Raw genomic sequence first — 113,437 nt, 5'->3', positions numbered from 1 at the left:
ATTTGAATCGCAATTCAGATATGGCGCTACTGGTAAAAATGTCAGGTAAGGTTCATTGCGTCAGGAGCGGGCCAGAGCCTGCGATCGAACAGACCGAAGGGGGAGGACCGACGATGCGAAACCCGCTATACTCGCGGGCTTTTCACCGAATTCGCACGAGGGCCGCTCATCCATGGAAATCCAACCGATCCTGAACACCATCAAGGACCTCACCGAGCGTTCCCAGTCCATTCGGGGGTATCTTTGACTACGATCACAAGCATGACCGCCTGATCGAAGTCAATCGCGAGCTGGAAGACCCCAACGTCTGGAACAAGCCCGAGTACGCCCAGGCCCTGGGCCGCGAGCGTGCCATGCTGGCCCAGGTCGTCGAGACCCTGGACAAGCTGTCCGGTGGCCTGGCCGACTGCCAGGACCTGCTCGACATGGCCGTCGAGGAAAATGACGAAGGCGCCGTCAGCGACGTCGTGACCGAACTGGAAGGCCTGGAAGAAAAACTGGCCCAGCTCGAGTTCCGTCGCATGTTCAGCGGCGAGATGGACATGAACAACGCCTACCTGGACATCCAGGCCGGCTCCGGTGGTACCGAGGCGCAGGACTGGGCCAACATCCTGCTGCGCATGTACCTGCGCTGGGCCGACAAGCGCGGTTTCGACGCCACCATCATCGAGCTTTCCGAAGGTGAAGTCGCCGGCATCAAGGGCGCCACCGTGCACGTCAAGGGCGAGTACGCCTTCGGCTGGCTGCGTACCGAAATCGGTGTGCACCGCCTGGTGCGCAAGAGCCCGTTCGACTCCGGCGCCCGTCGCCACACCTCGTTCTCGGCGGTATTCGTGTCACCCGAGATCGACGACAAGGTCGAGATCGAGATCAACCCGGCCGACCTGCGCATCGACACCTACCGCTCCTCCGGTGCCGGTGGCCAGCACGTGAACACCACCGACTCGGCGGTACGTATCACCCACGTGCCGACCAACACCGTGGTGGCGTGCCAGAACGAACGCTCCCAGCACGCCAACAAGGACACCGCCATGAAAATGCTGCGGGCCAAGTTGTACGAGCTGGAAATGCAGAAGCGCAACGCCGCCTCGCAGGCGCTGGAAGACAGCAAGTCGGACATCGGCTGGGGCCACCAGATCCGCTCCTACGTGCTGGACGACTCGCGCATCAAGGACTTGCGTACCGGTGTCGAGCGCAGCGACTGCCAGAAGGTCCTGGACGGCGACCTCGACCAGTACCTGGAAGCGAGCCTCAAGCAGGGGCTGTAAACCTTACACAACTGCCGCGGTAGCTGGCCTGGGGCCGGTACCGCGTGCCCTGCCCGAAAGGGGCACCGAACAGCTGATGGAAAGAATGACGAAATGAGCGACCTCAAGACCGACGTGCAAGACCTGCAACAGGAAGAAAACGCCCTGATCGCCCTGCGCAAGGAAAAGCTTGCCGCCGAGCGCGCCAAGGGCAACGCCTTCCCCAATGACTTCCGTCGCGACAGCTACTGCAACGACCTGCAGAAACAGTACGCGGACAAGACCAAGGAAGAACTGGAAGCTGCAGCGATTCCGGTCAAGGTCGCTGGTCGCATCATGCTCAACCGGGGCTCGTTCATGGTCATCCAGGACATGACCGGTCGCATCCAGGTCTACGTCAACCGCAAGACCCTGCCGGAAGAAACCCTGGCGGCGGTCAAGACCTGGGACCTGGGCGACATCATCAGCGCCGAAGGTACCCTGGCCCGTTCCGGCAAGGGCGACCTGTACGTCGAAATGACCAACGTGCGCCTGCTGACCAAGTCGCTGCGCCCGCTGCCCGACAAGCACCACGGCCTGACCGACACCGAACAGCGCTACCGCCAGCGTTACGTCGACCTGATGGTCAACGAAGAAACCCGTCACACCTTCCGTGTGCGCTCGCAGGTGATCTCGCACATCCGCAAGTTCCTCATCGAGCGCGACTTCCTCGAAGTCGAGACGCCGATGCTGCAGACCATTCCGGGCGGTGCCGCAGCCAAGCCGTTCGAAACCCACCACAACGCCCTGGACATGGCCATGTTCCTGCGTATCGCGCCGGAGCTGTATCTCAAGCGCCTGGTTGTCGGTGGTTTCGAAAAAGTGTTCGAGATCAACCGCAACTTCCGTAACGAAGGCGTTTCGACTCGGCACAACCCTGAATTCACCATGCTCGAGTTCTACCAGGCCTACGCCGACTATCGCGACAACATGGACCTCACCGAGGAACTGTTCCGCGAACTGGCCCAGCTGGTACTGGGCAGCACCGACGTGCCGTACGGCGACAAGGTCTTCCACTTTGGCGAGCCGTTCGCCCGCCTGTCGGTGTTCGACTCGATCCTCAAATACAACCCGGAACTGACCGCTGCCGACCTGCAGGACGTCGACCGTGCCCGCGAGATCGCCAGGAAGGCCGGTGCCAAGGTGCTGGGCCACGAAGGCCTGGGCAAGCTGCAGGTGATGATTTTCGAAGAGCTGGTCGAGCATAAGCTGGAGCAACCGCACTTCATCACCGAGTACCCGTTCGAAGTGTCGCCGCTGGCCCGTCGCAACGACGATAACCCGGCAGTTACCGACCGTTTCGAGCTGTTCATCGGCGGCCGTGAGATCGCCAACGCCTACTCCGAGCTGAACGATGCCGAAGACCAGGCCGAGCGCTTCCTGGCCCAGGTGGCCGAGAAGGATGCCGGTGACGACGAAGCCATGCACTACGACGCCGATTTCGTGCGTGCCCTGGAATACGGCATGCCGCCGACCGCGGGTGAAGGCATTGGTATCGACCGCCTGGTGATGCTGCTGACCAACTCGCCATCGATCCGCGACGTGATCCTGTTCCCGCACATGCGTCCGCAAGCCTGAGTCAATTGAATCAGCCGCCTTTCGAGGCGGCTTTTTCTTGCCTGAAGCTTTATGTTGTCTGTACCGGCCCTATCTCTGGCTTGCCGATGACAGGGCCGATGCAGGCTGCAGATGACCTGAACCATGAGGTACCCCCCGTGACACCCGCAATGCCTCACCAGGGCGCCGCCGGCATCGCCACCGCCGTCGCCGAAAGCGTGCAATACCAAGGCCGCAAGACTGCCCGCCAGGGCAGCGAACAGCGTCGCCAGCTGATCCTCGACGCCGCCATGCGCATCGTCGTGCGCGACGGCGTGCGCGGGGTGCGCCACCGCGCAGTGGCCGCCGAGGCTGGCGTGCCATTGTCGGCCACCACCTATTACTTCAAGGACATCGAGGACCTGCTCACCGATACCTTCGCCCAGTACGTCGAGCGCAGCGCCGCCTACATGGCCAAGCTGTGGGCCAACACCGAGGTGGTGTTGCGCCAGTTGCTCGCCCAGGGTGACGGCAGCCCGCAGGCGCGGGCACGCCTGGCCGACGAGGTGGCGCGCATGACCGCCGACTACGTACAGCGCCAGCTGTTGAATCGCCGCGACTTCCTGATCGCCGAGCAGGCCTTCCGCCAGGAGGCGCTGCTGTGCCCGCGCCTGGCCGAACTGGTGTGTGCCCATGACCAGATTCTGTTGCATGGCACCCGGCAACTGTTGCAAGTGGTCGGTTCTCGGCAACCGGAACAGGACGCCCAAATGTTGACGGCGATTATCGAGCAGATGGAATATCAGGGCCTGCTCAAGGATGCGAACGCGCAAGCCGATGGGCAGATGCTCGCTATGCTTACCCGATACCTGCAGCTGGTGCTGGCATCGGCGTGAGCCGACTTTTCAAGGAGAACCGGATGAAAGCCTGGCGTGTGGTGCTGTTGACTCTGTCATTCCTGCTGCTGGGCGGTTGTCTGGTGACCTTCCACGAGCCATTGCCCAGCAACCAGGCGGCGCCCAAGGCGCTGCTTGGCAAGTGGAGCAGCAAGGATGCCTGGGGCGAACCACTGAAGCTGGTGATCAGCCGCAGTGGCGGCGATGCCTACAAGGCGGTGGCCACGGCCAAGGGCAAGGCCCCCGAGGAATATGTGTTCACCGTGTCGCGCCACGGCAACCGTTGGTACCTGTCGGCTGGCGTGCCCAAGCGCCTGGGTGGCAACTTCCTGATCGGCGGTTTCGATATCGTCGATGGCAAGGAACTGGTGATCTACAACCTGGATGTCGAGCAGGTGCAGCAGGCGGTGGACAAGAAAGAGCTGATCGGGCGCAGCACCGAAGTGCCGGAAGACAACGGTGATGGCGTGCTGATCGACAGCCCGGCGACGCGGGTGCTGGCGTACCTGGACGACCCGGCCAACTCCGACCTGTTCGTCGAAGTGGCGCGGTTCCAGCGCTCCGGCAAATGACCGTGCTGGCGTCTTCGCGGCTGAAGCCGCTCCCACAGGGTCCGCACCGGTTTCGAGCCTGATGCAGTACCTGTGGGAGCGGCTTTAGCCGCGAAGAGGCCGGTACAGGTTTCTTGTACTAGAAAGGAGTCCCCGGTGGACGAATACCAGCAAACCATTCGTGCCCTGTCCGACCGCATCGTCGCGGCGCAGACCCCGATCCGGGTCCTGGACGCGGTGAAATGGGACGACAACATTCGCCAGGGCTTCCTCAAGGCCAAGGGCAAGGAGCCGCCGGCCGTCGACCATGCCTACTACCAGTCGCGCCCGCTGTCGTTCGATTCCAGTGCGGTCAAAGCCGAGTTCCAGGGGATCGAGCGCGACATCATCCGCCAGCTCGGTCAGTTCAACCCAGTCGGGCAGATCATGAAGCGCATGTGCCGCGAGTACCGCATGGTGATACGCATGCTCGAGGCGCGCGGCACCGAGGACTTCGGCCTGATTTCCCAGGAGCTGTACGGCGCGGCCTCGGATGCCTTCCACGCCGGTGACCCGACCCTGGCCGATCTGGGCCTGATGCTGTCGGACTACCTGAACAACATCGACGGCCGCGGCGACCTCAAGGACGAACCGAAGAACCTCACTGCCAAGGAAGCCGTGGCCATCCTCCAGCGCCGGCTGAACAAAGTGTTCGGCGAAGCTGAGGAAACCATCCGCGTGTTCGAGTCCGACGGTATCGTCGCTGACGCCGCGGCCGGGGCGGACTACATCAAGGTGCGCGCCGACGCCATGTTCAACGCCCGTGACGTGCGCGCCCTGGAGGTGCACGAAGGGCTGGTGCACGTGGGCACCACGCTCAATGGCCTGAACCAGCCGATCTGCACCTTCCTGGCCAAGGGCCCACCCTCGTCGACGGTGACCCAGGAAGGCCTGGCCATCCTCATGGAAGTGATCGCCTTCGCTTCGTACCCCAGCCGCCTGCGCAAGCTCACCAACCGCACCCGCGCCATCCACATGGTCGAGGAGGGTGCTGATTTCATGCAGGTGTACAGCTTCTTCCGCGAGCAGGGCTTCGAAATGGCGCAAAGCTACAGCAACGCCAGCCGGGTGTTCCGGGGCTCGGTGCCCAACGGCCTGCCATTCACCAAGGACTTGTCCTACCTCAAGGGCTTCATCATGGTTTACAACTACATTCAGTTGGCCGTGAAGAAGGGCAAGCTCGAGCAGATCCCGCTGCTGTTCTGCGGCAAGACCACCCTGGAAGACATGCGTACCCTGCGCCAGCTGGTCGAGGAGGGCCTGGTCGAGCCGCCCAAGTACCTGCCTGAACAGTTCCGTGACCTCAACGCGCTGTCAGCCTGGATGTGTTTCTCCAACTTCCTCAACCACCTGAGCCTGGACCGTATTGAAGCCGACTACGCGAACATTCTCTGAGTGCTGCCGCCAGCTGGCCCTGGGCTTGGCCGCACTGGCCCTGGCTGGTTGCAGCAGCTTGCTGTTCTACCCCGAGCGTGGCCAGGCATTCACGCCTGAGCGGGCCAGGCTCGAGTACCGCGATGTCACCCTGACCACGGCCGACGGTATCCGCTTGCACGGCTGGTGGCTGCCGGCCAAGGCCGGGGTCGCGGCCAAGGGTACGGTGCTGCACCTGCATGGCAACGGTGGCAACCTGCCTGGGCACCTGGGCGGCAGCTACTGGCTGCCGGAGCAGGGCTACCAGGTGCTGATGATCGACTATCGCGGCTATGGCCTGTCCCAGGGCGAGCCGAGCCTGCCTGATGTATACCAGGACATTGCTGCGGCCATGGCCTGGCTGGAGCAGGCGCCCGAGGTCAAGGGCAAGCCGCTGGTGCTGCTGGGGCAGAGCCTTGGCGGGGCCATGGCCATCCACTACCTGGCGGCCCATCCCGAGCAGCGCCAGCGCTTCAGCGCCCTGGTGTTCGACGGTGTGCCGGCCAGCTATCGAGCGGTGGGGCGCTTTGCCCTCGGCACTTCCTGGATGACCTGGCCATTGCAGGTGCCGCTGTCGTGGCTGGTGCCGGATGGCGACAGCGCCATCCACTCGATCGAGCAGTTGAGCAGCCCGCCCAAGCTGTTCTTCCACAGTATCGACGACACCCTGGTGCCGATGGACAACGGCATCCGCCTGTACCAGCACGCGCCGCCGCCGCGGGTGCTGCAACTGACCCGAGGGGGCCACGTGCAGACCTTCGCCGACCCGACCTGGCGCCAGGTGATGCTGCGTTTCCTGGACGACCCTGCCCATTTCAACGGCCTGCGGCGGCTGGCCGAAGTGCCCAACTACCCTGACGAGAAAAACAAGCAATGAGTGAAGAACGCAACGCCATCCCGCTGATCCTGACCGGCATCGGCAGCATCATCGTGACGGTGGGGGCCTTGTGGTATTACGGTTACCTGCATTTCGCCAAGCCCGAAGATGCCCTGTTGCTGCAGGACTTCACCATGCTCAAGACCGTCCCCGGCGAGGACTACAAGGTTTCGCTGGAGCCGGCACCACAGGTGGCGCAGTGCGTGGACGGGGTGCTGGTGCTGTTCGACACTCAGCAGAAAGGCCTGACCGGCGTGCTGGTCGACAACCGCAAGCGCGCGGTGCGTTGCATGGGCGAAGAAACCCCGCAACAGGTGCAGTGATCCTCGATCTTCATTGCCTGTGCTGGCCTGTTCGCGGGCACGCCCGCTCCCACAGGGATCGCGCAAAGCTCGAAACTGGCGCCGTACCTATGGGAGCGGGCGTGCCCGCGAACAGGCCAGTTCAGGCAAAAGAAAGCCCCACTTCGATCGCGGGGCTTGTCAGTTCAGCTAGCCAGCCTTACTGCTGCAGCTGGCTCACCGAACGCGGGGCCACCGGCTGGTTGTCGTTGGAGATGGTCACCTCCACCCGACGGTTCTGCGCACGCCCCGAGTTGCTCGAGTTGTCCGCTACCGGGTACTCCTTGCCATAACCCTGGGAAACGATGCGCGCCGGATCGACGCCGGCACGCACCAGCGCCATGCGCACGCTGTTGGCGCGGCGTTCGGACAGGGTCTGGTTGTAGCTGGCCGAGCCAACGCTGTCGGTATAACCCTCGACGATCACCTTGCGCTCCGGGTTTTCCTGGAGGAACTGCGCCAGCTTGGTGATGTTCGGGTAGGCGTTGCTCTTGAGTTCGGCCTTGTTGAAGTCGAACAGCACGTCGCCGAAGGTGACCAGTGTGCCACGGTCGGTCTGCTTGGCGTTGAGGCTTTCCTGCAGCTTGGCGATCTGCGCATCGCGGGCGTCCAGCTTGGCCTGGGCGCGCTGCGCCGAGGCGTTCTTCAGCTCACCTTCGGCAGTTCGCAGGGCGATGGTCTGCTTGGCCACCTCGACACGCTGGTTGGTCAGGTAGGCCAGCTGGTCGACCTTCTGCTCGTCTTCACGCTCCATGTAGGCCTTGTCGGCCTTGTTCAGCCAATCCTGGGCGTCCTTGGTTTCCAGCGCCGCGACCTTGCTCGACTGCGGGTCGCTCTGCAGCGCGGAGAAGTTGCTGCGGGCCGCTTCCAGGTTGGCATTCGGGTCGTGCGAGCAGGCAGCGAGGCCGACGCTCAGGGCCAGCAGGGCGGGAATCATGACGTGGTTGCGCATAGTGTTCATCCTTTGATCGTGTGCGAAGGCAGAGGTAGGCGGTGCAGGGCTCACTGAGCGCTGCGCAGGCCTTCCTCACGGACGTCCTGAACGCCCTGGCGGGCATCCTGCACGGCCTTCTGGGCCTTGGCCGCCTGCGCCTTGCGTTCGGCGAGGCGTGCGTCCCACTCGGCCTGCTCGGCCAGGCGCCTGGCTTCGTCGTACTTCTTGTCGTGCATGGCGATTTCGGCCTGCTTGAACTTGTCCTGAGCCGCTTTCATTTCCACGGCGGCGAACTCGGTGCCGCCAGCGCTGACGGCAGAGTTCACGGCAGACTGGGTAACCGCATACTGCTCGGTCGGCGGGTTGCCTGCACAGCCGGCCAGGACCAGGCTACTGCCCAGGGCCAGCGCGGCCAGCCTGAGCCCGCGCACCTGCGTGGATGACGGTTGGCAAATGCGGGTTGTCTTGATGGTCAGTTCCATTGGATCACTCCTGTTTACGACGTTGTCCGTAGCAGTCCATCGCTATTCCCTGACAGCTCCGCGCGCTTCAGCTCAACGGTGCACAACGCCGGTGTGCAGGGTTTTAGCGTGATGGCTATTGGCTGTGACTGAGTCGTTTTTCGGATAGTTCAGAAAAAAGTGCCGTTTACAGGTAACTATTTCTGACTGATCGGTCAGCGCTGGCGTGACCGGAACTTTCCCTTGCCGCTGCGGTATTCCGGGCCTTGCCTGGCCCGGAACAGGCTGCAGGCGGTCATTCTTCGCGGTCGGCAGCGGGGCTGTTCAAGGTGTGCAGATGCTGCCGTGACAGGGAGAGAAAGCGCGGGGTAGGGCCGATGTCCTCGTACAACGGGTCGCCTTCCTCGTCGGTGGCGATGACCTGCGGGCCTTGCACATAGGGGAAGCTGGCTTCCAGCTCTTCGAGGGCAGCAGCGACCAGCTCACCGAGCAGTTCCTCTGCAGTGCGCTTGGGGTACATGTCGATCAGCGCGGCCAGGCGCGCTTCGGATTCCAGGTCCAGGTGCAGGACATGGCCGGTGCGGCTAAGGGGGCCGGCGGCATTCTGTTCCCAGTGCTGGGCAAGTTCACGGATTTTCATGATGACCTCTGTTTGCGCCTGCTGGTTTGCATGGCATGGGAGTGCTGTGCTTTCACTTTAGTTTGCTTTGCATGGCCACGGCTTGCCATTGCCGCCCGGCTATGGGCACTCTTCGGCAGAGGAGCCCACAGCTGCGGCGGAGAAAGGCCAATGACCGATATCGATGTGCGTTTGCGAGAAGATGTCCATGTGCTGGGCGAGCTGCTTGGCGAAACCATTCGCCAGCAGCATGGCGAGGCGTTCCTGCAGAAGATCGAGGACATCCGCCACAGTGCCAAGGCCGACCGCCGCGGCGCTGCCGAACAACTGAGTTCGACCCTGGCGGACCTGGCCGAGGCGGACCTGCTGCCGGTGGCCAGGGCCTTCAACCAGTTCCTCAACCTGGCCAACATGGCCGAGCAGTACCAGCTGATCCGCCGCCGCGATGCCGATCAGCCCGAGCCGTTCGAGGCCCGGGTGCTGCCCGAGTTGCTGGCGCGCCTGAAACAGGCGGGCCACGGTAACGATGCCTTGGCCCGGCAGCTGGCCAAGCTCGATATCCAGCTGGTGCTCACCGCGCACCCCACCGAGGTGGCACGCCGTACCCTGATCCAGAAGTACGACGCGATTGCCGGCCAGCTGGCCGCCCAGGACCACCGCGACCTGACCACAGGCGAACGCCAGCAGGTGCGCGAGCGCCTGCGCCGGCTGATCGCCGAAGCCTGGCACACCGAGGAAATCCGCCGCACCCGGCCGACACCGGTGGACGAGGCCAAGTGGGGCTTCGCGGTGATCGAGCATTCACTGTGGCACGCCATTCCCAGCCACCTGCGCAAGGTCGACAAGGCCTTGCTGGAGGCCACCGGCCTGCGCCTGCCGCTGGAAGCCGCACCGATCCGCTTCGCCTCGTGGATGGGCGGCGACCGCGATGGCAACCCCAACGTGACCGCAGCGGTCACCCGTGAAGTGCTGTTGCTGGCCCGCTGGATGGCCGCCGACCTGTTCCTGCGCGACATCGATGCACTGGCCTCGGAGTTGTCCATGCAGCAGGCCAATGCGGCCCTGCGCGAGCGGGGCGGCGACAGCGCCGAACCCTACCGGGCCGTGCTCAAGCAGTTGCGCGAGCGCCTGCGGGCGACCCGGGCCTGGGCGCATGCGGCGTTGGCCGGCAGCCAGCCGGCGGGTGCCGACGTGCTGGTGGACAACCGCGATCTGATCGCGCCGCTGGAGCTGTGCTACCAGTCCCTGCATGAATGCGGCATGGGTGTGATCGCCGAAGGCCCGCTGCTCGATTGCCTGCGCCGCGCCGTTACCTTCGGCCTGTTCCTCGGCCGCCTGGACGTGCGCCAGGACGCTGCCCGCCACCGTGATGCGCTGAGCGAAATTACCGACTACCTGGGTCTGGGCCGTTATGCCGACTGGGATGAAGAGCAGCGTATCGCCTTCCTCCAGGCTGAGCTGAACAACCGCCGGCCCCTGTTGCCCGCGCACTTCCGGCCGCAGGCGGATACCGCCGAGGTGTTGGCCACCTGCCGGGAAATCGCCGCCGCGCCAGCGGCCTCGCTGGGCTCTTACGTCATCTCGATGGCCGGTGCCGCCTCGGATGTGCTGGCGGTGCAACTGCTGCTCAAGGAAGCCGGGCTGACCCGGCCCATGCGCGTGGTGCCGTTGTTCGAGACCTTGGCTGACCTCGACAACGCAGGCCCGGTGATGCAGCGCCTGCTTGGCCTGCCGGGCTATCGCGCCGGGTTGCGCGGGCCGCAGGAAGTGATGATCGGCTATTCCGACTCGGCCAAGGACGCCGGTACCACCGCAGCGGCCTGGGCGCAGTACCGGGCCCAGGAAGAGCTGGTGCGGATCTGCACCGAGCACCAGGTCGAGCTGTTGCTGTTCCATGGCCGCGGCGGCACGGTTGGCCGCGGCGGTGGCCCGGCTCATGCGGCCATCCTGTCGCAGCCACCGGGGTCGGTGGCGGGGCGTTTCCGCACCACCGAGCAGGGCGAGATGATCCGCTTCAAGTTCGGTTTGCCGGGCATCGCCGAGCAGAATCTCAACCTGTACCTGGCCGCCGTGCTCGAAGCCACCTTGTTGCCGCCACCGCCGCCGCAGCCGGCCTGGCGCGAGGTGATGGACCAGCTGGCCGCCGATGGCGTCAAGGCCTATCGCAGCGTGGTGCGCGACAACCCCGATTTCGTCGAGTACTTCCGCCAGGCGACGCCGGAGCAGGAGCTCGGGCGCCTGCCGCTGGGTAGCCGCCCGGCCAAGCGCCGCGCCGGTGGCATCGAAAGCCTGCGGGCGATCCCGTGGATCTTCGGCTGGACCCAGACCCGCCTGATGCTGCCGGCCTGGCTGGGCTGGGAAACGGCGCTGAGCAACGCCCTGGCCCGCGGACAGGGCGAACTGCTGGCGCAGATGCGCGAGCAATGGCCGTTCTTCCGTACCCGCATCGACATGCTCGAGATGGTGCTGGCCAAGGCCGACGCGCAGATCGCCGAGGCCTACGACGAACGTCTAGTGCAACCGCACTTGCTGCCTTTGGGGGCGCACCTGCGCGACCTATTGTCGCAGTCATGCCAGGTGGTGCTGGGCCTGACGGGGCAGCCGGTGCTACTGGCGCACAGCCCCGAGACGCTGGAATTCATCCGCCTGCGCAACACCTACCTGGACCCGCTGCACCGCCTGCAGGCCGAGTTGCTGGCCCGCTCGCGCAGCCGCGAAGCCGCTCTGGACAGCCCGTTGGAGCAGGCCTTGCTGGTCACGGTGGCGGGGATTGCGGCGGGCCTGCGCAATACCGGCTGAGGGTCGGCGCAGGGTAGCCCGGGTGCATGCCAGGCACGGCATGCATCGGCACGAGGAGGCCGGTTGCGCCGGGCGCAACCGCCTCCCAGGCAAGCCGTAGGTGGCGCATTCCTGCAACTTTGGGACGCTTGTCTGGCTGCCGGGCGCTGTGTATCTTGAGCAGCCTTCTGACCGATTTATGGTCATACCCGATTTTCCGGACTTGGCCCTGGTCGCCGAATCCATTGAATTTCATAAAAAAATTTGAGGAGCACGAGATGCGCGTAATTCTGCTGGGAGCTCCCGGGGCCGGTAAAGGTACTCAGGCAAAGTTCATCACCGAAAAGTTCGGTATCCCCCAGATTTCCACCGGTGACATGCTGCGTGCCGCCGTCAAGGCCGGTACCCCGCTGGGCCTGGAACTGAAGAAAGTCATGGATGCCGGTCAGCTGGTCTCCGACGAGTTGATCATCAGCCTGGTCAAGGAGCGCATCGCCCAGCCTGATTGCGCCAAGGGCTGCCTGTTCGACGGCTTCCCGCGCACCATCCCGCAGGCCGAAGCCATGGTCGCTGCCGGTGTCGACATCGACGCCGTGGTCGAAATCGCCGTGGACGACGAGGAAATCGTCGGCCGCATGGCAGGCCGCCGCGTGCACCTGGCCTCGGGCCGCACCTACCACATTCAGTACAACCCGCCGAAGGTGGAAGGCAAGGACGACGAGACTGGCGAAGACCTGATCCAGCGCGACGACGACAAGGAAGAAACCGTTCGCCATCGCCTGTCGGTCTACCACAGCCAGACCAAGCCGCTGGTGGACTTCTACCAGAAGCTGTCTGCTGCCAATGACGGCAAGCCGAAGTACAGCCACATCGAAGGCGTCGGTTCGGTCGAAGCCATCACCGCCAAGGTCCTGGCAGCCCTGAGCTGATCAGCGCCTGACGCACCCGACCACGGCCCGCTTGCGGGCCGTGGTCGTTTTGGGGCCGCACAGCGGCCCTTTAGGGACACGACGCCGCCACTGTTCTATACTGCCGCTCTTTTTTCTTCGCACTTGGAAACCTGTTCGATGACCACCCTGCTGGCCCTGGATACCGCCACCGAAGCCTGTTCCGTCGCGCTGCTGCATGACGGCAAGGTAACCAGCCATTACGAGGTGATCCCGCGCATGCATGCGCAGAAGCTGCTGCCGATGATCAAGCAGTTGCTGGCTGACGCTGGCGTGGCCCTGAATGCGCTGGATGCCATCGCCTTTGGCCGCGGCCCGGGTGCGTTCACCGGTGTGCGTATCGCGATTGGCGTGGTCCAGGGCCTGGCCTTCGCCCTGCAGCGCCCGGTGTTGCCGGTGTCCAACCTGGCCGCCCTGGCCCAGGGCGCCTTGCGCGAGCAAGGCGTGCAGCAGGTGGCTGCCGCCATCGATGCGCGCATGGACGAGGTGTACTGGGGGTGCTACCAGGCCACGGCGGGCGAAATGCGCCTGGTCGGCCACGAAGCGGTGTTGCCACCCGAGCAGGTGGCGCTGCCTGTGGACAGCAGTGGCGAGTGGTTCGGTGCCGGTACCGGCTGGGGCTATGCCGAGCGTCTGGCGGTGCAAGTGGCGGCCAGCAATGCCAGCGCCTTGCCCAACGCCCTGGATATCCTCGGCCTGGCCAGCTTCGCCTGGGCGCGCGGGGAGGCGATCGCCGCCGACCAGGCGCAACCGGTGTACCTGCGCGACAACGTGGCGACACCGAAAAAATCCTGAGTGCTGTTCGTCGGTTAGCGCCCACAGCCGAAAACCTTTTGCGCGATCTGTGGTCCAGTTATCACTCGAGCATTAGCGATGGATTCCTGATGCTGCTAAATTGCCATCATCGATCCTGAGTGCTGATGCCATGCGTATCGACGGTTTTACCCCGCAGTCCTACCCGCTCAAGCGCATGCCACGCAAGGCTGCAGTGCGTGACGAGGCCATCGAAGATGCCGAGCTGGTGGAGGAGGCGGAAGCTACCCCGCAGGAAGCCACTGCACGCCGCCGTAGCGGTGGCCTGCCGGCCCGCCAGCAGGACATGATCTTCCCCCGTGCCCGCGATCGTCGCACCGCCACGGCGCTGGCCAGCTACCTGAGTACTGCCGGTTTTACCGACTGGGACATGGATGTACTGGGGCTGGACCTGTACATTTGAGGGATGACGCCATCCCCCCTGCCTTATTTTCTTGGTTGTCCGTCCTGGAGCGAAAACGCCTGGCGCGACTACCTGTACCCCGCCGACGCCAACAGCAATGAAATGCTTGGCTTCTACTGCCAGGTGTTCAACGCGGTCGAGGGCAATACCACCTTCTATGCACGCCCGGCCCCCGGCACCATCGCCCGCTGGGCGCAGGTCATGCCCGCACATTTTCGCTTCACCGCGAAGTTTCCCCGGGATATCAGCCACGCCGGCGACCTGCGTGAGCAACTTGAGCCTGCCTGCGACTTTATCCGCCTGATGGCCCCGCTGGGCCAGCGTGTATCACCGTACTGGCTGCAGTTGCCGGCGCAGTTCGGCCCCGCACGGCTGGGCGAGCTTTGCCAGTTTCTCGACCAGGCTGGGGTGCCGCTGGCTGTGGAAGTGCGCAACCAGGCCTTCTTCGCCAAGGGTGAGGAAGAGCGGTTGCTCAACCGCCTGCTGCGCGAGCGTGGCGTGGAGCGCATCTGCCTGGACCCGCGCGCGCTGTTCAGTTGTACCTCGCGCGACCCGGCAGTGCTGCACGCGCAGGCGAAAAAGCCCAAGGTACCGCCACGCCCCGCAGCGTTCAGCCAGCACCCACAGGTGCGCTTCATCGGCCATCCACAGCTGGAAGCCAACGAGGCGTTTCTCACCCCATGGGTGGACAAGGTGGCCAGCTGGATCAAGGAGGGCCGCAGCCCCTACATCTTCCTGCACACTTCGGACAACCGCCTGGCCGCTGCCCTGGCCCAGCATTTTCACCAACGCCTGATGCGCCGCCTGCCAGGCCTTGCCGCGCTGCCGGAATTGCCGCGTGCGCCCGAGGTCGAACAACTGGGGCTACTATGAGCACTCCCTGACTGCCGGAGGTTGAACCATGGATGTGCAAACCCTGCGAGCCGAAGCCTTCAAGGCTTTGCATGAGCGTGACAGCGCTTTCGTCATCCCCAACCCCTGGGATGCCGGCTCTGCCAAGCTGCTGGCCAGCCTGGGTTTCGAAGCGCTGGCGAGCACCAGTGCCGGCCTGGCTTTCAGCCTGGGCCGGCCCGATGCCGAAGGCGCCTTGAGCCTGGACGAAACACTCGGCAATGCCGGCGAAATCGTCGATGCCACGGCGTTGCCGGTGGCGGCGGACCTGGAAAACGGCTTCGGCGACCTGCCGGAAGATTGCGCCCAGGCCATTCTGCGCGCTGCCGCAGTGGGCCTGGTGGGCGGCTCCATCGAAGATGCCAGTGGCCGTGGCGATATGCCAATCTATGACCTCGGGCTGGCGGTAGAGCGTGTGCGCGCAGCCGTGCAAGCCGCGCGTAGCCTGCCGTTCCCGTTCACCCTGTGCGCCCGGGCCGAGAACCTGTTGCATGGGCGCCTGGACCTGGACGACACCATCCGGCGCCTTCAGGCCTATGCCGAAGCCGGCGCCGATGTGCTCTATGCGCCTGGGCTGCGCACTGTCGAAGAAATCCGTGCGGTGGTACAAGCCGTTGCGCCGCGGCCGGTGAACGTGCTGATGGGCATGCCAGGCGTGCCGCTGAGCGTCAACCAGCTGCAGGACCTGGGCGTACGCCGTATCAGTGTCGGCTCGTCGCTGGCCCGCGCGGCGCTGGGGGCTTTCCACCGGGCCGCGCTGGAAATTCGCGATGAGGGCACGTTCGGCTACGGTGAGCAGGCGTTGCCGTTCGCCCAGCTCAACGAGCTGTTCCGCCGCTGATGCGGGCAGCAGGTGTGCCGTCAGCCCGAGGTTCTCAGGCGTGCACGCGCACGTTGTTCAGCACCACCGGGCGGGCCCAGTGCAGGTCGAACGCCAGGTCGGTCTGCTGCTTGGCCAGGGTGGTGTCGTCGAACGGTTCGGGCGCCGGGTCCAGCAGGTCGGTCTCGAACTCGGCAATGGGCAGGAACAGCGGCCGCGGCGCTGGCCCCGGGCCTGGTTCGGCAAGCGGCTGGCCCTGGCTCATCACCACCGGGCGCAGCCAGCTGTTGCTGATATCCAGCTGACGTTGCTGCTCGATCAGTTCGACCGCGCTGAATGGCTCGGGGGCGGGCGGCAGCAGGTTGGCTTCGAGTTCGGCCTTGGGCAGGAACAAAGGCTCGGGCGGTGCCACCACGGTATCCTGCACCGGGCAGGCCCGCTGGGCGTCGATCAGCGCCAGGGCGCGGGCGCCACCTATGGGTTCGCCGCTGTCCTGATCATAACGGACGAACGACTGGCTGACGCTATCCGCCGGCTCCTCCTGCTGCTCGGCCATGGCCCGGGCAAAAAAATCCTGCCACAGGTGGCTGACGCCCCCGAGTGCCTGGGTGTTGTGCTGACTGTAGTTGCCGACAGGCGACAGGTAGGTCAGGCCGATGGGAAGAGTATCTGACATGGGCAGTCGCGCGCGTTGTGCTCTGGCAGAATAGCGGAATATTGCCTGTATCGGCCGTGATGGCCGATACCTTAATGGCTGGGTTCAATTTTCAGGTGTGAATGATGGAAGAGCAGGGCACAGGTATCCGGGTCGAGGCACTGTCGGCGGAATTCGAGGCTCAAGCTGCTGCATGGGCCGAGCGCCTCGGCTTGCCGCTGCAGGACGAGGCCGCCGGGTTTGCCGTGCAGGTCGGCGTCGATGGCCTGCAAATCCAGCAGTTGGGCCCGCAGGCACCGGGGCCGGTACGGGTGGACTTCGTCGAGGGTCAGGCTGCGCACCGGCGCCAGTTTGGCGGCGGCACCGGGCAGATGATCGCCAAGGCCGTGGGTGTTGCCCAAGGGGTACGACCGCAGGTGCTCGATGCCACGGCCGGTCTGGGCAAGGATGCCTTCGTGCTGGCCAGCCTGGGTTGCCAGATGACCCTGATCGAACGTCAGCCACTGGTTGCCGCGCTGCTGGAGGACGGCCTGGCGCGGGCCCGGGCCGATGAAGAGGTGGCGCCGATCGTCGGGCGCATGCGCCTGCTGACCGGCAATGCCATCGAGCGCATGCGTGCCTGGGAAGGCGAGGCGCCGCAGGTGATCTACCTCGACCCGATGTTCCCGCACCGGGACAAGAGCGCCTTGGTGAAGAAGGAAATGCGCGTGTTCCGGCCGCTGGTGGGCGACGACCTGGACGCCCCGGCCTTGCTCGAAGCGGCCCTGGCGCTGGCCAGCCACCGGGTGGTGGTGAAGCGCCCGCGCAAGGCGCCGATCATCGACGGGCCAAAGCCGAGCCACAGCCTGGAGGGTAAGTCGAGCCGGTATGACATTTACCCGAAGAAGGCGCTGAAAGCCTGATTGCGCGGTGCCTGTGCGGGTATCAGGGTTGAAATGCGCGCAAGAACACCCCGACTACTTCGCGCACATGGGCCTCGGCCTCATCGCCTTCCAGCGGCCCCGCACAGCCCAGCAGCAAGCGATAGTCCGGTGCGCCCTTGACCAGGCAGAAGAAATGCTCCGCCGCGCGCCGTGGGTTGTCGACACGTAGCAGCCCGCGCTCATGCGCCCCGCGCAGCAGCGCTTCCATCCCGGCCAGCACGCGCTTGGGCCCGGCTTCGTAGAAATACTGGCCGAAGCTTGGGTCCAGGCTGCCCTGGGCCATGATCAGCCGGCACAGCTTCACCGCTTCATCACTGCTGACCAGCGCCTGGAAGCTGCGGGCGATGGTCAACAACACCTCTTCCACCGCCGCCCCCTCGGGGTATTCGAACAGCAGGTCGGGCAGCTGCAACTGACAAGTGGCCATGACCGCCGAGCAGAACAGGGTCTGCTTGTCGGTGAAGTGGCTGTACACGGTGAGTTTTGAAACACCTGCCGCCGCAGCGACCGCATCCATGCTGGTGTTGGCATAACCAAGGCTGAGAAACAGCGCCTTGGCCGCTTCGAGAATCGCCTCGCGCTTGGCCAGGTCCTTGGGCCGGCCCGGGCCTATGGGTGCGTCGTGGGACATGGGAACCCGCATTTTTTCAAAAGGTTGCTCATCTTACCGGCTCGAACGGCTTGCGGCTGCAGGTAAAACCATCGAACAGGAAACTCATGCCATGCGCTGATGAGTTTGGGTGCTTGTCTGAGCCGGAGTCAAAAGTGCTCGCAAATGTAGATTGGGTGCCGAGAATTCGAGGCGTTTTCCTGGGTGCCCGGAGTTCGGCTTTTTCAGCAACGGACACCTGAAGTGCAAACAGTGGCGATAAATTGACGAAACTTTTCTGACGCAGGTAGGTATATGCCATTCGTCGATTAATTGACATTTCGTCTGATGCGGGAATACGGTCGGGTGAGCGTCAAAAACGGCTAAATTATTGATTTAAAAGCATAAGCTGCGATGAGGGAAGTGCCGGTCCACATGTTCCACAAGGCACTGCGTGACGACGCCAGGGCCAGGCACTATGCCGCGCTCACCTAGACTCCGCTGAAGGGCCTGTAGGAGCACTGCAGCATGCGCCAGCAACCAATTGTTGTTTTCATTTCAACATTTCCGTCCCATTGCGGAACCCGACCGCAACCCCCGCCGGTTGCGCTACCGCCCGTGGCCCAGCGCCATTCAACCTCGTGCGGCACCGTCTGACTCATTGTCGGTTGCCATTGTTCATTGATCCTCGGCCAAGTCAGTCAGCGGCCGATAAGGACGGCTAAGAAAGCTAACAAGTGGAGGACAGGGACCGTTTTTCATGGGAGGCAGGAAGACAATGCCAGACCATAAAAAAACGATACGCGTGATGCTGATCGATTGTCGCCCGCTGGTACTCCTGGGGCTTCACGATCTGATCAACGCCAGAAAGCCCCGCATGGAAGTGAGTGGCCAGGCCACCACCTATGCCCATGCGCTGGACCTTGCCGATCAGTCGCGGCCCGATGTCATCTTCTTCAGTTTCTTTCCTGATGCGCTGGACCCGGTCGAGGTGGTTGCCGGCCTCGCGCGCACGGGCGACATGAAAGTGCTGGTGCTCAAGGGGTTGTACGAGACGGTCCCGGTGGCACACGCCATCGAGGCGGGCGCACGTGGCATCGTGCTGGCGGAAGACCCGACCGAGTCGATCATCCGGGCCATCGTCAAAGTCCATCATTGCGACACCGGGCTGGACAGAGCTTGGGTCAGCGGCCTTTCCGGTTATGCCTCGGCCAGGCATGTGCCGTTGAAATGCAACCTGGCACACGCGAAACATGCCCGGCTGACGTTGCGCGAGCAGGAACTGGTCCGTGCCATCGTTGGCGACCCGTCCGCCAAGTACATGTGCATCGCCGGGCGCTTGGGCATCAGCGAACACACCGTGCACAATCACCTCAGCAGCATCTATCAGAAGCTCAACCTCACCAACCGCATCGACTTGCTGATGTACGCGGTCAAGCATGGGCTAACCAGTAGCGAAGAGCCACCTGCGTCCACAGGCGGTGAGCACGACTGAGGCCCAGGCACAACGTAGCGGGCTGATGGCGCATGGTGGGGCTTTGGGGCGCGGTCTTTTGGTGTCGAAGGGCGAAGTTCGTCAGGGTCCTGCAGAAACGCTGCGAGGGTGGTTTTTCAGGCCACCCTCGCAGGTTTTCACTCAATATTCAGACGCTCCCATTGAAGATGTCGGTGTTGAGGATGTCGACCCCGACCAGGGTGATGGTCGTTGTCTGCCCGCCGGATTCGGCAATGGTCACGATGCTGTCTGCGCCGCTGTTGTCGATCGACTGAACGACGGCATTCGCATCGCCATTGAGCACCAGCGTGTCGCGTTGCCCCGCACCGGCATCGAACCCGCTGACCTGGTACAGGTGTTCAGCAGCCGACAGGTCGACGTTGAAGGCATCACGCTGGCCGGTGGTGCCAACCAGCGAGAAGTCGAACGGTGCATTGTCCGCTTCGTTGGCGAACAGGTTGGCGGCGAACGTACTGCTCGCGGAGTCGCCATCCTTGTCCGTCAGCGTTGCACTGAACTGCAGTTTGATGTCGCTGGCCAGGTTCTCGGTTTCCTTGATGAACTCGATCACCGGGATCTTGATTTCGCCTCGCGCCATCGTCAGTTGCACGGCATCGATCAGCGACGAACCTGCCTTCTGGATCAGGAACGACACCTGGCCGCCAGCCTCTGGGGTGAGGGTGTTCACCTCGGTCAGGTTCGACGTCGTTCCATCGGCGTAGTAGATGCGGTAGTACAGGTCCTCGGTCGCGGTGTCGTAGCCCCCTACGGAGTTGTCGATGTAGACCTTCATGCCCGTCAGCAAGGTTTCCGGGTTGATCACGAAGCTTTCATCGGCGTTGCTGATCGCTGCCAGGTTGTCACCCTGGAACAGGTTGTTGGCGACGCCGATACCGGACGTGCTGACGTTCATCGAGGCGGGGTCGATGTACGACGGCAGGGGATTGGTCTGGAGCTGGGCTTCGGTCGGGTCGGAAGCCCCGATGCCTATGCCGGTGAAGATGTCTGCCGTCGAGGCGAGCGCCTTGGCGGAGAAGAACACGATCTCCTCGGATGCCGATGGAATGCTTGGGTCACTGGTTTTAGGGATCAGCAAGGTCCGCACCGGGTCCGGGCCGCCGGCATCCAGCGAGCCATTGGCACTGCTGAGCGTGGTGACCGAATGGAAGCCTTGCACCAGGTCCAGGGTATAGCTGCCATTGGCATAGGCCGTCAGCGTGTAGTCGATCGTGGTGTTGGCCGTTGCGGCGTTGTTGTCGAAGTCTCCGGTCAAGGTGCCGGTGAAGTGGAACGCGCCATTGGCATCGGGCGAAGGCGACGTTTCGGTCAGTGTGCCAGTGCCGGTCGTGGTGCTGTTGTCGGGCCTGACCAGGGTGAACTGGCCACCCACCAGCGAAATGTCCAGGCCGGTCGCACCCAGGCCGTCGGCACCGATCGTATGGTTCCAGAAGCCGTATTGCGGCAGGGTGCTGCCGGTTCCGATCAGGTTGCCGAAGGCCAGGGATGGCCCATCATCGTGGAACACCAGGTTCTGCCCGATGTTGAGGGTGGCCTGGGCGCTGTCGCCATCCCTGTCGGTCTTGATCGCAGTCAAGGTCACCAGGTTGTCAGCGGTCAGGGTCTTCACGTCATCGGGGTTGGTGGGGTCGGGGTGCACGATGGCGCGGAGCTGGTCGAGGGTGACAGTGCCATTACTGGCGACGCTGACCGTGAACACCAGCGCGTTGGTAGTGGCCGTGCGGCCCTCCACCACGGTGCCATTGAGCGACAGGTTGACCGCCTCGCCGGTGGCCGTGTCCGTCAGGCCCGACGCGCCTGCCACCACGCCCAGGGCGTAGGTGAGCGTGCCTGCACCGTCGGCGCCGAAGGCCGAGGTGAAGTTGGCAGCGAAGCTTTGGCTGGCGTTGATCGCCAGGTTGGTTTCGTCGACGGTCAGGGTCGGCTCGGTGCCGGTAGTGCTGATGCTCGGGCCGTCATCCTTGAATACCAGGTTTTGCCCGATGTTGAGGGTGGCCTGGGCGCTGTCGCCGTCCTTGTCGGTCTTGGTCGCGGTCAAGGTCACCAGATTGTCGGCGCTCAGGGTCTTCGAGTCGTCCGGGTTAGTGGTGTCGGGGTGGACGATGGCGCGGAGCTGGTCGAGGGTGACGGTGCCATTACTGGCGACGCTGACCGTGAACACCAGCAGGTTGGTGGTGGCCGTGCGGCCTTCCACCACGGCGCCATTGAGCGACAGGTTGACCGCCTCGCCGGTAGCCGTGTCCGTCAGGCCGGAGGCGCCCGCCACCACGCCCAGGGCGTAAGTGAGCGTGCCGGCGCCATCGGCGCCGAACGCCGAGGTGAAGTTGGCGGCGAAGCTCTGGCTGGCGTTGATCGCCAGGTTGGTTTCGTCGACAGTCAGGGTCGGTTCCGTGCCGGTGGTGCTGATGCTCGGGCCGTCATCCTTGAACACCAGGTTCTGCCCGATGTTGAGGGTGGCTTGGGCGCTGTCGCCGTCCTTGTCGGTCTTGGTCGCGGTCAAGGTCACCAGGTTGTCGGCGCTCAGGGTTTTCGAGTCATCCGGGTTGGTGGTGTCGGGATGGACGATGGCGCGGAGCTGGTCGAGGGTGACCTCACCGTTGCTGGCCACACTGACCGTGAACACCAGCAGGTTGGTGGTGGCCGTGCGGCCTTCCACCACGGTGCCATTGAGCGACAGGTTGACTGCTTCCCCAGTGGCCGTGTCCGTCAGGCCGGAGGCGCCTGCCACCACGCCCAGGGCGTAGGTGAGTGTGCCTGCACCATCTGCTCCGAAGGCCGAGGTGAAGTTGGCGGCGAAGCTCTGTGTGGCGTTGATCGCCAGGTTGGTTTCATCGACGGTCAGGGTCGGCTCGGTGCCGGTAGTGCTGATGCTCGGGCCGTCATCCTTGAATACCAGGTTCTGCCCGATATTCAGCGTGGCCTGGGCGCTGTCGCCGTCCTTGTCGGTCTTGGTCGCGGTCAAGGTCACCAGGTTGTCGGCGCTCAGGGTCTTCGAGTCATCCGGGTTGGTGGTGTCGGGGTGGACGATGGCGCGGAGCTGGTCGAGGGTGACGGTGCCGTTACTGGCAACACTGACAGTGAACACCAGCAGGTTGGTGGTGGCCGTGCGGCCTTCTACCACGGTGCCATTGAGCGACAGGTTGACCGCCTCGCCGGTGGCCGTGTCCGTCAGGCCGGAGGCGCCTGCCACCACGCCGAGGGCGTAGGTGAGCGTGCCAGCGCCATCGGCGCCGAAGGCCGAGGTGAAGTTGGCGGCGAAGCTCTGGCTGGCGTTGATCGCCAGGTTGGTTTCATCGACGGTCAGGGTCGGTTCCGTGCCGGTGGTGCTGATGCTCGGGCCGTCATCCTTGAATACCAGATTCTGCCCGATATTCAGCGTGGCCTGGGCGCTGTCGCCGTCCTTGTCGGTCTTGGTCGCGGTCAGGGTCACCAGGTTGTCGGCGCTCAGGGTCTTCGAGTCATCCGGGTTGGTGGTGTCGGGGTGGACGATGGCGCGGAGCTGGTCGAGGGTGACGGTACCGTTACTGGCCACGCTGACAGTGAATACCAGCAGGTTGGTGGTGGCCGTGCGGCCTTCCACCACGGCGCCATTGAGCGACAGGTTGACCGCTTCCCCGGTGGCCGTGTCCGTCAGGCCGGAAGCGCCCGCCACCACGCCGAGGGCGTAAGTGAGCGTGCCAGCGCCATCGGCGCCGAACGCCGAGGTGAAGTTGGCGGCGAAGCTCTGGCTGGCGTTGATCGCCAGGTTGGTTTCGTCGACGGTCAGGGTCGGCTCGGTGCCGGTGGTGCTGATGCTCGGGCCGTCATCCTTGAATACCAGGTTCTGCCCGATATTCAGTGTGGCCTGGGCGCTGTCGCCGTCCTTGTCGGTCTTGGTCGCGGTCAAGGTCACAAGGTTGTCGGCGCTCAGGGTCTTCGAGTCATCCGGGTTGGTGGTGTCAGGGTGGACGATGGCGCGGAGCTGGTCGAGGGTGACGGTGCCGTTACTGGCAACACTGACAGTGAACACCAGCAGGTTGGTGGTGGCCGTGCGGCCTTCTACCACGGTGCCATTGAGCGACAGGTTGACCGCCTCGCCGGTGGCCGTGTCCGTCAGGCCGGAGGCGCCTGCCACCACGCCGAGGGCGTAGGTGAGCGTGCCAGCGCCATCGGCGCCGAAGGCCGAGGTGAAGTTGGCGGCGAAGCTCTGGCTGGCGTTGATCGCCAGGTTGGTTTCATCGACGGTCAGGGTCGGTTCCGTGCCGGTGGTGCTGATGCTCGGGCCGTCATCCTTGAATACCAGATTCTGCCCGATATTCAGCGTGGCCTGGGCGCTGTCGCCGTCCTTGTCGGTCTTGGTCGCGGTCAGGGTCACCAGGTTGTCGGCGCTCAGGGTCTTCGAGTCATCCGGGTTGGTGGTGTCGGGGTGGACGATGGCGCGGAGCTGGTCGAGGGTGACGGTACCGTTACTGGCCACGCTGACAGTGAATACCAGCAGGTTGGTGGTGGCCGTGCGGCCTTCCACCACGGCGCCATTGAGCGACAGGTTGACCGCTTCCCCGGTGGCCGTGTCCGTCAGGCCGGAAGCGCCCGCCACCACGCCCAGGGCGTAAGTGAGCGTGCCTGCACCATCGGCGCCGAAGGCCGAGGTGAAGTTGGCGGCGAAGCTCTGGCTGGCGTTGATCGCCAGGTTGGTTTCATCGACGGTCAGGGTCGGCTCGGTGCCAGTGGTACTGATGCTCGGGCCGTCATCCTCGAAGACCATCTTGGAGCCGATTTCAGCGGTAGCGGTAGTGACCTGAAGTAGCTTCAGGCCGCCGATATCGAAATCGGCATGTGTATCGCCCTTGGCGTCCACGGCAGCGCCATTCTGGACGAGCACACGGTTGTGATCCTGTGTGGTGGTGTACTCGATTCGCTGGCCGGCGGTAATGCCAGTGAGGGTGGCGACCCCCGAGGCGAAGGTGATGACGATGTTCGGGTCATTCACCGCCCCGTTCGAGTTTTCGACTACTTGCCCCGTGGCGATATCGATGACGCGAACGTTGGTGATCGCCACTGCAGCATCGTTACTGTAGCCATTGATGAAGTTCACCCCAGGTTCAGCGGCCGTGCTGAAGGCGCTGACCGTGACCACGGCGCTCTTGCCGCTTTGCAGTTGCACCACATCGAAACTGGCCGACTTGGCATTGAAAACAGCGGTGTAGTCGATGTTGGCTTCAATGTCCGCTTCGTTCTGGTCCAGGTTGGGAATGGTTACATTCTGCCGGGCGCCGGTGACGAAGGAGAAACGGATACCTTCCTGTTCCACGATCATCTGGTTGTTGGTGCCGAAGGTGGTCGGGCCACCCGCCTGGCTGGTGTTGATCGTATCGCCGGTGGTGATGTTGGCACCGCTCGACTGGTCGGCCGGGTCCTTCCCGGTGGCGATGATGGTCGGGTCGCTGATGCGCAGGATGCCGCCGTCATTGACCACGGTCGGGTTCGCGGTGGTGAACATCAGGAACAGGTTCTGCCCGGAAGGGGCATTGGCCAGGCTGAACTGCAGGTCCTGGTTGGTGCCGATGAACACCTTGTTCAGCAGATTGACGGCATCGTCAGGGTTGCTGGTGTCCGGGTGCAGCAGCGGCTGGTATTCCACCGTCCAGATCTTGCCGCCGCTGACCGGCGATCCGGTTTCTTCGATGTAACCGGCAAAGATGATTGCGCCTGATGGCCCGCCAGCACGGCCCAGCACGATGTTGTTGTCGCTGGTATCGGTGTAGAGCAGGATGCTGACGCCATCGAGGGTATCCAGCCCACTGTCCAGGCCATTGAGCGGCGCGCCAGCGCTGTTGGTGAAGCTGACGTCGGTGATGGTGCCGCCCGGTGCCGGGGTGATGGTGAAGGCATTGCTGCCGGTGTTGCCCACGGCCCCGGTATAGCCGCTCAAGGCAGCCCCTGCCGGGGTACCGGCGCCCAGTGCGGTCAGGCGGGTCGAGAACGCGGAGGGCAGGGAGGCCACCAGGATGTCGTTGTCGTCGGCATCCGAGGCCGGGCTTGGTGTGGCTGTGGCATTTTGCAACCCGGCCGTTTCGTCCAGCGTCACGTTCACACCGGTCGCGGTGATCACTGCGCTGTCGGTGAACGACGTCGTCGCCACCACGTCGTCAGCCGTGCCGAACACCTGGTCGGCACCCGCGCCAGTGGCGCTGAGCAGGAAGGTGGCGCCCGCCGAGTCGTCGGGGTTGACGTACCACGAAGTGGTGATGCTGCCGTTGACCTGGCCGTCCAGGTCGCCAGCGCCGCCGTCGGTCACGTACCACGGGTCGTGGCCCTCGCCGGATTCGCTGGCGAGCACATCGTCGGGGGTGCCCCACAGGTTGTCCGCACCGGCGCCCGTGGCATGGTCCACCTCGAATGCGACCGTGCTGCCAGCAGCGAAGCCGCTGGCCGTGACGGTGGCGGTGCTGCCAGGGCTATAGTCGCTGAGATCGGTGGTGACGGTAGGTGGGGAGATGGGGGCTAGGTCGTCGGTGGGGTTGTGTTTGTCCGTTGGCGATGCGTTCTTCTTGTTCATGGTCATGGCTCTCTCCCAAGCGCTGCCAGTTGTCGAGGCCTGGCTGCAGACCTCCGCTACAGGCCTCAACTATGGATAAGCGCCACCGGCTGCGCATCGGCTGATACTCCCAGGCGGCCTGGGAGTATTGGACTACCTGGCACCGGAGCCGGGCGCCCGATGTGAAAAGGTGGCCCGATTTTTCTTCCGGCGCTGGCTTCCCGGCTTCGGTTCGCTGATTTAATATACTTGCCAGTATAAATATTCAGACGTGCACCTCGCGAAAGGATTCATCATGTTGCGCCATGCCTTGTCCATCGCCCTGTCCACCGCCGCAGTGCTGTTGCTGGCAGCGTGCGGCCAGGAAGCCGTCCCACCTGCCGCGCCGCGCCCGGCACTGGTGGTGCAACCGCAACCGGCCGAAGCCGCTGCCGACAGTTACCCCGGCGAAGTGCGGGCGCGCTTCGAGCCGGAGCTGGCCTTCCGCATTGCCGGCAAGGTCAGCAAGCGCCTGGTCGAGGAAGGGCAGCGGGTCAAGGCCGACCAGCCGCTGGCCGAGCTCGACCCACAGGATGTGCGCCTGCAACTGGAAGCCAATCGTGCCCAGCTGGCGGCCGCCGAGGCCAACCTGGCGCTGGTGCGTGCCGAGCGCGATCGCTACCAGAAGCTGCTGGACCGGCAGATGGTCAGCCGTTCGCAGTACGACAACGCCGAAAACCTCTACCGCGCCGGGCTGGCCCGCCTCAAGCAGGCCAAGGCCGAGTTCGACGTCGCCGGCAACCAGGCCGAATATGCCGTGCTGCGTGCACCGCAGGCCGGGGTGATCGCCAAGCGCCAGGTGGAAGTGGGCCAGGTGGTCGCGGCCGGGCAGACCGTATTCACCCTCGCTGCCGATGGCGAACGGGAAGTGCTCATCGGCCTGCCGGAGCAGCAGTTCGCCCGCTTCGCCGTGGGCCAGCCGGTGAGCGTGGAACTGTGGTCGCACCCGCAGGAGCGCTTCCAGGGGCGCATCCGCGAGCTGTCACCGGCCGCCGACCCGCGCTCGCGTACCTTTGCCGCACGCATCGCTTTCACCTCCGCAGCCACGCCGGCGGAGCTGGGCCAGAGCGCTCGGGTATACATCGCCCACGAAGGCACGATCCCGTTGGCCGTACCGCTGTCGGCGGTTACTGCAGAGAATGGCCAGGCCTACGTCTGGCGGGTCAACAAGGACAGCCGCCTGGAGCGGGCGGTGGTGCGCCTGGGCGCCTACGGTGCCGACAGTGTGCCGGTACTGGAGGGCCTTGCCGCGGGCGACTGGATAGTCGCCGCCGGTGGCCATGTGTTGCGCGAGGGCCAGGAAGTACGCCCTGTGGACCGCACCAACCGTGTAGTGAACCTGACGGCCAAGGAGTAAGTCCCGATGGGTTTCAACCTTTCTGCCTGGGCGCTGCGCAACCGCCAGATCGTCCTGTTTCTGATGATCCTGCTGGCGGCCATTGGCGCGATGTCCTACACCAAGCTCGGCCAGAGCGAAGACCCGCCGTTCACCTTCAAGGCCATGGTCATCCGCACCCTGTGGCCGGGTGCCAGCGCCGAAGAGATGTCGCGCCAGGTCACCGAACGCATCGAGAAAAAACTGATGGAAACCGGCGAATACGAGCGGATTGTCTCGTTCTCCCGGCCCGGTGAATCGCAGGTTACCTTCATGGCCCGTGACTCGCTGCATTCCAGGGATATCCCCGAGCTGTGGTATCAGATCCGCAAGAAGGTCGCGGACATCCGCCACACCCTGCCGCCGGAAATCCAGGGCCCGTTCTTCAACGACGAGTTCGGCACCACCTTCGGCAATATCTATGCGCTGACCGGCAAGGGCTTCGACTATGCCGTGCTCAAGGACTATGCCGACCGTATCCAGATCCAGCTGCAGCGGGTCAAGGACGTCGGCAAGGTCGAGCTGGTGGGTCTGCAGGACGAAAAAATCTGGATCGAGCTGTCCAACCTCAAGCTGGCCACCCTCGGTGTGCCGTTGGCGGCCGTGCAGCAGGCCCTGCAGGAGCAGAACGCGGTCAGCACCGCCGGCTTCTTCGAAACCCCCAGCGAGCGCCTGCAGTTGCGGGTAAGCGGGCGTTTCGGCAGCGTCGAGCAGATACGCCAGTTCCCCATTCGCGTGGCTGACCGTACCTTCCGCATCGGCGATGTCGCCGAGGTGCACCGGGGCTTCAACGACCCACCCGCACCGCGCATGCGCTTCATGGGCGAGGATGCCATCGGCCTGGCCGTGTCGATGAAGGACGGCGGCGATATCCTGGTGCTGGGCAAGGCCCTGGAAGGCGAGTTCGAGCGCCTGGCACGCAGCCTGCCGGCCGGCATGGAGCTGCGCAAGGTGTCCGACCAGCCGGCAGCGGTCAAGGCTGGTGTGGGCGAATTCATCCAGGTGCTGGTCGAGGCGCTGGCCATCGTGCTGCTGGTGAGCTTCTTCTCGCTGGGCTTGCGCACCGGCCTGGTGGTAGCACTGGCGATTCCGCTGGTGCTGGCCATGACCTTCGCCGCCATGCATTACTTTGGCATCGGCCTGCACAAGATCTCCCTTGGCGCACTGGTGCTGGCGCTGGGCCTGCTGGTGGATGACGCGATCATTGCGGTGGAGATGATGGCGATCAAGATGGAGCAGGGCTACGACCGGCTCAAGGCGGCCAGCCATGCCTGGACCAGCACTGCCTTCCCGATGCTTACCGGCACCCTGATCACGGCGGCAGGCTTCCTGCCGATTGCCACGGCGGCCTCCGGCACTGGTGAATACACCCGTTCGATCTTCCAGGTAGTGACCATCGCCTTGCTCACCTCCTGGGTGGCCGCCGTGGTCTTCGTGCCTTACCTCGGCGAGCGCCTGCTGCCAGACCTGGCCAAACTGCATGCTGCGCGCCATGGCCAGGATGGCCACGCGCCAGACCCCTACGCCACCCCGTTCTACCAGCGCGTGCGGCGGGTGGTGGAGTGGTGCGTACGGCGGCGCAAGACTGTCATCCTGCTGACCATTGCCGCCTTTGTCGGCAGCATCCTGCTGTTCCGCTTCGTGCCCCAGCAATTCTTCCCGGCCTCCGGGCGCCCGGAGCTGTTGGTCGACCTGAAGCTGGCCGAAGGCAGTTCGCTGGCCAACACTGCCGAGCGAGTCAAGCAGTTGGAGGCGCTGCTCCGGCAGCAGGACGGCATCGACAACTATGTGGCCTACGTGGGCACCGGCTCGCCGCGCTTCTACCTGCCGCTGGACCAGCAACTGCCGGCGGCCAGCTTCGCCCAGTTCGTGGTGCTGGCCAAGTCGATGGAAGACCGCGAGCGCTTGCGCAGCTGGCTGATCAACAGCATGGACCAGCAGTTCCCTGACCTGCGCGCCCGCGTCACCCGCCTGGAAAACGGCCCGCCCGTGGGTTATCCAGTGCAGTTCCGTGTCACCGGCGAACACATCGAGAAAGTCCGTGCGCTGGCCCGCGAAGTGGCCGACAAGGTCCGCGAGAACCCGCATGTGATAAACGTGCACCTGGACTGGGAGGAACCGAGCAAGGCGGTATTCCTCGAAATCGACCAGGACCGCGCACGTGCCCTGGGCGTCAGTACTTCGCACCTGTCGAGCTTCCTGCAGAGCTCGCTGACCGGTACCACGGTCAGCCAGTACCGCGAGGACAACGAGCTGATCGAGATCCTGCTGCGCGGCACCCGCCAGGAACGCAACGAGCTGGGCAACCTCGGCAGCTTGGCGCTGCCTACCGAGAATGGCCAGAGCGTGGCATTGTCGCAGGTGGCAACCTTGGCCTACGGTTTCGAGGAAGGCATCATCTGGCACCGCAACCGTTTGCCGACGGTGACCGTGCGTGCCGACATCTACGACCAGGAGCAGCCGGTGACGCTGGTCAAGCAGATCGATCCGACCCTGAAGGAAATTCGCGCCAGGCTGCCCGATGGCTACCTGCTGGAGGTAGGTGGCACGGTTGAAGACTCCGAGCGCGGGCAGAAGTCGGTGAATGCCGGCATGCCGCTGTTCGTGGTGGTGGTGTTGAGCTTGCTGATGATCCAGCTGCGCAGCTTCTCGCGCACGGTGATGGTGTTCCTCACCGCACCGCTGGGGCTGATCGGGGTGACCTTGTTCCTGCTGGTGTTCCGTCAGCCGTTCGGCTTCGTCGCGATGCTCGGCACCATCGCCCTGGCGGGGATGATCATGCGCAACTCGGTGATCCTGGTGGACCAGATCGAGCAGGACATCGCGGCGGGCCAGGACCGTTGGCAGGCGATCATCGAAGCCACGGTGCGGCGCTTCCGGCCGATCGTGCTGACCGCACTGGCGGCAGTACTGGCGATGATCCCGTTGTCGCGCAGCGTGTTCTACGGGCCGATGGCAGTGGCGATCATGGGCGGCTTGATCGTGGCCACGGTGCTGACCTTGCTGTTCCTGCCGGCGTTGTATGCGGCCTGGTTCCGGGTGAAAAAGGGCTGAAGTTCGCAGGGGAGGGCTTCGCCCTCCTTTCGCGATACATGGCCGCCCCTACAAGGTAAGGCACTGCCCTTGGAAGGTGTGCAGGAGCGGCCTAGTGTCGCGATGGGCTGCAAGGCAGCCCCAGGGCCATCACAGCGCGCCAAAGACCTTCTTGGCCAGGCTGGTAGCCGCTTGAGCCGGGTTCTGGCGAATGCTCTGCTCTTGCTTGGCGATCATCTCGAACAGCCCATCCAGCGCCTTCTCGGTCACGTAGTTCTCGATATTGGCGTCGTCCTTGACCAGCCCCAGGCCTTTGGCCTGGGCCGCGAAGGCATTGTATTGCTGGGCCACGCCAACCTTGTCGGTGGCCTGCTTGACGATCGGCAGGAACCTGGCGCGGATCTGCTCGCGGCTGCTCTTGTTCAGGTACTGGGTCGCCGAATCGTCACCACCGCTGAGGATGCCCTTGGCATCGGTCACGCTCATGTTCTTCACGGCATCTACCAGAATCGCCTGGGCCTGCGGCACGGCAGCCTCGGCGGCCTTGTTCATGCTGGTTTCCAGGGCTTCGACCTGGTCACCCTTGCCGAACATCTTCATCGCCTTGGCAGCCTTGCCCAGGTTGCCTGGCAACTCGATACGCACGTCCGGGTTGTTGCTGAAGCCGCCCGGGGCGCTCAGCTGCTTGACGGCCAGTTGCGCGCCTTGGGTCAGGGCATCCTTCAGGCCGCCGGTGGCGTCTTTCTGGCTCAGGTCGCCCAGCGACAGGGCCAGTGCACTGGCCGACAGCAGCAGGCCGGCGCACAGGGTGGTGAAACGCAGGGAGGTGCGGATCATGAAGCTTTCCTTGTAAACGGATGAATACGGGTTTCAGCGGACCGGATCGACCTTGATCCGCACCGGTTGCGGGTCATTGCCATCAAGCCTGACACCATGCTGTTCGGTGTTGATGAACAGCAGCTTGCCATCCAGTTCGATGCGCGCGCTGAGCGCATAGCGGTGGCCGGGCTTGACCTGGGCCGGGTCGTAGGCGAGGTGGAAGGGCAGTGGTACATTGCCTTTGACCGGGCCGGCCTGGCGCGCCAGGACCACGGCCGGGGCGTCCATCAGCGACACATCCTGCAGCTCCACGCTGAGCGTGGCGGTTGGTGGCAGGGCGCTGCGCTGCAGGTAGAAGACCTCGCCATCCAGGCTGGCCTCAGTGGGCGCGGTGTGGTTGGAGCAGGCTGCGAGCAGGGATGCGCAACACAGCATAAAGAGCTTTTTCATGGTATCTCCGAAGTCCTTGGCGTTGGCTTGTGGCCAACCCCAGGGACTTTAGCGGATTTCTTCTAACTGGTCCTTGATGAAGATGCGACAAACAGGGGCAGAGCAAGGCGAAGTGCAATATTCAGCCCTGGCGCGGCGATCGCAGGCTGATGGCTCCAGTCTGGCAACGCTGCAAAGGGCCAGGCCGGCCTGTGTCGGCCGCAGGGTAAAACTGACAGGAGTACTTTTCAGGTGGCAACCTGGTCGACAGTTACCCGTTGTTTACCCGATACCGTGGCTGGTTCTATCGGGTGACGGCTGGTGTTGATGTAGCGCAGTTGGCCGTCAATCTCGATGCGTGCGGCGAGGGCATAGCTGCGGCGTGGGTCGATAAGGCTGGTATCAAATGTCAGCGGCAGATTGATCGGCATCAGGCCGCCACAGCGCAGACGCAACTTGGCAAGGCTGATGGAGCGCGCATCTGCCTTCGAGATATCGATCAGCTTCAATTCAACCAGGCCTGACGGTTCAAGCGTGTTATCGCCAGAGGAAACGATTTCAACGTCCAGCGTCTTCATTCGAGTCATGTTGGTGCTCCTTGAGAGGGTTGTGCTGAAGTAGCACCCTGATCCTGATCCCTCCCAAGGGCCGAGAGCAGCCTGAAAAGCTACCTTTGCATAACCTCCGCAGGCTCATCGCGGTGCAATGCCACCTGGCGGATCGACAGGCGCAGTTCCGCCGACAGCACGCGCTTGGCCACGCCTTCGGCCAGCTCGCCGAGCTTGTCGCGATAACCGAGCTTGCCCTGGGGGTCTGCATGCAGCACGCCTTGCTCGACCAGAGTCTGGATGAAGTGGCGGAACAGAGTCTTGTCGAAGAACTCCGGGGCGTTCAGGCCGTGCAGGATCGACAGGCGCTGGGCCATCATCACGCACAGGTCTTCCAGTTCTTCGGCGCTGAGGCTGTTCTGCCCGCTGTTCAGCAACAGCGAGGTAGCCATGTAGAAACGCTGCAAGGTCTGGGTGATGGTGCGCGCGAGCAGGGTCAGCAACACGAACTGCCGCGAGCTGGGCGCCGGGCGAATGTAAGTGTCGTCGTCCTGGCGCAGCAGCCCTTGCTCGACCAGTGCGGCCAGCCACTGGTCGATCACCGCATCCAGTTGTTCCGGCGTCCAGCGCAGGAACAGTTCGGCCTGCAGGTAGGGGTACAGCGCGTGCACATACTGGCCCAGCAGTTCGCGGCTCATGCGTGAGCTGCTGAGGAAGAAGCTGGCCAGCAGCGCCGGCAGGGCGAAGATGTGCAGCACGTTGTTGCGGTAATAGGTCATCAGTACCGCGTTGCCTTCATCCAGGTACAGGATGCGGCCCAGGGCGTCCTTCTGCTCGGCCACCAGGTTCATGCTGCGCACGTGTTCGATCAATGCCTGGCCGTCGCCCTCGGGCAGGGTGGTATGCGGCGAGTAGGGCACCTGGCGCAGCAGGGCCAGGTACAGGTCGAGCACGCGGGTCAGGGCGCGCTCGTCCAGGGCCAGGCGGCTGGTGGACAGCAGGGCCAGGGCCACCAGGTTGACCGGGTTGATCGCCGCGGCCTCGTTGAGGTGGCGCGCCACGGTTTCGCCCAGGCGGGTGGTGGTGGCGTTGAGCCAGGCCGGGCGGTACTGCGGGCCATGGTCCTGTTCACGCCAGCCGGGCTGCTGCTGGTCGAGGAAGCCGGCCAGGCGGATCGGCTCGCCAAAGTTCACGTAAACCTGGCCAAAGCGCTGCTTGAGCGCGCCGAACACCTTGAAGATGTCGAAGATCGACTCCTTCTTCTTGCTGGCCCCGCGCAGCTCGCCCAGGTAGGTACGGCCTTCGAGCACACGCTCGTAGCCGATGTACACCGGCACGAACACGATCGGCGTGCGCGACGAACGCAGGAAGCTGCGCAGGGTGATGGCCAGCATCCCGGTGCGCGGCTGCAGCATGCGCCCGGTGCGCGAACGGCCGCCTTCGACGAAGTACTCCACCGGAAAGCCCTTGGTGTACAGGGTGTGCAGATACTCGTTGAACACTGCGGTGTACAGCGGGTTGCCCTTGAACGTGCGGCGCATGAAGAAGGCGCCGCCACGGCGCAGCAGGTTACCCACCAGCGGCATGTTGAGGTTGATGCCTGCGGCCACGTGCGGCGGGGTGAGGCCGTTGCGGAACAGCAGGTACGACAGCAGCAGGTAGTCGATGTGGCTGCGATGGCAGGGCACGTAGATCACTTCGTTGCCGGGGGCGATGCCTTGCACCTGCTCGATGTGGTTGACCTTGATGCCATCGTAGATCTTGTTCCAGAACCAGCTGAGCACCACTTCGAGGAAGCGGATGGCGGTATAGGTATAGTCCGAGGCGATCTCGTTGCCATAGCGCAGCGCCTGGGCTTCGACCTTGGCCAGCGGCAGGTTTTCGCGCTGGGCCTCGTCGAGGATGGCCTGGCGTACCTGCGGCGCATGGATCAGGCCCTTGACCAGGGTGCGCCGGTGCGAGATGTCCGGGCCGATGACGGCGGTCTTGAGATTGCGAAAATGCACGCGCATCAGGCGCTGGGCCATGCGCACGGTGCGTTCCTGGCCTTTGTTGTGCTCCACCAGTTCGCGCAGGTGGATCGGCGCCGAGAACTGCACGCGGGTCTTGCGCCCCAGCACCAGCACGGTCAGCAGCCGGCGCAGGCGCCCGGTAACCGCCCAGCTGTCGGCGAACAGCAGTTTCCACGGGCTGGACTCGCTGGCCGGGGTCTGGCCCCAGAACACGCTGACCGGGATGATCTGGGCGTCCTCTTCGGCATGCTGGCCTACGGTCGCGACCAGGCGCTGCAGGGTCGGTGGCGCGCCACGCTTGTCGTGGCGGCCGAGCCAGTCCGGATCCGGGGTCAGGTAGAAGAACGCGGCCGGCTCCTGCAGTGGGCCTACCGCCACCGGCAGCACCGGGCGCGGCAGCCCCGCCTTGGTGCATTCATGGTCAAGCACGACCAGGTCAGTGAGCGCAGGCGACGGCAGGGCATAGAACACCGGGCGGCTGCGGTCGAGCTTGAGGGTGAGGGAGGACTGGTTGATGGTCTCGGAGCGCACCCACAGGTACAACAGGCGACGCAGGGCGCCGAAGATCAGGCGGCGCAGGGGGGAACGGGTCATGGGGTGTGTGCCCTGGGTGTGAAGTTCAGTGGGTATATGGCCAATTAGTCTGCCGTATCCGCGCAAGTTCAGCAAAAATCGCCGAACGGCGCGACGGTCATCAAATTTTTTTGTTCTGTGTCATATACTCGGCCTGCCACTTGCAGGATATTTGCGCAAGCGGCGTCGGCACGTGGCGAAGGCTTCGTGTCTGCAAGGCGATCTTCACAATAAAAATCCGGAGTAGTTCAGATGTCGTCTCGTGAGACTGGGAATGTAAAGTGGTTCAACGATGCCAAGGGTTATGGCTTCATTCAGCGCGAAGGTGGTGCGGATGTGTTTGTCCACTATCGGGCGATTCGCGGTGAGGGGCATCGTACCCTGGTCGAAGGGCAGCGGGTGGAATATGCCTGCGTGCAGGGCCAGAAAGGCCTGCAAGCCGAAGACGTAGTAGGGCTCTGAGCCTCATGCTGTAAGGCCTGTTGTGGGAGCCGGCTTGCCGGCGATTACCGGCGAGGCCGGTGCCAGGTACCGTGCTGCCTGCATCGCCGGCAAGCCTGGCTCCCACAGGAATATCGTGTGTTCAGGTACGCCAGGTGATTTCCTCTTCACCGTCGGCGCTGATGCGGATCCAGCGATCGGCATCTTCTTCCCCGTCTTCTTCCACCCAGCCACCCGGCGCACAGCGCACTTCCACACCCAGTGCGGCGAAAGCGGCGCGGGCGCAGGCAACGTCGTCGGCCCAGGGGGTCTGGTCGCTTTCCAGGTAAAGGCTGTTCCATTTCCCTACAGCTTTGGGTAACCAGGTGACCGGAATGTTACCGGCCTGGCATTTGAAGGTCTGGCCTTTCTGCTGCCATTCGCTGCACGGGCCGATCGCCTGGGCAAGCCACTCGGCAATCTGCTTGTGGTCGACGTCGGCGTCCTTCAGGTAGATCTCGATATCAGGTTGGCGCATAAGGGCTCCGGTGTGCTCAGTCTTGGCGCAGGAAATAGTCATAACGCATGGAAACCGTGACCTCGAACGGCTCGGGCTGGTCGATGACCCGGGCACGCCTTTCGGCACTGGCGCGCCAGCCGTGCGGGGTCATGGCCAGCAGGTCGGCGCGGGCCTTGGGGGCGACCAGGCTCAGGCGGAACTCGAGGGTTTCGCTGTGGGCATGGGCCATGCCTTCGGGGACCAGCGCGAGGTGTTTGTCATCGGCGTAAGGGCGCACTTCATCGTAGAGCACTTCGCGCAGTTCCATCAGGTGGCCGCTGGTGGGGCCGACCCGCATCAGGCCACCACCGGGGCTGAGCAGGCGCTTGGCCTCGGCCCAGTCGAGCGGGCTGAACACGCTGGCGATGAACTGGCAACTGGCGTCGGCCAGCGGTACCCGGGCCATGCTGGCGACCATCCAGGTGACCTCGGGCGCACGGCGGCAGGCGCGCTTGACCGCCTCGCGGGATATGTCCAGGGCATAGCCCTCGGCGGCCGGCAGCGCCTGGGCGAGCTGCGCGGTGTAGTAGCCTTCGCCGCAGCCGATGTCCAGCCAGACAGAGGGCTGGCGTTCGGCAGCCAGCTCGGCCAGGCGGCGCGCCACCGGGGCATAGTGGCCGGCATCGAGGAAATCACGGCGGGCTTCGACCATGGCCTGGTTGTCACCCGGGTCGCGGCTGTTCTTGTGCTGCACCGGCAGCAGGTTCAGGTAACCCTGGCGGGCCCGGTCGAAGCGGTGGCCGGCCGGGCACACCACACCGTTGTCGAGCCGGCTCAGTGGCGCCTGGCAAAGAGGGCAGGCGAGCATCAGGCGAGCAACCGGACCAGGGTCTGGTAATAGATTTCGGTCAGCAGGTCGAGATCGCTGGCCAGGATCCGCTCATCCACCTGGTGGATGGTGGCGTTGACCGGGCCGAGTTCGACCACCTGGGTGCCCATGGTGGCGATGAAGCGCCCATCGGAGGTACCGCCGCTGGTCGACGGCTGGGTGTCGCGGCCGGTGACGCCCTTGATACTGGCCGAGACGGCGTCCAGCAATTCGCCCGGTTCGGTAAGGAATGGCAGGCCCGACAGCGCCCAGTCGATCGACCAGTCCAGCTCATGCTTGTCGAGGATCGCCGACACCCGCGCCTGCAGGCCTTCGACGGTGGACTCGGTAGAAAAGCGGAAGTTGAACAGCGCGGTCAGCTCGCCCGGGATCACATTGGTGGCGCCAGTGCCGGCGTTGAGGTTGGAAATCTGGAAGCTGGTCGGCGGGAAGAACGCATTGCCTTCGTCCCAGTGCTCGGCAGCCAGTTCGGCCAGAGCCGGCGCGGCCAGGTGGATCGGGTTGCGTGCCAGGTGCGGGTAGGCCACATGGCCCTGCTTGCCGCGCACGGTCAGCTTGGCGCCCAGCGAGCCACGGCGGCCGTTCTTGACCACGTCACCCAGCAGGGTGGTGCTGGAGGGTTCGCCGACGATGCACCAGTCCAGGCGCTCGTTGCGTGCTTTCAGGCGCTCGACCACGGCCTTGGTGCCATGGTGGGCCGGGCCTTCCTCGTCGCTGGTGATCAGGAACGCGACCTTGCCGCGGTGGTTGGGGTAGTCCTGCACGAAGCGCTCGCTGGCAATCACCATGGAGGCCAGGCTGCCTTTCATGTCGGCGGCGCCACGGCCGCAGAGCATGCCGTCGGCGTCGATCAGCGCTTCGAACGGCTCATGCTGCCATTGCTGCACCGGGCCGGTGGGGACCACATCGGTGTGGCCGGCAAAGCACAGCACCGGGCCATCCTGGCTGCCGTGGGTGGCCCAGAAGTTGTCGACGTCCTCGAAGCGCATCGGCTCCAGCTGGAAGCCCACGGCGCCCAGGCGGTTCATCATCTGCGCCTGGCAGTCGGCATCGACGGGGGTGACCGAGGGGCGACGGATCAGGTCGCAGGCCAGTTGAAGGGTGGGCGAAAGCTCGGCTGGGGCCGTCATGGGGGACTCCGGGGCAAGGCAAGGCGGGGAAATCTAAGGGCGTTATCTTATATCAAATGGATGTAAAAGGTACGACCGGATTGGCCTAGGTGGTGGCGCAACGTTTCGCTAAACGCCCTTCCCCCAGCTGCAGATGAATGGCGCCATGTGCGGGCATCAGAAAGGCTTGGTTTGCCTGTTACAGCGGCAGTTATCCTGATGATAACTGCCGCTGTTTCCTTAGAGTTGGTTAATGCCCAGGCTGGTAATTGTAATGTTCCTGCCGCCACTGTCGGCATTTTCTGCCCACATATTTACATAGGTTGTTTCATCATTGATCTTTTCGCGAGCCATTAGCATGAGGGGTACCAACACTTCGCTGATTTCAGTTTCGTAGGTTGTTTCGTTCGTATTTATCGTGCACCGAAGGCTGTCTTTTCGTTGATTCAGGTAGCTAAAGCTGATGCGGGTTGGTTCAACTTTGAAAGAGTTTTCTGTTGGACGTTGCTGGCACATCATTGTTCACTCCCGGTAAGTAACTTAGCGCGCTCAGCTTAGGAGTTCCCCTGTTTGTCGACAACTATCAGAATTGCCAGGATACGTGGGTGCGAGAATGTCTTTGGTGGACGCGGTGTGCCTAGTTTTTCTAAGAGCCGCACCGAATGCCAGGCCTGCGACGCTGGGTTGATTGAAGTTCCAGCTAAACGGAACTTGAATATTTTGCATGGCGCGCGTCAGTACGTGGTGACGTCGGCGCGTACTTGAGAGGAGAGGTTCAGAACGCTGGTCGGCGTAGAACAGCGTCTGGAATGGTTAAAGCGGCCATTGTCCCGCCTGGCCGTGGGGCCGGTTCGCGGTCACTTCTGAATATCAAGGTCGTTTCAGCAAGTCTCAAGCCTGTTGCGGTTCGGCAGCCTTTTCTACGGGCTTGGGCAGCGAAGACAGGAACGCCATCACCAGCGCCGCCACATAAGGCAACGATTGCACCAGCAACATCGCCACCCAGAAGCGCATGTCCGAGCTCGGCAGCCCCTGTACCAGGTAGATGCCCAGCGCTGCGCCCCACAGCAGCAACATGATGAACAGCTCTTCCCGCGCTTCGGAAATCGCCACCAGCAGCCCGTGGCTGTCGGCGTTCTTCGGCGTGCGGAAGAACGGCATGCTGCTGGTGAAGAAACCGTACAGCACCGCCTTGGCGATGGTGTGCGACAACGCCAGCCCGGCCAATGCCGCGGCAAAGGCGTCCTTCAGGTTCACTCCCACTGCGCGCCGGTAGAGGAAAATGATCTTGCCGACCTTGAAGAAGAACAGCGCCAGCGGCGGAATGGCGAAGATCATCAGTGGCGGGTCGACCCGGTGTGGCACGATGATCATCGCCGCCGACCACAGCAGTGCGCCGACAGTGAAGAAGATATTCATGCCATCGGCTATCCATGGCAGCCAGCCGGCCAGGAAGTGGTAGCGCTGGCCACGGGTCAGCTCGCTGCCCTTGCCGCGCAACAGCGCGCTGGCGTGGTGCTTGATGATCTGGATGGCGCCATAGGCCCAGCGGAAACGCTGCTTCTTGAAGTCGATGAAGGTGTCGGGCATCAGGCCCTTGCCGTAGCTGTTGTGGGCGTAGGCTGCCGACAGGCCCTTCTCGAATACGCGCAGGCCCAGCTCGGCGTCCTCGCAGATGCACCATTCGGCCCAGCCCAGTTCTTCCAGCACGCTGCGCCGGGTCATGGTCATGGTGCCGTGCTGGATGATCGCGTCACGGTCGTTGCGGGTGACCATGCCGATGTGGAAGAAGCCCTTGTATTCGCTGTAGCAGAGCTTCTTGAAGGCGCTTTCGTGCTGGTCGCGATAATCCTGCGGCGACTGCACCACGGCGATTTTCGGGTCGGCGAAGTGCGGCACCATGTGTTTGAGCCAGTTGCGGTCGACGCAGTAGTCCGAATCGATCACCGCAATCACTTCGGCGTCCTTGGCGGTGTGCGGGATCAGGTAGTTCAGTGCGCCGCCCTTGAAGCCGGCCAGTGGCGCGACGTGGAAGAACCTGAAGCGCTCGCCGAGCTTCTCGCAGTGGGCCTTGAGCGGCTCCCAAACGGCCGGGTCCCTGGTGTTGTTGTCGATCACCAGCACTTCGTAGTCGGGGTAGTCCAGTGCGGCCAGGGCGTCGAGGGTCTGCTTCACCATCTCTGGCGGCTCGTTGTAGCACGGCACATGCACCGACACCTTGGGCCGGTAGGCGCTGTCGGCCTGCACCGGCAGGAATTCGCGGCGGCGCTTGTGTATCCATACCGCCTCGGCCAGTTCGTGGGCCTCGGTGAGCAGGACGATGAACACCCCCAGCGCGCCAAGGGCCAGCAGCACGCCCACGGTCAGGCTGAACCAGGTGCTGTATTGCTGGCTGTAGTCGTAGGCGATCCACACCAGGACCGACCCGCACAGGAACGTGATGAAGGTCAGGAAGGTGCGGCCGCGCTGGCGCAGGGCAGAGCCGTCGATGAACAGCACCGTCAGCGCAATCAGGGCCAGGACCACCGAGGCCACTGCCAGGGCACGCCATTGCGGGATCGCCACCACCGGGCCGTCGAAGTTGAACTTCTGCTGGCGCTCGGCGTTGTACACGCCCCAGTAGGCGCCCACCGAGCCTTCGTCGCTGGCCTTCCAAGGCTGGTCATAGGCTTCGATGACGAAGTAGTTGTAGCCACGGCGGTTGAGGGTATTGACCAGGGTGCGCAGGTAGATCGCCTGGTCGGCCTGGGTGGCATCGGCACCACCGCGCATGCGGCCGTTGCTCGGCCAGCCGACTTCCGACAGCAGCAGCGGCTTGCGCGGGAACTGGTGTTTCAGTTCGCGGGCGCGGTCAAGGACGAATGCGACCGAATCCTTCATCGGCACGAATTCCCAGTATGGCAGGATGTGCGCGGCGATCAGGTCGACGTGCTTGGCCAACTGCGGGTTTTCCTTCCAGATGTGCCACTGCTCGCTGGTGGTCACCGGTACCTTCACCGCCGCACGTACCCGGTCCAGGTACTTGATCAGGTTTTCCGGGGTGACTTCCTCGCGGAACAGCGCTTCGTTGCCGACTACCACCCGGACTACGCTGCGCGAGGTATTGGCCAACTGGATGGCGGTGGCGATCTCACGCTCGTTGCGCTCCAGGTCCGGGCTGATCCAGATGCCCAGCGTGACCCGCAGGCCGAACTCCTCGGCCAGCCGCGGGATATCGGCCTGGGTGCCTTCCACGGTGTAGATACGGATGCTGTCGGTCAGTTTGCTCAACTGCTCCAGGTCCTGGCGCATCTCGTCGTCAGTGGGGTACTGGCCCTTTTGCGGGCTTTCCCCCAGGCGGAACGGCGAATACGAGAAGCCGGAGATCTGCTCGGGCCAGGCAGGGGCGGAAACCGGGCGGTTGATCAGCGCCCAGAACCCGGTGAACAACGCGGCGATGGCCAGGACCACGACCAGGTTCAGGCCGAATTTACGTGAAGACATTGTCGTCCATTTGTGTCGAAGTGATAGGACATTAAAGCAGGGTTGGTAGGCTCTTTCCTAACGATGCAGGCGATGGGCTCGCTGACGTATAATGCGCGCCGGTTTTTTGGGGTATGAGCATGAGCACAGAAGATCCGCGCTTCGCCGGCGTTGCCCGGCTGTATGGCGACCAGGGTTTGCAGCGCCTGGGCCAGGCCCATGTGGCCGTGGTCGGTATTGGCGGGGTAGGTTCGTGGGCGGCCGAAGCACTGGCGCGCAGTGGCGTGGGCGAGATCACCCTGTTCGACCTCGACGACGTCTGCGTCAGCAACACCAACCGCCAGGCCCATGCCCTGGAAGGGCAGGTGGGGCGGCCCAAGGTCGAGGTCATGGCCGAGCGCTTGCGCGCGATCAACCCGGCCTGCACGGTGCATGCGGTAGCCGACTTCGTCACCCGTGACACCATGGTCGAGTACATCAGCGAAAACCTCGACTGTGTGATCGACTGCATCGACAGCGTCATGGCCAAGGCCGCGCTGATCGCCTGGTGCCGCCGGCGCAAGATCGCCATTGTCACCACCGGTGGCGCCGGCGGGCAGATCGACCCGACGCAGATCCAGATTGCCGACCTGAACAAGACCTTCAATGACCCGCTGGCTTCGCGGGTGCGTTCCACCCTGCGCCGCGACTACAACTTTTCGCGCAACGTCAGCCGCAATTATGGCGTGCCGTGCGTGTTTTCCAGTGAACAGCTGCGCTACCCCAAGGGCGATGGCAGCGTTTGCCTGCAGAAAAGCTTCGTGGGCGAGGGCGTGCGGTTGGACTGCTCGGGTGGCTTTGGCGCGGTGATGATGGTGACCGCGACCTTTGGCATGGTGGCGGCGAGCAAGGCGGTGGAAAAACTGGTAGCGGGGGCGCGGCGGCCTTCGGAGCGGGTCAAGCCTGAATAGACCGCGTGGGCTTCTTCGCGGGCTTGCCCGCTCCCACAGGTACTGCATCTCTCTCAAGAAAGGTGAAGATCCTGTGGGAGCGGGCGAGCCCGCGAAGAAGCCAGCACCGATTCAACGGTTGGACGCCAGCTCTGCCATCCGCTGCAACACCGCATGCAGCCCGTTGCTGCGCGACGGCGAAAGCTGGCGCTCCAGGCCAAGTTGAGTGAACCACTCACGCAGATCGAGCCCGGCAAGTTCTTCGCTGGCCAACCCCTGCACCCGCACCAGCAACAACGCCAGCAGCCCGCGCAACAGGCGTGCATCGCTGCTGGCCTTGAACCTCCACAAACCCTCGGCCTGCTCGGCCACCAGCCATACCAGGCTCTCGCAGCCATGCACTCGGTTGGCCTCGGTCTTTTCAGTATCAGCCAGCGGTTCCAGCCGATCGCCCCACTGCATCAGCAGCCGCGCACGCTGTTCCCAACCCTTGCCCTGCCCGAAAGCTTCCAGCGCCTGGCGCGCCTGATCGGGCAAGGTCATCGCAACAGCTCCAGGCCCTGATCCAGGGCGTCGAAGAAACGCTGCAAGTCGTCGCTGTCGTTATACAGCCCCAGCGACACGCGGATCGCGCCCTCCAGGCCCAAACCTTTCAACAGTGGCATGGCGCAGTGGTGCCCGGCACGCACGGCAATGCCTTGCTCGGTCAGCAAGTGGGCGATGTCGGCGTTGTGCACCCCTTCGATGACGAAACTGGCAAGGGCCGCCTGTGGCGTGCCCAAGATGCGCACACCATCCCGGTCCGCCAGGCCACGCAGCAAGTGCTGGTGCAAACTGCTTTCATGGGTTTCGACCGCCTGGGTATCGAGGCTGGCCAGGTAATCCAGGGTCGCGCCCAGGCCGATCACGCCGGCGATCGGCGGCGTACCGGCCTCGAAGCCCAGCGGCGCCGGGCGGAAGCTGGCGCTATGATAGTCGGCCAGTTGCACCATCTCGCCGCCGAACTGCCAGTGGCGCAACAGCTGCAGCGCCTGGCTGCGGCCGTACAGCACGCCGACGCCCTCCGGGCCGTACAGCTTGTGGCTGGAGAACACATAGAAGTCGCAGCCCAGTTGCTGCACATCGTGACAGCCGTGCACCACGCCCTGGGCAGCGTCGACCACGGTCAGCGCGCCCTGCGCACGGGCGTGGGCCAGCAGCGCCGACAGCGGCTGCCAGGTGCCCAGCACATTGGACAGCTGGCTTACCGCCAGTACCCGGGTACGTGGCCCGATCAACTGTAGCGCCTGGTCCAGGTCGATACGGCCATGGCCATCCAGCGGCAGCACCACCAGGCGCAGATTGCGTCGCTGCGCCAACTGTTGCCAGGGCAGCAGGTTGGCATGGTGCTCCAGGGCGCTGACAGCGATTTCATCACCGGCCTCGAAGCGCTGTTCCAGGCCATAGGCCAGCAGGTTCAGTGCCGACGTGGCACCGTGGGTGAAGACGATCTGCCGCGAATCTGCCGCATTGAGCCAGGCGGCGACCTTGTCGCGACTGGTTTCGAAAGCCTGGGTCGCGAGTGCGCCGGGCAAATGCTGGGCACGGTGCACGTTGGCAGCGCCATGGCCGTAGTAATGGCTCAGGGCATCGAGCAGGGCTTGCGGCTTCTGGGTGGTGGCGGCACTGTCCAGGTAGGTCTGGTGCTGCCGTTGCAGGGCGGCGATCGCAGGGAAATCGGCACGCCAGGGGGAGGGCTGGAACATGGTCGCGGGGCCTGGAAGGAAAATCGGGTCTGGCGTGGTGCCAGACCCGATCTTAGCATTTCGAGCGCTGAGAATCCGCTGCTACAGGGCTGAAGCGGGCTCAGTTGTGCGCGTGCAGCGCCTCGTTCAGCTCGATGGCCGACTTGTGGGTCTTGCATTCCACCGCGCCGTTCAGCGAGTTGCGGCGGAACAGCAGGTCGGTCTGGCCAGCCAGGTCGCGGGCCTTGACCACTTTGACCAGCTGGTTGTTCTCGTCCAGCAGGTTCACCTTGGTGCCAGCGGTGATGTACAAGCCGGCCTCGACGGTGTTGCGGTCACCCAGCGGGATACCGATACCGGCGTTGGCACCGATCAGGCAGCCTTCGCCGACCTTGATGATGATGTTGCCACCACCGGACAGGGTGCCCATGGTCGAGCAGCCGCCGCCCAGGTCGGAACCCTTGCCGACGAACACGCCAGCGGAAACGCGGCCTTCGATCATGCCCGGGCCTTCGGTGCCGGCGTTAAAGTTGACGAAGCCTTCGTGCATGATGGTGGTGCCTTCGCCGATGTAGGCGCCCAGGCGTACACGGGCGGTGTCGGCGATGCGCACGCCGGCCGGGACCACGTAGTCGGTCATTTTCGGGAACTTGTCCACCGAGAATACTTCCAGCAGCTCGCCCTTCAGGCGTGCTTCCAGTTGCAGTTCGGCCAGTTCGGCCAGGTCGACCGCGCCCTGGTTGGTCCAGGCCACGTTCGGCAGCAGCGGGAAGATGCCGGCCAGGCTCACACCGTGCGGCTTGACCAGGCGGTGCGACAGCAGGTGCAGCTTGAGGTAGGCCTCTGGGGTCGAGGTCAGTGCGGCGTCTTCGGCCAGCAGGGTGGCGACCAGCGGCTTGTGGCTCTCGGCCAGGCGGGTCAGCAGGGCAGCCTGGGCGGCGTCGACGCCCTTCACGGCTTCGGCCAGTTGCGCAGCCTGGGCAGTGCTGAAGGCGATGGCCTGATTACCACCTTGATAGCCGAGGATCGGCGCTACCGCCGCAACCAGCTCTGCGCTCGGGTTGAGCAGCGGTTGTGCGTAGAACACTTCCAGCCAGGCGCCCTGGCGGTTCTGGGAGCCGACACCGAAGGCCAGGCTGAACAGGGTATTGGACATGTGATTACCTCGTGCGAAATAGGGTTGGGACTCAGGCCAGGGCAGCGGCGTAAAGGTCGGGCTTGAAACCGACCAGGGTGCGGGTGCCAAGGTCTAGCACCGGGCGCTTGATCATCGATGGCTGGGCCAGCATCAATTCGACGGCCTTGGCCTGGTCGAGGTCGGCCTTGCTGGCGTCGTCCAGCTTGCGGAACGTGGTACCGGCACGGTTGAGGATGACTTCCCAGCCGTGTTCGTTGCACCAGCGGTTCAGGCTGTCACGGTCGATGCCTTGGGTCTTGTAATCGTGGAATTCGTAGGCGACGGCTTTTTCGTCGAGCCAGGTACGCGCTTTTTTCATGGTGTCGCAGGCTTTGATGCCGTAGAGCGTGTAGGTCATTGTGCGCATTGAGGCCACAGGCTGCCTCAATTTCTCCGTTTTCGAATGTCAGTCGCGGGATTATGCGGGAACCATCCTTTGAGCGCCACGGGGAGCATGCCTTGGGGGGTGTAGCGCCTGGGAGATCGAGCGCCGCCCGCGCGGCGCATCGCGGATAAATCCGCTCCTACATTTGTTGCAACGTGGCCATGCCTGTCAGGCCATGGTTGTCAGCCGTGTTGGCATGACGGGCCTTCGAGGTGGGCATTGGTGCCACCTCACCTGCCTTGAGACATGCGCCAAGGCCAGCAACCATGGCCTATCAGGTTTGGCACGTTGCAACATATGTAGGAGCGGATTCATCCGCGATGCGCCGCGCGGGCGGCGCTCGGTCTCACAGGCACAGCAAGGCTCAACGCATGCGCCCCACGTCTCATCATGTTACATATTCATCCCTCACCTGCGACTATCGTGTAGCGGCCTCGTTTCCCGTTACCCCGCTAACATGTTGTTTCAATGGCGCTCTCTCGCCCCGCTGTCGATCTTGATTCACAAAGGAAGCCTTCACGGATGCAGTCCGCCTACACCGTCCTCATCCTGCTGACGCTGGTCAGCGTGTCGAAGCTGGTCGGTCGCATGATTCCGTTGCCCCTGCCGCTGGTACAGATTGCCGCTGGTGCCTTGCTGGCCTGGCCGACGCTGGGCCTGCATGTAGCCCTGGACCCCGAACTGTTCCTGTTCCTGTTCCTGCCACCCTTGCTGTTCGCCGACGGTTGGCGCATTCCCAAGCGCGAGTTGTGGCGCATCCGCGGGCCGGTGGTGGCGCTGGCCGTGGGGCTGGTGTTGTTCACTGTGGTCGGGGCCGGCTATTTCATCCACTGGTTGCTGCCTGGCATTCCGTTGCCGGTGGCTTTCGCCCTGGCGGCAGTCTTGTCGCCGACCGATGCCGTGGCGGTGTCGGCCATTGCCCAGGACCGCCTGCCCACTCCGCTGATGCACATGCTGCAAGGCGAGGCCCTGATGAACGATGCATCGGGCCTGGTGACCTTCAAGTTCGCCCTGGCAGCGGCGATCACCGGAGTGTTCTCGTTGACCGATGCCAGCTTCAGTTTCGTCCTGGTCGCCCTGGGCGGCCTCGCCGTGGGTGTCGCCCTGAGCTGGCTGATCGGCCGCCTGCGGGCGTGGATGATCGCCCGCGGCTGGGACGACCCGGCCACCCACGTGGTGTTCATGCTGCTGCTGCCGTTCGCCGCCTATGTGCTGGCCGAGCGCCTGGGCGTGTCGGGCATCCTTTCGGCGGTGGCGGCCGGCATGATGCAGAGCTGGCTCGACCTGCTGCCCCGGCAGACCAGCACCCGGCTGCTCAACCGCAGTGTCTGGTCGTTGCTGGAGTTCGCGTTCAACGGCCTGATCTTCCTCCTGCTGGGCCTGCAGTTGCCGGACATCATCAAGGCCGTGGTCAGCCACGAAGCCACCGTGTGGCCGACCCTGGCCTGGCGTTGTCTGGATGTGGTGGCAATCTTTGCCGCCTTGATCCTGCTGCGCTTCATCTGGGTGCAGAGCATCTGGCGCTCGATCGGCGTGATCCGGCGCTGGCGCGGCAAGCCAGCGCTGGTACTGATGCCCACGGCGCGCTCCTGCTGGCTGCTGACCCTGGGCGGCGTACGCGGCGCGGTCACCTTGGCCGGTGTGATGTCGATCCCGCTGCTAATGGAAGCGGGCAAGGCGTTTCCCGAACGCGACCTGCTGATCTTCATCGCGGCCGGGGTGATCCTGCTGTCGCTGATCACCGCCTGTATTGCCCTGCCGCTGCTACTGCGTGGGGTGACCAAGAGCCCGGACGAGCGCTTGCACCAGGAGGTGCAGGAGGCCTGGCGGCGCACCGCCGAGGCGGCAATTCACGCCCTGGAGGCAGAGGAGGTGATCGACAGCACGGCGCCGCAGGATGCCGCCCAGGCGACCTTGGCGACCGAACTCAAGGCGCGCCTGATGGCGGAATACCGGGATGAACTGGACAGCTACAACGACAGCGCCGAAGCCAAGGCCCTGGCGCAACAGATGGACCTGCTGGAGCGACGTCTGCGCCTGCGCGCGCTGCGGGCGCAGCGGCTGGAGCTGTACAACCTGCATCGTCAGCACCTGGTGGGTGACGAGGTGGTGCGCCAGGTGCTGGGCGAGCTGGACTTGAGCGAGGCGAACCTGGGATCGGTCAAGTAGACCGCAGGGGCCGCTTTGCGGCCCTGTGGGAGCGGGTTTACCCGCGAATCAGGCGACGCGGTGAATGGCACCGGCTGTGCCGGTGTTCGCGGGTAAACCCGCTCCCACCGCTACTGCACAACACTCAAGAACTGTACGGGCCCTGTCGAATCAGCGGTTCTGCAGGAACTCGCGAATCCGCTCCGCCGCCTCGATGCACTCGGCCAGCGGCGCGACCAGCGCCATGCGCACGCGCCCGGCGCCCGGGTTCACCCCATCCACTTCACGCGACAGGTACGACCCCGGCACCACCGTTACATGTTGGGCCTCGAACAGGTCGCGGGTGAATTCGGCATCGCCACCGGGCACCTTGGCCCACAGGTAGAAGCTGCCATCCGGGCGCTGCACGTCCAGCACCGGCTGCAGGATATCCAGCACGGCATCGTACTTGGCGCGGTACTGGTCGCGGTTTTCGCGCACATGCGCCTCATCCTGCCAGGCAGCGATGCTGGCCAGCTGGGTTTGTACCGGCATGGCGCAGCCGTGGTAGGTACGGTACAGCAGGAACGGCTTGATGATCTCGGCGTCACCGGCGACGAAGCCCGAGCGCAAACCCGGCAGGTTGGAGCGCTTGGACAGGCTGTGGAACACCACGCAGCGCTTGAAATCGCTGCGGCCCAGTTCCGCGCAGGCAGTCAGCAGGCCCGGCGGTGGGGCGTCTTCGTCGAAATACAGCTCGCTGTAGCACTCGTCGGCGGCGATCACGAAGTCGTGCTCGTCGGCCAGGGCAATCAGCTTCTTCAGAGTGGCCATCGGCACCAGCGCGCCAGTGGGGTTGCCCGGCGAGCACAGGAACAGGATCTGGCAACGCCGCCACACCTCGGCCGGCACGGCGTCGAAGTCGGGGTTGAAGCCGTTGCTTTCCAGGCACGGCAGGTAGTGCGGGGTGGCACCGGCCAGCAGCGCTGCACCTTCGTAGATCTGGTAGAACGGGTTGGGGCTGACCACCAGGCCGTCATCGGCGCGGTTGACCACGGCCTGGGTGAAGGCGAACAGCGCCTCGCGGGTACCGTTGACCGGCAGGATATGACGTTCGGCGTCGAGCCAGCCGGCCGGTACGCCAAAGCGACGTTCGCACCACTGGCCGATCGCCTGGCGCAAGGCGGGCAGGCCGATGGTGCTGGGGTAGACCGCCAGCTTGTCGAGGTTGTCGGCCATGGCCTGGGCAACAAACGCCGGCGATTCGTGCTTCGGCTCACCGATCGACAGGGCGATGGCGCGTTTGCCTGCCGCCGGCTTCACGCTGCCCAGCAGGGCGCGGAGTTTCTCGAACGGGTAGGGCTGAAGCTGGGTCAGGGCATGGTTCATCGGCGCAAGGTCTCGTCAATCGTCTAGTCGTTAAAAAGTCACGCGGGTAGGGCTGGTATCGCTGGCCTGGCCGGCCTGCAGCTGCTGGACGATGGCCTCCTGCAGGCGGCTGCACAGCTGTGGGTCGGACAGCGGCTGGTTGTCGGCGTCGGTGATGAAGAACACGTCCTCCACCCGCTCGCCAAGGGTGGCGATCTTGGCATTCTGCAGCGACAGGTCGAATTCCAGGAAGATCCGCCCGAGCCGGGCCAGCAGGCCAGGGCGGTCGGGCGCGGTGATCTCGAGGATGGTCACTGGCCGCTGGGCATCGTTGAGGATGGTCACCTGCGGCGGGAAGTCGAAGTGCTTGAGCTGGCGTGGCACCCGGCGCTGGATGATGGTCGGATAGTCCTCGGGGTTGCGCAGCGCTTCGGTCAGGCCGTCGCGAATCTGCTTGACCCGCTGCGGGTTGTCGCCGATAGAGCCGCCGTCGTTGTCCAGCACGATGTAGGTGTCGAGGGTGAACTGGCTGCTCGAGGTGATGATCCGCGCGTCGTGGATGTTCAGGTTCAGCTGCGACATGGCGGCCACCGTCACGGCGAAGAAGTCGTGCTGGTCAGGGGCGTAGATGAAGATCTGCGTGCCGCCTTCGAATTCGCGCTGGGTGGTTTCCTTGATCAGCACCAGCGGCCCGCCGTCGGCCGGCTGCTGCAGGATCGCGTCGCTGTGCCAGGCCACGTCGGCGGCGGTGTGCTTGAGGAAGTAGTCGTCGCCCAGCTGTGCCCACAACTGCTCGACGTCGTCCGGGTCGGTGCCCTCGCGCACCAGGATGTCCAGCGCTGCGGACTGGGTCTGGCGGATCTGCTCCTCGCGGTCCAGCGGGTTTTCCAGGCCGCGACGCAGCGCGCGCTTGGTCTCGGTGTACAGTTGGCGCAGCAGGCTGGCACGCCACGAGTTCCACAGGCTGGGGTTGGTGGCGTTGATGTCGGCCACGGTCAGCACGTAGAGGTAGTCCAGGCGTGTTTCATCGCCCACGTGCAGGGCAAAGTCGTTGATCACCTGCGGGTCGGACAGGTCCTTGCGCTGGGCGGTGGTCGACATTACCAGGTGGTTCTGCACCAGCCAGACGATCAGGCGGCTGTCCCAGGCCGGCAACTGGTGACGTTCGCAGAATTTCTGCGCATCCACCGCGCCCAGCTCGGAGTGGTCGCCCTGGCGGCCCTTGCCGATGTCGTGGTACAGGCCGGCCAGGTAGATCAGCTCGGGCTTGGGCAGGCGGCCCATGAGCTTGCTGGCCAGCGGGAATTTCTCGGACACCGGCGTGTACTGCAGCTTGCGCAGGTGCTTGATGAGGTTGAGGGTGTGCGCGTCGACCGTGTAGATGTGGAACAGGTCGTGTTGCATCTGCCCGACGATCAGGCCGAATTCCGGCAGATAGCGGCCGAGGATGCCATAGCGGTTCATCCGCCGCAGGTTGCGGTGGATGCCGATTTCGCACTTGAACAGCTCGATGAACAGGCTGGTGTTGCGGATATCGGTGCGGAAGGTGTCGTCGATCAGGTGCCGGTGTTCGCGCAGCAGGCGCACGGTATCGGCGCGCACGCCCTTGATCTCGGGGTGCTGGGCCATCAGCACGAAGATTTCCAGCATGGCGAACGGGGTGCGCCTGAACACGTTCGGCCGGGTAGCTTCTATATAGCCATCATGCAGGCGGAAGCGTGCATTCAACGGCTGGGTGGTGCCGCTGTCGTCATCGGCGAGGATCACCTCTTCGAAGTGCTGGATGATCAGGTCGCACAACTGGCTGATGCTCATCACCACCCGGTAGTACTGCTGCATGAACTGCTCGATCGCCCGCTTGGGGTTGTCGTCGCTGTAGCCCAGCAGCGCGGCGATGCTGCGCTGGTGGTCGAACAGCAGGCGGTCCTCGGCGCGCCCGGCCAGCATGTGCAGGGCGTAGCGCACCTTCCACAGGAAATCCTGGGAAGAGGCCAGCAGCTCGTTCTCGCTTTCCAGCAAAAAGCCTTCGCCGGCCAGCGCATGCAGGTTGAGGGTGCCATACTGGCGGCGGGCCACCCACAGCACGGTCTGGATGTCGCGCAGGCCACCGGGCGAGCCTTTCACGTTGGGTTCGAGGTTGTATTCGGTATCGTTGTACTTGTGGTGGCGGGCCTTGAGTTCGGCGCGCTTGGCCAGGAAGAAGTCCTTGCTTGGCCACATGTGCGTGGTACCGGTCACCTCCAGCATGCGCTGGCGCAAGGCCTCGGGGCCGGCGATGGTGCGGCTTTCCATCAGATTGGTGATGATCGTCAGGTCGGCGCGGGCCTGCTCGGCACATTCGTCGACGGTGCGCACGCTCTGGCCCACTTCCAGGCCAATGTCCCACAGCAGGGTGAGAAACCGTTCGATGGCGTCGCGGTACTGCTCGTGTTCGGCGGCGCCCAGCAGGATCAGCAGGTCGATGTCCGAATGCGGGTGCAGTTCGCCACGCCCGTAGCCGCCAACCGCGACCAGGGCGATGCCGCTGTGGTCGCCCCAGTTGAACTGGTTCCATGCCTGTTGCAGGATATTGTCGACGAGCCAGGCGCGGGCCTCGATCAGTGGACGGATTTCGCCGCCGCTGCGGAAACGCCTGTCAAGCACCTCGCCGGCCTGGCGGATGGCCTTCTTGAAGGCGGCAATGGGGCTCGCCTTGAGGGCCAGTTCCGCCTGGAACTGGCCGCGGTCGAACAGCTCGGGATCCACCTGGGGCATCGCGTCAGGTTCCTGTCGAGGGGTGGCCGTTGGCTGAGTAAGCTCAGGCCGAGGTGCGCGGGATGGTGTCGTCCTTGCGCAGGGTGAAGATCTCGTAGCCGGTTGCGGTTACCACCAGGGTATGTTCCCACTGGGCCGAGAGCTTGCGGTCCTTGGTAATGGCGGTCCAGCCGTCGCCCAGCACCTTGGTGTCGGCCTTGCCCTGGTTGATCATCGGCTCGATGGTGAAGGTCATGCCTTCCTTCAGCTCCATGCCGGTGCCGGCGCGGCCGTAGTGAAGGATCTGCGGCTCTTCGTGGAACACCTTGCCGATACCGTGGCCGCAGAACTCGCGTACCACCGAGAAACCGTTCTTTTCCGCGTGCTTCTGGATCACTTCGCCGATGTCGCCCAGGCGGCAGCCCGGCTTGACCAGCTCGATGGCCTTGTACATGCACTCCTGGGTGACCTTGGACAGGCGCTCGGCCCATACCGGCACGGTGCCGACATGGAACATGCGGCTGGTGTCGCCGTGGTAGCCGTCCTTGATCACGGTGACGTCGATGTTCAGCGTGTCACCGTCCTTGAGCGGCTTGTCGTTGGGGATGCCGTGGCAGACCACATGGTTGATCGAGGTGCAGATCGACTTCGGGTAGCCCTTGTAGTTGAGCGGCGCCGGGATGGCCTGCTGGACGTTGACGATGTAGTCGTGGCACAGGCGGTCCAGCTCTTCGGTGGTGACACCGGGCTTGACGTGTTCTTCGATCATTTCCAGCACTTCGGCGGCCAGGCGGCCGGCGATGCGCATCTTCTCGATGTCTTCTGCGGTCTTGATGGTGACGGTCATTACAGGCTCTCTACAGCGCCGCATGCGGCGCGAACAAACGGGAAAGGCCGGATTCTAGCAGAGCAGGGCGCCGATCGGTCGGGATAACATCGGAGAATTGGGCTGCCGTGCAGCCCATCGCCGGCAAGCCAGTTCCCACAGGAATTGCGTTACCCTTGTGGACGCTGCCATCTCTCCATACGGCCATTCTGGCCTGTTTGGCGGGGTGCTGCAAAAGCCGCTGACGGACGCGACAGTATCCGGGTTCCGTTCGGTCGCTGTCTGTGGTATAAAATGCGCCGCTTTCGGGGACGACCCCGTCAGCACTTAACCCACACACGTGTCGACACGATGACCTGGGTGCCCCGAGTTGCAGAATTCGCGGGTTGGTCATTGGGATACGTGGAGGCCCAACCCGACTTATCAAGGAACTATCATGTCCCAAGTCAACATGCGCGATATGCTGAAGGCCGGTGTGCACTTCGGCCACCAGACCCGTTACTGGAACCCGAAAATGGGCAAGTACATTTTCGGCGCGCGCAACAAGATCCACATCGTCAACCTGGAAAAAACCCTGCCGATGTTCAACGACGCCCTGGCGTTCGTAGAGCGCCTGGCCCAGGGCAAGAACAAGATCCTGTTCGTCGGCACCAAGCGTTCCGCTGGCAAGATCGTCGCCGAGCAAGCTGCTCGTTGCGGTTCGCCATACGTTGACCACCGTTGGTTGGGCGGCATGCTGACCAACTACAAGACCATCCGCGCTTCGATCAAGCGTCTGCGCGACCTGGAAACCCAGGCCGAAGACGGCACTTTCGCCAAGCTGACCAAGAAAGAAGCCCTGATGCGTTCCCGCGACCTGGAAAAACTGGATCGCAGCCTGGGCGGCATCAAGGACATGGGCGGTCTGCCTGACGCTCTGTTCGTTATCGACGTTGATCACGAGCGCATCGCGATCACCGAAGCCAACAAGCTGGGCATCCCGGTTATCGGCGTTGTCGATACCAACAGCAGCCCGGAAGGTGTTGACTACATCATCCCAGGTAACGATGACGCCATCCGCGCTATCGAGCTGTACATGACTTCGATGGCTGACGCAGTCATCCGCGGCCGCAACAACGTTGCCGGCGGCACCGAAGTTTACGCTGAAGAAGCGGCTGCACCTGCTGCCGAGTAATTAGACGCTAGCGTCGACTTGGCACGCAAAAAGGGGGCTCTGCCCCCTTTTTGCCACCTTGAAATCCTGCTGTCAGCATCGGCCCCGCATCATGGGCCCTGCTGAGATAAACACAGTGGATTTGCAGAATTGAACGCCCGTGATCTACGGGTGGAATGGTTGAAAAACTTTCCAAGAGGATTTTGAAATGGCAGCAATTACTGCAGCGCTGGTCAAAGAACTGCGCGAGCGTACCGGCGAAGGCATGATGGATTGCAAGAAGGCCCTGGAAAAGGCCGGCGGCGACATCGAGAAAGCCATTGACGACATGCGTGCCTCGGGCGCCATCAAAGCCGCCAAGAAGGCTGGCAACGTCGCTGCTGAAGGCGCTATCGCCGTCAAGACCGACGGTAAATCCGCCGTCCTGCTGGAAGTGAACTCGCAGACCGACTTCCTGGCCCTGCAAGACGACTTCAAGAACTTCGTTACCGACAGCCTCGAAGAAGCCTTCGCTCAGAAGCTGACCGACGCTGCTCCGCTGATCGCTTCGCGTGAAGCTGCGCGTGAAGCCCTGGTTGCCAAGTGCGGCGAAAACGTCAACATCCGTCGCCTGGTGCGCGTTGAAGGTGACGTGGTCGGTGCCTACCTGCACGGCAACAAGATCGGCGCTGCCGTTGTCCTGAAAGGCGGCGACGTCGAACTGGCCAAGAACATCGCCATGCACGTTGCAGCTTCGAACCCTGAGTTCCTGCTGCCGTCGGAAGTTTCGGCCGAAGCCATCGAGCGCGAGAAGGGCGTATTCCTGCAGCTGAACGCTGACAAGATCGCCGGCAAGCCGGAAAACATCGTCGAGAACATGATCAAGGGTCGTATCTCGAAGTTCCTGGCCGAAGCCTCGCTGGTCGAGCAGGCATTCGTCATGAACCCGGAAGTCAAGGTTGGCGAGCTGGCCAAGAAAGCCGGTGCTGAAATCGTTTCCTTCACCTACTTCAAGGTCGGCGAAGGCATCGAGAAGCCAGTCGACAACTTCGCTGAAGAAGTTGCCGCTCAGGTCGCTGCTGCCAAGCAGTAAGACAGCCCCGTCTGTCGCCCCAAAGAGGCTGCCCGCTCACGCGCGCAGCCTCTTTGTCAAAACGGAGAGGGGTTTATCCGACTTCCTCTTCGCTGGCACCGAAGCGGTGCCACGCTACAGTTAGCAGGCTGAAAACAGCCCGCACGAATTTTCTAAAAGTACGCCGCAGGAGAGACTCGCAATGGCTCAGCAGGTGAGTGGTCGCCAACCTCGCTATAAACGCATTTTGCTCAAACTTAGCGGCGAGGCCCTGATGGGCTCGGAAGACTTCGGGATCGACCCGAAGGTGCTGGATCGCATGGCCCTCGAAGTTGGCCAGCTGGTAGGGATCGGTGTCCAGGTTGGCCTGGTGATCGGTGGTGGCAACCTGTTCCGCGGCGCCGCGCTCAGCGCAGCCGGCATGGACCGTGTCACCGGTGACCACATGGGCATGCTGGCCACCGTGATGAACGGCCTGGCCATGCGCGATGCGCTGGAGCGCTCGAACATCCCGGCCCTGGTCATGTCGGCCATTTCCATGGTCGGTGTCACCGATCATTACGATCGTCGCAAAGCTATTCGCCACCTCAACTCCGGGGATGTGGTAATTTTCTCCGCCGGTACCGGCAACCCGTTCTTCACCACCGACTCCGCGGCCTGCCTGCGCGCCATCGAAATCGATGCCGACGTGGTGCTGAAGGCGACCAAGGTCGATGGTGTGTACACTGCCGATCCATTCAAGGACCCGCATGCCGAGAAGTTCGAGCACCTGACCTACGATGAGGTGCTGGATCGCAAGCTGGGCGTGATGGACCTGACCGCAATCTGCCTGTGCCGTGACCACAAGATGCCATTGCGGGTATTCAACATGAACAAGCCTGGCGCCCTGCTGAACATCGTGGTGGGTGGCGCTGAAGGTACTCTGATCGAGGAAGGCCAAGCATGATCAACGACATCAAGAAAGACGCGCAGGAGCGCATGACCAAGTCCCTCGAGGCCCTGGGTCGCAACCTGGCGGCAATCCGCACCGGTCGCGCTCACCCGAGCATTCTGGATAGCGTCAAGGTCCCGGCCTGGGGCAGCGAGATGCCGCTGAACCAGGTGGCTGCGATCACCGTCGAAGATGCCCGCACCCTGAAGATCGTCGCCCACGACAAGAACCTCAGCGCTGCCATCGAGAAGGCCATCCTCACCTCCGACCTGGGCCTGAACCCGTCCAGCGCCGGCACCACCATCCGTGTACCGATGCCGGCCCTGACCGAGGAGACCCGCAAGGGCTACACCAAGCAGGCCAGCGGCGTTGCCGAGGATGCCAAGGTCGCTGTGCGCAACGTGCGCCGCGATGCCCTGGCCGAGCTGAAAAAGCTGACCAAGGACAAGGAAATCAGCGAAGACGAAGAGCGTCGCGCTGCTGACGAGATCCAGAAGCTGACCGACAAGTTCGTTGCCGAAGTCGATGCCGCCTTCAAAGCCAAGGAAAAGGACCTGATGGCCGTCTAAGGCCGGGGTTTTTTAATGGAAAAGACCAAGCCAGCGGTGCCGTCCTCGGTGCCGCGTCATGTCGCGATCATCATGGATGGCAACAACCGCTGGGCGAAAAAGCGCCTGCTGCCCGGCGTTGCCGGGCACAAGGCGGGTGTCGACGCCGTTCGCGCGGTCATCGAAGTGTGTGCCGAATCCGGGGTCGAGGTGCTGACCCTGTTCGCGTTCTCCAGCGAGAACTGGCAGCGCCCCGCCGAAGAGGTCGGTGCGCTGATGGAGCTGTTCTTCTCGGCCCTGCGTCGCGAGGCCAGGCGGCTGAACGAGAACAACATCAGCCTGCGTATCATTGGTGACCGTTCACGTTTCCATCCGGAGCTGCAGGCTGCCATGCGCGAGGCCGAGGCACTGACCGCCGGCAACAACCGTTTCATCCTGCAGATCGCGGCCAATTATGGTGGCCAGTGGGACATCGCCCAGGCCGCCCAACGGCTGGCGCGGGAAGTGCAAGCCGGGCACCTGCGCCCGGAGGACATCACCCCAGGCCTGCTGCAAGCCTGCCTGGCAACCGGCGAGCTGCCGCTGCCGGACTTGTGCATCCGCACCGGTGGTGAGCACCGCATCAGCAACTTCCTGCTGTGGCAGCTGGCCTACGCCGAGTTGTATTTCTCCGACCTGTACTGGCCGGACTTCAAACACGAGGCCATGCGCAATGCCCTGGCCGATTTCGCTTCGCGCCAGCGCCGCTTCGGGAAGACCAGCGAGCAGGTCGAGGCTGGAGCTCGTGCTTAATGCTTAAACAACGCATCATTACCGCGCTGATCCTGCTGCCGATCGCGCTGGGTGGCTTCTTCCTGCTCAATGGCGGGGATTTCGCCCTGTTCATCGGCTTTGTGGTAACCCTCGGCGCCTGGGAGTGGGCACGCCTGGCCGGGCTGATGGCCCAGCCGCTGCGCATCGCCTATGCCGTGGTGGTGGCCGGGGCGCTGATGCTGCTATACATCCTTCCCGAGCTGGCGCCGTGGGTGCTCGGCGCTGCGGTGATCTGGTGGGGGCTGGCTACCTGGCTGGTGCTGACCTATCCGCGCAGCAGCGAGCTGTGGGCCAGTGCCGCCTGCCGGCTGCTGATCGGCCTGCTGGTGCTGCTGCCGGCCTGGCAGGGGCTGGTGCTGCTCAAGCACTGGTCACTGGGTAACTGGCTGATCCTGTCGGTCATGGTGCTGGTATGGGCCGCCGATATCGGTGCGTATTTCTCCGGTCGTGCCTTCGGCAAGCGCAAGCTGGCCCCGCAGGTCAGCCCGGGCAAAAGTTGGGAAGGCGTGTATGGCGGCCTGGCGGTCAGCCTGGTGATCACGGCGGTGGTCGGTATCAGCCGCGACTGGAGCTTCGGTCAGATCCTGCTGGGCCTGTTGGGTGCCGCGCTGGTGGTCATGTCGTCGGTGGTTGGTGACCTGACCGAAAGCATGTTCAAGCGCCGCTCCGGCATCAAGGACAGCAGCAACCTGCTGCCCGGTCATGGCGGGGTGCTGGACCGCATCGACAGCCTGACGGCTGCCATCCCGATTTTCGCCGTGCTGTTGTGGGCAGCGGAATGGGGTGTGATGTGAGCCGTCCGCAGCGCATTACCGTGCTCGGGGCCACCGGTTCCATCGGCCTGAGCACGCTGGATGTCATCGCACGCCATCCCGACCGCTACCAGGTGTTCGCCCTGAGCGGCTATTCGCGTATCGACGAATTGCTCGCCCTGTGTTTGCGCCATCGCCCGGCGTTTGCCGTGGTGCCGGTGGCCGAGGCGGCCGTCCGTCTGCGCGAAGGCCTGGCTGCGGCGGGCTGCGCCACCGAAGTGCTGGAAGGCGAAGCCGGGTTGTGCCAGGTGGCTTGCGCGCCGGAGGTCGACGCCGTGATGGCAGCCATCGTCGGTGCTGCCGGCTTGCGTCCCACCCTCGCCGCGGTCGAGGCGGGCAAGAAGGTGCTGCTGGCCAACAAGGAGGCGCTGGTGATGTCCGGTGCGCTGTTCATGGACGCGGTGCGGCGCAGCGGCGCTGTGTTGCTGCCGATCGACAGCGAGCACAATGCGATCTTCCAGTGCATGCCCGGCGACTATGCACGTGGCCTGCATGCCGTAGGCGTACGCCGGATCCTGCTGACCGCTTCCGGTGGCCCGTTCCGCGAGACGCCCGTCGAGGCATTGCTCGACGTCACCCCGGAGCAGGCTTGCGCGCACCCCAACTGGTCCATGGGGCGCAAGATTTCGGTGGATTCCGCCAGCATGATGAACAAGGGCCTGGAACTGATCGAGGCTTGCTGGTTGTTCGATGCGGCACCGGCCAAGGTCGAGGTGGTGGTGCATCCGCAAAGCGTGATCCACTCCCTGGTGGACTACGTTGATGGTTCGGTGCTGGCGCAGTTGGGTAACCCGGACATGCGCACGCCGATCGCCAACGCCCTGGCCTGGCCCGAACGGATCGATTCCGGGGTGGCCCCGCTGGACCTGTTCGCCATCGCCCGTCTGGATTTCCAGGCACCCGACGAACAGCGCTTCCCTTGCCTGCGCCTGGCGCGGCAGGCTGCCGAGGCTGGCAACAGCGCGCCGGCCGTGCTCAATGCCGCCAACGAAGTCGCGGTCGAGGCATTTCTCCAACGGCGTATCCGCTTCCCGGAGATCGCGCGTATGATCGAACAGGTGCTCGCTCAGGAGTCCGTCGTGCCGCTGCCGTCGCTGGACGCGGTGTTCGCCGCCGACCAGCGTGCCCGGGAGCTTTCCCGTGAATGGCTGAGGCGCCACGGTCGCTGATGCAGGCCCGCCACGGTTCATGAGGGGGCTGGGCATGACGCCGGCCCGCTGAACATCATTCGGAGATGGATATGACAGCGCTCTACATGATTATCGGCACCCTCGTGGCCTTGGGGGTGCTGGTCACCTTCCATGAATTCGGCCACTTCTGGGTGGCGCGTCGCTGTGGGGTCAAGGTGCTGCGTTTCTCGGTGGGCTTCGGCACGCCGTTGCTGCGCTGGCATGACCGCCATGGCACCGAGTTCGTGGTCGCGGCGATTCCGCTGGGTGGCTACGTCAAGATGCTCGACGAGCGCGAGGGCGAGGTGCCGCCGGCGCTGCTCGACCACTCGTTCAACCGCAAGTCCGTGCGCCAGCGCATTGCCATCGTCGCGGCCGGCCCGATTGCCAACTTCCTGCTGGCAATCCTGTTCTTCTGGGTGTTGGCGATGCTGGGTACCCAGCAGGTCCGCCCGGTGATCGGCGCCGTCGAAGCGGGCAGCCTGGCAGCATCGGCAGGCCTGACCGCAGGTCAGGAAATCGTCTCCATCGATGGCAAGCCGACCAATGGCTGGGCGGCGGTCAACCTGCAGCTGGTCCGTCGCCTGGGCGAGAGCGGTACCTTGCAGGTGGGCGTGCGCGACGAGGGCGCCACTGCCGAGCGCCAGCTGCAGGTGAAGCTGGACAGCTGGCTCAAGGGTGCCGACGAGCCGGACCCGATCCAGTCCCTGGGCCTGCAGCCTTGGCGTCCGGCGATCGTGCCGGTGCTGGCCGAAATCGATCCGAAAGGGCCGGCTGCTGCCGCCGGCCTGAAAACCGGCGACAGGCTGCTGGCCCTCGACGGTATTGCCGTGAGCGAGTGGCAGCAGGTGGTCGACGCCGTGCGCGCCCGCCCGCAAGCCAAGGTGCTGGTGCGTGTCGAGCGTGACGGCGCTGCCCTGGAGTTGCCGGTAACCCTGGCGCGCAAGGGCGAGGGCAAGGCTGCCGGGGGCTATCTCGGTGCCGGGGTAAAAGGTGGCGAATGGCCTGCCAGCATGCTCCGCGAAGTCAGCTACGGCCCGCTGGACGCGGTGGCTGAGGGCTTGTCGCGTACCTGGAGCATGAGTGTCCTGACCCTTGAATCGCTGAAGAAAATGCTGTTCGGGGAGCTCTCGGTAAAAAACTTGAGCGGACCGATAACCATTGCTAAAGTGGCGGGCGCTTCAGCCCAGTCCGGCGTCGGGGATTTCCTGAATTTCCTGGCCTACCTGAGCATAAGCCTGGGGGTTCTTAACCTGCTGCCCATCCCGGTTCTGGATGGGGGGCATTTGCTGTTTTACCTGGTCGAGTGGGTGCGCGGTCGTCCGCTGTCGGATCGGGTGCAAGGTTGGGGGGTCCAGATCGGTATCAGTTTGGTCATAGGGGTGATGTTGCTCGCCCTGATCAACGATCTGGGTCGACTATAAAGCTTCGCTCAATTGCGAACCTGCCGTTTTGTCGCGGCGGGTTGTTTATTGCCAGTTGGAATAAAAGGACTTCATGAAACGTCTGCTGCTAACTGCGGTCATGTCCGCACTGATGATCGCTGAAGTTCACGCCGAGTCCTTCACCATCTCCGATATCCGCGTCAACGGCCTGCAGCGGGTTTCCGCCGGCAGTGTGTTCGGTGCGCTGCCGCTCAACGTCGGCGACCAGGCCGATGACCGCCGCCTGGTGGAATCGACCCGTTCCCTGTTCAAGACCGGCTTCTTCCAGGACATCCAGCTGAACCGCGATGGCAATGTCCTGATCATCAACGTGGTTGAACGCCCATCGGTATCGAGCATCGAGATCGAAGGCAACAAGGCGATCAGCACCGAAGACCTGATGAAGGGCCTGAAGCAATCGGGCCTGGCCGAAGGCGAGATCTTCCAGCGAGCCACTCTCGAAGGCGTGCGTAACGAGCTGCAGCGTCAGTACGTGGCCCAGGGCCGCTATTCGGCCGAAGTCGACGCCGAGGTGGTGCCGCAGCCGCGCAACCGGGTGGCGCTGAAGATCAAGATCAACGAAGGCACCGTCGCCGCTATCCAGCACATCAACATCGTTGGCAACAACGTGTTCGACGACGAGACCCTGGCGCAGCTGTTCGAGCTGAAGACCACCAACTGGTTGTCGTTCTTCAAGAACGACGACAAGTATGCCCGCGAAAAGCTGTCCGGTGACCTGGAACGCCTGCGTTCCTACTACCTGGACCGCGGCTACATCAACATGGACATTGCCTCCACCCAGGTGTCCATCACGCCGGACAAGAAGCACGTCTACATCACCGTCAACATCAACGAAGGCGAGAAGTACACCGTCCGCGACGTCAAGCTGTCGGGTGACCTGAAGGTGCCGGAAGACCAGGTCAAGTCGCTGCTGCTGGTGCAGCCAGGCCAGGTATTCTCGCGCAAGGTGATGACCACCACTTCCGATCTGATTACCCGTCGTCTGGGCAACGAAGGCTATACCTTCGCCAACGTCAACGGCGTGCCGAAGCCGAACGATGAAGACCACACCGTCGACATCATGTTCGTGGTCGACCCGGGCAAGCGTGCCTACGTCAACCGCATCAACTATCGCGGCAACACCAAGACCGAAGACGAAGTGCTGCGCCGCGAGATGCGCCAGATGGAAGGTGGCTGGGCCTCGACCTACCTGATCGACCAGTCCAAGACCCGTCTGGAGCGCCTGGGCTTCTTCAAGGAAGTCAACGTCGAGACCCCGCCGGTGCCGGGCACCGATGACCAGGTCGACGTCAACTACAGCGTCGAGGAGCAGGCTTCCGGCTCGATCACCGCCAGCGTCGGTTTCGCCCAGAGCGCCGGCCTGATCCTCGGTGGTTCGATCAGCCAGAGCAACTTCCTCGGTACCGGTAACAAGGTGTCGATCGGCCTGACCCGTTCGGAATACCAGACCCGCTACAACTTCGGCTTCGTCGATCCCTACTTCACCGCCGATGGCGTGAGCCTGGGCTACAACGCCTTCTACCGCAGCACCGACTACGATGACCTCGATGTCGACGTGGCCAGCTATGCGGTGGACAGCTACGGTGCCGGCGTCAGCCTGGGCTACCCGATCAGCGAAACCTCGCGCCTGACCTATGGCCTGAGCGTGCAGCAGGACAAGATCAAGACCGGCAAGTACACCGTTGACGAGATCTTCGACTTCCTCGAACAGGAAGGCGACAGCTTCCTCAACTTCAAGGCCTCGATCGGCTGGTCGGAGTCGACCCTGAACAAAGGCGTGCTGGCCACCCGTGGTCACTCGCAAAGCCTGACCCTGGAATCCACCATTCCGGGCAGCGACCTGTCGTTCTTCAAGCTCGACTACCGCGGCCAGCTGTTCAAGCCGATTACCAACGACTACACCCTGCGCCTGCACACCGAGCTGGGCTATGGTGATGGTTACGGCAGCACTTCCGGCCTGCCGTTCTACGAGAACTACTTCGCGGGTGGCTTCAACTCCGTCCGTGGCTTCAAGGACAGCAGCCTGGGCCCACGCAGTACCCCAAGCCGCGGCGAGGCCAACGGTGGCAAGCCAGGCACCATCGCCGACCCGGACCAGGATCCGTTGCCGTTCGGTGGTAACGTGCTGGTGCAAGGCGGCGTCGAGCTGCTGTTCCCGTTGCCGTTCGTCAAGGACCAGCGTTCGCTGCGCACCTCCGTGTTCTGGGACGTGGGTAACGTGTTCGACACCAATTGCGGCAACCAGCCTGATTGCGAGAAGGTCGGGTTCTCGGGCATGGCCAGCTCGGTCGGCCTGGGCGTGACCTGGATTACTGCACTGGGCCCGTTGAGCTTCAGCCTGGCGATGCCGGTCAAGAAGCCGGACGATGCCGACACGCAGGTGTTCCAATTCTCTCTGGGCCAGACCTTCTGAGGTCGGCCCTCGCTTAATGACAACGGTTTATCCAGGAGTGCATCGTGCGTAAGTTGACTCAACTGGCCGTAGTGGCCGCGGCGCTGGTCGCCACCCCGGCTTTCGCCGAAATGAAGGTTGCCGTCCTGAACTATCAGATGGCCCTGCTGGAATCGGACGCCGCCAAGAAATACGCGGTGGATGCCGAGAAGAAATTCGGTCCGCAACTGACCAAGCTGAAAAGCCTGGAAAGCAGCGCCAAAGGTATCCAGGACCGTCTGATCAAAGGCGGCGACAAGATGCAGCAGCAGGAGCGTGAGCGCCTGGAGCTCGAATTCAAGCAGAAGGCTCGTGACTTCCAGTTCCAGTCCAAGGAGCTGAACGAAGCCAAGGCCGTTGCCGACCGCGACATGCTCAAGCAGCTGAAGCCGAAGCTGGATGGCGCTGTCGAGGAAGTAATCAAGAAAGGTGGTTACGACCTGGTCCTGGAGCGTGGCGCGGTCATCGATGTCAAGCCTCAGTACGACATCACCCGCCAGGTCATCGAGCGCATGAACCAAGCCCGTTGATATGACCGTGACCATGACGCTAGGCCAGCTGGCCGAGGCCCTCGGCGCTACCCTCAAGGGGCCCGAGGCGCTGCAGATTACCGGGCTGGCCACCTTGCAGGAGGCTGGCCCCGGTCAGTTGAGCTTCCTCGCCAACCCGCAGTACCGCAAATACCTGGATAACAGCCAGGCGGCCGCGGTGCTGCTCAAGGCGGCGGACGCCGAAGGCTTTGCCGGCAATGCACTGATCGTCGCCGATCCGTACCTGGCCTACGCGCGCATTTCCCACCTGTTCGATCCCAAACCCAAGGCTGTGGCGGGTATTCATCCCAGCGCCGTGGTGGCTGAGGACGCGCAGGTGGATGCCAGCGCCAGCATCGGGCCGTTCGCGGTCATCGAAAGCGGCGCACGCATCGCGGCCAATGTCAGCGTAGGGGCGCACTGCGTAGTGGGTGCCCGTTGCGTGATCGGCGAGGGTGGATGGCTGGCGCCACGGGTCACCTTGTACCATGACGTGACCATCGGCAAGCGCGTGGTCATCCAGTCGGGTGCGGTAATCGGCGGCGAAGGCTTCGGCTTCGCCAACGAGAAGGGCGTATGGCGCAAGATTGCCCAGATTGGCGGCGTGACCATCGGCGACGACGTGGAAATCGGCGTCAACACTGCGGTCGACCGTGGTGCGTTGTCGGACACGCGCATCGCTGACGGGGTCAAGCTCGACAACCAGATCCAGATCGCCCACAACGTGCAGATCGGTGAGCATACGGCCATGGCCGCCTGTGTCGGCATTTCCGGCAGTACGCGCATCGGCAAGCATTGCACCATTGCCGGTGGTGTCGGCATGGTGGGGCATATCGATGTCTGTGATAACGTTTTCGTGTCTGGTATGACCATGGTGACCCGTTCAATAACCGAACCGGGTGCCTATTCTTCCGGCACTGCCATGCAGCCACTGGCTGAATGGCGCAAGAGCGCCGCGCGTATCCGCCACCTGGACGACATGGCCAAGCGTCTCCAGCAGGTGGAAAAACGCGTCGATACCGTGACCTCAGGTGGCCAGCCGACATCAGAAGGCTGATACCATTCCCTGAGCAAGAGTGAACAGTCGCTAGCTGGCTCCTCTTTGGATTGCAAAAGGAGCGTGTGGTCAGCACCTGCGCTCCCTATTCTTATTACAGGCTTCCCCCCCGAAATGATGGACATCAACGAGATTCGCGAATACCTGCCTCACCGTTACCCGTTCCTGCTGGTGGATCGCGTGACGGATCTGGACTACGAGGCCCAGAGCATTCGTGCCTACAAGAATGTCAGCATCAACGAGCCGTTCTTCAACGGCCATTTCCCGGCGCACCCGATCATGCCGGGCGTCCTGATCATCGAAGCCATGGCCCAGGCTGCCGGCATCCTCGGCTTCAAGATGCTGGATGCCAAGCCTGCCGACGGCACTCTTTACTACTTCGTCGGTTCCGACAAACTGCGTTTCCGTCAGCCGGTACTGCCGGGTGACCAGCTTGTGCTGGAAGCCAAGTTCCTCAGCCGCAAGAGCATGATCTGGAAGTTCGAGTGCCGTGCGCTGGTCGACGGCAAGCCGGTTTGCTCGGCCGAGATCACCTGCGCGGAACGCTCCCTATGAATTCGATTGATCCTCGGGCCATTATCGATCCCTCGGCCAAGCTGGCCGATGGCGTCGAGGTCGGCCCTTGGTCGATCGTTGGCCCCGATGTGGAAATCGGGGAGGGCACCGTTATCGGCCCGCATGTTGTGCTCAAAGGTCCGACCCGTATCGGCAAGCACAACCGTATCTTTCAGTTTTCCTCGATCGGCGAAGACACGCCCGACCTCAAGTACAAAGGTGAACCGACGCGCCTGGTGATTGGTGACCACAACGTGATCCGCGAAGGGGTGACCATCCACCGCGGCACCATCCAGGACCGCGCGGAAACCACCGTGGGCGACCACAACCTGATCATGGCCTATGCCCACATCGGCCACGACAGCGTCATCGGCAACCATTGCATCCTCGTCAACAACACGGCGCTGGCCGGGCATGTGCATGTCGGCGACTGGGCGATCCTGTCCGGTTATACCCTGGTTCATCAGTACTGCCATATCGGCGCCCATGCGTTCTCCGGCATGGGTACGGCGATCGGCAAGGACGTACCGGCGTTCGTCACCGTGTTCGGCAGCCCGGCGGAAGCGCGCAGCATGAACTTCGAAGGTATGCGCCGGCGCGGTTTCAGCGACGAGGTCATCCATGTACTGCGCCGTTGCTACAAGATCGTCTATCGCCAGGGCCTGACCGTCGAAGACGCGCTCAAGGAGCTGGACGAACTGGCTGCGCAGCATCCTGAGGTCGAGCTGTTCCGTCAGTCGATCGTGAACTCCGCCCGCGGCATCACCCGCTGACATGGCCCAGCTTTGCGTAGCCTTGGTCGCAGGTGAGGCCAGCGGCGACATCCTCGGTTCAGGCCTGATGCGTGCCCTCAAGGCACGCCACCCTGACGTGCGGTTCATCGGCGTTGGCGGCCCGCTGATGGAAGCCGAAGGGCTGCAATCCTATTTCCCCATGGAGCGCCTGGCCGTCATGGGCCTGGTCGAAGTGCTGGGGCGCCTGCGTGAGCTGCTCAAACGCCGCAAGCTGCTGATCGAGACCCTGATTGGCGAAAGGCCCGATGCCTTCATCGGCATCGATGCCCCGGACTTCACCCTCAATATCGAGCTGAAACTGCGTCAGGCGGGTATCAAGACCGTGCATTACGTCAGCCCTTCGGTCTGGGCCTGGCGGCAAAAGCGTGTGCTGAAGATTCGCGAAGGCTGCGACCTGATGCTCACGCTGTTGCCGTTCGAGGCACGCTTCTATGAAGAAAAGGGTGTGCCGGTGCGCTTCGTTGGCCATCCACTGGCTGACACCATCCCGCTCGAGGCGGACCGCCCGGCGGCGCGTGCCGAGCTGGGCCTGGGCGAAGGGCCGGTGGTGGCACTGATGCCCGGCAGCCGCGGCGGCGAAGTCGGGCGCCTGGGGGCATTGTTCCTTGATGCGGCTGAACGGCTGTGCCAGCAGGTTCCGGGCGTGCGTTTCGTGTTGCCCTGCGCCAATGCCGCACGGCGCGCCCAGATCGAGCAGATGCTCGAAGGGCGCCAACTGCCGCTGACCCTGCTCGATGGCCAGTCGCACCAGGCCCTGGCTGCCTGTGACGCGGTGCTGATCGCCTCGGGTACCGCTACACTCGAAGCGTTGCTGTACAAGCGCCCGATGGTGGTGGCTTACCGCCTGGCGCCGTTGACCTACTGGATCCTCAAGCGTCTGGTAAAAAGCCCTTATGTGTCGCTGCCAAACCTGCTCGCCCAGCGCGCGCTGGTGCCCGAGCTGTTGCAGGACGACGCCACCAGCGAAGCGCTGGCCAATACCCTGGCGCCACTGGTAGCCAATGGCAGCCAGCAGACCGAGCGCTTTGACGAAATTCACCGCACCTTGCGCCGCGACGCCTCCAACCAGGCGGCCGAGGCGGTACTGGCCCTGCTCAAGGACCGTTGACATGCAGATTGGACTGGACTTCAACCTGGTCGAAGACCTTGTCGCTGGTGTCGACGAGGTGGGCCGTGGCCCGCTGTGCGGCGCGGTGGTGACGGCGGCGGTGATCCTCGACCCGGCGCGCCCGATCCTCGGCCTGAACGATTCGAAGAAACTCACCGAAGCCAGGCGCGAGGCGCTGTTCGATGAGATCTGCGAGAAGGCCCTGAGCTTCTGCATCGCCCGTGCCGAGGTCGAGGAAATCGACCGTCTGAACATCCTGCACGCCACCATGCTGGCCATGCAGCGCGCCGTGGAAGGCCTGCACATTACACCGAAGCTGGCCCTGATCGACGGCAACCGCTGCCCGAAACTGGCCGTACCGGCGTCGCCGGTAGTCAAGGGCGATAGCCAGGTGCCGGCCATCGCGGCGGCGTCGATCCTGGCCAAGGTGACCCGTGACCGGGAGATGAGCGCATTCGAGCTGATCTACCCGGGTTATGGCATTGGTGGGCACAAGGGCTACCCGACCCCGGTGCACCTCGAGGCCTTGGCGCGGCTGGGGCCTACGCCCATTCACCGGCGCTCCTTTGCCCCGGTGCGGGCGGCCTGGGATGCGCGCGAAGGCGTCACGGCTTCCCTGATCTGACTCCGGGGCCCGCTTCGTTCGCCGGCATAGCCGGAGCCATACACCGCGCCGCCTGCTTCGCGGATAAATCCGCTCCTACGGTTGACGCCGCACCTGTAGGAGCGGATTTATCCGCGATCACCGGCACAGCCGGTGCCATCCGCCGCGTAGTACAACGCTAGCGCTGGAGAACAGCGCGATGCTTGTGAGCGCCTTGTGTCGCGATAAGCTGCAAAGCAACCCAAAATCCCGCCTCATTTACGCTACAATCCCGCCCTTGTCGTTCAGCACTGCTACAGGATCTTCCATGCCGGTTCCCTTCGTTCACCTGCGCGTCCATTCCGAATTCTCGCTGGTCGACGGCCTGGTGCGGATCAAGCCGCTGGCCAAGGCACTGGCGGGGATGAACATGCCGGCGGTGGCAATCACCGACCAGAGCAACATGTGCTCGCTGGTGAAGTTCTACAAGACTGCCATGGGCGCCGGCATCAAGCCGATTTGCGGCGCCGACCTGTGGCTGGCCGGCGACGATCCGGAAGCGCCGCTGTCGCGTATCTGCTTCCTGGCCATGAACCCCAAGGGCTATCGCAACCTCACCGAACTCATTTCGCGCGGCTGGACCGACGGCCAGCGCAATGGCCTGGTAGTCCTCCAGCGTGACTGGATCGCCCCGGCCAGCGAGGGCCTGATCGCTTTGTCCGCAGGCAAGGAAGGCGATATCGGCATGGCCCTGCTGGCTGGCAGGGACGAGGAGGCCGAGGCTCTGCTGCAGGACTGGATGGGCATGTTCCCCGAGCGCTTCTACGTTGAAGTGCAGCGCACCAACCGCGCTCGCGACGAAGAATACGTGCATGCCGCTGTGGCCCTGGCTGACAAGTTCGGGGCCCCGCTGGTGGCAACCAACGACGTGCGCTTCATCAAGCAGTCCGACTTCGACGCCCATGAAACGCGGGTGTGCATCGGCGAGGGCTGGACCCTCGACGACCCACGCCGCCCAAGGATGTACAGCGACCAGCAGTACCTGAAGTCGGCCGAGGAAATGGCCGAGCTGTTCAGCGACCTGCCCGACGCCATCGCCAACACCGTCGAGATCGCCAAACGCTGCAATATCCAGGTACAGCTGGGCAAGTACTTCCTGCCCGACTTCCCCACGCCCAACGGCATGGGTATCGATGACTACCTGCGCCACGTCTCCCACGAAGGCCTGGAAGAGCGCCTGGCGGTACTGTGGCCGAAAGAGACCACGCCCAATTACGAAGAAAAGCGCCAGGTCTATCTGGACCGCCTGAAGTTCGAGCTGGACATCATCATCCAGATGGGTTTCCCCGGTTACTTCCTGATCGTGATGGACTTCATCAAGTGGGCCAAGAACAATGGCGTGCCGGTGGGCCCGGGCCGGGGTTCGGGTGCCGGCTCGCTGGTGGCCTACGTGCTGAAGATCACCGACCTCGACCCGCTGGCCTACGACCTGCTGTTCGAGCGCTTCCTCAACCCTGAACGTATTTCCATGCCCGACTTCGACGTCGACTTCTGCATGGATGGCCGCGACCGGGTGATCGACTACGTGGCCGAAACCTATGGGCGCAACGCGGTCAGCCAGATCATCACCTTCGGCACCATGGCCGCCAAGGCGGTGGTGCGTGACGTGGCGCGGGTGCAAGGCAAGTCCTACGGGCTGGCCGACCGGTTGTCGAAGATGATCCCGTTCGAAGTCGGCATGACCCTGGAAAAGGCCTACGAGCAGGAAGAAATCCTGCGCGACTTCCTCAAGGGCGACGAAGACGCCCGCGAAATCTGGGACATGGCCCTGAAACTCGAGGGTGTGACGCGGGGCACCGGCAAGCACGCCGGTGGTGTGGTGATCGCCCCGACCAAGCTCACCGACTTCTCGCCGATCGCCTGTGACGAAGAGGGCGGCGGCCTGGTGACCCAGTTCGACAAGGACGACGTCGAGGCTGCGGGCCTGGTGAAGTTCGACTTCCTCGGCCTGCGTACCTTGACCATCATCAAGTGGGCCATGGAGATCATCAACCGCGAGCAGGCCAAGAAGAACCTGCCCGAGGTCAACATCGACTTCATCCCGCTGGACGACCGCAAGACCTACGAGCTGTTGCAGAAGGCCGAAACCACGGCGGTGTTCCAGCTTGAATCGCGTGGCATGAAGGAGCTGATCAAGAAGCTCAAGCCCGACTGCCTGGAAGACCTGATCGCACTGGTAGCACTGTTCCGCCCCGGCCCGCTGCAGTCGGGCATGGTGGACGACTTCATCAACCGCAAGCACGGCCGTGCCGAGCTGGCCTACCCGCACCCGGATTACCAGTACGAAGGCCTGCAGCCGGTACTGGCACCAACCTACGGCATCATCCTGTACCAGGAACAGGTGATGCAGATCGCCCAGGTGATGGCCGGCTACACCCTTGGTGGCGCCGACATGCTGCGCCGGGCCATGGGCAAGAAAAAGCCCGAGGAAATGGCCAAGCAGCGCGGTGGCTTCATCGAGGGTTGTGCCAACAACAATATCGATGCGGACCTTGCCGGCAACATCTTCGACCTGGTAGAGAAATTCGCCGGTTACGGCTTCAACAAATCCCACTCCGCCGCCTATGGCCTGGTGTCCTACCAGACTGCCTGGCTGAAGACCCACTACCCGGCGCCGTTCATGGCGGCGGTGCTGTCGGCGGATATGCACAACACCGACAAGGTGGTGGTACTGGTAGAAGAAGTGCGCAGCATGAAGCTGCGGCTCGACGCACCGGACGTGAACTTCTCCGACTTCAAGTTCACCGTCAACGATGACGGGCGCATCGTCTATGGCCTGGGCGCCATCAAGGGTGTGGGCGAGGGCCCGGTAGAGGCGATCGTCGAGGCACGTGCCCAGGGCGGCCCGTTCAAGGACCTGTTCGATTTCTGCCAGCGCATCGACCTCAAGCGGGTCAACAAGCGCACCCTCGATGCACTGATCCGCAGTGGCGCACTGGACCGCCTCGGGCCGCACTTCCATGACGAGATCAAGGCCTACCACGCCCACATCGACATCAACCGTGCCACCTTGCTCTCGGCGCTGGGCGAGGCCATCAAGGCTGCCGAGCAGGCCGCCCATACCGCAGACAGTGGCCACGTCGACCTGTTCGGCGGCATGTTCGACGCAGCGGACGCCGACGTCTACGCCAACCACCGCAAGGTGCGCGAGCTGACCCTCAAGGAACGCCTGAAGGGCGAGAAGGACACCCTTGGCCTGTACCTCACCGGCCACCCGATCGACGAGTACGAAGCCGAAATCCGCCGCTTCGCCCGCCAGCGCATCATCGACCTCAAGCCGTCGCGCGACACCCAGACCATCGCCGGCATGATCATCGCCCTGCGGGTGATGAAGAACAAGAAAGGCGACAAGATGGGCTTCGTCACCCTGGATGACCGCTCCGGGCGCATCGAGGCATCGCTGTTTGCCGATGCCTTCATGGCGGCACAGTCCTTGCTGCAGACCGACGCCATGGTGGTGGTCGAAGGCGAGGTCAGCAACGACGACTTTTCCGGTGGCCTGCGCCTGCGGGTGAAGCAGGTGATGACCATGGAGGATGCGCGCACCAAGCTGGCCGAGAGCCTGCGCCTGAAGGTGGCGCACGAAGCGCTCAGGGGCGACCGGCTGAAATGGCTGGGCGAGCTGATTACCCGTCATCGCGGCGCGTGCCCGATCACCCTGGAATACACCGGCAGCGACGCCAAGGCCATGCTGCAGTTCGGCGAGCAGTGGGCGATCGACCCGGCCGATGGGCTGATTCAGGCGCTGCGTGACCAGTTCGGGCGTGAGAACGTCTTCCTGCAATATCGTTGAACCGACAAAAATTTAATCTCGACCTGAATGCGCCTGATCCCTTAAGGTAGGGCGCCAAACGGATCAACCGGCCGGCCGCCTGGCCGTAGACCCAAGACGGATGACTATGAACCCGAATTTTCTCGATTTCGAACAGCCGATTGCCGACCTGCAAGCCAAGATCGAAGGCCTGCGCCTGGTAGGCAACGACAACTCGCTGAACATCAGCGATGAAATTGCCCGTCTGCAAGACAAGAGCAACACCCTGACCGAAAGCATCTTCGGCAACCTGACCAGCTGGCAGATCGCCCGCCTGGCCCGCCACCCACGTCGTCCCTACACCCTGGACTACCTGGAGCACATCTTCACCGAGTTCGAAGAGCTGCACGGCGACCGCCACTTCTCCGACGACGCCGCCATCGTCGGTGGTACCGCACGTCTGGACGGCAAGCCGGTCATGGTCATCGGCCACCAGAAGGGCCGTGAAGTACGCGAAAAGGTGCGCCGCAACTTCGGCATGCCACGCCCTGAAGGCTATCGCAAGGCCTGCCGCCTGATGGAAATGGCCGAGCGCTTCAAGATGCCGATCCTGACCTTCATCGACACCCCGGGCGCCTACCCGGGCATCGACGCCGAAGAGCGCAACCAGAGCGAGGCCATCGCCTGGAACCTGCGCGTGATGGCGCGCCTGAAAACGCCAATCATCGCCACCGTGATCGGTGAGGGTGGTTCCGGCGGTGCGCTGGCCATCGGCGTGTGCGACCAGTTGAACATGCTGCAGTACTCCACCTACTCGGTGATTTCGCCGGAAGGCTGTGCCTCGATCCTGTGGAAGACCGCCGACAAGGCTGCTGACGCGGCCGAGGCCATGGGCATCACTGCCGAGCGCCTGAAGAGCCTGAACATCGTCGACAAGGTCATCCAGGAACCGCTGGGCGGTGCCCACCGTGACCCGGCCAAGATGTCGGAAAGCATCCGTGCCGACCTGGTGCAGCAGCTGGACATGCTCGGCAAGCTCGACCACGACGCGCTGCTGGCCCGTCGTTACGAGCGCCTGATGAGCTACGGTCTCTGATAGCGAGATGAATGGCACCGGCTTCGCCGGTGTTCGCGGGTGAACCCGCTCCCACAGGTAATGCGCAGCCCTCTGGAACGGCGCGATCCTTGTGGGAGCGGGTTCACCCGCGAATGCATTCTCGAATTGAGTGCAGGTTCGATGATCAACCTCACCCCCTGGCTCAACGCCCCCGCCTGGTACATCGCCTTTTCCGGCGGCCTCGACTCCACCGTGCTTCTGCACCTGCTGGCCGACTACGCCCGCAACCACGCATCGCCTCCGCTGTGCGCCATCCACGTCCACCACGGCCTGCAAAGCGCCGCCGATGCCTGGCCCGCCCATTGCCGAACCGTCTGCGACTATCTCGGCATCGAACTCCAGGTCATCCACGTCCAGGTTCCCCCCGGCGCCAGCCTCGAACAGGCCGCCCGCAATGCCCGTTATGCCGCCTTCAGCCAGCTGCTCGGCCCGGGCGACATCCTGTTCACCGGCCAGCACCGCGACGACCAGGCGGAAACCCTGCTGTTCCGCCTGCTGCGCGGTGCCGGTCTGCGTGGCCTGGCGGCGATGCCGGGGCAACGCCGGCTAGGGCAGGGCAGCCTGGCCAGGCCTTTGCTCGGACATTCCAGGCAACAGTTGCGCGATTACGCCGAGGCCCATCAGCTGACCTGGATCGAAGACCCATCCAACGCCGACACACGATTCGCCCGCAACTACCTGCGCGGCGAGGTGTTCCCGCACTTGCAGCAACGCTGGCCGCAGGCCAGCCAGAACCTCGCCCGCGCTGCCGAGCACCTGGGCGAAGCCCTGAGCCTGCTGGACGAGCTCGCCCAGGGCGATCTGGCGCTTGCAGAGGCGGGCGCGCCGTTGGCCTGGCCCGGGCTCGACTCGCTCGACCTGGCCGCCCTGGTTGCGCTGTCGCCGGCTCGTCAGCGCAATGCCTTGCTGCACTGGCTGAGCCACCGTACCCGTTTACCCGACACCCGGCACTGGGCGGGTTGGGCAGACCTGCGCGATGCCGCCGCCGATGCCCAGCCGGTATGGCGGCTGGCCGATGGGCAACTGTTGCGCAGCCATGGACGCATCTGGTGGTTGAGCGGCGACTGGCTGCAGCAGCCTGGCGCAGGGGCGGCGTGGCCCGACCCCGGCGAGCCTCTGTGGCTGCCGGGTAACGGCCGTGTGCGGCTGGTTGGCGCAGTGCCAGCGGCGGGCTTGCGCATTGGCTACCGCCAGGGTGGCGAAGTACTGGACATCCCCGGCCGCGGCCGACGCGAGCTCAAGCGCCTGCTCAACGAGCTGCAGGTACCGCACTTCCTGCGCCCGCGCCTGCCATTGCTGTACCAGGGCGAGCGGCTGCTGGCGGTGGCCAACCTGCCCGGGCTGGTACAGGCGGATTGCCAGCTGCATTGGCAGTTGCCGACGAACGCGCAAGGTTTGAGCTGAAGGGTACATTCGGGTAGACTACCCTCCCTTCTTGATACAGCTTCTGTGGGTTCCGCGAAAACACAGGAGTTGCCGATTACCAAGCAGTTTTTTGCTGGGCTGATTCTGAAAATGACGAGCGAGCTCCATGCCGGGGATACCCCTGGTCTGTACAGACGCGGCAGTTTTTCGAGATGCACTGTGATTGACGCAGGTGATCGGGGGCTTCGGCCTTCCTTCGCTTTCTCCGGCGGCGCTGGCCGCCTTAACGCAGACTTCTAGGGTTTTTCATGACGCGCTACATATTCGTCACGGGCGGTGTTGTTTCTTCATTGGGGAAAGGCATTGCCTCGGCTTCCCTGGCGGCCATCCTGGAAGCGCGGGGCCTGAAGGTCACCATGCTCAAGCTGGATCCGTACATCAACGTCGATCCGGGCACCATGAGCCCGTTCCAGCATGGTGAAGTGTTCGTCACCCACGATGGCGCCGAAACCGACCTCGACCTGGGCCACTACGAGCGGTTCATCCGCACCACCATGACCCAGAACAACAACTTCACCACCGGCCGCATCTACGAGCACGTGCTGCGTAAAGAGCGTCGTGGTGACTACCTGGGCGCGACCATCCAGGTCATCCCGCACATCACCGACGAAATCAAGCGTCGCATCATCAAGGGTGCCGGCGATGCCGACGTGGCCCTGGTGGAAATCGGCGGTACCGTGGGCGACATCGAGTCGCAACCGTTCCTCGAGGCCATCCGCCAGCTGCGCGTCGAAGTGGGCTCCAAGCGCGCCATGCTGATGCACCTGACCCTGGTCCCGTACATCGCCACCGCTGGCGAGACCAAGACCAAGCCGACCCAGCATTCGGTCAAGGAACTGCGCTCCATCGGCCTGCAGCCAGACGTGCTGATCTGCCGTTCCGACCACCCGGTCGATGCCTCGTCGCGTCGCAAGATCGCGCTGTTCACCAACGTTGAAGAGCGTGCGGTGATTTCGCTGGAAGACGTCGACACCATCTACAAGATCCCGGGCGTACTGCATGCACAGGGCCTGGACGATTTCGTCGTCGAGCGCTTCGGCCTGCAGTGCAACGGCGCCGACCTGTCCGAATGGGACAAGGTGGTCGATGCCAAGCTCAACCCCGAGCACGAAGTGACCATCGCCATGGTCGGCAAGTACATGGAGCTGCTGGATGCCTACAAGTCGCTGATCGAAGCGATGAGCCACGCCGGCATCACCAACCGCACCAAGGTCAACCTGCGCTACATCGACTCGGAAGACATCGAGAACCAGGGCACCAGCCTGCTCGAAGGTGCCGATGCCATCCTGGTGCCGGGCGGTTTCGGCCTGCGCGGCGTGGAAGGCAAGATCACCGCGGTGCAGTACGCCCGTGAGAACAAGGTACCGTACCTGGGTATCTGCCTGGGCATGCAGGTCGCCGTGATCGAATTCGCCCGTAACGTGATGGGCTGGAAAGACGCCAACTCCACCGAGTTCGACCGCAACAGCGGCCACCCGGTGGTCGGCCTGATCACCGAGTGGGCCGATGCCACCGGTGCCGTCGAGACCCGCAGCGAAGCCTCCGACCTGGGCGGCACCATGCGCCTGGGCGCCCAGGACTGCCAACTGGTCGCCGGTTCCAAGGTGCACGACTGCTACGGCAAGGACGTGATCACCGAGCGTCACCGCCACCGCTACGAAGTGAACAACAACCTGCTGCCGCAACTTATCGACGCCGGCCTGGTGGTTTCCGGCCGTTCCGAAGACGGTGCGCTGGTGGAAGTGGTCGAGTCCAAGGATCACCCATGGTTCGTCGCCTGCCAGTTCCACCCGGAATTCACCTCGACCCCGCGTGACGGCCACCCGCTGTTCAGCGGCTTCGTCAAGGCAGCCCTGGCTCAGAAGAACAAGGCCTGATCAATGACCCAGAAGATCATTCGCGTCGGTAACATCGAGATCGCCAACGACAAGCCGTTCGTCCTGTTCGGCGGCATGAACGTCCTGGAGTCCCGTGACCTGGCAATGAAGGTCTGCGAAGAGTACGTGCGGGTCACCGAGAAGCTCGGTATCCCGTACGTGTTCAAGGCCAGCTTCGACAAGGCCAACCGTTCGTCGGTAACCTCCTACCGCGGCCCGGGCATGGAAGAAGGCTTGAAGATCTTCGAAGAGATCAAGCGCACCTTCAATGTGCCGGTCATCACCGACGTGCACGAGCCCTATCAGGCCGAGCCGGTGGCCAAGGTGTGCGATATCATCCAGCTGCCGGCCTTCCTGTCGCGGCAGACCGACCTGGTAGTGGCGATGGCCAGGACCGGCGCGGTCATCAACATCAAGAAGGCGCAGTTCCTCGCCCCCCAGGAAATGAAACACATCCTGACCAAGTGCGAAGAGGCCGGTAACGACCAGCTGATCCTCTGCGAGCGTGGTTCGAGCTTCGGCTACAACAACCTGGTGGTGGACATGCTCGGCTTCGGCATCATGAAGCAGTTCGAGTATCCGGTGTTCTTCGATGTGACCCACGCCCTGCAGATGCCCGGTGGTCGTGCCGACTCCGCCGGTGGCCGTCGCGCCCAGGTCACCGACCTGGCCAAGGCTGGCATGAGCCAGGGCCTGGCTGGTCTGTTCCTCGAAGCCCACCCCGATCCGGACAACGCCAAGTGCGATGGTCCTTGTGCCCTGCGCCTGGACAAACTGGAGCCGTTCCTGGCCCAGCTCAAGCAACTGGATGACCTGGTGAAAAGTTTTCCGACGGTAGAAACCGCGTAAAGCTCGATTCTCGGGTAAAGTACCGTCCGATCCACCCCTGACCACTCGGTCAGGGGTTCCCTTCACGGGGCCTGCCCACTGCAAGTTCGCCCGGTGAACGGCAAGATTTCCCAAGCTAAGTTGTTTTCGTCAATTCTGGAGTGCTTACAACAATGGCAAAAATCGTCGACATCAAAGGTCGTGAAGTTCTCGATTCGCGTGGCAACCCCACCGTGGAAGCCGATGTACTGCTCGACAACGGCATCATCGGCAGTGCTTGCGCGCCGTCCGGTGCTTCCACTGGCTCGCGCGAAGCGCTGGAGCTGCGTGATGGCGACAAGAGCCGTTACCTGGGCAAGGGCGTGCTGAAGGCCGTCGCCAACATCAACGGCCCGATCCGTGACCTGCTGCTGGGCAAGGACCCAGCCGACCAGAAGGCCCTGGACCGCGCCATGATCGAACTGGACGGTACCGAGAACAAGGCCAAGCTGGGCGCCAACGCCATCCTGGCTGTTTCCCTGGCTGCCGCCAAGGCCGCTGCCCAGGACCTGGACCTGCCGCTGTACGCGCACATCGCCAACCTGAACGGCACCCCGGGCCAGTACTCGATGCCGGTTCCGATGATGAACATCATCAACGGCGGCGAGCACGCCGACAACAACGTCGACATCCAGGAGTTCATGGTTCAGCCGGTTGGCGCCAAGACCTTCTCCGACGGCCTGCGCATGGGTACCGAGATCTTCCACCACCTCAAAGCCGTGCTGAAGGCCCGTGGCCTGAACACCGCCGTGGGTGACGAAGGTGGTTTCGCCCCTAACCTGGCTTCCAACGAAGACGCCCTGGGCGCCATCGCCGAAGCGGTCGAGAAAGCCGGCTACAAGCTGGGCACCGACGTGACCCTGGCCCTGGACTGCGCGGCTTCGGAATTCTACGAAGACGGCAAGTACAACCTGTCCGGCGAAGGCAAGTCGTTCGACGCCGAAGGCTTCGCCGAGTACCTCAAAGGCCTGACCGAGCGCTTCCCGATCATCTCGATCGAAGACGGCCTGGACGAGTCCGACTGGGCTGGCTGGAAGATCCTCACCGACAAGATCGGCGCCAAGGTGCAACTGGTTGGCGACGATCTGTTCGTGACCAACACCAAGATCCTCAAGGAAGGCATCGAGAAGGGCATCGGTAACTCGATCCTGATCAAGTTCAACCAGATCGGCTCGCTGACCGAAACCCTGGAAGCCATCCAGATGGCCAAGGCCGCTGGCTACACCGCGGTGATTTCGCACCGTTCCGGTGAAACCGAAGATTCGACCATCGCCGACCTGGCGGTAGGTACTGCTGCTGGCCAGATCAAGACCGGCTCGCTGTGCCGTTCCGACCGCGTTTCCAAGTACAACCAGCTGCTGCGTATCGAAGAGCAACTGGGTGCCAAGGCGGTTTACCGTGGTCGTGCCGAGTTTCGCGGCTAAGCAAGAGATGGTAAAAAGACAGCAGCCGGAGTTGTAGGGGCTTTCTTACTGAAATTCCTACGTTCCAACGGGTTTCTGTCGACGAAGCCTGGCCTCGGCCAGGCTTTGTGCTATTCGAGACCCCGAGTTGAGCATTCTGCGACGGTCTTTTTTAACCTGGATACCTAGATGCGCAGTCCTTATTGGTTGTTCCTTGTCCTGCTCCTGCTGCTGGGTGGCCTGCAGTACCGCCTGTGGGTGGGTAACGGCAGCCTGGCGCAAGTGACCGAGCTGAAGCAGCAGATCGCCGAGCAGCATGCCGAGAACGAGCGCCTGCTTGAGCGAAACCGCGTGCTCGACGCCGAAGTGCTGGAGCTGAAAAAAGGCATGGAGACCGTTGAAGAACGGGCTCGCCACGAATTGGGAATGGTCAAAGAGGGCGAAACCCTCTTCCAGTTGCCACAGAAATGATCGATACGTTACCGGCCTTCTGGGCCGTGATTCCTGCTGCGGGCGTTGGCGCCCGCATGGCTGCCGACCGCCCCAAGCAGTATCTGGAACTGGCCGGGCAGACCATTCTCGAGCACAGCCTCGACTGTTTTCTTGGCCACCCGGCGCTCAACGGCGTGGTGGTCAGTATTGCCGAACACGACCCCTACTGGCCGACCCTGCGCTGCGCCAGCGATCCGCGTATCCGTCGTGCGACGGGGGGCCGAGAGCGTGCCGACTCGGTACTCAATGCCTTGCTGATACTGCACGCCGAAGGGGCGGCGGACAGCGACTGGGTACTGGTGCACGATGCTGCGCGCCCGAACCTGGCGCGCAGTGACCTGGACAAGCTGCTGTCGGAACTGGCGGACGACCCCGTGGGGGGGCTGCTGGCGGTGCCGGCACGCGATACCCTCAAGCGGGCTGATGGCAACGGCCGGGTGAGCGCGACGGTGGACCGCAGCACCATTTGGCAGGCGTATACCCCACAGATGTTCCGCCTCGGGGCGTTGCACCGGGCGCTGGCCGAGTGCCTGGTGTCCGATGTGCTGGTGACCGATGAAGCATCGGCCATCGAGTGGTCCGGCCAGGCGCCGCGGCTGGTCGAAGGGCGCAGTGACAACATCAAGGTGACCCGGCCGGAAGACCTGGAGTGGTTGCGCCAGCGTTGGGCAGGGCGGCGCTGAATTTCTTGCATCTGTGCCGGCCTCTTCGCGGGTAAACCCGCTCCCACAGGTATCGCACATCCCTTCAGGTTTGCGCTGTATCTGTGGGAGCGGGTTTACCCGCGAAGAGGCCAGACCAGCCAGTACAAGGTTTCAGTTCAAGCGATACTCCGGCAGCCCCGCCAACCCTTCCTTCAGATAATCCACCAGCCGCCGCACTTTCGGCGACAGGTGCCGCTGCTGCGGGTACAGCGCCCATACCGCCGTGTTTGGCGGCTGGTGCGCTTCCAGCAACGAGACCAGCGCGCCGCTGTTCAAGTGCTCCAGCACGTAATAGTCCGGCAACTGGCACAACCCCATCCCTTGCAGCGCCGCGTCCAGCACCGCCTGCCCGCTGTTGCAGCGCCAGTTGCCCTGCACCCGCTGGCTGATCTCGCGACCGTCCTGCTGCAGCGCCCACAGGTCGGAGCTGCCCACCAGGCAATTGTGCCGTGCCAGCTCCGACAGGCTGTGTGGGCGCCCATAACGTTCCAGGTAGGCCGGCGAGGCGCACAGGTACATCCGCCGTGGCGCCAGCCGGGTGGCCACCAGCCGTGAGTCGGCCAGCCGGCCCAGGCGGATGGCCAGGTCCATGCCTTCCTGTACCAGGTCGAGGGTGTGGTTGCTCAGCTCCACGTCCACCCGCAATTGCGGGTACTGCGCCATGAATCGGGTCACCAGCGGCACGATGAAGCGCTCGCCATAGGCCACCGCGCAGGTCATGCGCAACAAGCCCTTGGGTTCGCTGGCCAGGTCACCCATGGCGCGCAGGGCTTCTTCGCGGCCATCCTGCAGGCGCTGGCAGTGCTGCAGAAAGGTCTGCCCGGCTTCGCTCAGGGTCACCCGCCGGGTACTGCGGTACAGCAAGCGGGTCTGCAGGCGCTCTTCCAGCCGGGCAATCTGCCGGCTGACATGCGACGAAGAAACCCCCAGGCGTTCGGCCGCTGCAGTGAACTGGCCCATTTCGGCCACGGCGACGAATTCGTCGATGCCCTCCCAGCGGCTGCTCATGGATTATCCCTGTATGGCAATAATGTTTTGTCTTCGTCCGGATTATTCATCAAATTGCGGTGAATTACACTGCCAGACTGAATCGACCCTCTGTCTGGAGACCTTTGATGATCAAGTCCCGTGCTGCCGTAGCTTTCGAAGCCAAGAAACCTCTGGAAATCGTCGAAGTCGACGTGGCCATGCCCAAGGCCGGTGAAGTGCTGCTGCGGGTAGTCGCCAGCGGTGTCTGCCACACCGATGCCTATACCCTGTCCGGTGCTGACCCAGAGGGCATCTTCCCGTCGATTCTTGGCCACGAGGGTGGCGCGATCGTCGAGGCGGTAGGCGAAGGCGTGACTTCGGTCGCCGTGGGTGACCACGTCATCCCGCTGTACACCCCGGAATGCGGCAAGTGCAAATTCTGTCTCTCGGGCAAGACCAACCTGTGCCAGGCCATTCGCGCCACCCAGGGCAAGGGCCTGATGCCGGATGGCACCACGCGCTTCTCCTACAAAGGCCAGCAGCTGTTCCACTACATGGGTACCTCGACCTTCTCCGAGTACACCGTGCTGCCGGAAATTTCCGTGGCCAAGATCCAGAAAGAAGCGCCACTGGAAAAGGTCTGCCTGCTCGGTTGCGGTGTCACCACCGGTATCGGCGCGGTGCTCAACACCGCCAAGGTCAAGCCGGGTGACACCGTGGCCATCTTCGGCCTCGGCGGCATCGGCCTTTCGGCCGTGATCGGCGCGGTGAAGGCCAAGGCCTCGCGTATCATCGCCATCGACATCAACCCGGCCAAGTTCGAGATCGCCCGCCAGCTGGGGGCCACCGACTGCATCAACCCGAAAGACTACGACCGCCCGATCCAGGAAGTGATTGTCGACCTCACCGATGGCGGCGTGGACTTCTCCTTCGAGTGCATCGGCAACGTGCAGCTCATGCGTGCGGCGCTGGAATGCTGCCACAAGGGTTGGGGTGAGTCGGTCATCATCGGTGTGGCCGGTGCCGGCCAGGAAATTGCCACCCGTCCGTTCCAGCTGGTCACCGGTCGCGTCTGGCGCGGTTCGGCGTTCGGCGGCGTACGTGGCCGCAGCGAACTGCCAAGCTACGTTGAGATGTCCGAGAAGGGCGAGATCCCGCTGGACACCTTCATCACCCACACCATGGGCCTGGAAGACATCAACAAGGCCTTCGACCTGATGCACGAAGGCAAGAGCATCCGCAGCGTGATCCACTTCTGAGGTGCGCCATGAGCCTGGATAACATCTCCTGCCAGAAGAGCTTCGGCGGCTGGCACAAGCGTTACCGGCATCACTCCAGGGTGCTGGGCTGCGACATGGTGTTCGCCGTTTACCTGCCACCGCAGGCCGAGCAGGGCGAGAAGCTGCCGGTGCTGTACTGGCTCAGCGGCCTCACCTGTACCGACGAGAACTTCATGCAGAAGGCCGGTGCCCAGCGCCTGGCCGCCGAGCTGGGGCTGATCATCGTCGCACCGGATACCAGCCCGCGTGGCGAGCAGGTGCCGGGCGACCCCGAGGGTGCCTGGGATTTCGGCCTGGGGGCGGGCTTCTACCTCAACGCCACCCAGCAACCCTGGGCGCAGCACTACCGCATGCACGACTACGTGGTGGAAGAGTTGCCGGCGCTGATCGAGGCGCATTTCCCGGCTTCGGCCGAGCGCAGCATCAGCGGCCACTCCATGGGCGGGCATGGCGCGCTGGTATGTGCCTTGCGCAACCCGGGGCGGTACCGCTCGGTATCGGCGTTCTCGCCGATCAGCAACCCGATGGATTGCCCGTGGGGCGAGAAGGCCTTCAGCCGTTACCTCGGTGAAGACCGCGCGCGCTGGCGCGAATGGGACGCCAGCGTGCTGCTGGCCGAGACCCCGGCGGGCGAATGCCCGCCGCTACTGGTCGACCAGGGAGACCGGGACGACTTCCTCGACAAGCAGCTCAGGCCCGAAGTGCTGGAGCAGGCGGCACGCAAAGGGGGGCATGAACTGACCCTGCGCCTGCAGCCGGGTTATGACCATAGCTACTACTTCATCGCCAGCTTCATCGAGGAGCACCTGCGCCATCATGCGGTGGCACTGGGGCGGGTGTAAGCCTCGGCTGCGAAGCAGCCCCAATTCCTCAAAAGCAGGTAGAATCACGCCCTGACTCATTCAGGGCGTTTTTCTATGCGTATTGGCCACGGCTACGATGTGCACCGTTTCTGCGACGGTGATTTCATTACCCTGGGCGGGGTGCGTATCCCCCACAAATACGGCCTCCTGGCCCACTCCGATGGCGACGTGCTGCTGCACGCCCTGAGCGATGCCTTGCTGGGCGCGGCAGCGCTGGGTGACATCGGCAAGCACTTCCCCGACACCGACCCGCAGTTCAAGGGCGCCGATAGCCGCGTGCTGCTGCGCCATGTGGTCGGCATTGTCCTGGCCAAAGGCTGGAAGGTCGGCAATATCGACGCCACCATCGTCGCTCAGGCGCCAAAGATGGCCCCACACATCGAGACCATGCGTCAGCGCATCGCCGAAGACCTGCAGGTCGAACTCGACCAGGTCAACGTCAAGGCCACCACCACTGAAAAACTGGGCTTCACCGGTCGCGAGGAGGGTATCGCCGTGCATGCGGTTGCCCTGCTGCTGCCAGCATGACCGAGCTGGAACTGCTGGGCCCGCGCGCATCGGGCGAACCCTTGGGCACCGCTGTACTCAAGGCGGTAGCGGAAGATTTCCAGGTCGACGAAGTGCTCGACATTCCGTTGTCGGGGCAGGGCGAGCACTTGTGGCTCTGGGTCGAGAAGCGTGACCTGAACACCGAAGAAGCCGCCCGCCGCCTGGCACGCGCTGCCGGCGTGCCGGTGCGCAGCATCAGCTATGCCGGGCTCAAGGACCGCCAGGCGCTGACCCGCCAGTGGTTCAGCCTGCACCTGCCGGGGAAGGCCGACCCGGACCTGTCGCGTGCCGAGGATGCCAGCCTGCGCGTGCTCAAGCAGGTGCGCCACCAGCGCAAACTGCAGCGTGGCGCGCATTCGGCAAACGGCTTCACCCTGCGCCTGACTGCCCTTGGTGCCGACCATCAGGCGGTGAACGCGCGCCTGGAACAGCTCAAGCAGCACGGGGTGCCCAACTATTTCGGCAGCCAGCGCTTCGGTCACGCCGGCGGCAATGTCCACGACGCCCTCGACTGGGCCGCGCGCAAGGCCTTGCCTGAACAGCGCAACGTACGTTCGCGGCTGCTGTCGGCCGGGCGCAGCTATCTGTTCAACCAACTGCTGGCCGCCCGGGTCGCCGATGGTACCTGGGCGCGGGCGCAGGTGGGCGACCTGCTGGCGTTCACCGACAGCCGCAGTTTCTTCCCGGCGGGGGAGGCAGAGTGTGCCGACCCGCGCCTGGCGATCCTGGACCTGCACCCGACCGGCCCGCTGTGGGGCGCGGGCGATTCGCCAGCCGCCGGAGCCACCGGGCGACTGGAAAATGCCGTTGGTGCGCGTCAGCCAGCACTGTGCCAGTGGTTGGCCCAGGCGGGCATGGATCACGAACGGCGAATTCTGCGGCTCCCTATTGGCGGCCTGACGTGGCATTATCCCGAGCCTGATATCCTGCAACTGGAATTCGTCCTTCCGGCCGGATGCTTCGCCACCGTGGTGGTGCGCGAAGTCGTGGATCTGGTGTCGGCAGGGCAGACGGACAGCCCATGCGTATTCTGATTTCGAACGACGACGGTGTTACCGCACCCGGCATCGCCGCGCTGCACGCTGCGCTGGCAGATTACGCCGAGTGCACGGTGATCGCCCCGGATCAAGACAAGAGCGGCGCCAGCAGTTCGCTGACGCTGGACCGGCCATTGCACCCGCAGACTTTGGCCAATGGCTTCATCAGCCTCAACGGCACGCCGACCGACTGCGTGCACCTGGGGCTCAATGGCCTGTTGCCACAAGCGCCGGACATGGTTGTGTCGGGGATCAACCTGGGGGCCAACCTGGGTGACGACGTGCTCTATTCGGGCACGGTTGCCGCCGCCCTTGAAGGCCGCTTCCTCGGCGGGACCTCGCTGGCATTCTCGCTGTTGTCGCGCCAGCCGGACAACCTGCCGGCTGCCGCCCATATCGCCCGCCGCCTGGTCGAGGCGCAGTCGCGCCTGGCCTTGCCGCCACGCACCGTGCTCAACGTCAACATCCCCAACCTGCCGCTGGAACACATTCGTGGCTTCCAGCTCACCCGCCTCGGTCACCGGGCGCGGGCGGCGGCGCCGACCAAGGTGGTCAACCCGCGCGGCAAGGAAGGCTACTGGATCGCCGTGGCCGGGGATGCCGAGGACGGTGGTCCGGGCACCGATTTCCATGCCGTGATGCAAGGCTATGTGTCGATCACCCCGCTGCAGCTCGACCGCACCTTCAGTGCTGCCTTCGAGCAGCTCGACGGTTGGCTGGAGGGCCTGCTCTGATGCGCGAGGACGATATGCTGCGGCGTGGTATCGGCATGACTTCCCAGCGGACCCGGGAGCGGTTGATCCAGCGCCTGTGCGAAGAGGGGGTTTCCAACAGCAAGGTGCTCGACGTGATCCGTCGCACCCCGCGCCACCTGTTCGTCGACGAGGCCCTGGCGCATCGGGCCTACGAAGACACCGCGTTGCCGATCGGCCATAACCAGACCATCTCCCAGCCGTTCATGGTCGCCCACATGAGCGAACTGCTGCTCGAGGCCGGGCCGCTGGACAAGGTGCTGGAGATTGGCACTGGCTCGGGCTACCAGACGGCGATCCTGGCCCAGCTGGTCGAGCGGGTGTTCTCGGTGGAGCGCATCAAGGTCTTGCAGGACCGGGCCAAGGAGCGTCTGGTGGAGCTGAACTTGCGCAACGTGGTTTTCCGCTGGGGCGACGGTTGCGAGGGCTGGCCGGCGCTGGCGCCTTACAACGGCATCATCGTCACTGCCGTGGCGCCGGAAGTGCCGCAGGCACTGCTCGACCAACTGGCACCTGGCGGGCGCATGGTCATCCCGGTGGGGCCGGCCGGCGAAACGCAGCAACTGATGCTGATCGTGCGCGAGGAGCATGGGTTCTCCCGCCGTGTGCTGGGGGCCGTGCGCTTCGTGCCGCTGCTCAACGGCCCGCTGGCCTGAGCGCTGCGGGCCCGCGCCAGCGGTATTTTTGTGCCGGTGGCGAATTCCTGTTGCTTCGCCCTGTCTATCTGGCGGGGTGAGGCGCTGGCGCACAGATTGCGCCGTAGCGTTGCATCAGTCACTCGACCTGCCTGCCAAGAGCGGCCGGCTTGGTTATAATTGCAACATTATTGCATTTCTTGTCTTCATATCGTTTTCGGCACCATGAGGGGAGCGCGGGTGGGTCACACAGTCATTCGGCAGCGCAAGGACGGGTCGGGTTTCACGCTTCTGGTGATTGCACTGGCCATGAGTACGCTACTGGTGGGTTGCTCGAGTACCAGCAGCAACAGCGCGCGGGTGGTCGACCGCAACAACAGCGTGCCCAAGCGCCCAGCAGTTACCTCCGGCCAATACATCGTCAAGCCTGGCGATACGCTGTTCTCCATCGCCTTCCGTTATGGTTGGGACTACAAGGAACTGGCCGCACGTAACGGCATCGCGGCGCCTTATACCATTCGCCCGGGGCAAGCGATTCGTTTCAGCAGCGGTGCGTCCGGCACTACCACGGTGGTGTCCAGCCCCTCGTCGTCGAGCAAGACCACGGTCATCCGGCGGCCTGCCGGTAGCACCGCCACGGCACCTGCCAGCCCCGGCAAACCGGCCGCACCGGCAGCCTCCAGTAGCGCCCCGGTGGTCGCCAGCGTGCCGGCCGCGGAGCGCGCGGTGGGTGGTTGGACCTGGCCAGCCAATGGCGTGCTGATTGGTAAATTCGCTTCAAACGGTAGTTTGAATAAAGGCATTGATATCGCCGGTGATTTGGGACAGCCTGTTTTTGCTGCGTCTGATGGTGCAGTGGTCTACGCCGGGAGTGGGCTGCGGGGTTACGGCGAGCTGATCATCATCAAGCACAGCGACACCTACGTCAGTGCCTACGGTCATAACCGCAGGCTTTTGGTTCGGGAGGGGCAGCAGGTCAAGGCAGGGCAGTCGATTGCTGAAATGGGGTCCACAGGCACAGATCGGGTGAAGCTGCATTTCGAGATTCGCCGCCAGGGCAAGCCCGTCGATCCGCTCCAGTTCCTGCCACGTCGTTGACTGTTGTACCTGGCCTGTTCCGCTGATGTAGAGGGGACAGGCTCCAGCGCTGCCAGGGAGAAAGGTGCCGCTCGAGTCTGAGTTCGAACTCAGCAAAGGACTATAACAATGGCTCTCAGTAAAGAAGTGCCGGAGTTTGACATCGACGATGACGTCCTCCTGATGGAGACGGGTATCGTTTTGGAAACGGATGTGGTGTCAGACGAACCTGCTGTATCTTCGGTTCGGACGAGGGCCAAATCGGGCTCTTCGCTCAAGCAACACAAGTACATCGATTACAGCCGGGCGCTTGATGCTACCCAGCTGTATCTCAACGAGATCGGATTCTCGCCACTGCTTTCGCCGGAAGAGGAAGTGCACTTTGCGCGCCTGTCGCAAAAGGGTGACCCTGCCGGCCGCAAGCGCATGATCGAAAGCAACCTGCGCCTGGTTGTCAAAATCGCCCGTCGTTACGTGAACCGCGGCCTGTCGCTGCTCGACCTGATCGAGGAGGGCAACCTTGGGCTGATTCGCGCGGTCGAAAAGTTCGACCCGGAACGCGGTTTCCGTTTCTCGACCTATGCGACCTGGTGGATACGCCAGACCATCGAACGGGCGATCATGAACCAGACTCGCACCATTCGCCTGCCGATCCATGTGGTCAAGGAACTGAACGTCTACCTGCGCGCTGCCCGCGAACTGACGCAGAAGCTCGATCACGAGCCGTCGCCGGAAGAAATCGCCACGCTGCTGGAGAAGCCGGTCGGCGAGGTCAAGCGCATGCTGGGCCTGAACGAGCGGGTGTCTTCGGTGGATGTGTCGCTGGGCCCGGACTCGGACAAGACACTGCTCGATACCTTGACCGACGACCGCCCGACCGACCCCTGCGAACTGTTGCAGGATGACGACCTGTCGCAGAGCATCGACCAGTGGCTGGGCGAGCTGACCGACAAGCAGCGTGAGGTAGTGGTGCGGCGCTTCGGTCTGCGTGGGCATGAAAGCAGCACGCTCGAGGATGTCGGCCTGGAAATCGGCCTGACCCGTGAACGCGTGCGGCAGATCCAGGTAGAAGGGCTCAAGCGCCTGCGCGAGATCCTTGAGAAGAACGGGCTGTCCAGCGAGTCGCTATTCCAGTAGCGAAGGCCAGCAGCATGAAACGCCCCGACGACCTCGGGGCGTTTTTGTTTGTCCTCGATGCGAGGCCAAGCGCCGACAGCCGCACAGGCTCGGGTTCAGCAATATTATGTACAGCGCTACCCTGTTAACAGTGTGTGTAAGTCTTTGCTTACTTGTTTTGTAAGCCTTTTATGTAGCCACCAGTAAATCATTGTCGCTGCCAAAAAACGCAATTTCCCAACTCATTGAAATATCAGGTTTATTTAGACGTGAGGAAATGTGTCACCGGCAACACTCTGTGAGGTTTAGCGGTTGCCGGCCCAGCTCAGACCGCTAGTATTCGAACTGTGCACAGGGACATGCACAGGCTTTCAGGATGAAGGCCAAGGACATCGCAAGAAGCGATTTCATCAGGATGATGTCAGGGACAAGCAGGGACTACGGAAAAAATGTGGGCGGGTCAAACCGCCCCTTTTTTTTGCCCACGCAAAATGAAAAAAGGCCCCGAGGGGCCTTTTTCGTGTCGGGCGCTATCAGCGCTCCAGATGTTCGATCTTGCCGGTCTTGCCATCCCACTCTTCAGCGTCTGGCAGAGCGTCCTTGCGCTCGGTGATGTTCGGCCAGATTTCCGCCAGTTCGGCGTTCAGCTCGATGAAGTTTTCCATGCCCGCTGGCACTTCGTCTTCCGAGAAAATGGCTTGGGCCGGGCATTCCGGTTCGCACAGGGCGCAGTCGATGCACTCGTCCGGGTGAATGACCAGGAAGTTCGGGCCTTCGTAGAAGCAGTCCACCGGACAGACTTCCACGCAGTCGGTGTATTTGCATTTGATGCAGTTGTCGGTGACGACGAAGGTCATTTCTAGTTCTCTCCTCAGGCGACGGCGGCGGCCCTTCCTCTCAGGGCCGCGCGGTTTACAGGCATGTGGCTGCAGGCCAGGCTAATAACCTGCAGCACCAGCAAACCGCGGCGGATTCTACCAGCTTGTAGTGGACGCCGTTATAACAGGTTCTTTAGTTGATATAGCGTTTCGATAGCTTGACGCGGGGTCATGTCGTCCAGTTGCAGCTTGCCCAGCTTCTCGATAGCCGGGTGTGGCAGGCTGGCGAACAGATCGCTCTGGTGCGGCACCTGTGGCACATCCTTGGCTTTTGGCGCCGGCGGTTGTTCGTGCGGCAGGCTGGTGGTTTCCAGGCGTGCCAGGTGTTCGCGGGCACGCTGGATGACCGCCGTCGGTACGCCTGCCAGTTGGGCCACGGCCAGGCCGTAGCTTTGGCTGGCAGGGCCGGGCAGCACATGGTGCAGGAACACGATGCGTTCATTGTGCTCGGTGGCGTTCAGGTGCACGTTGGCCACCAGCGGCTCGCTTTCGGGCAGCACGGTGAGCTCGAAGTAGTGCGTGGCGAACAGCGTGTAGGCACGCAGCTGGGCCAGCCGCTCGGCGGCAGCCCAGGCCAGCGACAGGCCGTCGAAAGTGCTGGTGCCGCGGCCCACTTCGTCCATCAGCACCAGGCTGCGGTCGGTGGCGTTGTGCAGGATGTTGGCGGTTTCGCTCATTTCGACCATGAAGGTCGAGCGCCCGCCGGCCAGGTCGTCGCTGGAGCCGATACGGGTGAAGATGCGGTCGACCAGCGACAGTTCGCAACTGGCCGCCGGCACGAAGCTGCCGATATGCGCCAGCAGCACGATCAGGGCGGTCTGGCGCATGTAGGTGGACTTACCGCCCATGTTCGGGCCGGTGATGATCAGCATGCGCGTGTTGTCGTCCAGGCCCAGGTCGTTGGCCACGAACGGCGTGGTCAGTACCTGTTCCACCACCGGGTGGCGGCCTTGCTCGATGCGCAGGCACGGCTCGTCGACGAAGCGCGGGCAGTTCAGGTCCAGGTTCAGCGCACGTTCGGCCAGGTTGCTGAGCACGTCCAGTTCAGCCAGTGCGGCGGCGCTGTCCTGCAGCGGCGGCAGGTGGCTGATCAGGGTTTCCAGCAAGCCGTCGTAGAGCATCTTCTCGCGGGCCAGCGCGCGGCTTTTGGCCGACAGCGCCTTGTCCTCGAACGCCTTCAGCTCCGGGGTGATGAAGCGCTCGGCACCCTTGAGGGTCTGGCGGCGGATATAGTCGCTTGGCGCCTGCTCCGCCTGTTTGGTCGGCAGCTCGATGAAATAGCCGTGGACGCGGTTGTAGCCGACCTTGAGGTTGGCCAGGCCGGTGCGGGCCTTTTCCCGGGCTTCCAGGTCGATCAGGAACTGGCCGGCGTTCTCGCTGATCGCCAGCAACTCGTCCAGCTCGTTGTCATAGCCGGGCTTGAGTACGCCGCCATCGCGGATTACCGCCGGCGGGTTGTCGATGATCGCCCGCTCCAGCAGGCTGGCCAGCTCCGGGTAGGTACCGGTAATGGCGGCCAGGCGCGCCAGGTGCGGCGCCTCCAGCTCGGCCATGGCGTTTTGCAGCTCGGGCAGCGCACCCAGCGCATCGCGCAGGCGTGCCAGGTCGCGTGGGCGGGCGTTGCGCAGGCCGATACGGGCGAGGATCCGCTCGATATCGCCAATTTCCTTGAGTTGCGGCTGCAGCTTCTCGAAGCGGTAGCCGTCGAGCAGGCAGCGGATCGAGTCCTGGCGGGCCTGCAGCACCTTGAGGTCGCGCAACGGGCGGTTCAGCCAGCGGCTCAGCAGGCGGCTGGCCATGGCGGTCTGGCAGCGGTCGATGACCGACTGCAGGGTGTTGTCACGCCCGCCGGCGAGGTTGATGTCCAGCTCCAGGTTGCGGCGGCTGGCGCCGTCGAGGATGACCGTGTCGTCCAGCCGTTCGTGGCGCAGGCTGCGCAGGTGCGGCAGGGCAGTGCGCTGGGTTTCCTTGGCGTAGATCAACAGGCAGCCGGCGGCGCCGATGGCCAGGGTCAGCTTGTCGCAGCCAAAGCCCTTGAGGTCCTTGGTCGCGAATTGTTGGCACAGGGCCTTGCGCGCCGAGTCGCGGTCGAAGTCCCACGGCGCGCGGCGACGGGCGCCTGGGCGCTTTTCAGCCGGCAGGTCGCGTGGCCAGTCGTCGGGAATCAGCAGCTCGACCGGGTTGAGGCGCTCAAGTTCGGCCAGCAGGTTTTCCCAGCCCTTTATCTCCTGCACGCTGAAGTTGCCGCTGGTGATGTCCAGCACCGCCAGGCCGAACAGGCGTTCGTCACCCAGCAGCGCGGCAATCAGGTTGTCGCGGCGCTCGTCGAGCAGGGCCTCGTCGCTGACCGTGCCAGGGGTGATGATGCGCACTACCTGGCGCTCCACCGGGCCCTTGCTGGTGGCCGGGTCGCCAATCTGCTCGCAGATCACCACCGATTCGCCGAGCTTGACCAGCTTGGCCAGGTAGCCCTCCAGCGAATGGAACGGAATCCCGCACATGGGGATCGACTGGCCGGCCGACTGACCGCGCGCGGTCAGGGTGATGTCCAGCAGTTTTGCGGCCTTTTTCGCATCTTCGTAGAAGATTTCGTAGAAGTCGCCCATGCGGTAGAACATCAGCTGGTCCGGGTGCTGGTTCTTCAGCTTCCAGTACTGCTGCATCATCGGGGTGTGTGCGGAAAGATCGGACATTCAGGGCCTTACAGCGGGTGATCTGGTTGGCGTTGGTGAAACCGGCAATGGTACAGGCTTTTTCGCGCAGATGCAGGCGCGCCGCTGCATGCATCATCGCGTTGCCTGTGCGTTGCATTTCCTCGCGCATGCCTGCATTATGCATGCTATGCAAAAACGCAACGTAGCCTCCGTACTCAGAGAACTGCTCGACCGCCACGGCCTGTCCCCGACGGAGCTGTACCGGCGCACGGGTGTTCCTCAATCCACCCTGTCGCGGATTCTCGGCGGCAAGATCGTCGACCCCTCCGACAAACACGTGTCGAAGATCGCCGAGTACTTCGGCGTGAGCACCGAGCAACTGCGTGGCCGCGCCGAGCTTGGCGAGCCTCGCGAGGCCGCGCTGCCGGCTCATGGCCATGTCGACCTCAGCGACATCAGCCTGTGGGACGATGAAACCCCCGTCGAGGATGACGAGGTGTCGGTACCTTTCCTTCGCGAGGTCGAATTGGCAGCAGGATCAGGAAGATTCGTCATCGAAGAAAGCGAGCACGCGCGCCTGCGCTTCGGCAAGCGCAGCCTGCGCCACAATGGCGTGCAGTTCGACCAGGCCAAGTGCGTTACCGTGCGCGGCAACAGTATGTTGCCGGTTCTGCGTGACGGCGCGACGGTCGGGGTGAATACCGGCAAGTGCTCGATTGGCGACATCATCGATGGCGACCTTTATGCAATCAATCACAACGGGCAGTTGCGGGTGAAGCAGGTCTATCGCCTGCCTACCGGGATCCGCCTGCGTAGTTTCAACCGTGACGAACACCCGGACGAGGACTACAGCTTCCAGCAGATGCAAGACGAGCAGATCAGCTTGCTTGGGCATGTATTCTGGTGGGGCATGTACGCTCGCTGACCACCCCGGCTTTGCAAAAACCCGCTTCGGCGGGTTTTTTTTCGCCCTTGGAAAAGTCCTACAAGCCAGGAGGTGCATGGCCTGCATGCATTTGCGCAAAAACCTGCGCATAGAAATTTTCAGAAATGCATTGACTGCATATGCACAAATGCATAGCCTGTGTCTCAAGCCGGATGTAAACCGGTTGTTACACAGGCAGCGATGGGCAGGCCTCAACTGTCCAGAGGGTTGGCAACTGGCCCGGGTGTGCAGCGTAAAGCACCACGATCAGTTATCCGGCGGGCAGGTGGCCGCGGTCGGAGTCATCAATCAGCAGCGGAACCGCGCGGCGTCACCAGTCGTGGCCGGCGGTTCGCCAACGCATTACTGAAAAGCCTGGCGAGCCGGGCTTTTTGGAATGCCGAGGTATTCAAGGCAAAGCATCCATAACCGACCTGTTGGCCTGCGCCAACAGGCATTACACAGGAGACAGGACAGTGACGAACGAGCAACAGGCGTTACTCGAGATGCCGCTCTGGCTGGTAATCGTCCTGGCATTGCTGGGCGGTCTGAGCGGCGAAATGTGGCGGGCCGACAAGGCCGGCGCCACGGGTTGGTCGCTGCTGCGACGGCTGTTGTTGCGCTCCGGGGCCTGCATGGCCTGCGGTGTGTCGACGGTGATGCTGTTGTATGCCGGCGGCCTGTCGATCTGGGCGGCCAGTGCATTGGGCTGCATGACCGCGGTAGGCGGCGCCGATGTTGCCATGCGCCTTTATGAACGCTGGGCAACCCGGCGTCTGGGCCTGCGCGACAGCACACAGCGCGACGAGCGTTAAGGAGGAACATGCATGAGCGAACTGGCCACTCTACATGGCGCAGTGACAGCGACCATCCGTGAGGCAATGCCGGAGTTGGCATCGGTAGATGCCTATACCGCCGTAGGAAATGTCCCAGAACGGCCTTCGCTGCGCCACGGCATCGTCCGCATGACGGCGGATGCGGCCCCGCGGGACGGCCGCTCGGTGTTGATTGCCACGTTCGAGGCGGATATCACCGCCGACAGCGCCAACCCAGAAGCGCGGCTGCAGGGCAGCCTGCTGGCCGCGCAACTGATGGACCTGCTGCGCCAGCAGCACTGGGCGCTGGATTTCGTCGAAGCCAGCCGCAACCTGCAGGCGCAGTTCCAGGGCAACGCCTGGACCGTGCGCTGGGACCAGCCGGTGCTGCTCGGCGAGCCGCGCTGGAACTGGCCGGACCAGCCGCCCGGGAGCCTGGCATTGGGCTTCGCACCCGATATCGGCCTGGGTAACGAAGCGCACTATGTGGCCCCGGAGGATCTGTCATGAGCTACGTCAGCGCCATGCATGACCGCATGCTGGCATGCATGGTGATTCCCTGCCGGGTGGTTGCCCTGGACCTTGCCGCGGCCCGGGTCCGGGTGTCCGACGGCAGCGGCTGGACCAGCGCCTGGCTGCGATGGCACGCCCAGGCGGCCGGCCAGGCCAGGCACTGGCGGGCGCCAAGCCTGGGCGAGCAGGGCTTGCTGCTCAGCCCCAGTGGCGAGCCGGCCCAGGGCACCTTCCTGCCCGGCCTGTATGGCAATGCTGGTGGCGCAGCGGACAACCGCGGGCACACCGAGGTCTGGCGTTTCGCCGATGGCGGTTCGCTCAGCTACGACTGGCAGGCCAGCCACTACGACATCCAGCTACCGGCTGGCAGCGCGACCATCAAGGTTGGCGCCGCCACGCTGCAGGTCAGTGACGGTGCGATCAGCCTGCAGGCCGCGGCGATCAACCTTTCCGGCAACGTCACGGTCGATGGCCCGCTGCAGGTCAGCGGCGATATCAACGGCGGCGGGCGGATCATCGACACCGCCGGCAACACGGCCAACCACAAACACTGAATCAAGCCCGCCGATGCGGGCTTTTTCATACCAGGAGAATGCCATGCATACCCATGAACAGGGCGGTGCACCATGATCGGCATGGACCGCCGCACCGGCCAGCCACTGGCCGGCATCGATCATCTGCGCCAGTCCATCGAAGACATCCTCGGCACACCGCTGGGCAGCCGGCGCATGCGCCCGGAATACGGCAGCCAGCTGCGGCGTTTCGTCGACCTGCCGGTCAACGAGGGCTGGAAGAGCGCCGTGCAGGCCGAAGTGGCGCGCGCGCTGGGCCGCTGGGAGCCGCGCCTGCAGCTGCAGCGGGTCCGGGTGGTCGCGGTGCTCGACGGCCAGGTCAGCCTGGCGCTCAGCGGCCGCTACCTGGGCGACGAAGCGCTGCTGGAGGTGAACGTATGAGCCAGGTCGACCTGTCGAAACTGCCCACACCGCAGCTGCTGGAAGACCTGGACTACGAAGCGCTCTACCAGGCCGATCTGGACACCTTCCGGGATTACCTGGGCGAAGCCTGGACCGCCAACCTGGAAAGCGACCCGGTCACCAAGCTGCTCGAGGTCGGCGCCTACCGCAAGCTGCTCAACCGCGCGCGCATCAACGATGCCGCCAAGGCGTTGCTGCTGGCCTATGCCCAGGGCAGCGACCTTGACCAGTTGGCGGCCAATGTCGGCCTGCAGCGCCTGGTGATCCAGGCCGAGGACCTGGCCAGCGTCCCGCCGGTCGAGGCGCTGCTGGAAGCGGACGATGCCCTGCGCGAGCGGGTGCAACTGGTTTATGAAGGCCTGACCACGGCCGGCCCGCGCAACAGCTACATCCTGCATGCCCGCAATGCTTCGGGGCAGGTGGCCGACGCCACCGCCGAAAGCCCGTCGCCGGCCGTGGTCGACGTCACCGTGCTGAGCCTGGAAGGCAATGGCGAAGCCAGTGCCGAACTGCTGGCGCAGGTAGCGGCTTATCTCAACGACGACGATATCCGCCCGGTTGCCGACCGGGTCAACGTACGTAGCGCCGAGGTGCTGCCATACCGCATCGATGCCGTGCTGTATCTGGCCGACAACGGCCCCGAGTACGAAGCGATTCTCGCCGAGTGCCAACGCCGCCTGCAGGCCTGGATCAACCCGCGCCGACGCCTGGGGGTAGAAGTGGCACGCTCTGGCATCGATGCGCAACTGCACATCGATGGGGTCAGCCGGGTCGAGTTGAATGGCTGGGCCGACATTCGCCCGAGCAAGGCGCAGGCGGCCTGGTGCAGCGGCTTCACCCTGAAGCGGGGGAGCTGACATGCACAGCCTGTTGCCGCTCAACCGCACTGCGCTGGAGCGGGCTATCGAAGTGGCTGCCGACGAGGACCTCAAAGTCAGCCTGCGCCAACTCTACAACCCCGCTACCTGCCCGGCGCACCTTCTGTACCAACTGGCCTGGGCCTGGTCGGTGGACCGCTGGGAGGACAGCTGGAGCGATGAAATCAAACGCTCGGTGATCCGCTCGGCGTTCTTCGTCCATGCCCACAAAGGCACCTTGGGCGCACTGCGGCGGGTAGTGGAGCCGTTCGGCTACCTGATCGAGGTGCAGGAATGGTGGCAGACCGCACCGCCGGCCCCGGCGGGCACTTTTGCGCTGAAGATCGGCGTTTCCGAGGCTGGCATCAGCGAAAGCACCTACCAGGAGCTGTCTGCGCTGATCGACGACGCCCGCCCGGTCAGCCGCCACCTGACCGGCCTGGTGATCAGCCTCGAAAGCCGTGGCGCCCTTCATTTCGGCTGCGCGATCCAGGACGGCGACGAACTGGACATCTACCCGCTGGCGCCCCGTGACATCGAGGTCATCGGCGTGGTGGGGCGTGGCGGCCGTGAACACACAATCGATACCTTGGACATTGCACATGGTTGACCAGACTTCTCAGTTCTACGCCATCCTCACCAACGTGGGCGCGGCGAAACAGGCCAATGCCGATGCCTTGGGCATTGCCTGGAAAATCACCCAGATGGGTGTCGGCGATGCCAACGGCAGCGACCCTACCCCGAATGCCACCCAGACCAGCCTGATCAACGAATGGCGCCGCGCGCCGTTGAACCAGCTGAAGGTGGATGACAAGAACAGCGCGATCATCATTGCCGAACAGGTCATCCCGGCTGACGTCGGTGGCAAGTGGATTCGCGAGATCGCGCTTTACGATGCCGATGGCGACATGGTTGCCGTGGCCAACTGTGCACCCACCTACAAGCCGCTGTTGAGCCAGGGCTCGGGCCGGACCCAGGTGGTACGGATGAACCTGGTGGTCAGCAGCGCCAGCAATGTGCAGCTGAAGATCGATCCGGCGGTGGTGCTGGCGACTCGGGAGTGGGTTACCGAGGAACTGGTCAGGCAGGATTTCAAGCATTCGGTGGTGGCGGCGACTACGGCGAACATTGCCTTGACCGGGTTGCAGACGGTTGATGGCGTGGCGCTGACTGCCGGGGCGCGGGTGTTGGTGAAGAACCAGACCGCAGCCAAGGATAATGGCCTGTATCTGGTGGCAGGCGGCGCCTGGACCCGCTGTTCCGATGCGGACAGTAGCGCCAAGGTTACCCCTGGCATGCTGGTGCTCGTCGAACGCGGCACGGTCAATGGTGACAGTGCGTGGCAGCTGGTGACCGATGCGCCAATTACCCTGGGCGTGACTTCCCTGGCGTACGAAATGGCGTTTGGGCGCACCGGCGTGGCTAGTGGCACCTACCGTAGCGTAACTGTGGATGCCTACGGTCGCGTAACCGGCGCAACCAATCCGACCACGGTAGCGAGTTATGGTCTTACAGATGTATATACAAAAACTCAAATCGACCAATCGCTGTCGCAAAAAGCCTCATTGGTTAGCCCCATACTGACTGGGACACCGACGGCACCTACGGCCGCAGCAGGCAACAACTCGACACAGCTGGCCAATACGGCATTTGTGCAGGCGGCCATCGCTGCATTGATCGCGTCTGCTCCTAGTGCGTTGGATACACTTAATGAGCTGGCTGCGGCGCTTGGTGATGACCCAAACTTCGCGACTACCGTCACCAATGCCTTGGCGCTCAAGGCAACGCTGGCAAGTCCGGTATTCACGGGTATGCCAATGGCACCGACGGCCGCGCAAGCCGACTACAGTAAAGTGCTTGCTACTACTGAATTCGTAAAGCAGTCCGGTATAACGCTGTCCAGGTTCAACGCCTATACAGCCAGTGCAACTTTGACCAGAGGTGTTGTGGGTTGTGCTGTTGAATTTCACGGCTCTACAACAGGACAGACTCTGACGTTACCGCTGTCGTCGGATGTCCGTAATGCAGATGTAATCCTATTTTTTAATTTTTCAACGGTGCCGTTCTCCATCACTAGGCAGGGGGCTGATGCTATAGGCGTCGGCGGCGGCGGTGGGGTGGTGTCGCTGTTAATGCAGCCAGGCGATTCATTGATACTAGTGGCAGGTTCTAATCTCTGGTTTGTAATAGGTGGGACGGCTGCCAACCAGTTTTCAAGCGGTTTTGGCTCGTCGCTTGCGGTCAATGGCTATCAGAAACTGCCAAGCGGCTTCATCACGCAATGGGGAGCTGCTGCGATACCTGCTAATGGCTCCTTGGATATCACGCTTCCCACCACCTTCCCTTCACAGGCTCTCGGAGTCATCTGTCAGTATACGAATGGTTTAGGAGGGGTGGCCGGTCGTTGTGGGGGAGGGATTATAAGCACATCTACGATCCGTCTCGAGAGTGCGAACCCTGGCATTACGGGGTTGCAGAACGTTTGGTGGATAGCACATGGAAAGTAAGGGAGAGAAAATGTATTTATATTCAGCGCAAACCGGAGGTTTTTACGATCCGAGAGTTTATGGAGACGCTATGCCATCTGATGTTTGTGAGGTTAGCGTTGAAGAATACACAGCATTGTTGGCAGCTCCAGAACAAGGTCGAGTTGTCATGCCAGATGAAAACGGTCGCCCGGTTATATCGGAAGCGCCTGTGCCCACTGAAAAGCAACTTAGTGCGGCAGAACGATCTTGGCGGGATGAGACACTTCTGAAATTATGCAAAGTGCGAGACAGACACCGCGATGAGCAAGAGTTATTCAGACAAACGACTCTGGCCCCCGAGTTTTTCGTCGAGCTTTTGATATTTATTCAGCAGCTTCGAGATTGGCCACAATCAAATGGCTTTCCTGATATGAATCAGCGCCCTTTGGCTCCTGCCTGGCTCGCTGAGCATATCTAATGACGCCCCGCACCGCGGGGCGTTTTGTTTTCTGGCAACACCCTTCAGGCCCTGCACTCGCAGGGCCTTTTCGTACCCCAATCCGGAGTAACCTACATGAGTGGATTCTTCCACGGCGTCACCGTAACAAACGTCGACACCGGTACCCGCAGCATCGCGCTGCCGTCTTCCTCGATCATCGGCCTGGTCGACACCTTCACCGAAGGCGCTGGCGCCACGGCCAAGGCCAACGACCTGGTGCTGATCACCAGCGAGCGTGAAGCGGTCGCCGCCTTCGGCGAAAACGCCGCCATCACCAAGGCCTGCCGCGCCATCTACACCCGCGCCAAGGCGGTCATCGTCGCCTGCGGCGTGGCCAAGCTGGACGATGCAGCGGAGCAGACCGCCGCGATCATCGGCGCGGTGCAGGCCGACGGCAAACGCACCGGCCTGCAGGCGCTGCTGGACGGCAAGAGCCGTTTCAACGCCCAGCCACGCCTGCTGGCAGCGCCGCGCCACAGCGCCACCCAGGCGGTGGGCACGGCACTGGTGGCGCTGGCCGACAAGCTGCGCGGCATGGCCATCATCGATGGCCCCAACAGCACCGACCAGGCGGCCATCGACTACGCGAAGAACTTTGGCGCCAAACGCGCCTTCCTGGTCGATCCGGGCGTGCAGTACTGGGATAACGGCGAGCAAGCCACCCTCGATGCGCCCGGTTCTGCCTGGGTCGCCGGCCTGTTCGCCTGGACCGACCGCGAATACGGTTTCTGGGCCTCGCCCTCGAACAAGGAGTTCGTCGGCCTCACCGGTACCACCCGCCCGGTGGAGTTCCTCGATGGCGATGACAGCTGCCGCGCCAACCTGCTGAACAACGCCAACATCGCCACCATCATCCGCGACGACGGCTTCCGCCTGTGGGGCAACCGCACCCTGTCGAGCGACCCGAAATGGTCGTTCGTCACCCGCGTGCGGACCATGGATATCGTCATGGACGCGATCCTCTACGGCCACAAGTGGGCTGTTGACCGCGCCATCACCGCCACCTACGTCAAGGACGTCACCGAAGGCCTGCAGGCCTTCATGCGCGACCTGAAGAACCAGGGCGCGATCATCAACTTCGAGGTCTTCGCCGACCCGGAGCTGAACACCGCCAGCCAGCTCGAGCAGGGCAAGGTGTACTGGAACATCCGCTTCACCGACGTACCACCTGCCGAAAACCCCAATTTCCGCGTCGAAGTCACCAACCAGTGGCTGACCGAAGTCCTCGATTCCGCCGCTTAAGGAGCGCATCCACATGGCAATGATTCCCGAAACCCTGGCCAACCTGAACCTGTTCGTCGATGGCGTCAGCTTCCAGGGCGATGTACCCAGCCTGACCCTGCCCAAACTCACCCTGAAGATGGAAGAGCACCGCCCCGGCGGCATGGACATGCCGGTCGAGATGGACCTGGGCATGGAGAAGCAGGAGGCGGCCTTCACCACCACCGGTGTGCGCCGCGAAGCGCTGAAATTCTTCGGCCTGGCCGATGGCAGCGGCTTCAACGGCACGTTCCGCGGCGCCTTCAAGGGCCTCAAGGGCAAGATCAACCCGGTAGTGGTCACCCTGCGTGGCACGCTCAAGGAAATTGACATGGGCGACTGGAAGTCCGGTGACAAGGCCGAGATCAAGCACAGCGTCGGCCTGACCTACTACAAGCTCGAAGTCGATGGCCGCCTGGTCTACGAGATCGACGCGCTGGGCATGAAGCGCGTGATCGATGGCGTCGACCAACTGGCCGCCCAGCGCGCCGCGCTTGGCTTGTAAGGAGATGACCATGGCTCACGTGAACAAGCAGCCCCAATGGCTGACCCTGAGCGCCGACCGCGTCACCGTGCGCCTGTCACGCCCCAGCGAAGCCAATGGCGTGCAGGTCGACAGCCTGTCGCTGCGGGCGCCGACCGTGCGCGATATCCGCAATGCCCAGGCCGGCGGCGTGGACGATGACGAGCAGCGTGAACTGAACCTGTTCGCGTCGCTGGCCGAGGTCGGCATCAAGGACCTCGAAGGCCTGACCCTGAAGGACTATGGGCGCCTGCAGAGCGGTTATTTTCGCCTGGTGCAGGACGACGAACTTTGACCCAGCCCGGCAAAAGGCCGCCGCCCGCCGGCTGGCCAAGGAGCTGAATTTTTCCGCGAGCGAAATCATGACCATGTCGTACAGCGACATGGTCTGGTGGCTCGCCCCGTGACAAGGAGGAACCTATGGCGAACACACAGCTGTTCTCGCTCGGGCTCGGCGTCACCGCCATCAACCCCTTGGGCCAGGCCTTCGAGCTGCTGCGCCGGGATGTCGAACGCTTGCGCAGGCAGGCTGACGGCACCCGGCTGGGCCGGCTCGTCGGCGAAGTGATCCGGCTGGGGTTGGAGCTCGGCAAGGTACGCCAGGTTGAGCGCCAGCTGGAGCTGGACCAGGTACAGCAGGACGAACAGCCGATCACCGGGCTGGGAGATGAAGCCGATGCCGTTGAGCGTTTGCGCCGGCATTACCTGATGCTGGACCGGGTGATTGCCGGGCTGGCGCAGCTCAAGCCGCTGCCGCGGCAGATGACGGTCAATGTCTTTCCACAGTGGCACTCGGTGGTGCAGGGGCAAGGCGCAGCCGCACCAGGCAAGGCGCCAGTGTCTGCGCCGGCCTCTAGGCAGGCTCCCGGCGCGGATGTCGGCGTGGGTGCCGGGGCGGATGCCGGTGACGACACGGGCAACCTTGTCCGGGGCCTTGCGATGGTCGCTGGCGGTAGCGGGGCTGCTATCGCTGGCATCGTGCGCAAACTGCCCCCGGAAAGACAGCGCGCGATACGCCAGCGTGTTGCCAAGGAGTGGCAGGACAACCGTGTCGAAACCTTCGGCAAGGTCGCCAAGGCGGTCATCACCGCCGAGGATGGCGAAGAAAGGGCACGTGGCGTCGGCGCTGCCGTCGGTGAAATCGGCGGTCGCATGCTGGGCGCCATGGCACCGCTGTTGTTCGAAGGTAAAGGCAAAGCGCTAGTTAAAGCCTCGAGCAGCGGTATGCGCAGGGGTAGCCGCCAGCGCAGGCGTCAAGGCCAGCGCAAGGCTGAACTCAAAAAAGATGCGGCCCGCAAGCAGGCGGCTGGAAAGGCAGCAGAGAAAACGCAGGAGGAGGCCGCGCAGGAGCAATGGGCCAAATTTGGTGGCCAGCTGGGCGAGGCTGCGGGTGGTGAGGCCGGCGCTGCGCTGTTCAACTGGATCACCGAGGAGGAAGAGCCAGCGCCGCAAAGCAGCGAGGCGCCTGTGCTGGAGAAGGCGCAAGCCATTGCCCATGGCGTCGCTTCCCTACCTTCGCTCGGTACAGGCAAACAGATGCCATTGGCAGGAACACTGTTCAAGCGCGTGCCACTGACGGCAGTGCTGGATACCTCGCTGCAGGTGGCCGACATCTACCAGAGTGACGGCACTGCTGCAGAAAAGCTGCAAGGCTATGGCGAGGTTTTCGGCGGGTTGGGTGGCAACCTGGCCGGCACCTCGGCCGGGTGGCTCGGTGGCGCGGCGGCAGGTGCCATGCTTGGCTCGGTGGTACCGGGTGTAGGAACCGTGATCGGTGGCGCGGTCGGTGGCCTGCTGGGTAGCCTGGGTGGCGGTTATCTGGGCGGCATCGGCGGTGAATGGCTCGGGGGCGCGTTGGGCAAGGCCGTGGCAGCCGTCGTCGGCTCCGATGCGCCAGCGGCGAGCCAGGATATTGCCGCCTCCCCGCAACAGCCAAGCCGCTTGCAGAAGGGCCTCAGCACACCTGCACCGTTGCCTGCCACTGCGACAGCGCAGTTGGTTGGCAGCCTGGCCGGTTCATCGGCCGGTGGGCTCGGTGGTGCGGCAGCCGGCGCGATGATCGGATCGGTGGTACCGGGTATCGGAACCGTGATCGGCGCCGCGGTCGGTGGCCTGCTGGGCAGCCTGGGTGGCAGTTACCTGGGTGGCATGGGCGCCAAGCTCATTGGCGACGCGTCGGGCAAGGCCGGGCAGTCTGTCGCCGGCTCGGCTATGCCGCAGGCGAACCAGGAGGTTGCCGGTTTCCCCGAGCAGGCGACCCGATTGCCGAAAAGCGTCGGCCCGCCCACGCCGTCGCCTGCTGTTTCGATACCGCCGTCCCCGGCTATGGCTCCACCCGCCATCAACCAGCAATTCACCTTCACCGCCAATATGCCGGTCGCCTTCCACAACAGCTTCGATGACCCGACCACCCTGCAACAACTGGAAACCATCGCTCGCCGCGTGCTCGACGACCTGATGCGTCAGGCGCGCGCGGTGCAGATGGTCGATCAACCACAGCCATGAGGAGCACCCCATGACCTACCTGGAACAGTTGCAAGGCGGCTTGCATGCATTGGTCAAGGCGGGCGAGGCGGGGCGTCGGCGCGCCGATGCCATGCTCGACCCGATGAACCAGGCGGTCGGCCACGCCAGGGAGGCGGCCGCCGAGCTCGAAGCCCTGCCATGGATAGGGCCGGAAATCGGCAAACGCCTGCAACGCACCCTGCGCGCCATCGACTCGGCCAAGCAGCGCGTCGACAAAGTGATTGCCAAGTACGACCAGGCCCTCGATGTGGTGCGCAAGGTGCGCGCCCGCGTCGAGGCCTTCACCGAACACCTGGGCAAGGCCGGCGCGGCTGTGCGGCGGGTGATCGGTGATGTGCGTTCGGTCGCCAATGGTGTGTTGTCGACGTTCGGCTTCGCGCCGGACCCGACACCCACGGCACAAGCGATCAAGCCGTTCCCGCACCTGCTGGTACTGCAGCCGTTGAAAGCCAATGCCGCGCCGTATTACTTCAACCTCGACACCGCCGCTTTCGACCAGCTGCGTCGGCAAACGCGCTTCCACTGGGCCGGGCAAGAGCGCCTGAGCCGCGAGAATGCCCAGCAGGCGGTGAGCCAGGGCGAAGAGACCATCAACATCCGTGGCGCGATCTACCCGGGCTTCAAGGGCGGACTGGGCCAGCTGCAGGCCTTGCGCGGCATCGGCCGCCAGCTGCTGCCACTGTCGTTGACCACCGGTTATGGCGAAGTGCTTGGCACCTGGTGCCTGACCCGCATCGAGGAAGAGCAGGGCACCCTGCTGGCTGGCGGCATTCCACGCAAACAAGGTTTCTCACTGGAGTTCGTCAGTTATGGACAAGACCTGCAAGACGTCTGAGGGCGACCTGCTCGACACCCTCTGCCAGCAGTATTACGGGCATCTCGATGGCAGCGTCGAAGCGGTGTTGCAAGCCAACCAGGGCTTGGCCGATGAAGCGCAACCATTTCGCAGCGGCGTGACGTTCCGCTTGCCGGCTCTGGCACTGGCAGCGGCCGACGTCGTGCAGCTGTGGAGCTGATACCATGCAGCCACAATTTCGCATCCAGGCCGATGGCAAGGACATTACTGCACTGATCAACGATCGCCTGTTGTTGCTGCGTACCACCGACAAACCGGGCATGGAGGCGGATGACTTCGAGCTGCGCATCGACGCCCGGGACGGTAGCGTGGCCGTGCCGGCTCGCGGTGCACTGATCGAGCTGCATCTGGGTTACGCCGGCCAGCCGCTGACCCGGCTGGGGCGTTACACCGTCGATGAAGTCGAGTTGTCCGGCCCGCCCGATACCTTGGTGATTCGCGGCAAGGCCAGCGACCTGCGCGGCAGTGGCCGGACCGTCCGCAGCGGCAGCTGGGAAGCCGTGCCGTTGCAGCGCATCGTCGCCGAAATCGGTGCGCGCAATGGCTGGCAGGCAATCTGCCCGGTGCTCACACAGGTACCTCGGGTCGACCAGGTCAACGAATCGGACTTCAACTTCATCACCCGCCTGGCTCGCCAATACGACAGCACTGCCAAACTTGCCAATGGCCAACTGCTGGTATTGCCACGCCAGGGCGGGCAGAGCGCCAGCGGCAAGCCCCTGGGCGTGGTCGGCATTACCCGTGGCGAGGTCAGCCAGTGGCACTTTCGCCTTGACGACAAGGCCGCGCGCAAGGCCGTGCGCACCCGCCATTTCGATGCAGCCAGTGGCGAGGCCAGGACCATCGAGCTAGGCAACGATGAAGCAGCCGAGGGGCAGCGGCCGGTGCATACCGACCGCCACCTCTACCCCGACCGCGCTTCCGCCGAGCAGGCAGCCAGGGCCCGCCTGGCCAGCTTCAACCGCGCTACCGCCCAGGTGCGCCTGGACTTGCCGGGGCGTACCGACCTGTTCGCCGAACGCAGCATCGACCTGCACGGTTTTGTCGACGGCCTCGACGGGCAATACCAGATCGACTCGGTGGAGCAGGTGTTCACCAGCTCGGGCTGGCGCACCACCGTGCAGGGCAATGGTGGCAAGGCGGGCAAGGTACAGGCCAAGGGCGCGGCGCCGCGCCGTCAGGCCGCGATCAAGGCTTGAGCAGCGATACAGGGAGGAACGTTACCCATGCTTACTGAAACACAATTGCTACAGATTCTGCCGAACGCCCGCCCCGTAGCGGGCGTTTTTCTTTCGGCACTGAACGTCACCCTGCCGCGTTGGGAAATCGACAACCCCAAGCGCGTGGCGGCGTTCATCGCCCAGGTTGGCCATGAGTCAGGCCAGTTCCGACATGTGAAGGAGCTTGGCAACGACCGCTACCTGGCGCGCTACGACACCGGCAGCCTGGCCCTGCGCCTGGGCAATACGCCCCAGGCCGATGGTGATGGCCAGCTGTACTGCGGGCGCGGCCTGATCCAGGTGACCGGGCGCAACAATTACCAGGCCTGCAGCCGCGCGTTGTTCGGCGACGAGCGCTTGCTGGCGCAGCCACAACTGCTCGAACAGCCACGTTGGGCCTGTGAATCGGCGGCGTGGTTCTGGCATTCGCGCGGGCTCAATGCCCTGGCTGACCAGGGCGAGTTCAATCGCATCACGCGCCATATCAATGGTGGGCTCAACGGGCTGGAGGATCGGCTCAAGCTCTGGGCACGGGCGCGTGAGGTGTTGTGTTGAGCCGATGGCAACTGGGGCTGGGCGGCTGTTTGCTGATGCTGTCCGTAACACTGGCCTGGCACGTGCAGGGCTGGCGCTATGGCCGGCAGCTGGCGCAACTGGCGCATGCCCAGGCGCAAGCCGAGGCTGCCCGGCTGCTGGCCGAACGCGAACGGCGTCAGGTTCTCGAACGACGCCTGGAAGAAAGTGAAACCCGTCATTTCAAGGAACTTGCCGATGTCCAGCAGTCTCAGGCTCGCCTGCGTGATCGTCTTGCTACTGCCGATCTGCGCCTGTCGGTCCTGGTCGAACGCGACACCCTCCCTGGCGCAGTGCCCGCCGCCACCAGCGCCACCGGCCTGGATCATGCAACCGTACGTGCCGGACTTGAGCCGGCGCATGCTCGACGAATTATCGCCATCACCGATGAGGGAGACCGGGGGTTGATTGCGTTACGGGCCTGTCAGGCCTATGTGCGGGAGGTGCGCGGCGGGCTTTAGGGCGGGGCCGGACGCGTCTGATGCCTGCGAGGCATGCACTCGAAAGGCGCAAAAATGTTACGTTGTCTGCACGCCCTTCAAGGAACCCGACATGGACCTGATCACCGTCCTCGCCACCCGTCTCGGCGAACATCTGCGCCGCTTCAACGCTCAGGTCACCACCGCTGAATCCTGCACCGGCGGTGGTATCGCCGAAGCCATCACCCGGATACCCGGCAGCTCTGCCTGGTTCGAGGCCGGCTACGTGACCTATTCCAATACCCAGAAAACCCGCCAGTTGAACGTACCGGCGGCGTTGTTCGCCGAGGTTGGCGCAGTCAGCCAGGAAGTGGTCGAGGCCATGGCCCGTGGTGCCCAGGCCGCCAGTGGTGCGCGCTTTGCCGTGGCTGTCAGTGGCGTGGCCGGGCCCGACGGCGGGTCGCCGGCCAAACCGGTGGGCACCGTGTGGCTGGCCTGGGCCGATGGTAGCCATGTAACCAGCGAACGGCGGCACTTCGAGGGCGACCGCGAAGCGGTGCGCCGACAGACGGTGATCGCCGCGTTAGACGGCTTGTTACAGCTTGGTGCCGAGTAAATCGACAACAGGGGTTTGCTCGCGCGCTTGCCTGTGGAATAATACTGGCTACTTATACAGGTATTCCGGCCGTCAGGGCCAAGTCGAACACGTGAGGATTTCAATGGACGACAACAAGAAGCGCGCCTTGGCTGCGGCCCTGGGTCAAATCGAACGCCAATTCGGCAAGGGTGCGGTCATGCGCATGGGCGACCATGAGCGCCAGGCGATTCCTGCCATCTCCACCGGCTCCCTGGGCCTGGACATCGCCCTCGGCATCGGTGGTCTGCCGAAAGGCCGTATCGTCGAAATCTACGGCCCGGAGTCGTCGGGTAAGACCACGCTGACCTTGTCGGTCATCGCCGAAGCCCAGAAGAATGGCGCTACCTGTGCCTTCGTCGACGCCGAGCACGCGCTCGACCCGGAATATGCCGGCAAACTGGGTGTCAATGTCGATGACCTGCTGGTTTCCCAGCCGGACACCGGCGAACAGGCGCTGGAAATCACCGACATGCTGGTGCGCTCCAACGCGGTTGACGTGATCATCGTCGACTCCGTGGCCGCCCTGGTACCCAAGGCCGAGATCGAAGGCGAGATGGGTGACATGCACGTGGGCCTGCAGGCTCGCCTGATGTCCCAGGCGCTGCGCAAGATCACCGGTAACATCAAGAACGCCAACTGCCTGGTCATCTTCATCAACCAGATCCGTATGAAGATCGGCGTTATGTTCGGCAGCCCGGAAACCACCACCGGTGGTAACGCCCTGAAATTCTACGCCTCGGTGCGTCTGGACATCCGCCGTACCGGTGCAGTCAAGGAAGGCGACGAGGTGGTCGGCAGCGAAACCCGCGTCAAGATCGTCAAGAACAAGGTGTCGCCACCGTTCCGTCAGGCCGAATTCCAGATTCTCTACGGCAAGGGCATCTACCGGAATGGCGAGATCATCGACCTGGGTGTTGCCCAGGGGCTGGTCGAGAAGTCCGGTGCCTGGTACGCCTACCAAGGCAACAAAATCGGTCAAGGCAAGGCAAACGCTGCCAAGTACCTGGCTGAGAACCCGGCCATCGGCGCCGAGATCGAGAAGCAGATCCGCGAGAAGCTGCTGACCGCTGGTGCTGTTGCGGCTGCCGGGAAGGCTGCTGCGGCCGAAGCTGATGCCGACGACATGGCCGACGCTGACGCCGGTTATTGATTGCACGGATAGCCGAACATGTCCGCCGAACTCGACACGCCCGTCGCTATCCGGCGGACAGCCATGGACTTGCTCGCGCGACGTGAGCACGGTCGCGTCGAACTGACGCGTAAATTGCGTCAGCGCGGCGCTTCGGATGAGCTGATCGAGCCCGAGCTCGATCGGCTTGCCCAAGAAGGGCTGCTTAGCGAAGCTCGCTATCTCGAAAGCTTCATCCGTTATCGTTCCGGTTCCGGCTATGGCCCTGCGCGAATTCGCGAAGAGCTGAGCCAGCGTGGTTTGGCGCGTGCTGATATCGAGCAGGCCCTGCGTGAGAGCGGGGTGGAGTGGGGCGAGCGCATGCGTGAGGTGTGGCAGCGCAAGTTTGCCGGCCAGCGCCCCCATGATCCGCGTAGCCGCGCCCAGCAGACCCGGTTTCTTGCTTACCGGGGGTTCTCCATGGACATGATCGGCCGTCTGCTCAGTGGACGTGATCTCGACGACTACTGAGTGCTGGGGCGCAGAGCGCCCCCAAGCAACACGGTCTCAACTGGCTTTCAACGCCTCCCGGGCCCGCTGGGTGGTATGCATGGGCTCCGGCTTGGCCCAGTTCTCCGGCAGGTTGATGAAATCCACCAGCTCGCGCAGGCGGCCCTGATCGCGGCCATTGAAGGCAAATGACAAACGGGTCAGGTGACTGAAATTGCCCACTTCGTGCTCGGCACTGCTGTCAGGCTGCTGGTGATATTTGCCGCTCAGGCGCAAGTCGGCAAAGCCTTCCTGGATGTCATACAGCGCTGCCTCGCTGAGAGGGTGGTGCATGCGGATCACGAACTGGCTCTTCAGCCAGCGGCTGGAGTGGTAGTTGCTGTAGAACTGGTTGATTTCCTCCACCGCCTCGTCGGCGCTGTACACCAGGCGCAACAGCTTCAAATCGCTGGGCAGGATGTAGCGGTTTTCTTCCAGCTGGCGGCTGACGAAGTCCAGGCAGTCGCGCCAGAAGCTGCCGCCCGGTGAGTCCAGCAGCACCACTGGCACCAGTGGGCTTTTGCCGGTCTGGATCAGGGTCAGCACTTCCAGCGCTTCATCCAGTGTGCCGAAACCGCCTGGGCACAGCACCAGGGCATCGGCTTCCTTGACGAAGAACAGTTTGCGGATGAAGAAGAAGTGGAAGGGCAGCAACTTGTCGGTGCCGTCCACCGTGGGGTTGGCGTGTTGCTCGAAGGGCAGGGTGATGTTGAAGCCAAGGCTGTGATCGCTGCCAGCGCCTTCGTGGGCTGCCGCCATGATGCCGCCGCCGGCGCCGGTGATGACCATCAGGTCGGAGCGCGCCAGCGTCGCGCCCAGCTCGCGGGCCAAGGCATACATCGGGTGTTCCAGTGGGGTGCGTGCCGAGCCGAACACGGTTACCTTGCGCCGGCCCTTGTAGCGTTCCAGGGCGCGAAACGAGTGGTCCAGTTCCCGTAGGGCCTGCAGAGTGATCTTGGCGCTCCAGCGATCGGTGTCGTCATGGGCCATGCGCAGGATGGTCAGCATCATGTCGCGGTACAGCGGTAGGTTGGGGCTGTCTGGTGCCACCAGTTGCAATTGAGCGTCGATGTTGCTCAAGTCGATGTTGTTGTCGCGGAAGTGACTGAATAGCAGTTCATTCGATTGGTAAGGCATGCAACGTCTCCTTCTGCACCAATACCTCTGACCTCAATCTAGACCCTTGCGATCGATCGTGCCGGGGTGTTTGACGCGGCCGCCCGTCGGCACGCAGCCACTGGCGATGCGGGTTTGGTTAACTGGTAAAGCGAAACGTGTCGATGCAGGAGGTGGCGGTATGCATCGCTTGATCATCGAGGTGGACCGGCAGCTGTATCAGCGGCTGGAAAATGCGGCCCAGGTACATCACCTGAGCCTGGAGGCCGAGTGCCGACGCAGGCTGTCGGGGCTGGAATGCCAGTCGCACTATTTGCAGGCGCTGTTGGCAGAAATGCGCGCCGACGCCGCTGAAGGGCATTGGCGCGCCCGTGAAGACGAAAAGGCCTAGCGATTGCAGTTCATCGTTACTTCTTCTTGTTGCCGGCCACACAACTGGCATTGTCGAAGGCCTGGTCCATGATCGGCTGGTTGGTCTTGTAGACCGTGAAGCGGTAGACCATGACCGCGCCTTTGGACATCAGGTTGCGGAAGCCGGTGTTGCGGCACACGCTGTCACCCAGCTGGCTGCGAACCTGTTCCGGGTTGGCCTGCATGCGTTCGGCGTGGCTCTGGCGCACGCTCAGGTGGTTGATCAGCGCCTTGCCTTCCACGGTGTAACCCTGGTCGAGGATATCTTCGTTGATGGCCCGCGGGGTACCGACACTGCTCTCTTTGGCCACCTTCTGCAGCATGTTGTTCAGGTCGTAATCCTGCTTGGAGGCGGCATGGGCTGCCAGGGGCAGGGCGAGCATCAGGCTCAGGACGGGGGCGATACGGCGCAGCATGAATCTCTCCTGGTTCGATGACTGGCGCTTTGACATGCGCGGGTCGACGGCGTTCCGTGAACATCGCGAAGGCGCGAGGTTCGGGCACGTAAAAAAGCCGATTATAAGGAGCGCCTTGCCAGCTGCACAGCAATTGCCCCCTGTTCTGGTAGACTGGCGACCTTGTTTTCACCGAGCAATCCTTGTGTCCATTCCCAACCTGTCCAGAGGCCTGCCGGCATGAGCCATGCGGTAGCGCGCCTGCGCGCCGAACGCCTGGCGCGCAGCAACAAGCCCTTCATCGCCCGTGGCTCGCGTGCCGAACGTTGCCCGGAGTGCCGGGTCATCGCCAGCCATTGCCTGTGCGCCTGGAAACCACGGGTGCAGGCCGAATCCGGCGTGTGCCTGCTGATGCATGACACCGAGCCGCTGAAACCCACCAATACCGGATGGCTGATCGCCGACCTGATCGAAGACACCTCCGCCTTTGGCTGGTTGCGCACTTCGGTCGATGAACGCTTGCTGGCCCTGCTGGACGACCCGCGCTGGCAGCCCTATATCGTCTTCCCTGGCGAGTTCGTTGCCCAGGAACGCGTGGTCAGCGAGGTAGTGCGTGCGCCGGGCAAGCGTCCGTTGTTCATCCTGCTGGATGCCACCTGGACCGAGGCCCGCAAGATGTTCCGCAAAAGCCCGTACCTCGATCGCTTCCCGGTGTTGAGCCTGGCTGCCGAGCAGATGTCCCGCTACCGCCTGCGCCGCTCGCGGCGCGATGATCACTTCTGCACGGCGGAAGTGGCTGCCATGTGCCTCGACCTGGCCGGCGATAGCCAGGCTTCGCAGGCGCTGGACGCCTACCTGGACGTGTTCAGCCTGCATTACCTGAGCGGCAAGCGGCGCCTGCCGGTGGACGAGCAGGACGACACCCATCAGCGTTTGCATACCTTCCTATAGTCCAAGGGGCACAACCCCTGCTTTGGTTCATAATGAGCCTACCCGAGTGCCCGACACAGAACAGGATCCCTAGATCGATGGCCACTTACGAAATCCTGATTGCCGATGACCACCCGCTGTTCCGTGGTGCCCTGCGCCAGGCCGTTACCCTCGGCCTGGGCCCGGATGTGCGCCTGGTGGAGGTTGCCAGCATCGCCGAACTGGAAACCCGCCTGAGCGAAAAAGCCGACTGGGACCTGGTGTTGCTGGACCTGAACATGCCGGGTGCCTACGGTTTTTCCGGGCTGGTACTGCTGCGCGGGCAATACCCGCAGATCCCGGTGGTGATGGTGTCGGCACAGGAGGAGGCCGCTGTGGTGGTCAAGTCCCGCGAGTTTGGTGCCAGCGGCTTCATTCCCAAGTCCAGCACCCTGGAAGTGATCCAGGATGCGGTGCGCAAGGTGCTCGACGGCGAGGTCTGGTGGCCGCCGCAGGCGTTCGAAAAGGTCGACGTCTCGGCCGAGGCCAAGGCTGCCAGCGCAGGCCTGGCCAGCCTCACGCCGCAGCAGTTCCGCGTGCTGACCATGGTCTGCGAAGGCTTGCTGAACAAGCAGATCGCCTATGAGCTGAATGTGTCGGAAGCGACCATCAAGGCCCACGTGACCGCAATCTTCCGCAAGCTTGGCGTGCGTACCCGCACCCAGGCCGCGTTGCTGCTGCAACAACTTGAATCGGTTGCCAGCAGCTGACTGCTCTTGGATTCACGCTTTTTTGACCCTTGCCGCTCTAGGCTGCTGACCTCTCGGTTGTGAAGTGACTCACATGACATCGCCATTCAAGGGCCAGACCGGCCTCAAACGCATCTTCAACGCCGCCGGTTACTCGCTGGACGGCCTGCGTGCTGCCTTCAAGGGCGAGGCCGCGTTCCGCCAGCTGGTGCTGCTCAACGTGCTGCTGGTCCCGATTGCCTTCTGGCTGCCGGTCAGCCGTGCGGAGCGGGCGATCATGATCGCCGTATGCCTGTTGGGCTTGATCGTCGAGTTGTTCAACTCGGCAGTGGAGGCGGCCATCGACCGCATTTCGCTGGAGCGCCACCCGCTGTCGAAGAACGCCAAGGACATGGGCAGCGCCGCACAGCTGGTGGCGCTGACCATGGTGGCGCTGGTGTGGGGCGTGATCTTGCTTTAAGCGATCGGCGGCAGCACGATCTCGTCACTGCGGGTAAAGCCCGCAGTGAAGTTGCGGCACAGTTCGAGAAATTCGCGCATGGCCGAAGTCTGGTACTTCTGTTTGTGCCAGATGAAGTAGAACTGGCGGCTCAGGTCCAGCTCCGGGGTTTCCACCGCAACCAGGCTACCGCGACGGAAGGCGTCACGCAGGGCCAGGCGCGAAATGCAGCCGATACCCAGGCCTGACTCCACCGCGCGCTTGATGGCTTCGGTGTGCTCCAGTTCCAGGCGGATGTTGAGGTTGGTACGCTGATGACGCATGGCCTGGTCGAAGGTCAGGCGCGTGCCGGAGCCCTGTTCGCGAAGGATCCAGGCCTCCTGGGACAAGGTCTGCACATCGGCGCGGCCCAGTTTGGCCAGAGGGTGCTGTGGTGCACAGAACACCACCAGTTCGTCCTCGACCCAAGGTTGAACCTCCAGGTCGGGATGGTTGCAGTCGCCTTCGATCAGACCTAGATCAATTTCGTAGTGCGCAACCTGTTGCACGATATGTGCGGTGTTCTGCACATGCAGCTTTACCTGGCTCTCCGGGTGCACCTGCATGAAGCTGCCGATCAGCAGGGTGGCCAGGTAGTTGCCGATGGTCAGCGTGGCGCCGACCGCCAGCGAGCCGAAACCGGACTTGCCATTGAGCAGGTCTTCGATTTCCTTGGCCTGGTCGAGCAGGGCGACGGCCTGCGGCAACAGTTGCTGGCCCAGGGCATTGAGGCTCAGGCGCTTGCCGGCGCGGTCGAACAGCTGGCAGCTGGACTGGCGTTCCAGTTCAGTGATCGAGGTGCTGGCGGCCGATTGCGACAGGGCCAGCACACTCGCCGCCCGGGAGACGCTCTGGTGCTGGGCCACGGCCACGAAGACCTGCAGTTGACGAAGCGTGAATCGCATATCGATATAACCGATAACACATATCTTGATAATCCAGTTAACAGATATTGTCGCTGCCCCTAAACTATCGCGCAACTGCGCGTATGCGCGCGCCGCGTCTTTCTTCAGGAGCCCCATTCGATGAGCAACATGAACCACGAACGTGTCCTCAGTGTGCACCACTGGAACGACACCCTGTTCAGCTTCAAGTGCACCCGCGACCCGGGCCTGCGCTTCGAGAACGGTCAGTTCGTGATGATTGGCCTGCAGCAGGACAACGGTCGTCCGCTCATGCGCGCCTATTCCATCGCTTCGCCGAACTGGGAAGAGCACCTGGAATTCTTCAGCATCAAGGTGCCGGATGGCCCATTGACCTCGCAGTTGCAGCACCTGAAGGAAGGCGACGAGATCATCATCAGCAAGAAGCCTACCGGCACCCTGGTACTCGACGACCTGAACCCCGGCAAGCACCTGTACCTGCTGAGCACCGGCACTGGCCTGGCGCCGTTCATGAGCGTCATCCAGGACCCGGAAACCTACGAGCGCTTCGAGAAGGTGATCCTGGTGCACGGCGTGCGTTACGTGAACGAAGTGGCCTACCGCGAATTCATCACCGAGCACCTGCCGCAGAACGAGTTCTTCGGTGAAGCGGTACGCGACAAGCTGATCTACTACCCGACCGTGACCCGTGAGCCGTTCGAGAACCAGGGCCGCCTGACCGACCTGATGCGCAGTGGCAAGCTGTTCAGCGACATCGGTCTGCCACCGATCAACCCGCAGGACGACCGCGCGATGATCTGCGGCAGCCCGAGCATGCTCGACGAGACCAGCGAAGTGCTGGACAGCTTCGGCCTGAAGATCTCCCCGCGCATGCGCGAGCCGGGTGATTACCTGATCGAGCGTGCCTTCGTCGAGAAGTAAGGCTTAGCCAGGTACAAAGAAGGCGACTCTGGGGTCGCCTTTCTTATGCCTGCAATTTTCGTGTTTTGCGGTCCGGCCGTATCGTTGG

General features: G+C 63.5%; 106 protein-coding genes. 77 read left to right on the top strand and 29 right to left on the bottom strand.

Annotated elements, in window-relative coordinates:
- Window positions 1-172: 172 nt before the first annotated feature.
- The 7 genes from prfB (at window position 173) to HU760_RS18825 (ending at window position 6,921) form a co-directional block, all read left to right on the top strand.
- A protein-coding gene (gene prfB / locus HU760_RS18855; RefSeq protein WP_186673048.1) for a peptide chain release factor 2 occupies window positions 173-1,268 on the top strand; the annotation gives its coding sequence in 2 pieces (ribosomal slippage) (window positions 173-244 and window positions 246-1,268; 1,095 coding nt in all).
- A gap of 93 nt (window positions 1,269-1,361) precedes the next feature.
- On the top strand, window positions 1,362-2,864 hold the full coding sequence (gene lysS / locus HU760_RS18850) for a lysine--tRNA ligase (RefSeq protein ID WP_186673045.1): 1,503 nt from the start codon (window positions 1,362-1,364) through the stop codon (window positions 2,862-2,864).
- A gap of 149 nt (window positions 2,865-3,013) precedes the next feature.
- Window positions 3,014-3,718 carry a TetR/AcrR family transcriptional regulator gene (locus HU760_RS18845; protein ID WP_186674038.1) on the top strand — a complete coding sequence of 235 codons (705 nt, stop codon included), beginning with the start codon at window positions 3,014-3,016 and terminating at the stop codon, window positions 3,716-3,718.
- Between the two features lie 23 nt (window positions 3,719-3,741).
- Complete coding sequence (locus tag HU760_RS18840; RefSeq protein ID WP_186673043.1) at window positions 3,742-4,290, top strand: hypothetical protein; 549 nt, start codon at window positions 3,742-3,744, stop codon at window positions 4,288-4,290.
- Between the two features lie 135 nt (window positions 4,291-4,425).
- Window positions 4,426-5,703 (top strand): flavohemoglobin expression-modulating QEGLA motif protein, encoded by a 1,278-nt coding sequence (locus tag HU760_RS18835; protein ID WP_186673041.1) that lies wholly within the window; start codon window positions 4,426-4,428, stop codon window positions 5,701-5,703.
- Window positions 5,675-6,598, top strand: a complete 924-nt coding sequence (locus HU760_RS18830) for an alpha/beta hydrolase (protein WP_186673032.1) — start codon at window positions 5,675-5,677, stop codon at window positions 6,596-6,598. Before HU760_RS18835 ends, HU760_RS18830 begins: the two co-directional genes overlap by 29 nt.
- Complete coding sequence (locus tag HU760_RS18825; RefSeq protein WP_186673024.1) at window positions 6,595-6,921, top strand: PA3694 family proteiin; 327 nt, start codon at window positions 6,595-6,597, stop codon at window positions 6,919-6,921. The genes HU760_RS18830 and HU760_RS18825 overlap by 4 nt, the downstream gene beginning before the upstream one ends.
- A 178-nt stretch (window positions 6,922-7,099) precedes the next feature.
- On the opposite strand, the gene lptF is transcribed toward HU760_RS18825, so the two are convergent.
- The 3 genes from lptF to HU760_RS18810 form a co-directional block, all read right to left on the bottom strand.
- The gene (lptF, locus tag HU760_RS18820; protein WP_186673022.1) at window positions 7,100-7,891 is read right to left on the bottom strand and encodes a lipotoxin F family OmpA-related lipoprotein LptF; all 792 of its coding nucleotides are present in this window, start codon (window positions 7,889-7,891) and stop codon (window positions 7,100-7,102) included.
- A 50-nt stretch (window positions 7,892-7,941) separates the two neighbouring features.
- Window positions 7,942-8,355 (bottom strand): DUF4398 domain-containing protein, encoded by a 414-nt coding sequence (locus tag HU760_RS18815; protein WP_186673020.1) that lies wholly within the window; start codon window positions 8,353-8,355, stop codon window positions 7,942-7,944.
- A 274-nt stretch (window positions 8,356-8,629) separates the two neighbouring features.
- Complete coding sequence (locus HU760_RS18810) at window positions 8,630-8,974, bottom strand: pilin assembly protein (protein WP_186673018.1); 345 nt, start codon at window positions 8,972-8,974, stop codon at window positions 8,630-8,632.
- Window positions 8,975-9,124: 150 nt separating this feature from the next.
- Between HU760_RS18810 and ppc the strand changes: the two genes are divergently transcribed.
- The 6 genes from ppc (at window position 9,125) to HU760_RS18780 (ending at window position 15,626) form a co-directional block, all read left to right on the top strand.
- Window positions 9,125-11,752, top strand: a complete 2,628-nt coding sequence (ppc, locus tag HU760_RS18805; RefSeq protein WP_186673016.1) for a phosphoenolpyruvate carboxylase — start codon at window positions 9,125-9,127, stop codon at window positions 11,750-11,752.
- Window positions 11,753-12,009: 257 nt separating this feature from the next.
- Entirely contained in the window at window positions 12,010-12,660 is a 651-nt protein-coding gene (adk, locus tag HU760_RS18800) for an adenylate kinase (protein WP_186673015.1), read from the top strand.
- Between the two features lie 138 nt (window positions 12,661-12,798).
- Entirely contained in the window at window positions 12,799-13,473 is a 675-nt protein-coding gene (tsaB, locus tag HU760_RS18795; protein ID WP_186673013.1) for a tRNA (adenosine(37)-N6)-threonylcarbamoyltransferase complex dimerization subunit type 1 TsaB, read from the top strand.
- 130 nt (window positions 13,474-13,603) lie between these two features.
- Window positions 13,604-13,894, top strand: a complete 291-nt coding sequence (locus HU760_RS18790; protein WP_186673011.1) for a hypothetical protein — start codon at window positions 13,604-13,606, stop codon at window positions 13,892-13,894.
- Between the two features lie 3 nt (window positions 13,895-13,897).
- Window positions 13,898-14,767: a DUF72 domain-containing protein gene (locus HU760_RS18785; RefSeq protein WP_186673009.1), complete on the top strand. Its 870-nt coding sequence runs from the start codon at window positions 13,898-13,900 to the stop codon at window positions 14,765-14,767.
- A 28-nt stretch (window positions 14,768-14,795) separates the two neighbouring features.
- Window positions 14,796-15,626, top strand: coding sequence for an isocitrate lyase/PEP mutase family protein (locus HU760_RS18780; RefSeq protein ID WP_186673007.1), 831 nt, complete (start codon window positions 14,796-14,798; stop codon window positions 15,624-15,626).
- Between the two features lie 34 nt (window positions 15,627-15,660).
- Here HU760_RS18780 and HU760_RS18775 read toward each other — a convergent pair whose 3' ends face one another.
- On the bottom strand, window positions 15,661-16,281 hold the full coding sequence (locus HU760_RS18775) for an energy transducer TonB (RefSeq protein WP_186673005.1): 621 nt from the start codon (window positions 16,279-16,281) through the stop codon (window positions 15,661-15,663).
- A 104-nt stretch (window positions 16,282-16,385) separates the two neighbouring features.
- Between HU760_RS18775 and HU760_RS18770 the strand changes: the two genes are divergently transcribed.
- Window positions 16,386-17,162, top strand: coding sequence for a class I SAM-dependent methyltransferase (locus HU760_RS18770; RefSeq protein ID WP_186673003.1), 777 nt, complete (start codon window positions 16,386-16,388; stop codon window positions 17,160-17,162).
- A gap of 22 nt (window positions 17,163-17,184) precedes the next feature.
- Here HU760_RS18770 and HU760_RS18765 read toward each other — a convergent pair whose 3' ends face one another.
- Window positions 17,185-17,826 (bottom strand): TetR/AcrR family transcriptional regulator, encoded by a 642-nt coding sequence (locus HU760_RS18765; RefSeq protein WP_186673001.1) that lies wholly within the window; start codon window positions 17,824-17,826, stop codon window positions 17,185-17,187.
- A 16-nt stretch (window positions 17,827-17,842) separates the two neighbouring features.
- The gene (locus HU760_RS18760) at window positions 17,843-18,094 is read right to left on the bottom strand and encodes a hypothetical protein (protein ID WP_186672999.1); all 252 of its coding nucleotides are present in this window, start codon (window positions 18,092-18,094) and stop codon (window positions 17,843-17,845) included.
- A 456-nt stretch (window positions 18,095-18,550) separates the two neighbouring features.
- Here HU760_RS18760 and HU760_RS18755 point away from each other — a divergent pair, with 456 nt between their 5' ends.
- Window positions 18,551-19,267: a response regulator transcription factor gene (locus tag HU760_RS18755; protein WP_186672997.1), complete on the top strand. Its 717-nt coding sequence runs from the start codon at window positions 18,551-18,553 to the stop codon at window positions 19,265-19,267.
- A gap of 148 nt (window positions 19,268-19,415) precedes the next feature.
- Here the strand turns inward: HU760_RS18755 and HU760_RS18750 are convergent, their stop codons facing one another.
- Window positions 19,416-25,829, bottom strand: a complete 6,414-nt coding sequence (locus HU760_RS18750; protein WP_225932875.1) for a DUF5801 repeats-in-toxin domain-containing protein — start codon at window positions 25,827-25,829, stop codon at window positions 19,416-19,418.
- Window positions 25,830-26,097: 268 nt separating this feature from the next.
- Between HU760_RS18750 and HU760_RS18745 the strand changes: the two genes are divergently transcribed.
- The gene (locus HU760_RS18745; protein ID WP_186679285.1) at window positions 26,098-27,198 is read left to right on the top strand and encodes an efflux RND transporter periplasmic adaptor subunit; all 1,101 of its coding nucleotides are present in this window, start codon (window positions 26,098-26,100) and stop codon (window positions 27,196-27,198) included.
- A 6-nt stretch (window positions 27,199-27,204) separates the two neighbouring features.
- On the top strand, window positions 27,205-30,270 hold the full coding sequence (locus HU760_RS18740) for an efflux RND transporter permease subunit (protein ID WP_186679283.1): 3,066 nt from the start codon (window positions 27,205-27,207) through the stop codon (window positions 30,268-30,270).
- A 129-nt stretch (window positions 30,271-30,399) separates the two neighbouring features.
- On the opposite strand, the gene HU760_RS18735 is transcribed toward HU760_RS18740, so the two are convergent.
- The 4 genes from HU760_RS18735 to plsB form a co-directional block, all read right to left on the bottom strand.
- Window positions 30,400-31,086: a DUF4197 domain-containing protein gene (locus tag HU760_RS18735; protein ID WP_186679281.1), complete on the bottom strand. Its 687-nt coding sequence runs from the start codon at window positions 31,084-31,086 to the stop codon at window positions 30,400-30,402.
- Window positions 31,087-31,119: 33 nt separating this feature from the next.
- The gene (locus HU760_RS18730) at window positions 31,120-31,518 is read right to left on the bottom strand and encodes a YbaY family lipoprotein (protein ID WP_186679275.1); all 399 of its coding nucleotides are present in this window, start codon (window positions 31,516-31,518) and stop codon (window positions 31,120-31,122) included.
- 227 nt (window positions 31,519-31,745) lie between these two features.
- Complete coding sequence (locus tag HU760_RS18725; protein ID WP_186679274.1) at window positions 31,746-32,084, bottom strand: YbaY family lipoprotein; 339 nt, start codon at window positions 32,082-32,084, stop codon at window positions 31,746-31,748.
- A gap of 80 nt (window positions 32,085-32,164) precedes the next feature.
- Window positions 32,165-34,651: a glycerol-3-phosphate 1-O-acyltransferase PlsB gene (gene plsB / locus HU760_RS18720; protein WP_186679272.1), complete on the bottom strand. Its 2,487-nt coding sequence runs from the start codon at window positions 34,649-34,651 to the stop codon at window positions 32,165-32,167.
- A gap of 231 nt (window positions 34,652-34,882) precedes the next feature.
- Here plsB and HU760_RS18715 point away from each other — a divergent pair, with 231 nt between their 5' ends.
- The gene (locus HU760_RS18715; protein ID WP_003252255.1) at window positions 34,883-35,092 is read left to right on the top strand and encodes a cold-shock protein; all 210 of its coding nucleotides are present in this window, start codon (window positions 34,883-34,885) and stop codon (window positions 35,090-35,092) included.
- Window positions 35,093-35,213: 121 nt separating this feature from the next.
- Here the strand turns inward: HU760_RS18715 and HU760_RS18710 are convergent, their stop codons facing one another.
- From HU760_RS18710 to HU760_RS18690, 5 genes are all read right to left on the bottom strand, one after another.
- Entirely contained in the window at window positions 35,214-35,588 is a 375-nt protein-coding gene (locus tag HU760_RS18710; protein ID WP_186679262.1) for a hypothetical protein, read from the bottom strand.
- Window positions 35,589-35,604: 16 nt separating this feature from the next.
- Complete coding sequence (locus tag HU760_RS18705; protein WP_186679260.1) at window positions 35,605-36,417, bottom strand: putative RNA methyltransferase; 813 nt, start codon at window positions 36,415-36,417, stop codon at window positions 35,605-35,607.
- Window positions 36,417-37,568 (bottom strand): succinyl-diaminopimelate desuccinylase, encoded by a 1,152-nt coding sequence (dapE, locus tag HU760_RS18700; RefSeq protein WP_186679259.1) that lies wholly within the window; start codon window positions 37,566-37,568, stop codon window positions 36,417-36,419. Before dapE ends, HU760_RS18705 begins: the two co-directional genes overlap by 1 nt.
- A gap of 219 nt (window positions 37,569-37,787) precedes the next feature.
- Window positions 37,788-38,066: a hypothetical protein gene (locus HU760_RS18695; protein WP_186679252.1), complete on the bottom strand. Its 279-nt coding sequence runs from the start codon at window positions 38,064-38,066 to the stop codon at window positions 37,788-37,790.
- Window positions 38,067-38,438: 372 nt separating this feature from the next.
- Window positions 38,439-41,030, bottom strand: coding sequence for a glycosyltransferase (locus HU760_RS18690; protein WP_186679249.1), 2,592 nt, complete (start codon window positions 41,028-41,030; stop codon window positions 38,439-38,441).
- Between the two features lie 119 nt (window positions 41,031-41,149).
- On the opposite strand from HU760_RS18690, the gene tcdA reads away from it, so the two are divergent.
- Window positions 41,150-41,959, top strand: a complete 810-nt coding sequence (tcdA, locus tag HU760_RS18685; RefSeq protein ID WP_186679244.1) for a tRNA cyclic N6-threonylcarbamoyladenosine(37) synthase TcdA — start codon at window positions 41,150-41,152, stop codon at window positions 41,957-41,959.
- Window positions 41,960-42,070: 111 nt separating this feature from the next.
- Here the strand turns inward: tcdA and HU760_RS18680 are convergent, their stop codons facing one another.
- The 4 genes from HU760_RS18680 to HU760_RS18665 form a co-directional block, all read right to left on the bottom strand.
- Window positions 42,071-42,481 carry a SufE family protein gene (locus HU760_RS18680; protein WP_186679242.1) on the bottom strand — a complete coding sequence of 137 codons (411 nt, stop codon included), beginning with the start codon at window positions 42,479-42,481 and terminating at the stop codon, window positions 42,071-42,073.
- A complete protein-coding gene (locus HU760_RS18675) occupies window positions 42,478-43,683 on the bottom strand; it encodes a cysteine desulfurase (RefSeq protein ID WP_186679240.1) in 1,206 nt (401 codons plus the stop codon). The genes HU760_RS18680 and HU760_RS18675 overlap by 4 nt, the downstream gene beginning before the upstream one ends.
- A gap of 100 nt (window positions 43,684-43,783) precedes the next feature.
- Window positions 43,784-44,818: a 2,3,4,5-tetrahydropyridine-2,6-dicarboxylate N-succinyltransferase gene (dapD, locus tag HU760_RS18670; RefSeq protein WP_186679237.1), complete on the bottom strand. Its 1,035-nt coding sequence runs from the start codon at window positions 44,816-44,818 to the stop codon at window positions 43,784-43,786.
- Window positions 44,819-44,849: 31 nt separating this feature from the next.
- Window positions 44,850-45,197, bottom strand: coding sequence for an ArsC family reductase (locus HU760_RS18665; protein WP_186679235.1), 348 nt, complete (start codon window positions 45,195-45,197; stop codon window positions 44,850-44,852).
- 549 nt (window positions 45,198-45,746) lie between these two features.
- Between HU760_RS18665 and HU760_RS18660 the strand changes: the two genes are divergently transcribed.
- Window positions 45,747-47,393 (top strand): Na+/H+ antiporter, encoded by a 1,647-nt coding sequence (locus HU760_RS18660; protein WP_186679233.1) that lies wholly within the window; start codon window positions 45,747-45,749, stop codon window positions 47,391-47,393.
- Between the two features lie 150 nt (window positions 47,394-47,543).
- Here the strand turns inward: HU760_RS18660 and dapC are convergent, their stop codons facing one another.
- The 3 genes from dapC to map are packed head-to-tail and all read right to left on the bottom strand — an operon-like array spanning window position 47,544 to window position 52,299.
- Entirely contained in the window at window positions 47,544-48,740 is a 1,197-nt protein-coding gene (dapC, locus tag HU760_RS18655; protein WP_186679231.1) for a succinyldiaminopimelate transaminase, read from the bottom strand.
- A gap of 30 nt (window positions 48,741-48,770) precedes the next feature.
- Window positions 48,771-51,473, bottom strand: coding sequence for a [protein-PII] uridylyltransferase (locus tag HU760_RS18650; protein WP_186679229.1), 2,703 nt, complete (start codon window positions 51,471-51,473; stop codon window positions 48,771-48,773).
- A 43-nt stretch (window positions 51,474-51,516) separates the two neighbouring features.
- Window positions 51,517-52,299 (bottom strand): type I methionyl aminopeptidase, encoded by a 783-nt coding sequence (gene map, locus HU760_RS18645; RefSeq protein ID WP_004375406.1) that lies wholly within the window; start codon window positions 52,297-52,299, stop codon window positions 51,517-51,519.
- A gap of 415 nt (window positions 52,300-52,714) precedes the next feature.
- Here map and rpsB point away from each other — a divergent pair, with 415 nt between their 5' ends.
- The 23 genes from rpsB to ispD all read left to right on the top strand — a co-directional run bounded on the left by rpsB (window position 52,715) and on the right by ispD (window position 78,933).
- Entirely contained in the window at window positions 52,715-53,452 is a 738-nt protein-coding gene (gene rpsB / locus HU760_RS18640) for a 30S ribosomal protein S2 (RefSeq protein ID WP_046616139.1), read from the top strand.
- Window positions 53,453-53,639: 187 nt separating this feature from the next.
- Window positions 53,640-54,503 carry a translation elongation factor Ts gene (tsf, locus tag HU760_RS18635; protein ID WP_186679226.1) on the top strand — a complete coding sequence of 288 codons (864 nt, stop codon included), beginning with the start codon at window positions 53,640-53,642 and terminating at the stop codon, window positions 54,501-54,503.
- 181 nt (window positions 54,504-54,684) lie between these two features.
- Window positions 54,685-55,428, top strand: coding sequence for a UMP kinase (pyrH, locus tag HU760_RS18630; protein ID WP_186679223.1), 744 nt, complete (start codon window positions 54,685-54,687; stop codon window positions 55,426-55,428).
- Window positions 55,425-55,982 (top strand): ribosome recycling factor, encoded by a 558-nt coding sequence (gene frr, locus HU760_RS18625; RefSeq protein WP_186679220.1) that lies wholly within the window; start codon window positions 55,425-55,427, stop codon window positions 55,980-55,982. Before pyrH ends, frr begins: the two co-directional genes overlap by 4 nt.
- Window positions 55,983-55,997: 15 nt before the next feature.
- Window positions 55,998-56,753, top strand: coding sequence for a polyprenyl diphosphate synthase (gene uppS, locus HU760_RS18620; protein WP_186679217.1), 756 nt, complete (start codon window positions 55,998-56,000; stop codon window positions 56,751-56,753).
- Window positions 56,753-57,568 carry a phosphatidate cytidylyltransferase gene (locus HU760_RS18615; RefSeq protein ID WP_186679211.1) on the top strand — a complete coding sequence of 272 codons (816 nt, stop codon included), beginning with the start codon at window positions 56,753-56,755 and terminating at the stop codon, window positions 57,566-57,568. The genes uppS and HU760_RS18615 overlap by 1 nt, the downstream gene beginning before the upstream one ends.
- The gene (gene ispC, locus HU760_RS18610; RefSeq protein ID WP_186679209.1) at window positions 57,565-58,755 is read left to right on the top strand and encodes a 1-deoxy-D-xylulose-5-phosphate reductoisomerase; all 1,191 of its coding nucleotides are present in this window, start codon (window positions 57,565-57,567) and stop codon (window positions 58,753-58,755) included. The genes HU760_RS18615 and ispC overlap by 4 nt, the downstream gene beginning before the upstream one ends.
- A gap of 71 nt (window positions 58,756-58,826) precedes the next feature.
- Window positions 58,827-60,179, top strand: coding sequence for an RIP metalloprotease RseP (gene rseP / locus HU760_RS18605; RefSeq protein ID WP_186679207.1), 1,353 nt, complete (start codon window positions 58,827-58,829; stop codon window positions 60,177-60,179).
- A 73-nt stretch (window positions 60,180-60,252) separates the two neighbouring features.
- Window positions 60,253-62,613 carry an outer membrane protein assembly factor BamA gene (bamA, locus tag HU760_RS18600; RefSeq protein WP_186679202.1) on the top strand — a complete coding sequence of 787 codons (2,361 nt, stop codon included), beginning with the start codon at window positions 60,253-60,255 and terminating at the stop codon, window positions 62,611-62,613.
- Window positions 62,614-62,657: 44 nt separating this feature from the next.
- A complete protein-coding gene (locus HU760_RS18595; protein WP_015269197.1) occupies window positions 62,658-63,161 on the top strand; it encodes an OmpH/Skp family outer membrane protein in 504 nt (167 codons plus the stop codon).
- A gap of 1 nt (window position 63,162) precedes the next feature.
- Window positions 63,163-64,218 (top strand): UDP-3-O-(3-hydroxymyristoyl)glucosamine N-acyltransferase, encoded by a 1,056-nt coding sequence (gene lpxD, locus HU760_RS18590; protein WP_186679200.1) that lies wholly within the window; start codon window positions 63,163-63,165, stop codon window positions 64,216-64,218.
- Window positions 64,219-64,332: 114 nt separating this feature from the next.
- A complete protein-coding gene (gene fabZ, locus HU760_RS18585; RefSeq protein ID WP_028634990.1) occupies window positions 64,333-64,773 on the top strand; it encodes a 3-hydroxyacyl-ACP dehydratase FabZ in 441 nt (146 codons plus the stop codon).
- Complete coding sequence (lpxA, locus tag HU760_RS18580; RefSeq protein WP_186679198.1) at window positions 64,770-65,546, top strand: acyl-ACP--UDP-N-acetylglucosamine O-acyltransferase; 777 nt, start codon at window positions 64,770-64,772, stop codon at window positions 65,544-65,546. Before fabZ ends, lpxA begins: the two co-directional genes overlap by 4 nt.
- Window position 65,547: 1 nt before the next feature.
- Complete coding sequence (lpxB, locus tag HU760_RS18575) at window positions 65,548-66,675, top strand: lipid-A-disaccharide synthase (protein ID WP_186679196.1); 1,128 nt, start codon at window positions 65,548-65,550, stop codon at window positions 66,673-66,675.
- A 1-nt stretch (window position 66,676) separates the two neighbouring features.
- Window positions 66,677-67,300 (top strand): ribonuclease HII, encoded by a 624-nt coding sequence (gene rnhB, locus HU760_RS18570; RefSeq protein WP_186679195.1) that lies wholly within the window; start codon window positions 66,677-66,679, stop codon window positions 67,298-67,300.
- A 286-nt stretch (window positions 67,301-67,586) separates the two neighbouring features.
- On the top strand, window positions 67,587-71,111 hold the full coding sequence (dnaE, locus tag HU760_RS18565; protein ID WP_186679194.1) for a DNA polymerase III subunit alpha: 3,525 nt from the start codon (window positions 67,587-67,589) through the stop codon (window positions 71,109-71,111).
- Between the two features lie 106 nt (window positions 71,112-71,217).
- Window positions 71,218-72,165 carry an acetyl-CoA carboxylase carboxyl transferase subunit alpha gene (gene accA, locus HU760_RS18560; protein ID WP_186679193.1) on the top strand — a complete coding sequence of 316 codons (948 nt, stop codon included), beginning with the start codon at window positions 71,218-71,220 and terminating at the stop codon, window positions 72,163-72,165.
- Between the two features lie 141 nt (window positions 72,166-72,306).
- Window positions 72,307-73,590, top strand: coding sequence for a tRNA lysidine(34) synthetase TilS (gene tilS / locus HU760_RS18555; RefSeq protein WP_186679191.1), 1,284 nt, complete (start codon window positions 72,307-72,309; stop codon window positions 73,588-73,590).
- Between the two features lie 269 nt (window positions 73,591-73,859).
- Window positions 73,860-75,488, top strand: coding sequence for a CTP synthase (gene pyrG, locus HU760_RS18550; RefSeq protein WP_186679184.1), 1,629 nt, complete (start codon window positions 73,860-73,862; stop codon window positions 75,486-75,488).
- Between the two features lie 3 nt (window positions 75,489-75,491).
- Entirely contained in the window at window positions 75,492-76,337 is an 846-nt protein-coding gene (gene kdsA, locus HU760_RS18545; protein ID WP_170028661.1) for a 3-deoxy-8-phosphooctulonate synthase, read from the top strand.
- A gap of 152 nt (window positions 76,338-76,489) precedes the next feature.
- Window positions 76,490-77,779, top strand: a complete 1,290-nt coding sequence (eno, locus tag HU760_RS18540; RefSeq protein WP_170028662.1) for a phosphopyruvate hydratase — start codon at window positions 76,490-76,492, stop codon at window positions 77,777-77,779.
- Window positions 77,780-77,947: 168 nt separating this feature from the next.
- Window positions 77,948-78,229 carry a cell division protein FtsB gene (gene ftsB, locus HU760_RS18535; RefSeq protein ID WP_004375443.1) on the top strand — a complete coding sequence of 94 codons (282 nt, stop codon included), beginning with the start codon at window positions 77,948-77,950 and terminating at the stop codon, window positions 78,227-78,229.
- Window positions 78,226-78,933: a 2-C-methyl-D-erythritol 4-phosphate cytidylyltransferase gene (gene ispD / locus HU760_RS18530; RefSeq protein WP_186679183.1), complete on the top strand. Its 708-nt coding sequence runs from the start codon at window positions 78,226-78,228 to the stop codon at window positions 78,931-78,933. The genes ftsB and ispD overlap by 4 nt, the downstream gene beginning before the upstream one ends.
- Before the next feature lie 132 nt (window positions 78,934-79,065).
- Here ispD and HU760_RS18525 read toward each other — a convergent pair whose 3' ends face one another.
- Window positions 79,066-79,962 carry a LysR substrate-binding domain-containing protein gene (locus HU760_RS18525; protein WP_186679182.1) on the bottom strand — a complete coding sequence of 299 codons (897 nt, stop codon included), beginning with the start codon at window positions 79,960-79,962 and terminating at the stop codon, window positions 79,066-79,068.
- A 107-nt stretch (window positions 79,963-80,069) separates the two neighbouring features.
- Here HU760_RS18525 and HU760_RS18520 point away from each other — a divergent pair, with 107 nt between their 5' ends.
- From HU760_RS18520 to rpoS, 8 genes are all read left to right on the top strand, one after another.
- Entirely contained in the window at window positions 80,070-81,182 is a 1,113-nt protein-coding gene (locus HU760_RS18520) for an S-(hydroxymethyl)glutathione dehydrogenase/class III alcohol dehydrogenase (protein WP_016712915.1), read from the top strand.
- An 8-nt stretch (window positions 81,183-81,190) separates the two neighbouring features.
- Window positions 81,191-82,045 (top strand): S-formylglutathione hydrolase, encoded by an 855-nt coding sequence (gene fghA, locus HU760_RS18515; RefSeq protein WP_186679180.1) that lies wholly within the window; start codon window positions 81,191-81,193, stop codon window positions 82,043-82,045.
- A 75-nt stretch (window positions 82,046-82,120) separates the two neighbouring features.
- Window positions 82,121-82,594: a 2-C-methyl-D-erythritol 2,4-cyclodiphosphate synthase gene (gene ispF / locus HU760_RS18510; RefSeq protein ID WP_186679178.1), complete on the top strand. Its 474-nt coding sequence runs from the start codon at window positions 82,121-82,123 to the stop codon at window positions 82,592-82,594.
- The gene (truD, locus tag HU760_RS18505) at window positions 82,591-83,649 is read left to right on the top strand and encodes a tRNA pseudouridine(13) synthase TruD (protein ID WP_186679176.1); all 1,059 of its coding nucleotides are present in this window, start codon (window positions 82,591-82,593) and stop codon (window positions 83,647-83,649) included. Before ispF ends, truD begins: the two co-directional genes overlap by 4 nt.
- Window positions 83,637-84,386, top strand: a complete 750-nt coding sequence (gene surE, locus HU760_RS18500) for a 5'/3'-nucleotidase SurE (protein ID WP_186679174.1) — start codon at window positions 83,637-83,639, stop codon at window positions 84,384-84,386. Before truD ends, surE begins: the two co-directional genes overlap by 13 nt.
- 35 nt (window positions 84,387-84,421) lie before the next feature.
- Window positions 84,422-85,060, top strand: coding sequence for a protein-L-isoaspartate(D-aspartate) O-methyltransferase (locus HU760_RS18495; protein WP_170034070.1), 639 nt, complete (start codon window positions 84,422-84,424; stop codon window positions 85,058-85,060).
- 219 nt (window positions 85,061-85,279) lie between these two features.
- A complete protein-coding gene (locus HU760_RS18490; RefSeq protein WP_186679172.1) occupies window positions 85,280-86,137 on the top strand; it encodes a peptidoglycan DD-metalloendopeptidase family protein in 858 nt (285 codons plus the stop codon).
- Window positions 86,138-86,245: 108 nt separating this feature from the next.
- Complete coding sequence (rpoS, locus tag HU760_RS18485; RefSeq protein WP_170028669.1) at window positions 86,246-87,253, top strand: RNA polymerase sigma factor RpoS; 1,008 nt, start codon at window positions 86,246-86,248, stop codon at window positions 87,251-87,253.
- A gap of 512 nt (window positions 87,254-87,765) precedes the next feature.
- On the opposite strand, the gene fdxA is transcribed toward rpoS, so the two are convergent.
- Together fdxA and mutS are read right to left on the bottom strand one after the other, a co-directional pair.
- Window positions 87,766-88,089 carry a ferredoxin FdxA gene (gene fdxA, locus HU760_RS18480; protein WP_085626452.1) on the bottom strand — a complete coding sequence of 108 codons (324 nt, stop codon included), beginning with the start codon at window positions 88,087-88,089 and terminating at the stop codon, window positions 87,766-87,768.
- 140 nt (window positions 88,090-88,229) lie between these two features.
- A complete protein-coding gene (gene mutS / locus HU760_RS18475) occupies window positions 88,230-90,803 on the bottom strand; it encodes a DNA mismatch repair protein MutS (RefSeq protein ID WP_186679171.1) in 2,574 nt (857 codons plus the stop codon).
- Window positions 90,804-90,951: 148 nt separating this feature from the next.
- Here mutS and HU760_RS18470 point away from each other — a divergent pair, with 148 nt between their 5' ends.
- The 21 genes from HU760_RS18470 to recX all read left to right on the top strand — a co-directional run bounded on the left by HU760_RS18470 (window position 90,952) and on the right by recX (window position 107,468).
- Window positions 90,952-91,689 (top strand): LexA family transcriptional regulator, encoded by a 738-nt coding sequence (locus HU760_RS18470; RefSeq protein ID WP_186679169.1) that lies wholly within the window; start codon window positions 90,952-90,954, stop codon window positions 91,687-91,689.
- Window positions 91,690-92,165: 476 nt separating this feature from the next.
- Window positions 92,166-92,504: a phage holin family protein gene (locus tag HU760_RS18465; RefSeq protein ID WP_170028673.1), complete on the top strand. Its 339-nt coding sequence runs from the start codon at window positions 92,166-92,168 to the stop codon at window positions 92,502-92,504.
- Window positions 92,505-92,516: 12 nt separating this feature from the next.
- Entirely contained in the window at window positions 92,517-93,014 is a 498-nt protein-coding gene (locus tag HU760_RS18460; RefSeq protein WP_186679167.1) for a hypothetical protein, read from the top strand.
- Entirely contained in the window at window positions 93,011-93,571 is a 561-nt protein-coding gene (locus HU760_RS18455; RefSeq protein WP_186679164.1) for a phage baseplate assembly protein V, read from the top strand. The genes HU760_RS18460 and HU760_RS18455 overlap by 4 nt, the downstream gene beginning before the upstream one ends.
- A gap of 72 nt (window positions 93,572-93,643) precedes the next feature.
- The gene (locus tag HU760_RS18450) at window positions 93,644-93,970 is read left to right on the top strand and encodes a GPW/gp25 family protein (protein WP_170028676.1); all 327 of its coding nucleotides are present in this window, start codon (window positions 93,644-93,646) and stop codon (window positions 93,968-93,970) included.
- Window positions 93,967-94,848, top strand: coding sequence for a baseplate assembly protein (locus tag HU760_RS18445; RefSeq protein WP_186679161.1), 882 nt, complete (start codon window positions 93,967-93,969; stop codon window positions 94,846-94,848). The genes HU760_RS18450 and HU760_RS18445 overlap by 4 nt, the downstream gene beginning before the upstream one ends.
- Window position 94,849: 1 nt before the next feature.
- Window positions 94,850-95,458, top strand: coding sequence for a phage tail protein I (locus HU760_RS18440; protein ID WP_186679158.1), 609 nt, complete (start codon window positions 94,850-94,852; stop codon window positions 95,456-95,458).
- On the top strand, window positions 95,451-97,355 hold the full coding sequence (locus tag HU760_RS18435; protein ID WP_186679156.1) for a phage tail protein: 1,905 nt from the start codon (window positions 95,451-95,453) through the stop codon (window positions 97,353-97,355). Before HU760_RS18440 ends, HU760_RS18435 begins: the two co-directional genes overlap by 8 nt.
- Window positions 97,345-97,794, top strand: a complete 450-nt coding sequence (locus HU760_RS18430) for a phage tail assembly chaperone (protein WP_186679154.1) — start codon at window positions 97,345-97,347, stop codon at window positions 97,792-97,794. Before HU760_RS18435 ends, HU760_RS18430 begins: the two co-directional genes overlap by 11 nt.
- Window positions 97,795-97,890: 96 nt before the next feature.
- The gene (locus HU760_RS18425) at window positions 97,891-99,057 is read left to right on the top strand and encodes a phage tail sheath subtilisin-like domain-containing protein (protein WP_186679152.1); all 1,167 of its coding nucleotides are present in this window, start codon (window positions 97,891-97,893) and stop codon (window positions 99,055-99,057) included.
- A gap of 13 nt (window positions 99,058-99,070) precedes the next feature.
- Entirely contained in the window at window positions 99,071-99,580 is a 510-nt protein-coding gene (locus tag HU760_RS18420; RefSeq protein ID WP_170028682.1) for a phage major tail tube protein, read from the top strand.
- A gap of 10 nt (window positions 99,581-99,590) precedes the next feature.
- The gene (locus HU760_RS18415) at window positions 99,591-99,893 is read left to right on the top strand and encodes a phage tail assembly protein (protein WP_186679150.1); all 303 of its coding nucleotides are present in this window, start codon (window positions 99,591-99,593) and stop codon (window positions 99,891-99,893) included.
- A gap of 125 nt (window positions 99,894-100,018) precedes the next feature.
- Window positions 100,019-102,103 (top strand): hypothetical protein, encoded by a 2,085-nt coding sequence (locus HU760_RS18410; RefSeq protein WP_186679148.1) that lies wholly within the window; start codon window positions 100,019-100,021, stop codon window positions 102,101-102,103.
- A 10-nt stretch (window positions 102,104-102,113) separates the two neighbouring features.
- Window positions 102,114-102,959, top strand: coding sequence for a phage tail protein (locus HU760_RS18405; protein WP_186679146.1), 846 nt, complete (start codon window positions 102,114-102,116; stop codon window positions 102,957-102,959).
- A complete protein-coding gene (locus HU760_RS18400) occupies window positions 102,934-103,140 on the top strand; it encodes a tail protein X (RefSeq protein ID WP_170028686.1) in 207 nt (68 codons plus the stop codon). Before HU760_RS18405 ends, HU760_RS18400 begins: the two co-directional genes overlap by 26 nt.
- A gap of 4 nt (window positions 103,141-103,144) precedes the next feature.
- Entirely contained in the window at window positions 103,145-104,179 is a 1,035-nt protein-coding gene (locus HU760_RS18395) for a phage late control D family protein (RefSeq protein ID WP_186679143.1), read from the top strand.
- Window positions 104,180-104,206: 27 nt separating this feature from the next.
- Window positions 104,207-104,755 (top strand): glycoside hydrolase family 19 protein, encoded by a 549-nt coding sequence (locus HU760_RS18390; RefSeq protein ID WP_186679141.1) that lies wholly within the window; start codon window positions 104,207-104,209, stop codon window positions 104,753-104,755.
- A complete protein-coding gene (locus tag HU760_RS18385) occupies window positions 104,749-105,234 on the top strand; it encodes a lysis system i-spanin subunit Rz (RefSeq protein WP_367615783.1) in 486 nt (161 codons plus the stop codon). Before HU760_RS18390 ends, HU760_RS18385 begins: the two co-directional genes overlap by 7 nt.
- 91 nt (window positions 105,235-105,325) lie before the next feature.
- Window positions 105,326-105,808, top strand: coding sequence for a CinA family protein (locus HU760_RS18380; RefSeq protein WP_186679137.1), 483 nt, complete (start codon window positions 105,326-105,328; stop codon window positions 105,806-105,808).
- A gap of 103 nt (window positions 105,809-105,911) precedes the next feature.
- Complete coding sequence (recA, locus tag HU760_RS18375) at window positions 105,912-106,979, top strand: recombinase RecA (RefSeq protein WP_170028690.1); 1,068 nt, start codon at window positions 105,912-105,914, stop codon at window positions 106,977-106,979.
- An 18-nt stretch (window positions 106,980-106,997) separates the two neighbouring features.
- Window positions 106,998-107,468 carry a recombination regulator RecX gene (gene recX, locus HU760_RS18370; protein WP_186679136.1) on the top strand — a complete coding sequence of 157 codons (471 nt, stop codon included), beginning with the start codon at window positions 106,998-107,000 and terminating at the stop codon, window positions 107,466-107,468.
- A gap of 36 nt (window positions 107,469-107,504) precedes the next feature.
- Here the strand turns inward: recX and HU760_RS18365 are convergent, their stop codons facing one another.
- The gene (locus HU760_RS18365) at window positions 107,505-108,623 is read right to left on the bottom strand and encodes an LOG family protein (RefSeq protein WP_186679134.1); all 1,119 of its coding nucleotides are present in this window, start codon (window positions 108,621-108,623) and stop codon (window positions 107,505-107,507) included.
- A 160-nt stretch (window positions 108,624-108,783) separates the two neighbouring features.
- On the opposite strand from HU760_RS18365, the gene HU760_RS18360 reads away from it, so the two are divergent.
- On the top strand, window positions 108,784-108,993 hold the full coding sequence (locus tag HU760_RS18360; RefSeq protein ID WP_186679132.1) for a hypothetical protein: 210 nt from the start codon (window positions 108,784-108,786) through the stop codon (window positions 108,991-108,993).
- Window positions 108,994-109,009: 16 nt separating this feature from the next.
- On the opposite strand, the gene HU760_RS18355 is transcribed toward HU760_RS18360, so the two are convergent.
- Window positions 109,010-109,429, bottom strand: a complete 420-nt coding sequence (locus tag HU760_RS18355) for a quorum-sensing-regulated virulence factor family protein (RefSeq protein WP_186679130.1) — start codon at window positions 109,427-109,429, stop codon at window positions 109,010-109,012.
- A 219-nt stretch (window positions 109,430-109,648) separates the two neighbouring features.
- Here HU760_RS18355 and HU760_RS18350 point away from each other — a divergent pair, with 219 nt between their 5' ends.
- From HU760_RS18350 to HU760_RS18340, 3 genes are all read left to right on the top strand, one after another.
- Entirely contained in the window at window positions 109,649-110,359 is a 711-nt protein-coding gene (locus tag HU760_RS18350) for a tRNA-uridine aminocarboxypropyltransferase (RefSeq protein WP_186679128.1), read from the top strand.
- Between the two features lie 77 nt (window positions 110,360-110,436).
- Window positions 110,437-111,087 (top strand): response regulator transcription factor ErdR, encoded by a 651-nt coding sequence (erdR, locus tag HU760_RS18345; protein WP_186679125.1) that lies wholly within the window; start codon window positions 110,437-110,439, stop codon window positions 111,085-111,087.
- 73 nt (window positions 111,088-111,160) lie between these two features.
- Window positions 111,161-111,526 carry a diacylglycerol kinase gene (locus HU760_RS18340; protein ID WP_004375479.1) on the top strand — a complete coding sequence of 122 codons (366 nt, stop codon included), beginning with the start codon at window positions 111,161-111,163 and terminating at the stop codon, window positions 111,524-111,526.
- Here HU760_RS18340 and finR read toward each other — a convergent pair.
- A complete protein-coding gene (gene finR / locus HU760_RS18335; RefSeq protein WP_186679123.1) occupies window positions 111,523-112,449 on the bottom strand; it encodes a LysR family transcriptional regulator FinR in 927 nt (308 codons plus the stop codon). The genes HU760_RS18340 and finR overlap by 4 nt on opposite strands.
- Before the next feature lie 120 nt (window positions 112,450-112,569).
- On the opposite strand from finR, the gene fpr reads away from it, so the two are divergent.
- On the top strand, window positions 112,570-113,349 hold the full coding sequence (gene fpr, locus HU760_RS18330; protein WP_023381933.1) for a ferredoxin-NADP reductase: 780 nt from the start codon (window positions 112,570-112,572) through the stop codon (window positions 113,347-113,349).
- Window positions 113,350-113,437 lie beyond the last annotated feature (88 nt).

Source organism: Pseudomonas oryzicola (assembly GCF_014269185.2).
Taxonomy (GTDB): domain Bacteria; phylum Pseudomonadota; class Gammaproteobacteria; order Pseudomonadales; family Pseudomonadaceae; genus Aquipseudomonas; species Aquipseudomonas oryzicola.
The sequence above is the reverse complement of the archived record's forward strand: the minus strand, read 5'-3'. Positions and strand labels throughout refer to the sequence as shown.

Excerpts from the sequence above, each read along its gene's own strand:
- rseP (WP_186679207.1), top strand. The coding sequence starts at position 58,827 with ATGACAGCGCTCTACATGATTATCGGCACCCTCGTGGCCTTGGGGGTG.
- HU760_RS18690 (WP_186679249.1), bottom strand. The coding sequence starts at position 41,030 with ATGTCTTCACGTAAATTCGGCCTGAACCTGGTCGTGGTCCTGGCCATC.
- accA (WP_186679193.1), top strand. The coding sequence starts at position 71,218 with ATGAACCCGAATTTTCTCGATTTCGAACAGCCGATTGCCGACCTGCAA.
- HU760_RS18785 (WP_186673009.1), top strand. The coding sequence starts at position 13,898 with ATGACGCCATCCCCCCTGCCTTATTTTCTTGGTTGTCCGTCCTGGAGC.
- HU760_RS18425 (WP_186679152.1), top strand. The coding sequence starts at position 97,891 with ATGAGTGGATTCTTCCACGGCGTCACCGTAACAAACGTCGACACCGGT.
- recX (WP_186679136.1), top strand. The coding sequence starts at position 106,998 with ATGTCCGCCGAACTCGACACGCCCGTCGCTATCCGGCGGACAGCCATG.
- HU760_RS18730 (WP_186679275.1), bottom strand. The coding sequence starts at position 31,518 with ATGAAAAAGCTCTTTATGCTGTGTTGCGCATCCCTGCTCGCAGCCTGC.
- dapE (WP_186679259.1), bottom strand. The coding sequence starts at position 37,568 with ATGACGGCCCCAGCCGAGCTTTCGCCCACCCTTCAACTGGCCTGCGAC.
- kdsA (WP_170028661.1), top strand. The coding sequence starts at position 75,492 with ATGACCCAGAAGATCATTCGCGTCGGTAACATCGAGATCGCCAACGAC.
- HU760_RS18415 (WP_186679150.1), top strand. The coding sequence starts at position 99,591 with ATGGCTCACGTGAACAAGCAGCCCCAATGGCTGACCCTGAGCGCCGAC.
- HU760_RS18705 (WP_186679260.1), bottom strand. The coding sequence starts at position 36,417 with ATGCTCGCCTGCCCTCTTTGCCAGGCGCCACTGAGCCGGCTCGACAAC.
- HU760_RS18360 (WP_186679132.1), top strand. The coding sequence starts at position 108,784 with ATGCATCGCTTGATCATCGAGGTGGACCGGCAGCTGTATCAGCGGCTG.
- adk (WP_186673015.1), top strand. The coding sequence starts at position 12,010 with ATGCGCGTAATTCTGCTGGGAGCTCCCGGGGCCGGTAAAGGTACTCAG.
- eno (WP_170028662.1), top strand. The coding sequence starts at position 76,490 with ATGGCAAAAATCGTCGACATCAAAGGTCGTGAAGTTCTCGATTCGCGT.
- dapC (WP_186679231.1), bottom strand. The coding sequence starts at position 48,740 with ATGAACCATGCCCTGACCCAGCTTCAGCCCTACCCGTTCGAGAAACTC.
- ftsB (WP_004375443.1), top strand. The coding sequence starts at position 77,948 with ATGCGCAGTCCTTATTGGTTGTTCCTTGTCCTGCTCCTGCTGCTGGGT.
- tsaB (WP_186673013.1), top strand. The coding sequence starts at position 12,799 with ATGACCACCCTGCTGGCCCTGGATACCGCCACCGAAGCCTGTTCCGTC.
- HU760_RS18725 (WP_186679274.1), bottom strand. The coding sequence starts at position 32,084 with ATGACTCGAATGAAGACGCTGGACGTTGAAATCGTTTCCTCTGGCGAT.
- lpxA (WP_186679198.1), top strand. The coding sequence starts at position 64,770 with ATGAATTCGATTGATCCTCGGGCCATTATCGATCCCTCGGCCAAGCTG.
- ppc (WP_186673016.1), top strand. The coding sequence starts at position 9,125 with ATGACCGATATCGATGTGCGTTTGCGAGAAGATGTCCATGTGCTGGGC.
- pyrG (WP_186679184.1), top strand. The coding sequence starts at position 73,860 with ATGACGCGCTACATATTCGTCACGGGCGGTGTTGTTTCTTCATTGGGG.
- HU760_RS18695 (WP_186679252.1), bottom strand. The coding sequence starts at position 38,066 with ATGATGTGCCAGCAACGTCCAACAGAAAACTCTTTCAAAGTTGAACCA.
- surE (WP_186679174.1), top strand. The coding sequence starts at position 83,637 with ATGCGTATTCTGATTTCGAACGACGACGGTGTTACCGCACCCGGCATC.
- fabZ (WP_028634990.1), top strand. The coding sequence starts at position 64,333 with ATGATGGACATCAACGAGATTCGCGAATACCTGCCTCACCGTTACCCG.
- lpxD (WP_186679200.1), top strand. The coding sequence starts at position 63,163 with ATGACCGTGACCATGACGCTAGGCCAGCTGGCCGAGGCCCTCGGCGCT.
- rpsB (WP_046616139.1), top strand. The coding sequence starts at position 52,715 with ATGTCCCAAGTCAACATGCGCGATATGCTGAAGGCCGGTGTGCACTTC.
- HU760_RS18460 (WP_186679167.1), top strand. The coding sequence starts at position 92,517 with ATGAGCGAACTGGCCACTCTACATGGCGCAGTGACAGCGACCATCCGT.
- ispD (WP_186679183.1), top strand. The coding sequence starts at position 78,226 with ATGATCGATACGTTACCGGCCTTCTGGGCCGTGATTCCTGCTGCGGGC.
- HU760_RS18615 (WP_186679211.1), top strand. The coding sequence starts at position 56,753 with ATGCTTAAACAACGCATCATTACCGCGCTGATCCTGCTGCCGATCGCG.
- erdR (WP_186679125.1), top strand. The coding sequence starts at position 110,437 with ATGGCCACTTACGAAATCCTGATTGCCGATGACCACCCGCTGTTCCGT.
- lysS (WP_186673045.1), top strand. The coding sequence starts at position 1,362 with ATGAGCGACCTCAAGACCGACGTGCAAGACCTGCAACAGGAAGAAAAC.
- truD (WP_186679176.1), top strand. The coding sequence starts at position 82,591 with ATGACCGAGCTGGAACTGCTGGGCCCGCGCGCATCGGGCGAACCCTTG.
- HU760_RS18430 (WP_186679154.1), top strand. The coding sequence starts at position 97,345 with ATGGAAAGTAAGGGAGAGAAAATGTATTTATATTCAGCGCAAACCGGA.
- HU760_RS18740 (WP_186679283.1), top strand. The coding sequence starts at position 27,205 with ATGGGTTTCAACCTTTCTGCCTGGGCGCTGCGCAACCGCCAGATCGTC.
- HU760_RS18660 (WP_186679233.1), top strand. The coding sequence starts at position 45,747 with ATGCAGTCCGCCTACACCGTCCTCATCCTGCTGACGCTGGTCAGCGTG.
- HU760_RS18745 (WP_186679285.1), top strand. The coding sequence starts at position 26,098 with ATGTTGCGCCATGCCTTGTCCATCGCCCTGTCCACCGCCGCAGTGCTG.
- lptF (WP_186673022.1), bottom strand. The coding sequence starts at position 7,891 with ATGCGCAACCACGTCATGATTCCCGCCCTGCTGGCCCTGAGCGTCGGC.
- HU760_RS18665 (WP_186679235.1), bottom strand. The coding sequence starts at position 45,197 with ATGACCTACACGCTCTACGGCATCAAAGCCTGCGACACCATGAAAAAA.
- HU760_RS18380 (WP_186679137.1), top strand. The coding sequence starts at position 105,326 with ATGGACCTGATCACCGTCCTCGCCACCCGTCTCGGCGAACATCTGCGC.
- uppS (WP_186679217.1), top strand. The coding sequence starts at position 55,998 with ATGGAAAAGACCAAGCCAGCGGTGCCGTCCTCGGTGCCGCGTCATGTC.
- bamA (WP_186679202.1), top strand. The coding sequence starts at position 60,253 with ATGAAACGTCTGCTGCTAACTGCGGTCATGTCCGCACTGATGATCGCT.
- fdxA (WP_085626452.1), bottom strand. The coding sequence starts at position 88,089 with ATGACCTTCGTCGTCACCGACAACTGCATCAAATGCAAATACACCGAC.
- HU760_RS18400 (WP_170028686.1), top strand. The coding sequence starts at position 102,934 with ATGGACAAGACCTGCAAGACGTCTGAGGGCGACCTGCTCGACACCCTC.
- plsB (WP_186679272.1), bottom strand. The coding sequence starts at position 34,651 with ATGACCCGTTCCCCCCTGCGCCGCCTGATCTTCGGCGCCCTGCGTCGC.
- HU760_RS18495 (WP_170034070.1), top strand. The coding sequence starts at position 84,422 with ATGACTTCCCAGCGGACCCGGGAGCGGTTGATCCAGCGCCTGTGCGAA.
- HU760_RS18410 (WP_186679148.1), top strand. The coding sequence starts at position 100,019 with ATGGCGAACACACAGCTGTTCTCGCTCGGGCTCGGCGTCACCGCCATC.
- HU760_RS18450 (WP_170028676.1), top strand. The coding sequence starts at position 93,644 with ATGATCGGCATGGACCGCCGCACCGGCCAGCCACTGGCCGGCATCGAT.
- fpr (WP_023381933.1), top strand. The coding sequence starts at position 112,570 with ATGAGCAACATGAACCACGAACGTGTCCTCAGTGTGCACCACTGGAAC.
- map (WP_004375406.1), bottom strand. The coding sequence starts at position 52,299 with ATGACCGTCACCATCAAGACCGCAGAAGACATCGAGAAGATGCGCATC.
- tsf (WP_186679226.1), top strand. The coding sequence starts at position 53,640 with ATGGCAGCAATTACTGCAGCGCTGGTCAAAGAACTGCGCGAGCGTACC.
- ispF (WP_186679178.1), top strand. The coding sequence starts at position 82,121 with ATGCGTATTGGCCACGGCTACGATGTGCACCGTTTCTGCGACGGTGAT.
- HU760_RS18390 (WP_186679141.1), top strand. The coding sequence starts at position 104,207 with ATGCTTACTGAAACACAATTGCTACAGATTCTGCCGAACGCCCGCCCC.
- HU760_RS18780 (WP_186673007.1), top strand. The coding sequence starts at position 14,796 with ATGGATGTGCAAACCCTGCGAGCCGAAGCCTTCAAGGCTTTGCATGAG.
- rnhB (WP_186679195.1), top strand. The coding sequence starts at position 66,677 with ATGCAGATTGGACTGGACTTCAACCTGGTCGAAGACCTTGTCGCTGGT.
- HU760_RS18445 (WP_186679161.1), top strand. The coding sequence starts at position 93,967 with ATGAGCCAGGTCGACCTGTCGAAACTGCCCACACCGCAGCTGCTGGAA.
- recA (WP_170028690.1), top strand. The coding sequence starts at position 105,912 with ATGGACGACAACAAGAAGCGCGCCTTGGCTGCGGCCCTGGGTCAAATC.
- HU760_RS18470 (WP_186679169.1), top strand. The coding sequence starts at position 90,952 with ATGCAAAAACGCAACGTAGCCTCCGTACTCAGAGAACTGCTCGACCGC.
- HU760_RS18770 (WP_186673003.1), top strand. The coding sequence starts at position 16,386 with ATGGAAGAGCAGGGCACAGGTATCCGGGTCGAGGCACTGTCGGCGGAA.
- HU760_RS18790 (WP_186673011.1), top strand. The coding sequence starts at position 13,604 with ATGCGTATCGACGGTTTTACCCCGCAGTCCTACCCGCTCAAGCGCATG.
- HU760_RS18675 (WP_186679240.1), bottom strand. The coding sequence starts at position 43,683 with ATGTTCCAGCCCTCCCCCTGGCGTGCCGATTTCCCTGCGATCGCCGCC.
- HU760_RS18840 (WP_186673043.1), top strand. The coding sequence starts at position 3,742 with ATGAAAGCCTGGCGTGTGGTGCTGTTGACTCTGTCATTCCTGCTGCTG.
- lpxB (WP_186679196.1), top strand. The coding sequence starts at position 65,548 with ATGGCCCAGCTTTGCGTAGCCTTGGTCGCAGGTGAGGCCAGCGGCGAC.
- HU760_RS18775 (WP_186673005.1), bottom strand. The coding sequence starts at position 16,281 with ATGTCAGATACTCTTCCCATCGGCCTGACCTACCTGTCGCCTGTCGGC.
- HU760_RS18755 (WP_186672997.1), top strand. The coding sequence starts at position 18,551 with ATGCCAGACCATAAAAAAACGATACGCGTGATGCTGATCGATTGTCGC.
- dnaE (WP_186679194.1), top strand. The coding sequence starts at position 67,587 with ATGCCGGTTCCCTTCGTTCACCTGCGCGTCCATTCCGAATTCTCGCTG.
- HU760_RS18405 (WP_186679146.1), top strand. The coding sequence starts at position 102,114 with ATGACCTACCTGGAACAGTTGCAAGGCGGCTTGCATGCATTGGTCAAG.
- HU760_RS18435 (WP_186679156.1), top strand. The coding sequence starts at position 95,451 with ATGGTTGACCAGACTTCTCAGTTCTACGCCATCCTCACCAACGTGGGC.
- HU760_RS18440 (WP_186679158.1), top strand. The coding sequence starts at position 94,850 with ATGCACAGCCTGTTGCCGCTCAACCGCACTGCGCTGGAGCGGGCTATC.
- HU760_RS18355 (WP_186679130.1), bottom strand. The coding sequence starts at position 109,429 with ATGCTGCGCCGTATCGCCCCCGTCCTGAGCCTGATGCTCGCCCTGCCC.
- HU760_RS18525 (WP_186679182.1), bottom strand. The coding sequence starts at position 79,962 with ATGAGCAGCCGCTGGGAGGGCATCGACGAATTCGTCGCCGTGGCCGAA.
- HU760_RS18810 (WP_186673018.1), bottom strand. The coding sequence starts at position 8,974 with ATGAAAATCCGTGAACTTGCCCAGCACTGGGAACAGAATGCCGCCGGC.
- tilS (WP_186679191.1), top strand. The coding sequence starts at position 72,307 with ATGATCAACCTCACCCCCTGGCTCAACGCCCCCGCCTGGTACATCGCC.
- HU760_RS18845 (WP_186674038.1), top strand. The coding sequence starts at position 3,014 with ATGCCTCACCAGGGCGCCGCCGGCATCGCCACCGCCGTCGCCGAAAGC.
- HU760_RS18520 (WP_016712915.1), top strand. The coding sequence starts at position 80,070 with ATGATCAAGTCCCGTGCTGCCGTAGCTTTCGAAGCCAAGAAACCTCTG.
- frr (WP_186679220.1), top strand. The coding sequence starts at position 55,425 with ATGATCAACGACATCAAGAAAGACGCGCAGGAGCGCATGACCAAGTCC.
- HU760_RS18420 (WP_170028682.1), top strand. The coding sequence starts at position 99,071 with ATGGCAATGATTCCCGAAACCCTGGCCAACCTGAACCTGTTCGTCGAT.
- HU760_RS18750 (WP_225932875.1), bottom strand. The coding sequence starts at position 25,829 with ATGACCATGAACAAGAAGAACGCATCGCCAACGGACAAACACAACCCC.
- HU760_RS18395 (WP_186679143.1), top strand. The coding sequence starts at position 103,145 with ATGCAGCCACAATTTCGCATCCAGGCCGATGGCAAGGACATTACTGCA.
- fghA (WP_186679180.1), top strand. The coding sequence starts at position 81,191 with ATGAGCCTGGATAACATCTCCTGCCAGAAGAGCTTCGGCGGCTGGCAC.
- HU760_RS18350 (WP_186679128.1), top strand. The coding sequence starts at position 109,649 with ATGAGCCATGCGGTAGCGCGCCTGCGCGCCGAACGCCTGGCGCGCAGC.
- HU760_RS18825 (WP_186673024.1), top strand. The coding sequence starts at position 6,595 with ATGAGTGAAGAACGCAACGCCATCCCGCTGATCCTGACCGGCATCGGC.
- pyrH (WP_186679223.1), top strand. The coding sequence starts at position 54,685 with ATGGCTCAGCAGGTGAGTGGTCGCCAACCTCGCTATAAACGCATTTTG.
- HU760_RS18650 (WP_186679229.1), bottom strand. The coding sequence starts at position 51,473 with ATGCCCCAGGTGGATCCCGAGCTGTTCGACCGCGGCCAGTTCCAGGCG.
- HU760_RS18365 (WP_186679134.1), bottom strand. The coding sequence starts at position 108,623 with ATGCCTTACCAATCGAATGAACTGCTATTCAGTCACTTCCGCGACAAC.
- rpoS (WP_170028669.1), top strand. The coding sequence starts at position 86,246 with ATGGCTCTCAGTAAAGAAGTGCCGGAGTTTGACATCGACGATGACGTC.
- HU760_RS18815 (WP_186673020.1), bottom strand. The coding sequence starts at position 8,355 with ATGGAACTGACCATCAAGACAACCCGCATTTGCCAACCGTCATCCACG.
- HU760_RS18680 (WP_186679242.1), bottom strand. The coding sequence starts at position 42,481 with ATGACCTTGCCCGATCAGGCGCGCCAGGCGCTGGAAGCTTTCGGGCAG.
- mutS (WP_186679171.1), bottom strand. The coding sequence starts at position 90,803 with ATGTCCGATCTTTCCGCACACACCCCGATGATGCAGCAGTACTGGAAG.
- HU760_RS18455 (WP_186679164.1), top strand. The coding sequence starts at position 93,011 with ATGAGCTACGTCAGCGCCATGCATGACCGCATGCTGGCATGCATGGTG.
- finR (WP_186679123.1), bottom strand. The coding sequence starts at position 112,449 with ATGCGATTCACGCTTCGTCAACTGCAGGTCTTCGTGGCCGTGGCCCAG.
- dapD (WP_186679237.1), bottom strand. The coding sequence starts at position 44,818 with ATGTCCAATACCCTGTTCAGCCTGGCCTTCGGTGTCGGCTCCCAGAAC.
- HU760_RS18735 (WP_186679281.1), bottom strand. The coding sequence starts at position 31,086 with ATGATCCGCACCTCCCTGCGTTTCACCACCCTGTGCGCCGGCCTGCTG.
- HU760_RS18710 (WP_186679262.1), bottom strand. The coding sequence starts at position 35,588 with ATGCGCCAACCTGATATCGAGATCTACCTGAAGGACGCCGACGTCGAC.
- HU760_RS18760 (WP_186672999.1), bottom strand. The coding sequence starts at position 18,094 with ATGGCATATACCTACCTGCGTCAGAAAAGTTTCGTCAATTTATCGCCA.
- HU760_RS18765 (WP_186673001.1), bottom strand. The coding sequence starts at position 17,826 with ATGCGGGTTCCCATGTCCCACGACGCACCCATAGGCCCGGGCCGGCCC.
- HU760_RS18340 (WP_004375479.1), top strand. The coding sequence starts at position 111,161 with ATGACATCGCCATTCAAGGGCCAGACCGGCCTCAAACGCATCTTCAAC.
- tcdA (WP_186679244.1), top strand. The coding sequence starts at position 41,150 with ATGAGCACAGAAGATCCGCGCTTCGCCGGCGTTGCCCGGCTGTATGGC.
- HU760_RS18715 (WP_003252255.1), top strand. The coding sequence starts at position 34,883 with ATGTCGTCTCGTGAGACTGGGAATGTAAAGTGGTTCAACGATGCCAAG.